Origin of the sequence: Moraxella tetraodonis (assembly GCF_022359095.1) — a bacterium.
Taxonomy (GTDB): Bacteria; Pseudomonadota; Gammaproteobacteria; order Pseudomonadales; family Moraxellaceae; genus Faucicola; species Faucicola tetraodonis.
Genome location: NZ_JACSYB010000001.1, coordinates 2,191,516 through 2,306,858 on the forward strand (window position 1 = coordinate 2,191,516; position 115,343 = coordinate 2,306,858).

At 44.0% G+C, this 115,343-nt stretch carries 98 protein-coding genes, 4 tRNA genes and 3 rRNA genes (2 of these 105 only partly in view); 44 read left to right on the forward strand and 61 right to left on the reverse strand.

The window, feature by feature from the left end; genetic code table 11:
• The 3 genes from fabD to H9W84_RS09645 form a co-directional block, all read right to left on the reverse strand.
• Positions 1-427, reverse strand: partial view of an ACP S-malonyltransferase gene (gene fabD / locus H9W84_RS09635; protein ID WP_420846672.1) — the start only. The gene continues 521 nt to the left of window position 1, outside the view; the window shows 427 of its 948 coding nt (coding positions 1-427); the start codon lies at positions 425-427; its stop codon lies off the left edge, out of view.
• 495 nt (positions 428-922) lie between these two features.
• On the reverse strand, positions 923-1,108 hold the full coding sequence (rpmF, locus tag H9W84_RS09640) for a 50S ribosomal protein L32 (RefSeq protein ID WP_007115626.1): 186 nt from the start codon (positions 1,106-1,108) through the stop codon (positions 923-925).
• Between the two features lie 246 nt (positions 1,109-1,354).
• On the reverse strand, positions 1,355-1,987 hold the full coding sequence (locus H9W84_RS09645; RefSeq protein WP_239743296.1) for a YceD family protein: 633 nt from the start codon (positions 1,985-1,987) through the stop codon (positions 1,355-1,357).
• A gap of 144 nt (positions 1,988-2,131) precedes the next feature.
• On the opposite strand from H9W84_RS09645, the gene H9W84_RS09650 reads away from it, so the two are divergent.
• A complete protein-coding gene (locus H9W84_RS09650; protein ID WP_239743297.1) occupies positions 2,132-2,944 on the forward strand; it encodes an elongation factor P hydroxylase in 813 nt (270 codons plus the stop codon).
• 44 nt (positions 2,945-2,988) lie between these two features.
• Here H9W84_RS09650 and H9W84_RS09655 read toward each other — a convergent pair whose 3' ends face one another.
• From H9W84_RS09655 to H9W84_RS09675, 5 genes are all read right to left on the reverse strand, one after another.
• Complete coding sequence (locus H9W84_RS09655) at positions 2,989-3,552, reverse strand: c-type cytochrome (protein ID WP_239743300.1); 564 nt, start codon at positions 3,550-3,552, stop codon at positions 2,989-2,991.
• 178 nt (positions 3,553-3,730) lie between these two features.
• Positions 3,731-4,213, reverse strand: a complete 483-nt coding sequence (locus tag H9W84_RS09660) for a hypothetical protein (protein WP_239743302.1) — start codon at positions 4,211-4,213, stop codon at positions 3,731-3,733.
• A gap of 73 nt (positions 4,214-4,286) precedes the next feature.
• Entirely contained in the window at positions 4,287-5,003 is a 717-nt protein-coding gene (rph, locus tag H9W84_RS09665; protein WP_060994509.1) for a ribonuclease PH, read from the reverse strand.
• Positions 5,004-5,135: 132 nt separating this feature from the next.
• Positions 5,136-6,827 carry an AMP-binding protein gene (locus H9W84_RS09670; protein WP_239743758.1) on the reverse strand — a complete coding sequence of 564 codons (1,692 nt, stop codon included), beginning with the start codon at positions 6,825-6,827 and terminating at the stop codon, positions 5,136-5,138.
• Between the two features lie 170 nt (positions 6,828-6,997).
• A complete protein-coding gene (locus H9W84_RS09675) occupies positions 6,998-8,812 on the reverse strand; it encodes an AMP-binding protein (RefSeq protein ID WP_239743304.1) in 1,815 nt (604 codons plus the stop codon).
• Positions 8,813-9,238: 426 nt separating this feature from the next.
• Here H9W84_RS09675 and parC point away from each other — a divergent pair, with 426 nt between their 5' ends.
• The 7 genes from parC to dapC all read left to right on the forward strand — a co-directional run bounded on the left by parC (position 9,239) and on the right by dapC (position 16,120).
• Positions 9,239-11,488: a DNA topoisomerase IV subunit A gene (gene parC / locus H9W84_RS09680; protein ID WP_239743306.1), complete on the forward strand. Its 2,250-nt coding sequence runs from the start codon at positions 9,239-9,241 to the stop codon at positions 11,486-11,488.
• Entirely contained in the window at positions 11,488-11,802 is a 315-nt protein-coding gene (locus H9W84_RS09685) for a BrnT family toxin (RefSeq protein WP_160001063.1), read from the forward strand. Before parC ends, H9W84_RS09685 begins: the two co-directional genes overlap by 1 nt.
• Entirely contained in the window at positions 11,789-12,058 is a 270-nt protein-coding gene (locus tag H9W84_RS09690) for a hypothetical protein (RefSeq protein ID WP_239743308.1), read from the forward strand. Before H9W84_RS09685 ends, H9W84_RS09690 begins: the two co-directional genes overlap by 14 nt.
• Before the next feature lie 158 nt (positions 12,059-12,216).
• On the forward strand, positions 12,217-13,251 hold the full coding sequence (locus tag H9W84_RS09695; protein WP_239743310.1) for a nucleotidyltransferase: 1,035 nt from the start codon (positions 12,217-12,219) through the stop codon (positions 13,249-13,251).
• A gap of 11 nt (positions 13,252-13,262) precedes the next feature.
• Positions 13,263-14,186: an S-4TM family putative pore-forming effector gene (locus tag H9W84_RS09700; RefSeq protein ID WP_239743311.1), complete on the forward strand. Its 924-nt coding sequence runs from the start codon at positions 13,263-13,265 to the stop codon at positions 14,184-14,186.
• 215 nt (positions 14,187-14,401) lie between these two features.
• Positions 14,402-14,767, forward strand: a complete 366-nt coding sequence (locus tag H9W84_RS09705) for a hypothetical protein (protein WP_239743313.1) — start codon at positions 14,402-14,404, stop codon at positions 14,765-14,767.
• Between the two features lie 144 nt (positions 14,768-14,911).
• A complete protein-coding gene (gene dapC, locus H9W84_RS09710) occupies positions 14,912-16,120 on the forward strand; it encodes a succinyldiaminopimelate transaminase (protein ID WP_239743315.1) in 1,209 nt (402 codons plus the stop codon).
• A gap of 90 nt (positions 16,121-16,210) precedes the next feature.
• Here the strand turns inward: dapC and H9W84_RS09715 are convergent, their stop codons facing one another.
• Together H9W84_RS09715 and H9W84_RS09720 are read right to left on the reverse strand one after the other, a co-directional pair.
• Positions 16,211-17,602 carry a patatin-like phospholipase family protein gene (locus tag H9W84_RS09715; RefSeq protein WP_239743317.1) on the reverse strand — a complete coding sequence of 464 codons (1,392 nt, stop codon included), beginning with the start codon at positions 17,600-17,602 and terminating at the stop codon, positions 16,211-16,213.
• A 373-nt stretch (positions 17,603-17,975) separates the two neighbouring features.
• Positions 17,976-18,536 carry an NUDIX hydrolase gene (locus tag H9W84_RS09720; RefSeq protein ID WP_007115639.1) on the reverse strand — a complete coding sequence of 187 codons (561 nt, stop codon included), beginning with the start codon at positions 18,534-18,536 and terminating at the stop codon, positions 17,976-17,978.
• 360 nt (positions 18,537-18,896) lie between these two features.
• On the opposite strand from H9W84_RS09720, the gene H9W84_RS09725 reads away from it, so the two are divergent.
• Positions 18,897-19,496, forward strand: coding sequence for an NUDIX hydrolase (locus tag H9W84_RS09725; RefSeq protein ID WP_239743319.1), 600 nt, complete (start codon positions 18,897-18,899; stop codon positions 19,494-19,496).
• 19 nt (positions 19,497-19,515) lie between these two features.
• Here H9W84_RS09725 and H9W84_RS09730 read toward each other — a convergent pair whose 3' ends face one another.
• On the reverse strand, positions 19,516-21,324 hold the full coding sequence (locus H9W84_RS09730) for a D-alanyl-D-alanine carboxypeptidase/D-alanyl-D-alanine-endopeptidase (protein WP_239743320.1): 1,809 nt from the start codon (positions 21,322-21,324) through the stop codon (positions 19,516-19,518).
• A gap of 400 nt (positions 21,325-21,724) precedes the next feature.
• Here H9W84_RS09730 and H9W84_RS09735 point away from each other — a divergent pair, with 400 nt between their 5' ends.
• Positions 21,725-22,483: a hypothetical protein gene (locus H9W84_RS09735; RefSeq protein WP_239743321.1), complete on the forward strand. Its 759-nt coding sequence runs from the start codon at positions 21,725-21,727 to the stop codon at positions 22,481-22,483.
• A 75-nt stretch (positions 22,484-22,558) separates the two neighbouring features.
• Here the strand turns inward: H9W84_RS09735 and H9W84_RS09740 are convergent, their stop codons facing one another.
• Positions 22,559-23,206: a 3'-5' exonuclease gene (locus H9W84_RS09740; RefSeq protein ID WP_239743322.1), complete on the reverse strand. Its 648-nt coding sequence runs from the start codon at positions 23,204-23,206 to the stop codon at positions 22,559-22,561.
• A 35-nt stretch (positions 23,207-23,241) separates the two neighbouring features.
• Positions 23,242-25,134 (reverse strand): DUF294 nucleotidyltransferase-like domain-containing protein, encoded by a 1,893-nt coding sequence (locus H9W84_RS09745; RefSeq protein ID WP_239743324.1) that lies wholly within the window; start codon positions 25,132-25,134, stop codon positions 23,242-23,244.
• 170 nt (positions 25,135-25,304) lie between these two features.
• On the opposite strand from H9W84_RS09745, the gene H9W84_RS09750 reads away from it, so the two are divergent.
• Positions 25,305-25,511 carry a hypothetical protein gene (locus H9W84_RS09750; RefSeq protein ID WP_076776500.1) on the forward strand — a complete coding sequence of 69 codons (207 nt, stop codon included), beginning with the start codon at positions 25,305-25,307 and terminating at the stop codon, positions 25,509-25,511.
• 139 nt (positions 25,512-25,650) lie between these two features.
• Here the strand turns inward: H9W84_RS09750 and rapA are convergent, their stop codons facing one another.
• The 3 genes from rapA to H9W84_RS09765 all read right to left on the reverse strand — a co-directional run bounded on the left by rapA (position 25,651) and on the right by H9W84_RS09765 (position 29,911).
• Entirely contained in the window at positions 25,651-28,500 is a 2,850-nt protein-coding gene (rapA, locus tag H9W84_RS09755; protein WP_239743326.1) for an RNA polymerase-associated protein RapA, read from the reverse strand.
• Between the two features lie 112 nt (positions 28,501-28,612).
• Positions 28,613-29,425, reverse strand: a complete 813-nt coding sequence (locus H9W84_RS09760) for a DUF72 domain-containing protein (RefSeq protein ID WP_239743329.1) — start codon at positions 29,423-29,425, stop codon at positions 28,613-28,615.
• 42 nt (positions 29,426-29,467) lie between these two features.
• Positions 29,468-29,911 carry a diacylglycerol kinase gene (locus H9W84_RS09765; RefSeq protein WP_060994496.1) on the reverse strand — a complete coding sequence of 148 codons (444 nt, stop codon included), beginning with the start codon at positions 29,909-29,911 and terminating at the stop codon, positions 29,468-29,470.
• Positions 29,912-30,185: 274 nt separating this feature from the next.
• Here H9W84_RS09765 and H9W84_RS09770 point away from each other — a divergent pair, with 274 nt between their 5' ends.
• A complete protein-coding gene (locus tag H9W84_RS09770; RefSeq protein WP_216635158.1) occupies positions 30,186-30,971 on the forward strand; it encodes a transglutaminase-like domain-containing protein in 786 nt (261 codons plus the stop codon).
• A gap of 146 nt (positions 30,972-31,117) precedes the next feature.
• Here H9W84_RS09770 and rrf read toward each other — a convergent pair.
• The 6 genes from rrf to map form a co-directional block, all read right to left on the reverse strand.
• Positions 31,118-31,231, reverse strand: a 5S ribosomal RNA gene (gene rrf, locus H9W84_RS09775).
• A gap of 98 nt (positions 31,232-31,329) precedes the next feature.
• Positions 31,330-34,188 (reverse strand): 23S ribosomal RNA (locus H9W84_RS09780).
• A 298-nt stretch (positions 34,189-34,486) separates the two neighbouring features.
• Positions 34,487-34,562, reverse strand: a tRNA-Ala gene (locus tag H9W84_RS09785).
• A 6-nt stretch (positions 34,563-34,568) separates the two neighbouring features.
• A tRNA-Ile gene (locus H9W84_RS09790) sits at positions 34,569-34,645 on the reverse strand.
• A gap of 135 nt (positions 34,646-34,780) precedes the next feature.
• Positions 34,781-36,312, reverse strand: a 16S ribosomal RNA gene (locus H9W84_RS09795).
• Together the 16S, 23S and 5S rRNA genes with 2 tRNA genes alongside form the textbook arrangement of a ribosomal RNA operon.
• 431 nt (positions 36,313-36,743) lie before the next feature.
• On the reverse strand, positions 36,744-37,529 hold the full coding sequence (gene map, locus H9W84_RS09800; protein ID WP_239743331.1) for a type I methionyl aminopeptidase: 786 nt from the start codon (positions 37,527-37,529) through the stop codon (positions 36,744-36,746).
• A 160-nt stretch (positions 37,530-37,689) separates the two neighbouring features.
• Between map and msrB the strand changes: the two genes are divergently transcribed.
• The 4 genes from msrB to H9W84_RS09820 all read left to right on the forward strand — a co-directional run bounded on the left by msrB (position 37,690) and on the right by H9W84_RS09820 (position 41,232).
• The gene (gene msrB, locus H9W84_RS09805) at positions 37,690-38,160 is read left to right on the forward strand and encodes a peptide-methionine (R)-S-oxide reductase MsrB (protein WP_239743332.1); all 471 of its coding nucleotides are present in this window, start codon (positions 37,690-37,692) and stop codon (positions 38,158-38,160) included.
• A 271-nt stretch (positions 38,161-38,431) separates the two neighbouring features.
• The gene (gene rpsB / locus H9W84_RS09810) at positions 38,432-39,205 is read left to right on the forward strand and encodes a 30S ribosomal protein S2 (RefSeq protein WP_239743334.1); all 774 of its coding nucleotides are present in this window, start codon (positions 38,432-38,434) and stop codon (positions 39,203-39,205) included.
• A gap of 228 nt (positions 39,206-39,433) precedes the next feature.
• Positions 39,434-40,312: a translation elongation factor Ts gene (gene tsf, locus H9W84_RS09815; protein ID WP_007115804.1), complete on the forward strand. Its 879-nt coding sequence runs from the start codon at positions 39,434-39,436 to the stop codon at positions 40,310-40,312.
• 125 nt (positions 40,313-40,437) lie between these two features.
• Positions 40,438-41,232 (forward strand): enoyl-CoA hydratase, encoded by a 795-nt coding sequence (locus tag H9W84_RS09820; protein WP_239743336.1) that lies wholly within the window; start codon positions 40,438-40,440, stop codon positions 41,230-41,232.
• 18 nt (positions 41,233-41,250) lie between these two features.
• On the opposite strand, the gene H9W84_RS09825 is transcribed toward H9W84_RS09820, so the two are convergent.
• From H9W84_RS09825 to glyQ, 6 genes are all read right to left on the reverse strand, one after another.
• Positions 41,251-41,589 carry a protein disulfide oxidoreductase gene (locus H9W84_RS09825; protein WP_239743338.1) on the reverse strand — a complete coding sequence of 113 codons (339 nt, stop codon included), beginning with the start codon at positions 41,587-41,589 and terminating at the stop codon, positions 41,251-41,253.
• The gene (locus H9W84_RS09830; protein WP_239743340.1) at positions 41,590-41,754 is read right to left on the reverse strand and encodes a hypothetical protein; all 165 of its coding nucleotides are present in this window, start codon (positions 41,752-41,754) and stop codon (positions 41,590-41,592) included.
• A 73-nt stretch (positions 41,755-41,827) separates the two neighbouring features.
• Positions 41,828-43,114, reverse strand: a complete 1,287-nt coding sequence (locus H9W84_RS09835) for an O-acetylhomoserine aminocarboxypropyltransferase/cysteine synthase family protein (protein WP_239743342.1) — start codon at positions 43,112-43,114, stop codon at positions 41,828-41,830.
• 657 nt (positions 43,115-43,771) lie between these two features.
• Entirely contained in the window at positions 43,772-45,874 is a 2,103-nt protein-coding gene (glyS, locus tag H9W84_RS09840) for a glycine--tRNA ligase subunit beta (protein ID WP_239743344.1), read from the reverse strand.
• A gap of 122 nt (positions 45,875-45,996) precedes the next feature.
• Positions 45,997-46,866 (reverse strand): sulfite exporter TauE/SafE family protein, encoded by an 870-nt coding sequence (locus H9W84_RS09845; RefSeq protein WP_239743345.1) that lies wholly within the window; start codon positions 46,864-46,866, stop codon positions 45,997-45,999.
• Between the two features lie 273 nt (positions 46,867-47,139).
• Positions 47,140-48,075: a glycine--tRNA ligase subunit alpha gene (glyQ, locus tag H9W84_RS09850; RefSeq protein ID WP_239743760.1), complete on the reverse strand. Its 936-nt coding sequence runs from the start codon at positions 48,073-48,075 to the stop codon at positions 47,140-47,142.
• A 571-nt stretch (positions 48,076-48,646) separates the two neighbouring features.
• Between glyQ and aciT the strand changes: the two genes are divergently transcribed.
• The 5 genes from aciT to hemJ all read left to right on the forward strand — a co-directional run bounded on the left by aciT (position 48,647) and on the right by hemJ (position 53,810).
• Positions 48,647-49,093, forward strand: coding sequence for an AciT family ciprofloxacin tolerance protein (aciT, locus tag H9W84_RS09855; protein ID WP_239743347.1), 447 nt, complete (start codon positions 48,647-48,649; stop codon positions 49,091-49,093).
• Positions 49,094-49,431: 338 nt separating this feature from the next.
• The gene (locus H9W84_RS09860) at positions 49,432-50,853 is read left to right on the forward strand and encodes a hypothetical protein (RefSeq protein ID WP_239743348.1); all 1,422 of its coding nucleotides are present in this window, start codon (positions 49,432-49,434) and stop codon (positions 50,851-50,853) included.
• 163 nt (positions 50,854-51,016) lie between these two features.
• Complete coding sequence (gene bioB / locus H9W84_RS09865; RefSeq protein ID WP_219299641.1) at positions 51,017-52,036, forward strand: biotin synthase BioB; 1,020 nt, start codon at positions 51,017-51,019, stop codon at positions 52,034-52,036.
• A gap of 72 nt (positions 52,037-52,108) precedes the next feature.
• Positions 52,109-53,260 (forward strand): aminotransferase class I/II-fold pyridoxal phosphate-dependent enzyme, encoded by a 1,152-nt coding sequence (locus H9W84_RS09870; RefSeq protein ID WP_239743350.1) that lies wholly within the window; start codon positions 52,109-52,111, stop codon positions 53,258-53,260.
• A 106-nt stretch (positions 53,261-53,366) separates the two neighbouring features.
• The gene (hemJ, locus tag H9W84_RS09875) at positions 53,367-53,810 is read left to right on the forward strand and encodes a protoporphyrinogen oxidase HemJ (protein ID WP_239743352.1); all 444 of its coding nucleotides are present in this window, start codon (positions 53,367-53,369) and stop codon (positions 53,808-53,810) included.
• A 50-nt stretch (positions 53,811-53,860) separates the two neighbouring features.
• Here hemJ and H9W84_RS09880 read toward each other — a convergent pair whose 3' ends face one another.
• From H9W84_RS09880 to ppnP, 6 genes are all read right to left on the reverse strand, one after another.
• Positions 53,861-54,571 carry an exonuclease domain-containing protein gene (locus H9W84_RS09880; protein WP_239743353.1) on the reverse strand — a complete coding sequence of 237 codons (711 nt, stop codon included), beginning with the start codon at positions 54,569-54,571 and terminating at the stop codon, positions 53,861-53,863.
• Between the two features lie 201 nt (positions 54,572-54,772).
• Positions 54,773-56,170: a TrkH family potassium uptake protein gene (locus tag H9W84_RS09885; RefSeq protein WP_239743355.1), complete on the reverse strand. Its 1,398-nt coding sequence runs from the start codon at positions 56,168-56,170 to the stop codon at positions 54,773-54,775.
• Positions 56,171-56,203: 33 nt separating this feature from the next.
• Positions 56,204-56,863 (reverse strand): potassium channel family protein, encoded by a 660-nt coding sequence (locus tag H9W84_RS09890; RefSeq protein ID WP_201665531.1) that lies wholly within the window; start codon positions 56,861-56,863, stop codon positions 56,204-56,206.
• Positions 56,864-56,941: 78 nt separating this feature from the next.
• The gene (gene imm45, locus H9W84_RS09895) at positions 56,942-57,289 is read right to left on the reverse strand and encodes an Imm45 family immunity protein (protein ID WP_239743357.1); all 348 of its coding nucleotides are present in this window, start codon (positions 57,287-57,289) and stop codon (positions 56,942-56,944) included.
• A gap of 15 nt (positions 57,290-57,304) precedes the next feature.
• Complete coding sequence (gene rlmB / locus H9W84_RS09900; protein ID WP_239743360.1) at positions 57,305-58,081, reverse strand: 23S rRNA (guanosine(2251)-2'-O)-methyltransferase RlmB; 777 nt, start codon at positions 58,079-58,081, stop codon at positions 57,305-57,307.
• Positions 58,082-58,141: 60 nt separating this feature from the next.
• Positions 58,142-58,480: a pyrimidine/purine nucleoside phosphorylase gene (ppnP, locus tag H9W84_RS09905; protein WP_007115041.1), complete on the reverse strand. Its 339-nt coding sequence runs from the start codon at positions 58,478-58,480 to the stop codon at positions 58,142-58,144.
• A 587-nt stretch (positions 58,481-59,067) separates the two neighbouring features.
• Between ppnP and recN the strand changes: the two genes are divergently transcribed.
• From recN to xerD, 6 genes are all read left to right on the forward strand, one after another.
• Entirely contained in the window at positions 59,068-60,774 is a 1,707-nt protein-coding gene (recN, locus tag H9W84_RS09910; protein WP_239743361.1) for a DNA repair protein RecN, read from the forward strand.
• 99 nt (positions 60,775-60,873) lie between these two features.
• Complete coding sequence (locus tag H9W84_RS09915; protein WP_128680820.1) at positions 60,874-61,440, forward strand: YqgE/AlgH family protein; 567 nt, start codon at positions 60,874-60,876, stop codon at positions 61,438-61,440.
• Positions 61,433-61,918 (forward strand): Holliday junction resolvase RuvX, encoded by a 486-nt coding sequence (gene ruvX, locus H9W84_RS09920; protein ID WP_239743363.1) that lies wholly within the window; start codon positions 61,433-61,435, stop codon positions 61,916-61,918. The genes H9W84_RS09915 and ruvX overlap by 8 nt, the downstream gene beginning before the upstream one ends.
• The gene (locus H9W84_RS09925; protein ID WP_239743366.1) at positions 61,915-62,382 is read left to right on the forward strand and encodes a hypothetical protein; all 468 of its coding nucleotides are present in this window, start codon (positions 61,915-61,917) and stop codon (positions 62,380-62,382) included. Before ruvX ends, H9W84_RS09925 begins: the two co-directional genes overlap by 4 nt.
• Complete coding sequence (gene tusA / locus H9W84_RS09930; protein WP_050324895.1) at positions 62,375-62,647, forward strand: sulfurtransferase TusA; 273 nt, start codon at positions 62,375-62,377, stop codon at positions 62,645-62,647. The genes H9W84_RS09925 and tusA overlap by 8 nt, the downstream gene beginning before the upstream one ends.
• 36 nt (positions 62,648-62,683) lie before the next feature.
• A complete protein-coding gene (gene xerD / locus H9W84_RS09935; protein ID WP_239743368.1) occupies positions 62,684-63,628 on the forward strand; it encodes a site-specific tyrosine recombinase XerD in 945 nt (314 codons plus the stop codon).
• A gap of 10 nt (positions 63,629-63,638) precedes the next feature.
• Here xerD and H9W84_RS09940 read toward each other — a convergent pair whose 3' ends face one another.
• From H9W84_RS09940 to sdhC, 21 genes are all read right to left on the reverse strand, one after another.
• Positions 63,639-64,535, reverse strand: a complete 897-nt coding sequence (locus H9W84_RS09940; protein ID WP_239743370.1) for a putative RNA methyltransferase — start codon at positions 64,533-64,535, stop codon at positions 63,639-63,641.
• Positions 64,536-64,602: 67 nt separating this feature from the next.
• Positions 64,603-65,721: a phospho-N-acetylmuramoyl-pentapeptide-transferase gene (gene mraY, locus H9W84_RS09945; protein ID WP_239743371.1), complete on the reverse strand. Its 1,119-nt coding sequence runs from the start codon at positions 65,719-65,721 to the stop codon at positions 64,603-64,605.
• Between the two features lie 220 nt (positions 65,722-65,941).
• Positions 65,942-67,423, reverse strand: coding sequence for a UDP-N-acetylmuramoyl-tripeptide--D-alanyl-D-alanine ligase (locus H9W84_RS09950; protein WP_239743373.1), 1,482 nt, complete (start codon positions 67,421-67,423; stop codon positions 65,942-65,944).
• 37 nt (positions 67,424-67,460) lie between these two features.
• Entirely contained in the window at positions 67,461-68,105 is a 645-nt protein-coding gene (locus H9W84_RS09955) for a histidine phosphatase family protein (RefSeq protein ID WP_239743375.1), read from the reverse strand.
• A 14-nt stretch (positions 68,106-68,119) separates the two neighbouring features.
• A complete protein-coding gene (locus H9W84_RS09960; protein WP_239743377.1) occupies positions 68,120-69,682 on the reverse strand; it encodes a UDP-N-acetylmuramoyl-L-alanyl-D-glutamate--2,6-diaminopimelate ligase in 1,563 nt (520 codons plus the stop codon).
• A gap of 19 nt (positions 69,683-69,701) precedes the next feature.
• On the reverse strand, positions 69,702-71,723 hold the full coding sequence (locus H9W84_RS09965) for a peptidoglycan D,D-transpeptidase FtsI family protein (RefSeq protein ID WP_275579770.1): 2,022 nt from the start codon (positions 71,721-71,723) through the stop codon (positions 69,702-69,704).
• A gap of 60 nt (positions 71,724-71,783) precedes the next feature.
• A complete protein-coding gene (gene ftsL / locus H9W84_RS09970) occupies positions 71,784-72,290 on the reverse strand; it encodes a cell division protein FtsL (RefSeq protein ID WP_239743381.1) in 507 nt (168 codons plus the stop codon).
• Between the two features lie 183 nt (positions 72,291-72,473).
• Positions 72,474-73,433, reverse strand: a complete 960-nt coding sequence (gene rsmH, locus H9W84_RS09975) for a 16S rRNA (cytosine(1402)-N(4))-methyltransferase RsmH (RefSeq protein ID WP_239743383.1) — start codon at positions 73,431-73,433, stop codon at positions 72,474-72,476.
• 235 nt (positions 73,434-73,668) lie between these two features.
• Complete coding sequence (gene galE, locus H9W84_RS09980; protein ID WP_239743385.1) at positions 73,669-74,703, reverse strand: UDP-glucose 4-epimerase GalE; 1,035 nt, start codon at positions 74,701-74,703, stop codon at positions 73,669-73,671.
• Between the two features lie 8 nt (positions 74,704-74,711).
• A complete protein-coding gene (locus tag H9W84_RS09985) occupies positions 74,712-75,974 on the reverse strand; it encodes a UDP-glucose 6-dehydrogenase (protein WP_239743387.1) in 1,263 nt (420 codons plus the stop codon).
• Between the two features lie 28 nt (positions 75,975-76,002).
• Positions 76,003-77,649, reverse strand: a complete 1,647-nt coding sequence (gene pgi, locus H9W84_RS09990; RefSeq protein ID WP_275579725.1) for a glucose-6-phosphate isomerase — start codon at positions 77,647-77,649, stop codon at positions 76,003-76,005.
• Positions 77,650-77,666: 17 nt separating this feature from the next.
• On the reverse strand, positions 77,667-78,554 hold the full coding sequence (locus H9W84_RS09995; RefSeq protein ID WP_239743389.1) for a UTP--glucose-1-phosphate uridylyltransferase: 888 nt from the start codon (positions 78,552-78,554) through the stop codon (positions 77,667-77,669).
• A gap of 212 nt (positions 78,555-78,766) precedes the next feature.
• A complete protein-coding gene (sucD, locus tag H9W84_RS10000) occupies positions 78,767-79,669 on the reverse strand; it encodes a succinate--CoA ligase subunit alpha (RefSeq protein WP_007115061.1) in 903 nt (300 codons plus the stop codon).
• 87 nt (positions 79,670-79,756) lie between these two features.
• Complete coding sequence (gene sucC, locus H9W84_RS10005) at positions 79,757-80,932, reverse strand: ADP-forming succinate--CoA ligase subunit beta (RefSeq protein ID WP_007115062.1); 1,176 nt, start codon at positions 80,930-80,932, stop codon at positions 79,757-79,759.
• Positions 80,933-81,121: 189 nt separating this feature from the next.
• Positions 81,122-82,570, reverse strand: a complete 1,449-nt coding sequence (gene lpdA, locus H9W84_RS10010; RefSeq protein WP_239743391.1) for a dihydrolipoyl dehydrogenase — start codon at positions 82,568-82,570, stop codon at positions 81,122-81,124.
• 87 nt (positions 82,571-82,657) lie between these two features.
• Positions 82,658-83,893: a 2-oxoglutarate dehydrogenase complex dihydrolipoyllysine-residue succinyltransferase gene (gene odhB / locus H9W84_RS10015; RefSeq protein ID WP_239743392.1), complete on the reverse strand. Its 1,236-nt coding sequence runs from the start codon at positions 83,891-83,893 to the stop codon at positions 82,658-82,660.
• A gap of 140 nt (positions 83,894-84,033) precedes the next feature.
• Positions 84,034-86,976: a 2-oxoglutarate dehydrogenase E1 component gene (locus tag H9W84_RS10020; protein ID WP_239743394.1), complete on the reverse strand. Its 2,943-nt coding sequence runs from the start codon at positions 86,974-86,976 to the stop codon at positions 84,034-84,036.
• Between the two features lie 427 nt (positions 86,977-87,403).
• Positions 87,404-88,114 (reverse strand): succinate dehydrogenase iron-sulfur subunit, encoded by a 711-nt coding sequence (locus H9W84_RS10025; RefSeq protein ID WP_007115066.1) that lies wholly within the window; start codon positions 88,112-88,114, stop codon positions 87,404-87,406.
• Positions 88,115-88,191: 77 nt separating this feature from the next.
• Positions 88,192-90,054 (reverse strand): succinate dehydrogenase flavoprotein subunit, encoded by a 1,863-nt coding sequence (sdhA, locus tag H9W84_RS10030; RefSeq protein WP_178086238.1) that lies wholly within the window; start codon positions 90,052-90,054, stop codon positions 88,192-88,194.
• 97 nt (positions 90,055-90,151) lie between these two features.
• Positions 90,152-90,487 carry a succinate dehydrogenase, hydrophobic membrane anchor protein gene (gene sdhD / locus H9W84_RS10035; RefSeq protein WP_036594948.1) on the reverse strand — a complete coding sequence of 112 codons (336 nt, stop codon included), beginning with the start codon at positions 90,485-90,487 and terminating at the stop codon, positions 90,152-90,154.
• Positions 90,487-90,876, reverse strand: a complete 390-nt coding sequence (gene sdhC, locus H9W84_RS10040; protein WP_188875239.1) for a succinate dehydrogenase, cytochrome b556 subunit — start codon at positions 90,874-90,876, stop codon at positions 90,487-90,489. Before sdhC ends, sdhD begins: the two co-directional genes overlap by 1 nt.
• 776 nt (positions 90,877-91,652) lie before the next feature.
• Between sdhC and gltA the strand changes: the two genes are divergently transcribed.
• Positions 91,653-92,939, forward strand: coding sequence for a citrate synthase (gene gltA, locus H9W84_RS10045; protein WP_050324880.1), 1,287 nt, complete (start codon positions 91,653-91,655; stop codon positions 92,937-92,939).
• A 133-nt stretch (positions 92,940-93,072) separates the two neighbouring features.
• On the opposite strand, the gene nfuA is transcribed toward gltA, so the two are convergent.
• Positions 93,073-93,690, reverse strand: coding sequence for a Fe-S biogenesis protein NfuA (nfuA, locus tag H9W84_RS10050; RefSeq protein ID WP_050324879.1), 618 nt, complete (start codon positions 93,688-93,690; stop codon positions 93,073-93,075).
• Between the two features lie 316 nt (positions 93,691-94,006).
• Here nfuA and H9W84_RS10055 point away from each other — a divergent pair, with 316 nt between their 5' ends.
• The gene (locus H9W84_RS10055; protein WP_239743396.1) at positions 94,007-95,110 is read left to right on the forward strand and encodes a bifunctional nicotinamide-nucleotide adenylyltransferase/Nudix hydroxylase; all 1,104 of its coding nucleotides are present in this window, start codon (positions 94,007-94,009) and stop codon (positions 95,108-95,110) included.
• A gap of 69 nt (positions 95,111-95,179) precedes the next feature.
• Entirely contained in the window at positions 95,180-96,586 is a 1,407-nt protein-coding gene (locus H9W84_RS10060; protein WP_239743398.1) for a nicotinate phosphoribosyltransferase, read from the forward strand.
• A gap of 57 nt (positions 96,587-96,643) precedes the next feature.
• On the opposite strand, the gene coaE is transcribed toward H9W84_RS10060, so the two are convergent.
• The 4 genes from coaE to pilB are packed head-to-tail and all read right to left on the reverse strand — an operon-like array spanning position 96,644 to position 101,164.
• Positions 96,644-97,300: a dephospho-CoA kinase gene (gene coaE, locus H9W84_RS10065; RefSeq protein ID WP_239743400.1), complete on the reverse strand. Its 657-nt coding sequence runs from the start codon at positions 97,298-97,300 to the stop codon at positions 96,644-96,646.
• Entirely contained in the window at positions 97,297-98,172 is an 876-nt protein-coding gene (locus tag H9W84_RS10070; protein ID WP_239743402.1) for a prepilin peptidase, read from the reverse strand. Before H9W84_RS10070 ends, coaE begins: the two co-directional genes overlap by 4 nt.
• A 5-nt stretch (positions 98,173-98,177) precedes the next feature.
• A complete protein-coding gene (locus H9W84_RS10075; RefSeq protein WP_239743404.1) occupies positions 98,178-99,401 on the reverse strand; it encodes a type II secretion system F family protein in 1,224 nt (407 codons plus the stop codon).
• Positions 99,402-99,457: 56 nt separating this feature from the next.
• Positions 99,458-101,164 carry a type IV-A pilus assembly ATPase PilB gene (pilB, locus tag H9W84_RS10080; RefSeq protein ID WP_239743406.1) on the reverse strand — a complete coding sequence of 569 codons (1,707 nt, stop codon included), beginning with the start codon at positions 101,162-101,164 and terminating at the stop codon, positions 99,458-99,460.
• Between the two features lie 423 nt (positions 101,165-101,587).
• Here pilB and tpiA point away from each other — a divergent pair, with 423 nt between their 5' ends.
• The 14 genes from tpiA to pnp all read left to right on the forward strand — a co-directional run bounded on the left by tpiA (position 101,588) and on the right by pnp (position 114,935).
• Complete coding sequence (gene tpiA, locus H9W84_RS10085) at positions 101,588-102,421, forward strand: triose-phosphate isomerase (protein WP_239743408.1); 834 nt, start codon at positions 101,588-101,590, stop codon at positions 102,419-102,421.
• A 97-nt stretch (positions 102,422-102,518) separates the two neighbouring features.
• Positions 102,519-102,839: a preprotein translocase subunit SecG gene (secG, locus tag H9W84_RS10090; protein ID WP_065253803.1), complete on the forward strand. Its 321-nt coding sequence runs from the start codon at positions 102,519-102,521 to the stop codon at positions 102,837-102,839.
• Between the two features lie 108 nt (positions 102,840-102,947).
• Positions 102,948-103,032 (forward strand) — tRNA-Leu (locus H9W84_RS10095).
• A 69-nt stretch (positions 103,033-103,101) separates the two neighbouring features.
• Positions 103,102-103,178, forward strand: a tRNA-Met gene (locus H9W84_RS10100).
• Between the two features lie 225 nt (positions 103,179-103,403).
• A complete protein-coding gene (rimP, locus tag H9W84_RS10105; RefSeq protein ID WP_050324873.1) occupies positions 103,404-103,913 on the forward strand; it encodes a ribosome maturation factor RimP in 510 nt (169 codons plus the stop codon).
• A 117-nt stretch (positions 103,914-104,030) separates the two neighbouring features.
• A complete protein-coding gene (gene nusA / locus H9W84_RS10110) occupies positions 104,031-105,512 on the forward strand; it encodes a transcription termination factor NusA (RefSeq protein WP_007115082.1) in 1,482 nt (493 codons plus the stop codon).
• Positions 105,513-105,525: 13 nt separating this feature from the next.
• Positions 105,526-108,255: a translation initiation factor IF-2 gene (gene infB / locus H9W84_RS10115; protein WP_239743410.1), complete on the forward strand. Its 2,730-nt coding sequence runs from the start codon at positions 105,526-105,528 to the stop codon at positions 108,253-108,255.
• A gap of 105 nt (positions 108,256-108,360) precedes the next feature.
• Positions 108,361-108,750, forward strand: coding sequence for a ribosome-binding factor A (locus tag H9W84_RS10120; protein ID WP_007115084.1), 390 nt, complete (start codon positions 108,361-108,363; stop codon positions 108,748-108,750).
• Between the two features lie 58 nt (positions 108,751-108,808).
• Positions 108,809-109,825: an Lnb N-terminal periplasmic domain-containing protein gene (locus H9W84_RS10125; protein WP_239743411.1), complete on the forward strand. Its 1,017-nt coding sequence runs from the start codon at positions 108,809-108,811 to the stop codon at positions 109,823-109,825.
• Between the two features lie 20 nt (positions 109,826-109,845).
• Positions 109,846-110,802, forward strand: coding sequence for a tRNA pseudouridine(55) synthase TruB (gene truB / locus H9W84_RS10130; protein ID WP_239743413.1), 957 nt, complete (start codon positions 109,846-109,848; stop codon positions 110,800-110,802).
• 379 nt (positions 110,803-111,181) lie between these two features.
• Positions 111,182-111,706 carry a type 1 glutamine amidotransferase domain-containing protein gene (locus H9W84_RS10135; RefSeq protein ID WP_188875391.1) on the forward strand — a complete coding sequence of 175 codons (525 nt, stop codon included), beginning with the start codon at positions 111,182-111,184 and terminating at the stop codon, positions 111,704-111,706.
• A 40-nt stretch (positions 111,707-111,746) separates the two neighbouring features.
• Positions 111,747-111,932: a hypothetical protein gene (locus tag H9W84_RS10140; RefSeq protein WP_239743415.1), complete on the forward strand. Its 186-nt coding sequence runs from the start codon at positions 111,747-111,749 to the stop codon at positions 111,930-111,932.
• Between the two features lie 208 nt (positions 111,933-112,140).
• Positions 112,141-112,410, forward strand: a complete 270-nt coding sequence (gene rpsO, locus H9W84_RS10145; protein ID WP_095356547.1) for a 30S ribosomal protein S15 — start codon at positions 112,141-112,143, stop codon at positions 112,408-112,410.
• 395 nt (positions 112,411-112,805) lie between these two features.
• A complete protein-coding gene (pnp, locus tag H9W84_RS10150) occupies positions 112,806-114,935 on the forward strand; it encodes a polyribonucleotide nucleotidyltransferase (RefSeq protein ID WP_239743417.1) in 2,130 nt (709 codons plus the stop codon).
• 253 nt (positions 114,936-115,188) lie between these two features.
• Here the strand turns inward: pnp and H9W84_RS10155 are convergent, their stop codons facing one another.
• A protein-coding gene (locus H9W84_RS10155; RefSeq protein ID WP_239743419.1) for a hypothetical protein crosses the window boundary here: on the reverse strand, positions 115,189-115,343 show its final stretch. Its footprint extends 346 nt past the window's final position; the window shows 155 of its 501 coding nt (coding positions 347-501); the start codon falls outside the window, past its right edge — the gene reads right to left on this strand; its stop codon occupies positions 115,189-115,191.

The window sequence follows — 115,343 nt, forward strand, 5'->3', positions numbered from 1 at the left end:
CATCTTCATCAGGCAGACCTAAAATCGCCGCCATTTTGCCTGTTTGTGATTGCATGGCGGCGCTCATATACTGGCCACGATGATGCACCAGCTTTACCGCATCTGCCAAACTCAACACCCCAGCGGCACACAGCGCACTGTATTCACCCAGTGAATGCCCGGCAACATATGCCGGCTGTAAATCAAGCTCATCGCGCAGCACCCGCCAAATTGCCATACTAGCGGTCAATAGTGCAGGTTGGGTATACGCAGTATCATCTAAAGACGCGGCACCTGACGCCCCTTGGCATATCGCCCACAAGTCAAACCCAAGCGCTTTTGAGGCTTCATCAAACGTTGCTTTGACAGTAGGATACTGGGCTGCCCAATCGTTTAGCATGCCCACACTCTGCGAGCCTTGTCCTGGGAAAATCACCGCATATTTCATAGATGTAGCATTGTGTTGTGATGAAGTGGCTGGTTGATTTGCGCTGGTTTGGCTTTGCATTGGGTTATCCATAATGTCCTAACTTATTATATTTTACTGCCTATGTTGTAATGCTTATGTTGTATTGCGTCTACTAGACTGCTAAAAAATACGGTTAAAAAATTTGCTTAGGCGATTTTTTGGTCGATTACTTTACCAAATGTTATCGGCAAAATCAAAATGTGTCAGTAGCTTGGATTGACGTTATAGTCTTATCAAACTTGGCTGGCAATAATATAACCTACTATCCAGCAAGCAGGCAAAAGTAAGCTAGCAAATTTATGTGTACAATTGTACTCTGATTATTATGGCATATTGAAAAAAAAATTCTAGCTTTTTCTTTGGGGTATTTTTACATCAAAAACAAGTAAAAAAAGGCTGATGAATCATCATCAGCCTTTTTGGTGCTTAGCCAATGCATACTAAGCCATGTCAAAGCCCTACATTTTGCGTTAATTATTCAGCAACGGCTGCTACTTTGAATAATTGACGACCACGGTAAAAACCGTCTTTGGTCGCATGGTGACGGATGTGTTTTTCACCGGTAGTTGCATCTACAGCAACAGCATTGATTGTGATGCGGTCGTGTGAACGACGCATATCACGGCGTGAACGGCTTTTACGGTTTTGTTGAACAGCCATGAGGTTAGCTCCTGTGCTTCTCGCTATTAAAACATCGTTCCCTTAACCTCATTACATCATCATGCAAACAACTTGATATCGATATTTGGCATGGATATAAGGCAAACTATTGGAACAGACAATCAGATAAATTTATAAACGCCATATTATACGTAAAAAAACCCATTTAGCAAAGCCTTAACCGACATTTAGTGGCAAGTTTTTGTTACTACGTGTATGACAGCGTATATACTGGCGTTGTTCTTTTTAACTTTTTAAGCTTGCCAGTACCGCAAACGGATTTTCTTTTTCCGCCACTGCCTCTGGCAACTCGCCGACCTCAGTGACTGCCATTTCGCAGTCATCATGCTTGGGCGCTAATGGCAAATCAACCAATAACTCATCTTCAATCATCGGTAATAGCCACAGTTTATTGTCATCCGTTAGCTCATCAACCAGGATGATTTCTGTGCCTTCATCAAGCAATGCGACGTGATTTTCATCTTCAAGTAGCGCAAGCTCACTATCGACATCTAGACTCACTGCGACGGGGTCTAGGCAGCGCTGGCAGGTTTGCCAAAGCACGCCCGTGGTGTGTAGTTGCCAAAATACCACGTCCCCTTTTTTCTGAATATCTAGTATCACATCCAGTGGCTGATCGTTGTCATGATGTTCATCACCCAAGGCATAGATACGTGGTAAATCCTTGAGACTCACCTCGCCTTCCCAGTGATAATGGTTATCGTTGTTATACTCCCAACGTGCCAAATCAATAAACTTGACCAAGCTGGCACTAGAGCCAATCTCACTGGTGGTGTTATTGGCGGTTTTGGATGGGGCAGTTGTTGGTACATCTTGCGATGATTGTGCTGGCACGTTTGATGAAGAATGTAGCGTCATTTCACCGCTCCTTTCAGTTATATTGCGTTGTAGTATAAAGCATACTGACGTCCATTGCATGGTAGCATGTTGTTGGCGTGATTTCCTAGTCGATGCGGGCTGTTAAATTGTATAATAGCAATTTTTATCAACCCTACTTTTGCTATGTCCACACACCTATCGCCACTATCTGCACAAATATCATTACCAACCCTTGCTATTTTTCCCTTTATGACGCTGCCTTTTGTCAGTCAATTCGCGGTGGCGCCTGTGTTAGCCAGTGATGTTGACACGACTGTGATTGACCAAAAAAGTGCGCAGTTAGCATTAAAGGTTAATTTTTTGCCCGTACTCGCCAGTATATCAAAGACAAAAAATCGCCCTTTGACTGACTATCAATGGGTATCGGTGGAAGCATTACAAGTGCAATGGCTAATGGGTTGGTTCAAACTGTGGTTTTTCCATCATGATACGATTTTGGTCAAAGGCGAGCATGAGCCTGAATATTTTGCCGCGACCGATACTGAGCCTGCCAAAATTGTGTTTGCGCATGGATTTTTTGCCAGTTCCTTGCATGAAATTAGCCATTGGTGTATGGCAGGTCAAAAACGCCGATTGCTCAATGACTTTGGCTACTGGTATGCGCCCGATGGACGTAATGAGCAGCAGCAGCAACAGTTTGAACAAGTAGAAATCCTGCCGCAAGCGATTGAATGTTTATTGACGCTGGCTTGCAACAAACCCTTTAGTGTGTCTAAAGATAATTTGTTTGCTGATTTTGATACCAGTCAGAGCACTTTTGAAGCCGATGTACAAGCCCAAGCGGTAAAGTTTTGGCAAACGGGGCAAAAACTATCAACCGATGCCAAAGTGTTGCTAAGCCAGTTAACCAAACTGCGTCCGCTACCATTGACCGCGTTTGATATCTATCATAATTTTATCAAAGTGAATTTTTATCAAAGCGAATTAAATCAATAAAAAAGGCAGTCATTGAACACTGCCTTTTTATTGGGGATAAAAACTTAATCTTCTTTATATTTTTCATGACAGGATTTACAGCTAGCGCCCAAATCACCAAATTGGGTTTTGATGCCATCAACACTGGTTGCAGTCGCAGCGGCGGCATTGAGGGCACTGGCAGCGGTTTTAAATTTATCAATCTGCTGTTGGAACCCTGCAGCATCGCGCCAAATTTCATCTTTTGCTTCACCGCCCTTAGCTGTCTCTGGATAATGCACCCAAGGATTTTGGTTAAGTTTCTCGGCAGCGGCTTTGACTTGCGCGGCATCAAATTTGCTTGGATCTTTGACCATGGCACCAATGGTTTGGTTGGTTTTTTTCCAATCTTTCATGATTCTTTCACGCGCTTTTTTGTGGTCTTCTGGCGTCATGTTAGGGTCAACTGCCGTGGTCGAGGTTGTCGTGGTACTTACCGTAGCGGTTGCAGTTGCACCATTGGCGCTAGCGGTAACTGTGGTAGCAGGCGCTGAAGCAGTAGTTGTGGTTGTGGTTTCTGTTTTTTTATTACAGCCTACCAGCGCCATCGCAACGATTAATGGGGTGGCAAATTTTAATGCAGTCGACATCGTCCTTTCCTTCCGTGTTTTTGGTTTATATGAATTAAATAATTAATGTTATTATCAGAGTGTGGATTAATCATCTCTAAGGATTTTAACAAGTATTGGCAAAAAAATTATTATGATTTGGTAACTAAGCCTAACCACTGTGCCTAACCACTATGTGAGATAGGGTGTGGTTTTTTGATTAAGTGCTTTGTAATTTGATTGCTTTGCCTTGGGTTTTGATTGGCTTGCCTTGTAGGACGGCTTGGGCGATTTTGATATGTTTAGGGTCATGAAAACCTGTGATGTGATACAAGGTTAGACCGTCAGCATTGTAGATGGTCATCCCATCAGTGGTCGGCTCAATGCTATCGCTAGGCAATAATTGATAGCTTGTGACTTTAGCACCTTGGTGATGGCTAAAACCCTGTTGGGTCAGTCGCAGCTCACCCCCTGCTAAAGTCGCCACCTCTTTTTTTCGGTTGAATGATTGCCACACAATACTTGTGATGATGGCTAGTAAAATCATAAGCGAGCCGATGGCAACTGATAGCATTTTAAATACCATCAATAGCCCTACCCCGGCAATAGCGATACCCACCCACAGTATTTGGGTCAGCTTGTTTGATGTCACCGCTTGACTTTGCAAACCAATGGTAACGCCTGTCTCGGTGACTTTTAACATAATCATCTCTATGACAATTAAAAGGGCGTATGCGCTACGCCCTTACTAGCCCAGCCTGTTTTGTTAGGCTATTTTACCAACCTAGTACCGCTTGTTGTTCAGCAATCAGCTGTTTGATGCCTTCTTCGGCAATTGCTAGCATTTCGTCCACTTGGGCACGGGTGAACGGTTTTTCTTCGGCAGTGCCTTGAATCTCGATAAACTCGCCTTTTTGCGTCATCACGACGTTAAGATCTGTGTCACAGCTTGAATCTTCGCTATAGTTCAAATCCAAGAGTACTTCACCATTTTTGATACCCACAGAGACCGCTGCTACCAAGCCAACCAAAGGATCGGCTTTAAGTTTTTTGGCGGCTTGCAGTTTTTCTAACGCATCGACCAATGCCACAGCTGCACCTGTGATACTGGCAGTACGGGTACCGCCATCGGCTTGCAGCACGTCACAGTCGATATGGATGGTATTTTCCCCAAGCTTTTCAAGATCGACCATCGCCCGTAGGCTACGACCAATCAACCGCTGAATCTCTTGGGTACGACCTGATTGTTTACCTTTGGCGGCTTCGCGTTGGGTACGCTCGTGGGTCGCACGTGGCAACATACCGTATTCAGCGGTAATCCAGCCCTTACCTGTGCCTTTGAGCCAGCGCGGTACTTGGGTTTCGATACTGGCGGTACATAGCACTTTGGTGTCACCATAGCTGACCAATACGGCGCCTTCGGCATGTTTGGTAAAGTTACGCACAAAACTAATTGGGCGAAGTTGGTTGTTTTCACGATTATCGATACGCATAAGATTCCCTAAAAGACCGACTTGACGGTTTGGTAGATAGTTTTTAAGCAATGGGCAAAAATTACAGTGGTTTTATGCTACCTTGCCAACCCAGTTTTAGCAAGACAATTCCGTCGGCAACATGGCAGGTTGCTATTCAAGCCCTTCGCGCTTACGTAGCTCTTTACGTAAAATCTTACCAACATTGGACTTGGGTAGACTATCGACAAATTCGACATAGCGGGGGCGTTTATAGCCACTTAAGTGCTGTTTACCAAACGCCAGTAGCTGCTCAGCGGTGACGCGGTTGTGTTTTCTGACCACGAATATTTTAGGCTCTTCCCCGCGCGTCGCGCTTGGTACGCCAATCGCCACACACTCGAGCACATCGGCATGCTCGAGCATCACTGACTCAATCTCATTGGGGTAGACATTAAACCCTGACACCACAATCATGTCTTTTTTACGGTCAACGATTTTGATAAAACCGCGCTCATCAATGATGCCAATATCGCCCGTGCGCAAATAGCCTGTGGCGGTAAACGCATTAGCGGTCTCAACCGGTAGATTGCGATACCCCACCATCACTTGCGGGCCTTTGACGGCGATTTCTCCGCGTTCACCAATGCGCACAGGTTGGTCGTTGTTGTCCAATAAGATGATGTCAGTGGCAGGGGTTGGTAGCCCGACTTTGTTGGTAAATTCTGCGATAGTTAATGGATTAAAGGTAATCACAGGTGCGGTTTCTGAAAGCCCATACCCTTCGATAATCGGTAACCCTGTGATGGTATGCCATTTTTTGGCAACACTGGGGAGAATTGCCATGCCGCCGCCAATGGTGGCTTTGAGTTGGGAAAAATCGAGCCTTCGAAATTCAGGATGCTGTATCAAGGCGCTAAATAGCGTATTAACCCCCAAAATAAAATGCGGCGGTGTACGCCTTAGCGTATTAACCATTTCATTGATATCACGTGGATTGGGCACGAGTCTTGAGGCAAACCCACGGTACAAAATAAAGACACAGCAAATGGTGAATGAAAATACATGATACAGTGGCAACGACGCCAAAATAATATCTTCCTGCCCTTCTTCATCGTACGCGCTGCGAATCAACGCATCGATTTGCAGCAAATTGGCAATCACATTGCCATGACTGAGCATCGCGCCTTTTGCCGTCCCTGTGGTACCACCGGTATATTGAATTAATACGATATTCGATAACGTGAGATTTGGCCGTTGATAAGCCTTGCTAGCGCCCGCTAATAACTGACTAAAATAAATCCAATTACCTTTTGGCGGCAAATCGGTGGTCGCTGAGACCAGATTGATTAACGCGCCTTTGAGCTTACCTTTTAAATCGCCCAACCGACAGATGATTAAATGATGTAAATCGCGGTTAAGGTTATCGGCAATGTCTTTATAGGTATAAATAAATTTATCTAAAATAAACAACGCCTTGATATCGGCATCATCCATTTGATGCTCAAGCTCGCGACTGGTGTAAGATGGGTTCATACTCACCAATACCATGCCAGCACGGATGACGCCAAGGGTAATCACAGGATATTGCAAAATATTGGGCAACATCACGCCAATGGCATCGCCGACCTTGAGCCCTAACTGCTGCAGATAAATGGCAACTTTTAGACTCAGTTTATCTAACTGTTCGTAAGTAATCTGCTGATCATCGTAGTAATACGCCACTTGCCGCGCATGTTTAGCAAACCCCGCTTCTAACATGTCAATTAGCGACGTTTGTTCATCTGGCATATCGATGGTACTACAAATATTATAGCGCTCGTAGCTAATCAGCCACGGTTGCTGATTTTCTTCCCATTCATACATCTCATGCATCGGGCGCTCATTGATTGGTGAAATAGCGTCATCCATAAACTCAGTATTGCTCATAACAGCCTATTGGTATTCCCAATTTTATAAGGTTAGTTGGGCGCGATGCAATAAAAAACCCAACTAATCTGATATAGAAAAGCTGGGTTTTGGCAACAAGCGTTAGCTTACTTTTTTTCTTCAAGTTTACGCAGTTCTTTACGCAGGATTTTGCCAACGTTTGATTTTGGCAATTCATCCACAAACTCAACTTTACGCGGACGTTTATAACCCGTTAACTCGCTTCGCGCATATTGCAGCAACTCTTCCTCGGTGAGGCTTGGGTCTTTACGTACCACAAACGCTTTTGGTACTTCACCGCTTTTTTCGCTCGGCACCCCAATCACCCCGACTTCCAACACTTTGGGATGCGCCGCCAGTACTTCTTCAACTTCGTTTGGATAGACGTTAAATCCTGATACCAAAATCATGTCTTTTTTACGGTCAACGATTTTGAAGTAGCCTTGCTCATCAATGACAGCGATGTCACCGGTTTTGAAATAACCGTCTGCTGTCATTACTTCTGTAGTGGCTTCAGGACGCTGCCAGTAGCCTTTCATCACTTGTGGACCTTTAACTGCAATCTCACCACGCTCACCTGCTGCGACTTCATTGCCGTTGTCATCGAGCAGTTTGATATCGGTGTTGGGCATCGGGATACCAATTTTGGCACTAAATTGCTCTTGTGCCAAGGGGTTTAGGGTGGCAACGGGTGAAGTTTCGGACAAACCATAGCCTTCTAGGATATTGGTACCTGTAATACGTTTCCACTCTTCAGCGGTTGAAGGCAATACCGACATACCACCGCCTAGCGACAAACGCAATTTGCTGTGGTCTAATGCGCGAAAACCGGCGTGGTGCGCCAAGCCATTAAATAATGTGTTCACCGCAGGGAAGAACACTGGCTTATATTTTGCTAATTCTTTGACAAAACTGTCCATGTCACGGGGGTTTGGAATCAATACACCGGTAAAGCCCATGTTCATACATAGTAGCGCACAGGCGGTAAATGAGAAAATATGATAGAGCGGTAAGGCAATGACGACGTACTCACCCACCATTTGATTGGGGAACACTTGTCTGGCGAACTCTTGGCACTGTAGCATATTGGATACCAAGTTACTGTGGGTAAGCATCGCACCTTTGGCAACCCCTGTGGTGCCGCCAGTGTACTGTAGTACCGCAATATCACTGCCTTTGATACCTTCTGGTCGCTGATAGCGACTGGCAGACGCTTGCTTGATTACACTCTTAAATGTCACATGCCCGTCAATTTGCCAAGCAGGAATAGCTTTTTTGACATATTTGACCACGGTATTGACGAGCATACCTTTGAAGGTACCCATCAAATCACCGATTGAACAGACGATAACGTGATCAACCATTTTTTTGCCGATATCTTGATAGGTTTTGGCAAAGTTTTCAACGATAAATAACGCTTTGGCTTGCGAGTCTTCTAACTGATGGGCTAATTCATGAGCGGTGTATAGTGGGTTGACATTAACTAAGATAAAACCTGCGCGGATGATACCAATCATACACACTGGGTATTGCAAGATATTTGGCATCATCACCGCAACGGTATCGCCTTTTTTTAGACCCAAACCCTGCAAATACGCCGCGATTTGGCGGCTATAAGTATCTAGCTGACGATAGGTCATGCTACTACCCATACACACAAAGGCATCACTACCATTGAATTGTTCGAAATTCTTTTCAAAAACATTCATTAGGTTAACTTCGTCACCGGGCATTTGCATGTTATAGTTCATGCCGTAATGCTGGTAAGTCTTTAACCAAGGTTTCTCATGATGATCGGTAAGCTTTGGCGCATGTGGCTGCGCTTCCCTATTATCGACGGGAGTATCGACGGGAGTATCGATAGGCGCATTGTATTGGGTATTGTTGTCAGGGGTTTGAGCTGAGGTGGTTGATTCATTCATGAGAAATGTTTTCCTTAGGTATGCGGTCTATCAGCGGATAGCATATTGATAATTAAAAGAATTTTTATAAAAAGGTCCATCCCACTACTAAAAATTATATTAAAAATCGCGGCCAAATGTGTTATTAACATACTAAATATTTACTCAATTCTCAAGCCTATTCTCTGTACTTATGGGATGATAAAAATGATTTCGCATCGAAATAGTTGTCCATTATTTAACCGTTAAAGCGGTTACAGAGTCCAATTGTCTTTAAAAGGCATTTTTGCGACACATTTTGACGTGTAAAACTGGGCAAATTTGCCATGTCATGGATTAATACTTGTTTTTCTACTCTCAAGCTTTATGATATTTTCTCATACTTCTTATCTCTCTTTTGCACTTTCTTTTACTCTTTTATTTTTCGTCATTGATTAAGTAACCATTATGTCTGATACCCTTGTAGCAAAAATTACCAAACCAAACGATTTGAACAACCCCACTCGCTCAGTCGCTGAATTTACCGAAAACGCGTATCTGAACTACGCGATGTACGTCATCATGGACCGGGCATTGCCACACGTTGCCGACGGGTTAAAACCTGTGCAGCGCCGTATCGTGTATGCGATGAGCGAGCTTGGGCTCAAAAATACTGCCAAACCCAAAAAATCAGCGCGCACTATCGGTGACGTCATTGGTAAATACCATCCGCATGGCGACTCCGCCTGTTATGAAGCCATGGTGTTGATGAGTCAGCCGTTTAGCTACCGTTATCCACTCATTAGCGGTCAAGGCAACTTCGGCTCGCCCGACGATCCAAAATCCTTCGCTGCGATGCGCTATACTGAAGCCAAGCTATCGGCTTATGCCAATACCTTGCTAAACGAGCTTGGTCAAGGCACTGTCGATTGGCAAGACAACTTTGACGGCACCTTGCAAGAACCCGTCACCTTGCCTGCCCGCCTACCGAACATCTTGCTCAACGGCACAACCGGCATTGCGGTCGGTATGGCAACCGATATTCCGCCGCATAACTTGTCTGAAGTGGTCAAAGGCTGTATTGCGCTACTTAAAAAACCCACAATGACGGAAAAAGAGCTGGCAAAGTACATCCCTGCACCCGATTTGCCGACCAAAGCAGAAATCATCACCTCGCCTGAGGATTTGCTACAGCTATATAAAACGGGTCGTGGTAGCTACAAAATGCGTGCTACTTATCATGTCGATGACAAAGAAAAAAACTTAGTCATCATCGATGCGCTACCCTATCAAATCTCCGGCAATAAAATCATTGAGCAAATTGCCAATTTAATTAATGCCAAAAAATTGCCTTGGGTAACTGACATCCATGACGAATCCGACCACCAAAACGCTTGCCGTATCGTGCTTGAGCTGCGCTCTAACCGTGTTGATATCGAGCCGATGATGAGCCATTTGTTTGCCAGTACCGACCTTGAGAGTAATTACCGCGTTAATCTCAACATGATTGGCACCAATGGCAAACCCCAAGTCAAATCACTGCTTACCATCCTCACCGAATGGCTGTCTGTGCGCCGAGATACCGTCACGCGCCGTCTGCAATATCGCTTGGATAAAATCGAGCAGCGTCTGCATATCTTGGCAGGTTTGCTGATTGCCTATCTTCATATTGATGAGGTCATCCGTATCATCCGTGAGGAAGACGACCCAAAAGCAGAATTGATGACGCGCTATGATTTAACTGAAATCCAAGCCAACGCGATTTTGGATATTCGTCTGCGTCAATTGGCACGCCTTGAAGAAATTGAGCTCAAACGTGAACAAAGTGACTTAGAAGCAGAAAAATCCCAAATCGAAGCATACTTGAACAACCCAGATAAATTGACGGGCTTAATGATTGAAGAGCTCACTGCCGATATGAAAGAGCATGGCGACAAACGCCAATCGCCAATTGTGGAACGCACGGAAGCTACTGCGCTTAAAGAAACTGACCTAGCCCCAAGCGAGCCTGTGACGGTCATCGTGTCAAAATCAGGCTGGATTCGCTCCGCCAAAGGGCACGATGTCGATGCCGCCAATATGAATTACCGTTCGGGCGATGCCTACCTTGCCCATGCGCAAGGCAAATCCAATGAAAAAGTCTATCTCATGGATAACACCGGTCGCAGTTATCGCCTCGATGCCCATACTTTGCCCTCTGCTCGGGGGCAAGGCGAGCCGCTCACAAGCCTGCTAAAACCCACGGGCGGAGCAAGTTTTGTCAATGTACTGATGGGACAAGATGACAGTAAGCTCATCATGGCAAGCTCGCAAGGCTATGGCTTTATCAACACCTTTGCTGATCTTGATACCAACCAAAAAGCGGGCAAAAATGTGATTAATTTTGATGACGCCTTTAGTTTAATAACCCACCAAATTGGTGAGCAAGATACGCTAGTTGGCGTGGTCAGCTCGGCAGGGCATTTGCTGGTATACCCATTGACTGAGTTACCGATGATGAAAAAAGGCAAAGGCAACAAGCTGATTGATTTAAAAGACGGTGACAGCGTGGTCGCCATCACGACGTTTAGCGAAGGGGATAGTTTGTCATTGGACAGTGGTAAACGAACCTTGACGCTCAAACCGATGGATATTGCCAATTTTATGGGTACACGCGGTCGACGCGGCGCACTCTTGCCAAAAGGGTTTCAAAAAGTGAGTGGGGTTCAAAAAATCTAATGGATAAACAATTAGATTTTGACTATATTCGCTTTGAATGGGACATTAGTAAAAATACTAGTAATCAAACCAAACATGGATTATCCTTTGAATTAGCGATTTATGCGTTCTTTGATGAACAGGGTTTTAGTGAAAGACATCAAATTGTCGATGGTGAACAGCGTTGGCGTACTGTGGGTATGATTGATGGTTGTGTGGTTGTTTTTGTGGGGCATTTGACCCATTATGATGATAAAGATACTGAGGTTGTAAGGATAATTACTGCCCGCAAAGCAACCAAACAAGAAGAGAGAGAATACTATGGCTACCGTTAGCATGACATTTAAAAAAGGGGAACGACCACCTGCATTAACTGCTGAGCAAAAAGCGATGCTTACTCGGTTAAAAGCAATTCCCGATAGTGAGATTGATACCAGTGATGATTGGGGCGATTTGGAAGCCTTAACCATTGAATCAGATAAGCATTTGGTTGAAGACTTTGCTAAAGTCTGCGAAAGCCAACGCCTGAGCATGAATGAGGTGATTAATCAGTTGATGCAGTCGTATGTTAAACAATTTGGCACAGCTTAGTGCTATTTGATAACGTTTAATAGCTGAATACTGTCAATTTTATGCGCGTGCGTGGCACTCCTGCCAAAAAGGTTTCAAAAGGTGAGTAAGATAGAAAAAGTGGTTTGAAGACTTAAATTTTAGTTTATAAAAAAATTTTGGAAAATGTGAGTTTGATTATGGCAAAAAATGTTGTTGAAGCTTTTAACGAATTTTTAAAAGATAAAGTTAATATAGATAAAAGTAAAAGCGATACCGCAAAAGCTAGTAGAGATTGGCTAATTAATAAAATTAATAACTTCCCACAAAATGATTTAAGCTTTCCTTTATTATATGAAGCAAGTCATTTAAATTATGGTTCTTTTGAAAGAAAAACTAAAACACGCCCACTGGATGATATAGATATTATGATTTGTCTTAATGCAGATGGATGGTCATATTTTGAAAATAGTGTAGATGATATTACATTACGACCACCTTCAAATTATTCAGGAAGATTAAACGCTTTTAAAAGTACAGTGCAATGGCAGGAAAACAATCTAAGTTCAACTAGAATTTTAAATAGGTTTATTAAAAACTTAAATACCATTAGTCAATATAGTAAGGCAGAAATTAAAAAAAACGGTGTTGCAACTGTTTTAAAACTTACTTCCTATGATTGGAATTTTGACATAGTTCCATGTTTCAGAACAGCCGTAGATTACTATGATAAAAGTTATTATTTAATTCCAAATGGGAACGGTAACTGGAAAAAAACTGATCCAAGAGTAGATAGGGCAAGACTACAAAGCATTAATCAAGCTTGTAATGGGAAAGTATTAAATGTCATTAGACTTTTTAAGTTTTGGAATCAGATACCCTATAAATCAAAATTATCATCTTCTTATTTATTGGAAACAATGATAAGTAATTACTATCAAGAAATTATTAATCAAGGCTTACAAAATGATGTCACCGTTTATCCAGATATCGAATTTGTAAAGGTTGCAAACTATATTATACAGAATATCTATAATATTGTTTCCGACCCCAAAAATATTGATGGAAATATAAATATTATATCTTACTCAGAACAATTAGCAGTTAAAATTCGTCTAGAAAGAGATTTAGAAAAATCAAGAAATGCTAGAATTTTGGAATCCAATGAGAAACAAGAGGAATCTATAAAATTATGGCGAGAAATTTTTGGTGAACAATTCCCAAATTATGGATAAAAAAATATAATATGACTAATATTGCCGAAAATCAAAATAAAGATAAAAATATCAATAAGCTAAAAGCACAACGACAAGCATATTCTGAAGTAAAATTTTTAATGATAATAAGTCTTATCATTGGAGTAGTTGTACCATGTATAGTTTCATTTTTTACGTTTTTTATGAATAGTAATTATTTTTCATCTTTAATAGGATTTCAAAAACAAGATTTAGGGTATTTTTCTGCCCTAATTGGGATTATATCCACATTCTTTATTGAGTTATTGAGTAGGATTATTTTTTCTAATAAGGAACAAGCAGCTAAGATTCAGGAATGTTTTGATACAGATGTTTTTGATTTAGATTGGGATAATGTCGTTGTGGGAAGTCGTCCAGATATAGGAATAATTGCTGAAAAAAGTAGTAAATTTGATAGAAAAAATCCTAACTATACTGGTTTTTATGACTGGTATACTCCTAAAGCTGCAAATTATACCTATCCACATTCTATTGTATTATGTCAGCAACAAAATCTTTGCTGGGATAACTATTTAAGAAAACCACTCATTTATTATAGTTTTTTATCCTGTATAGGTATTATTTTATTTATAATTATTTTAGGAACAGTTAATAATACAAATTTTAGAGACTTCTTAACTAATATTTTATCGCTTTTAATTCCAGTTATTCTATATTTTTATAAATTAATAATAGAGCATAAAGATTCTATAAATGAGAATGAAAGGCTACAAACAATAAATGAACAGATGAGAGAAGATATTAGAAATAACTCATCTAATGATGAAATAATTGCTAGATGCAGAATGATGCAATCATCTATTTACTCTTATAGGAAAAATGCTAGACCAATACCAAATTGGTTTCATAAAAAAACTAAAAACAAGCAAGAAAATATTTCTAATATTAGGGTAGAAGACTTTATCGAATTTTAAATATGTTAACAATAAAACTTCTTAATTTATAGAATAATAATATCCTCAGCTACTTTCAAGCTTCAAAGCTTTGGATAAACAATTTCATTGGCTAGAGCGATTTTCATACACTATTTCAATAATAATCCCGTGATAAATCAACACAAAAACCGCCTTTAACCGTTGGTAGAAAATCGCTATGCTCTGCCAACTTTGCAATCAAAATCAAACTTTTTATGTACGAATTCGTATTCCAAGACATCAAAACCCATATCGTTAGCTTCACAGGCTTAGAGCGAGATGCCCTGCATATCTATGTCGGTATTGGGGTATTTCTTATCACAAGTCTACTCTTTAAAAATCACCGCTACCGTTGGCTTATCGCCTTATTTACGGTGATTGCTGCTGCCAGCATGGGTGAAGTGCTAGACAGACATGACCAGCTTATAATTGACAAGCACTGGTACTGGCAAGGCAGTGTGCATGATATAGTAAACACCTGCTTTTTCCCCACTCTTTTTACCTTGATACTCACCTTTACCCATTTTTTTGAGCGAAACTTTGAGCGAAATATTGCCCAAGCTCATGGTTCAAAACGTTAATTGGCTATCAACTTTTAGCAAAATTTTGGTTCAATCTTGGCAAACTCTGTGATTCGGGGTAAAGTAACCTCATTTTTCACAGTATTTTTAAAATGACAGTATTTTAAAATTAGCTCTCTCGCATGTATGGACAGCCAACCCCTTATGAATCCGCAATTACAACTTTTGCATCCTTATCCGTTTGCCAAGATGGCAACGTTGCTACAAGGCATCACCCCAAACCCCAACTATGCCCCGATTAAACTGGGTATCGGTGAGCCGCAGCACACACCGCCACAGTTTGTGTTAGATGTCATCAAAGACAATCTGGCTAAAATCCAAAATTACCCCACCACCAACGGTTTGCCTGAGCTGCGCCAAGCGATTGCCGATTGGGTACAGCGCCGTTTTCAGATCAAACAATTAAATGCCGACACCCAAGTATTACCGGTGATGGGTACGCGTGAGGCGCTATTTAGTTTTGTACAAGCGGCATTTGACCGTGAGGATAGCAAACGACCTTACGTAGTGATGCCCAATCCGTTTTATCAGATTTATGAAGGCGCGACGCTGCTCGCTGGTGGACAGCCATATTTTGTCAATTGTACCGCCGACAATAACTTTGTCGGTGATTATGACAGCGTGCCAAGCGAGGTTTGGGAGAAGACCCAACTGGTCTTTGTGTGTAGTCCAAACAACCCAACTGGCTCAGTGATGGATATGGCGCAGTGGCAACGACTTATAGAATTGTCAGATAAATACGGCTTTATCCTAGCCAGTGACGAGTGCTACAGTGAGCTATATTTTGAGGTGCCACCAATTGGACTACTTGAAGTCTGCGCCAAACTCGGACGCGATGATTTTGCCAATTGCGTGGTGTTTCATTCGCTGTCAAAACGCTCCAATCTACCTGGCATGCGCTCAGGATTTGTGGCAGGTGATGCCAAGCTACTAGCGCCGTATGCCCAGTACCGCACTTATCAAGGCTGTGCGATGCCGATTCATCATCAGCTCGCTTCGATTACCGCGTGGCAAGATGAAGCCCATGTGGCAGAAAACCGCAAACTATATCGCCAAAAGTTTGATTTATGGATGGACAAGCTGTCAGACAAATTACCCCTACGCCGTCCTGATGCCGGTTTTTATTTTTGGTTGCCGGTACAAGATGATGAGCAGTTTGTCAAAGTGATTTATGAACAGCTAAATATCCATGCGCTCGCAGGGCGTTACCTATCTCGCGATACGCCCCCATACCAAAACAACAGCGGTAACGCTGGCAAAAACCATGTGCGCATGGCATTGGTCGCAGATATCGCACAAAGCAGCGAGGCGATTGACCGATTGCTGACTTTAGACTTATCAAATTTGGTGTGATTTTTCATAAAAAAGTGATGGATAGCTACCATCACTTTTTTTGACTTTTTGTAAGCCTTCCGCTTGTAAAGATTCAACGTGCAACGACGGCTAGTCTTCAAGATTTTTTAGCAGGGTACTGACCTGTGCCAAGCGCTTGCGTTTTTGGTGGATATCATGGCTGACAAAGATATCATCGGTTTCAGGTAGCATAAACCAATCTGGGTGGCGAAACGTGTTCTCAATATCTTGTAAGCCACTTTCCCAGTGTTCTTGCATGGTTGAGCCGCTAAACTCATAGTCTTTATAGCCGCGCTCGTAAGTCTTTTTGTGATAAATCAGATGAATCACGTTTTTGACACCGACTTCCGTCATTTCGCGGGCTTTGTTGACGCACAGTTCTTCAACTTTATCAATTTTGGCATCGTCATCGATGATTTTGAGTAACTCTTTGATAAGGCGCGTATAACGCAGCTTTTGCGCCATAAAGTCAGTAACCATGCGGGTTTTGCTAGAGTATTGAATGTCTTTGATGCGCTCGTCAATCTCCATCATATTCTCTGGCACCGTGCCCTTGGCATTCCACAAATCCACTTGGAAAATCAATTGCTTGAGGTGCTCTTCATGGCTTAAGATTTCATTGAGCGGCGTGTTGGACACCAATCCGCCATCCCAATAATACTCCCCATCAATCTCAACCGCTGGAAAACCTGGCGGCAGTGCGCCCGATGCGATGAAGTGATCGTAGCGCAGTTCTTCGTTTTCATTGCTAAAAATAGCAAAGTTACCGTTTCGCACATTGACCGCAGACACCGATACCTTCATCCGATTGACGTCATTGACCAGTTTTAAATCACAATAACGCTCAAGGGTCTCGCGCAGCTTGTCGGTGGTATAATAGCTTAAGTGATTGGGGGTGGTGTCATACGGCACAAAATAACGCGGTTTAAAAAAGCCACGCTGTCCTTCAATCATGGTTTGCCAAGCCTCAGCGGTAGATTCCATCACCCGCAGCTGCTGCTTTAAAAAGCCATTTTCAAATATCCAAGGCATAAAATGGCTTACCATGTCAATTTTGCTGAGTTTATCTAGCTCATTGGCCGTTTGACGGTAGACATTCATCCCCGCAGGGGTGTAGTTACGATGGGTGATGGTGTTCCAAAACCCTTGCAGCGCCGCCAAGCGGTTCTCTGGACGGTTACCTGCGATGATGGCGGTATTGAGCGCGCCGATTGAAATACCTGAAATACGGTCGATTTTGATGCCTTGTTTATGTAGCCCTTCATAAATCCCTGCTTGGTAGGCACCGAGCGCACCGCCACCTTGGAGCAGCAACGACACGCTATCGTATTGTTTGACCAATTCTTTGAGCGGTGGCGTGCCTTGTGGGGTGGGTTGATTGGGGTTTGGGTTTGGTGGCTCTATCGCCTTGAGTGGTGATAAATTATCAGGTGATGGCTTAGATGGTTGCGCAGGTGTGGGGATGGTTTTTCTAGTTGACATAATAATCTCATCATCCGTAAGTATAGTGGTTTTTATCTAGCATAGAATATATATCACTCAAGTATTGTAGCAAGATTTTATAGCGACAAAATGATATATACGTGACTTTTTTGATGATTTTGTCATTCATGAACCTTTGATTAAACAGCAACATTGTTGCTTAAATCTCTATGTCGTATCAAGGTGAATAAGCGCAATTTTCAAAAAACTGACTGTTGTATTAAAAAAAGCAGCGGCGCCGTCATTGGGGTATTTGGGGCATGGAAATTTGAAGCCTAGCTATCTGAAGCCTAGCTATTTAGAGCGTATGCACTACGCCCTTATCTTTTTAGCTAACAATTTGCCGTTTAAAATTTACCGTTTAAATGGACAGTTAATCGCCCAAATGTACGTCTTTGACAATCACTTGCTGATGGATGGGGAAATTACCCAACGTTGCCCCTGCTTTACGGTCAGCAAAATAATGTTGCAGCGTTTCAATGACATTTTGGAATGCCAAGTCTTCCCACGGGATGTCTTCTTCGGCAAACAACGCACATTCTAGGCTCTCGATGCCCACCCCAAATTTGCCATCTTTGAGCGAGCCGATAAACATCACATGAATCTGTCCGATATCGGGTATGTCGTATAGACAATATAACTCTAATGCACTGCCGATGGCTTCGGCTTCTTCAAAACACTCACGATTGCCGCCATCTTTCATGGTCTCGCCAAGCTCCATAAAGCCTGCGGGCAACGTCCAATAACCATGCCGCGGTTCAATCGCGCGGCGACAGAGCAAAACCTTACCTTCATGAATGAGTAAACAACCATTGATGACCTTGGGATTTTCGTAATGGATGTAGCCACAAGACGGACACACGATGCGCGGACGACTGTCCATCGGCGGGATTTTGGTTTCGGCTAGATGACCGCATTGTAGGCAGTAAGGCATGGTATTTTCCTATTATTTTTATGTTTTGTAAGGTGAAAGTCGTTTTAAGTATGGTAGCATTGATTGCAGGTTTTTACATGATAAAAATGATTTGAGCAGCTGATTATGAGCAAGTTTAGCTAAGTATTTAACTTGGTATCTAGCTTAGGTGTTTAGCTGGGTATTAAGTTTGGGATTATTAGCAGGTTGTAGCGCGCCGCATACCCAGCCTAGTATGCAAAAACCTGTCTCAGCTATGCCAGCATTACCCTTTGATAATGATATCGACAATAGACAATGAGTTTTAGATAAATTCGGTCACCTCAAAGCGCCCTATAAACATTGCGAAATTGCCCATTAAATTTTGATGAATTAAAAAATATGTCCACAACTAGATTTCAAAGTCCTTTGCTGACCCAACTGGCAGAGCGAATCGCAAAACTGCCATTCGACCCCACGCCGCAGCCGTATTCGGTACTCATCGCCATTACCAATGAAGCTGAGCCAAAAATTTTGTACTCATTGCGCGCTTCGGATATGCGAGAACATGCCGGCGAAGTATCATTTGCAGGGGGCAGACGCGAAGACACGGACGATAGCAACCAAGCTACCGCGTTACGAGAAACGCATGAGGAAACGGGTATTCATCCCAGTCAAGTGACTGTGTTGGGCGAATTGCCACTACAATTTGCCAAAAGTGGCAGACCTGTCAAGCCGATTGTGGGGGTGATACCACCCAGTGTTAACCTTGTGCCCGAGATGTGCGAAATTGCAAGGCTATTTTGGGCAGACTTAGCCACGCTTATTCGCCAGCCGACTATCGATTATGCGTATGATTTGGGGAGTCAAGTACTGGTATCACCAAGCTTTATCATTGATGGCGAGACCGTGTGGGGCTTGACGGGACGCATCACCGCAAGCCTACTGGAAATGGGATTTGACCGCCAGATTGATTGGTATTTTAATGTTCACGATAAATAGCCAATCAACTAGAAACCAATCACTGCAGCGCTGTCCACGCTAGCATTTCATCTAGCACGGCTTTGGCATTGCTATTATTTTTGACATTGTCGGCATTAATCATCCCAACCACGGCATACCATTTTCTTGATTTGCCTTGAACATAGCCTGCCATACTGGTGACATTATCGAGCGTGCCTGTTTTGATCCAAGCATGCCCAATGGCAGGGTTATTTGGCTGGCGCAGTTTGAGCGCTTTGATGGTACCCGACTCGCCTGCCACGCCCAACGAATCACGATAAACCGTAAAATTGGGTGAATGATAGGCGAGAGTTAGCAGCGCTAACATGCTATTGGGCGCCACGCGGCAATCACGGCATAAACCTGAGGCTCTAGTCATCACAGGCGGCTGTGCTTGGGGCAGCTTTTGTTGCCACCACTGGTGAATGTAGGCAAAGGTTTTTGGATAAGTGCTGATACGCTGCTTGTCGGCATACAGCGGTAGCGACAAGGCGATTTGTTCCGTCATCACATTGTTGGAGTGCTGATTGATGTCTTTGATTTGCTCGTGCAATGGATTGGAGGCGACATAGCCAACCAATTTTGGGGTCAAGGGTTTGCCAAAGTATTTTAGGTATAAGCGAATATACCAAGGTAGCGCTTGCGGTATCGCCTTGGCTTGCTGCATATAAGCCACCGCAGGATTGGCAAATTCAACATTCCCTGTAAAGTTTGGCAAGATTTTTTGCCAGTCAGCGATAATTTGTTGTTTGACCAGCACATCTCCATCAGGAAACGTTAGATAGCGCTTTTGCTCACCACAGAAGGCGGACGCGGTTTGGTGAAAGCTCAATCCTGTAGACGTCAATGTCCCAATCCAATCGTCTTGGTTGCTATTGCAAGGCTCTTGACTGGCTTTAAGTGTTGTAGGCATAGTAAAGTTTGCCAGCGCAGGCTTTAGGCTGACTTGATACGCGGCTACGTCTTTAGGATTAATCGAGGGTCTGCTTTGGATTTGCTCAAGATTTGCCGCAGGATTGTCGATATCTGTCGAAGCCGATGTTGTGGATCGCGTGACGCTACTGGTATTAGGCTTTACGACCGGTGTGGCATTGGGTTTTGCTATTGGCACTAAATCTACTTCCACCGTACCAAAATTGGTTAACAAAGCATTGGGCTGGGCATTATAAGGGCGTAACCCTTTACCATCAAACGCGTTAACATCAAAATCCACCCCTTGAAACTGCTGATTATCGATGATTAAATTGCCTTGTACTTGCTTAATACCCTGTGCTTTGATCATGGCAAGCAGCTGGTACAAGCGCTCGTTTTCCAGTTTTGGGTCGCCACTGCCCTGCACAATCACATCGCCATAAAGCGTGCCTTTCCACACAAAACCATGCTGATACAATTTGGTTTGCCAAACAAAATCTTTACCCAAACTATCGAGCGCCACATAAGTGGGAATCAGTTTTTGCGTAGATGCAGGGGTACGTGGCACATCAGCGTTATAACTAAACAAAGGCTTTTGGGGCGCAGTCGATGCTACATTTTGTGCATTGTCCGTTAGCGGTTGTACCACCATGCTCAGGCTATCGGTCGGAATATTGGCTTGGGCAAGTTTGGCCTGAATCGTTTCAGGTAGCTTGTTGACTGGATCGCGCTGCCCCATGACTGCATGGCTTTGCTCGGTCACTGGGTCAGTGGGTATTGGCGGCTGGACTTGTGTGGTATCTGACGTATGACCCACCAAGGACAGACAAGCCATCCATAGCAATAAACCCGTTTTTAAAGACAATAATTGAGTAGCGCAGGTTTGCAGACCCACGGATTGGCGCGAATTTTTCATAACAACAGCAACAATGTGACGAATCTATACTAGGTATCGAATCTTATTAGGCAAAAATAAATTAGGCAAAATAAGCTGCCACCTTATCGCTTTTTGCCATAAAAATCCACCTGATTTCATAGCAAATCGGCTAAAATTAAGGCATTTAGACAAACAGCCGTAGCCTTCTGTTGCAATTCTCTACATTTCATTTTTCAGTTATTTGCTAAACTGTCGCCTAATTGCCACATTGCAGTCACTGCTATTGCCGACTCAAACTTCAGTTGAGAATTCTGACCCCATTGATTTGGGTGAAAAAATTATTTAGATTAAAATCATTTAGGTTAACAAGTGATTTATATTAAAGTTATTTAGATTAAAGCTATTTAGATTAAAAAATTATTTAGGTTAAAAAAACTCTATGTTAAACAAATCTATCGCCACCTCTGCCATGACTATAGGCGCTATGAGTCTTGTGCTAGCGTTATCTGCATGCTCAAAAAAAGATGACAAAGCCGCAACCACTACCGCTTCTGCAACGACGACCACCACCACGTCAACTTCTACAACTACTACCCCTGTGGCAGCATCCCAAGCCATCTCTAGCGCGCCTGCTAGTGCTACCGTTACCACCACCGCTTCGTCAACCACAACAACTGTCACCACGCCAGCGACTGCAGAAAAAACCGCCAACGTTAGCAGCGCCCCTACAGTTGCCGCCAATAATGCCGCGGCTGCGACCCCTAATCTTGCCCTAAAAGCGGATTTGACTCAGTTATTTAAAACCTTAAACGAGCTTGACCGCAATACCCAAGCCAAACAAGCAGAAATGGCAAAAAAAATGCAAAACGCTAAAACGCCTGCTGACCAACAAGCTTTCTTTAAAGAAGTAGCGGCACAGTTAGATTTGCAAAAGGCCACGCTCAACAAATTAAAATTTAATGACCCCCGTGTTGCACAAACCCGCGATAAAATGGTCGAAAGTATTACCAATAGCCGTGCCGGTACGGCGGCTTTAATCAAAAAACCAACGGCAACCCCAGAGACCAATCCAGAAATTGCTAAGTCAATGAAAAAAGCGCAAAAATCCGCTGAAGAAGCCCGTACCATGTTGATGCAATTAACCCAAGAAGCAGGCATCAAGCCAAAAGGCGCAGACGCCGCGGCTAGCAAAAAATAAAGTTATCTTTAAATAAAAAACTCTCATGATGAGAGTTTTTTTATGTCGGTTAGCTTTTATGACCTCATAAGCTTGCTATGACTTCATTAGATGGGTAAATAACATGGCAGTCATGATGGCATCATTCAAGGCATTATGGGCAGGTAATCGCGGGATTTGGTATTCTTCTAGCAGTTGATTGAGGTGTGGTAACTGCCCAACTTGGTTGGGGTCATGTCGATGCTGATTTTGTTGATACAAGCGACTGACATCGACAAGTTTATTAGCCAGTTCCACGCCCAAAAACGGTTTGGCAATGGCATTTAAAAACGCCATGTCCATGTCCACACAAAACCCAATTATGGGACGGTTTTTAAGCGTTGGCAATAATTGGGTGAGCATCTCGTCATACGATAAGCCATTGTCGACATCTATCGGTCTTAATCCGTGAATCACAATGGTGTCGTGGGTGGGCATCACAGGCGGACGGCATACCAAGGACAGCGCGCTATCGGTATCAATCACAAACCCGTTACTTTCTTTGCGTACCTGTACTGCACCGACACTTAAAATATAATCTTGTTTGGCATTAAGCCCGGTCATTTCTAGGTCTAGGCTCACCCATTCATTGGGGACTTTAGATAGCTGGGTATCAAACAGATAAGCGTACTCAGGCTTGCTGAGTCGCTGTTTTTGTCGCTCAAGTTTTTGACCGCCGAACAGATTTTTGATGCGATTAAACATGGCTTTTCTCTAAGCAATTAACACTATCTATTTAGTTAAAAAATATCTAGACGATAATGATGGGTAATAAAGGTTTTAAAATCTTTGACCATCGCCAAACATTCTTTTAACAAGTCTTTTTCCAGTGCTGATAAGCGATTGGGATTTACCGCTCGCGCTGTTCTATCCTGGGTGGTCAATGCCACATCCAGTCGTTTTGCCATAAAAAAATCCAGTGCTTCTGCCAGATTTTGCGCCATGGTGTCACCTAGTACGTGTTGCTGTGCTAGCTGCTGCAGTCGGCTTCTGGTATTGGTCTCAGTGATATGATATTCCAATGACAAGGCTCGCACGCCATGGACAATCGGGAATATCCCTGCTTTTTTTAAGTCAATATCGGTATCGCTACCGCCAACAAACTTTTGCCACCAACCACTGCTATCGCCAAATTGTAGAATCGGTTTGGCAAAACGGTTGATAAAGTTGCTAGTCGCCACATTTTGCGCGCTGACTTGCCAATGTTTTTGCAGCTGCTCAAAGAGCTTAATATCGCCGCAAACAAAATGCGCATCGACTAAGGTCGCAATCCACATCATATCTTCACTACTGCCACTCACGTACCATGCGGTGATTTGTTTTTCAAAGGCGGTTGAAGTTTTTCGCCAACGCTCGTTGCTAAGCATAATCTTGCCATCACAATAGGGATAACCCATATTTGCCAATGCCTCATTGAACTGCGCGGCATAGCTGGGCAGATTGTCATCTTTAAAACCATTGCGGATAATTAGCGCATTGTCTTGGTCAGTACGCAAGATTTGTTCACCACGCCCTTCTGAGCCCATCACAAACAGACAGGTATTGTAGAAGGTGATAGCAGGCACAATCAGCTGCCATACCTTGGCAAACACTTGTGAATTCAAGCTTTGCACCATTCGGCTGATAACATGGATTTTGATGCCGCTGGCGTGCTGCTCACGGATAAATTTACCAATCAATTCCACCGCCACCGCAACATCCTCTAGGCTCTGCGCTTGCTCAATACGAGCAACAATAAGATTGGAATGGTTGGTTAAAAAGCTCAGTAATTCGGTTTGTCCCAAAATCCCAATGATTTGACCTTGACTGTCAATAATGGGTAAACGGTGGGTACGAGTTTGTAACATGGTCAGCAAGGCTTCACTCACATCTTGCGATTGATGCACGGTATGGATTTTAAAATTAGTAAAGTCCAGCACAGGCGTAGTGGCAAAATCAACTTTTTGTCCAATCGCTCGGCACACATCGGTTTGGGTAAAAATACCGATGCGCTCGACATACGCTGCGATGGTAGATTTTTCGACGCCTTGTGCGATGAGTTTGTCACGCTCTGCTTCGCTCATTCGCGCTTGAGACTTAACCAAAATATGCTTGATGTCAAATTGGTTCATCGCCATCGTGGCATCGTATAGGGTTGCTGTATCATCAACAAAATGCGGCGGTTTGATATGCTGCCCCAAATTGGCAATCGGTTGATATAGCAGTTTTTGACTTTCACTTTGGGCAAGGCGGGCTTGGTGATGGTTGAGACGGGCAGCGACATCAGCAAACAAGGCGTTTTTTAAGGTGGGATTTTGCTCGGTGATTGCACTTAGCACTTGGCCATCGATACGGTACATCAGACTTTGCTGCTGGGTGATAAAGTTGAACACGCTGTTTTGCCTGACCTTGGTATCAAACCAATCGCCTGCATTTAAGGTAGCAATCAACGTATCGCCTTGTAATTGATGAACAAAGCCTTTAAGGATAATAAAAAAATCCCCTTGCCATCCAGTGGGTATAGGCTGTAAGTTGTCCAAATAGACGATTTTACTGTGCTGCTGCAGATGGGTTCGCTGCTGAGCGCTTAGTGTATCAAACGGGGGCTGGTGTAGATGTTGTATGTCCAAAGTCTGTATCGTTGAGCCACTCATCTCACCATCCTTGTATTGCGGCTAAAAATAAATCTCATGTCCTATGAGCCTTGTTAGATTATAATCAAAGTTGTCTGAGGCAACAATCATGTTTCAACAAATATCGATGGGTCGTGGTGGTATGTAATTTACACCCGTCAAACATATATGTATGGGTAGTGAGTAAACAGATGAATTATTTAGGTTTTCTTTGTTTAGGTCTAGGGATTTTGACATTGGTCGCGGGTATGCTATGTTTTTTATTATCTAAAGTTAGTAAGGAGCCGCCTGTTAGGTATAAAACCCAACGCATTGCGATGGTGCTGTTGCCACTGGCGATTGTACTACTTAGTATCGGACTTAAATTTAGTATGAGTGTGGTGAATCCTGAGGTATAAATAACTAGCTTTGCTAACTAAGCCTGATAAATAGACCTAACAACTGGTCTTAACTAAAAAATGGAAAATGCAAACATATAACAAAGGTCAGCCTAATATAAGCTGACCCCTAACCTAAATTAACCTAAATTCAAAACAATTAAGCGGGCTTGACAGCGACTAACACACGGATACTATCAGGAATTAAGGATAAATGACCCAGTGCATGTAAGCCCTGTTCTTGCAAACGTTTTAATTGATTGATTTCTGCGTCCCGTACATTCGGATTGATGGATTGCAAATATTGCAGGCGCTCAACTTCACGCTCATAGCGCTGATTAAATACCTCTTTGGCTTGCTCACTTATCGCAGGTAATTGCTGGTTTGCCAGCTCAACTGCCTGCTCATAGCGCACTTCGATGATGTCTTTACGCGCTTTGATGACTTGGCGCGCTCGGGTTTTATCCAAGCGATGAATATGCGACACAATCATATCAGGCGCAATTTTATCGCTAAAATCAGTCCCTTGCTGGCTTAAAAACACCCGAATGAGCGGCTTTGGCAAAAATGCGGGTAAATTAAGGAGCTTTGGTGCAATCGCTTCAACACGAAAATTGACTTCGACCAAGACCAGTCCTTCAGGCATGGCATTACTTTGTAAGGTTGCAACCGTGGTATTACCAAACGTGCCTGCGTTGACCGTTTCAAAGATACTTTGCATCAAAGGATGCTCATAAGTCATAAATTCCATGTCTTCGCGTAGTAACGCTTGGTCACGCTCAAAGGTCAAGGTCATACCATCTTCAGGGACAGCCAGTCCTTGCACCTGTACTTCATCACTCGGATGCAGCATCAATGAGCCATCACGCTGTCCACTATATTCCATATTGATGGACGACATAAAGCGTTCAAACAAACGTGGCAACATGTGGGTATCATCAAAATCACGCATGGTGTAAGCGATTTTACTGGCGACACGCGGGCGACAAGAATTGTATTCAAGCAGTCTGTCACGCCCTGCTTGCATGGCTGCTTCTAGTGCGAGGCGCTGGGCTTTGCCTTCTTCAATCAACTGATCTAAAGTAATTTCTTGACCATCATGCTCAACTTTTTGCCCTTCAAGCAGCGGTTTTAAATCCACAATAAACTGCTCTTGAACGGTTTGCGCCGTGGGTGAGATTTGGTTAAAAATATTTAGCGCTTCGTTATACCAGCGGTACATACGTTCAGTTGCCGTGCCTTCGACAAAAGGCACATGAATGGTAATCTCGTTTTGCTGACCGATACGGTCAAGGCGACCAATACGCTGCTCTAATGTATCAGGATTGGCGGGCAAATCAAACAACACCAAATCACTGGCAAACTGAAAATTACGCCCTTCAGAGCCAATTTCAGAAGCCAACAATACTTGCGCGCCTTCTATATCGGCAAAATATGCAGCGGCTTGGTCACGCTCAAGTAAAGTCATTTGCTCAGTGAAAATCGCGGTTTTAATGCCCGCATGCAATCGTAATACTGCCTCTAAACTCTCAACCGTTGCCCCACTGCGCGCAATCAGCAGCACCTTTTGATGTTTTAAGGTGTTTTTAAGCAAATCAACCAGCCAAGGCACCCGCGGGTCTTGTTCTAGCCAACTACCATCGGGCTGTAACTCTTCTGGCCATAATTGTTCGCGCAATTTACCTTGAGTGTGATAACTGTCTTGCCAACTTATCGGGAGCGGCAGCGGATACGCCATTGAGCGCCGACCTTTGAAGCCAGAAATAAGCTCAGACACGCTCTCACGGGTGTTGCGAAATAGCACACGACCAGTACCATGACGATCTAACAATTCATTGATGGCGCGCGCACGACCTTGCTCGTCATCACTGATGTCATGACCTAACAACTGGGCTAATGCTGATTTTTGCTTATCTGACAGCGATTGGTCACTCAATAACACCTCAGCAATTGCGGCGGTTTGTGCAAAATTTTCTTCTGCATCGATAAAGTCGTCTAAATCATTAAAACGATTGGGATCTAACAATCGTAACCGCGCAAAATGGCTTTCTAAACCTAACTGCTCAGGGGTTGCTGTGAGTAACAACACACCTGCGGTTTGTTCGGCCAAATCTTCAACCAAATCGTATTTGTCATTACCCCCCTGCTCACTGTCCCAATGCAGATGGTGCGCTTCATCCACAACCAGCAAATCAAACCCTGCTTCCAAGGCTTTTTCATGCAAATCTTCATGGTCAAGTAGCAAATCAATGCTGGCAATAATCAACTGCTCAGTCGTAAAAGGATTTTGCTCAGGGTCATGCTCTGCAATCGCTGCGGTTCTGACCAAATCAAAAATCGCAAACTCAAGATTAAAACGGCGACGCATTTCAATCATCCATTGGTACTGCAAACTATCAGGTACCAAAATCAAAACACGTTCAGATTTGCCGGTGATGAGTTGCTGATGAATAATCAGACCCGCTTCAATCGTCTTGCCAAGCCCTACCTCATCGGCAAGCAGGACACGCGGCGCGATACGTTTACCTACTTCATGAGCGATATACAGCTGATGCTCAATAACATCGACACGTGCACCCATCAAGCCTCTTAGTGGATGAGACGCCAAATAGGCTTGGGTACGCAGTAGCTCTTGGCGCAGTTCGTACCAATCATTTTGGTGGATACGACTGGCGAGCAAGCGCTCAAGTGGTTTTGCCAAATTAATGTTAGCCGCAAGGCGGGTTTCCATAATTGCACGGTCATGACCTTCAACCGAGTATTTATAAACGCCATTGGTTTCTTCAAAATCGCTGACTACATACGATGCGCCATCTTGGTCATGTATGGTATCCCCTGCTTTGAAGGTCACACGCGACAAAGGCGCCGATGTCTTGGCATACACACGCGTTTCTTCACTTTGCGGGAACAAAATATGCACACAGCGTTCATCAACGAGCACGACGACGCCCAGCCCCAATTCATTCTCTGTATCCGACAGATAACGTTGTCCAATCGCAAAATCAGTCATACCGCTTAACCATGCTTCCAAATTAGAAATTTAAATGATGAAAAGTAAAACTGTTTATGATAGCAAAAATTACATTTTCAAGTGAATGATTTTGTTGATAGCGGCTGTTTACTTACTCATCATTCGCTAGCAACGGACTGACGACTGGTATACCTTCGTTCATGAGCGCTTGTGTGAGCATTTTAATATTATACACCGCGTGACCTTTTACCGTATTTTCAAAGTAAATATACAAAGTATCAAAATTGGCTTGTTGATTAGCAATCGTCTTTGCCCAAGCTTGCATTTCTGTATCATTGTATCGATAATCATGCCGCTCGGCCGCCGAATGGGCATCCCACCAGTCTAAGTTTTGCCCATGCATGCGTAAATAGCCGATGCGGCTAGTAAATAACAGCCGACTGGGCGGTAAACCATGGATATTTGGATAGTCCACACTACACCAAATCAAATTTTGCTGCTGAAAACTGGCGTAAACTTGCGGGATATGCCAGCTTTGGTGGCGAAACTCTATCGCCAATGGTAACCCATCAAACCAACTGGTTAAGGTTGCCAAATACTGACGATGTGCCACCGTTCTATCAAAACCATGCGGAAATTGAATCAATAACGCAGCCAAGCAATCTGCCGCTAAAATAGGTTCAATCGCCTGCAAAAAAGCTTGCGCGGTCTCTGCGGTGGCGGTTAATCGGTGGGTAAAATCTTGGTGAATCTTAATCGAAAATTTTAGCTGCCCGTTGGATTTTTTGAGCATACCTTCATACGCCTTTCGACCTAAAGGCGCATAGAAGCTACTATTGATTTCAACAGTGGCATAATGACGACTATACTCGGTTAAAAATTCGGTTTTTTTGGTGTCAGCAGGATAGAGAATTCCCAAAAAATCCGTATCACTGTATCCACCGGTTCCGATATAGATGCTCATAGAAAATTGGTCTACTCAATTGCAAAATTAGCCCGTCATTGATTAATAGAAATTAATAAAAGTCGTATATAGCGCCATCATCCATAACAAAAACAGCATCGTCAAGGCTAATAGCTGCGCGGCAGAACCTACATCTTTACCAATCTTTGCCAACGGATGACGTTCTGTCGATGTATGGTCAATTGACGCTTCAATACCGGTATTAAACAACTCGACGATCAGAGAAAAAAACGATGAAAATACCAGTATCATTTTAATCGGCATTATAAAAGGTAAAAAAATCAGCGCAATTAATAAAATGCTATTGAGCCATGCAACCTGTCGAAAAGCCGCTTCATTTTGATACGCCGCAACCAAACCATCTTTTGAGTAACCTGCGGCATTGATGATACGTTTGAGCCCTGTTTTTCCCTTGGTCTGCGCGGCATATCCTTCTAAATGGCTAGCAAATTTATCAGAGCGCTGATTTGAACTAGGTGATGTCATGATGCTAATGGGTTTTAAAAAATTTCCTCATTCTACCATAGATTAATCCTAGAATTTTCACAATATATACTGCCGCGAGCATTGATAGCCATTGATAGCCATTGATAAACAAGCTTTAAATTATGAGAATTTAAGTGCAAATAAAATCTATAAATATTGATTGCCATTTTAATGATAATGGCATAAATTCTAAGCTTTCTGCTAGTTTTTTTGCAGCAATCACTCCACCTTGCAATTTTCAGTTAGTGTTGTCACCTTATTTGATGAAAAATCTATGATGAAATTACGCGCCACTTGCCAACTCGATTATCACTTTTCTCAGCCAACCCCTGCGGTGTTTCTACTAAGACCGCAATCAGGGTTAGCACAGCAGATCACTCAAGAAGAATGGCAAGTAACGCCACCCTTACCAGTTACAAGCTATAACGACAATTTTGGTAACTTATGTGACAGGGTTTTATTTCCGATGGGGGATTACCAAGTTAGCCTAACAGTTGAACTATATACTAGCGAATGGATAGATGTCGCACCCGGTATGCCAAAAACACCGATTGAGCAGCTGCCTTCAGATACAATGGTATATTTGTTACCCAGTCGCTATTGTCTGCCAGAATTTCTACTTCAAGAAGTCCAAATGATAACCCAAGATTTTGCCGAAGGTTATGACAAAGCGGCGGCAATTTGCGCCTATATTCACCAAAACTTTACTTACCAATATGGGAGTAGTACAGCAGAGACCACAGCACTAGACACTTGGCAACATAAAAAAGGCGTCTGTCGTGATTTTGCCCATTTGGGTATTAGCCTGTCACGGGCATTAGATATGCCCGCTCGCATGGTGGTTGGCTACTTATATCAACTTGACCCAATGGACTTACATGCATGGTATGAGGTTTTTATTGGCGATCGATGGTACACATTTGACGCCACGCAATCTGCGCCAAAAGGCGGTCGTGTGATTTTAGGTTATGGAAGGGATGCTGCGGATGTTGCTTTTGCGACTTTCTTCGCGCCATTTGAGTTAAAAGATATGAAAGTTAATGTAGAAAAAATCGATTAATTTTGGCATAGATGTTTGAAATGGAAGCCTTTATTAGAAGGCTTTCATCCCAATTTTTTAATTACCAATATTCATAACTTAGATTGTTGCAAACCCACAAAGCAAAACCCCCCTTACTGTTGTAAGGGGGTGGTTTTGGAATAGGGAGCTGACGATGACCTACTCTCACATGGGCGAACCACACTACCATTGGCGCATTGGAGTTTCACTTCTGAGTTCGGGAAGGGATCAGGTGGGACCTCCAAGCTATTATCGTCAGCAAAGGGGGATAGAGGAATGAGTTATTTTAGAAGTAAAGTATCAGCTATATCAAGCGAGGTGATAATCGTTATTACCTACAAAGCCATTTAGGCGTTGTATAGTCAAGCCAAACGAGCAATTAGTATTGGTTAGCTACACATATCACTATGCTTCCACACCCAACCTATCAACGTCGTAGTCTACAACGGCTCTTTAGGGAAATCTAATCTTAAGGTGGGCTTCCCGCTTAGATGCTTTCAGCGGTTATCCCATCCGAACATAGCTACTCGGCAATGCGACTGGCGTCACAACCGAAACACCAGAGGTTCGTCCACTCTGGTCCTCTCGTACTAGGAGCAGATCCTCTCAAATTTCCAACGCCCACGGTAGATAGGGACCGAACTGTCTCACGACGTTCTAAACCCAGCTCGCGTACCTCTTTAAATGGCGAACAGCCATACCCTTGGGACCTGCTTCAGCCCCAGGATGAGATGAGCCGACATCGAGGTGCCAAACACCGCCGTCGATATGAACTCTTGGGCGGTATCAGCCTGTTATCCCCAGAGTACCTTTTATCCGTTGAGCGATGGCCCTTCCATACAGAACCACCGGATCACTAAGACCTACTTTCGTATCTGCTCGACTTGTGGGTCTCGCAGTTAAGCGCGCTTTTGCCTTTATACTCTTCGAACGATTTCCGACCGTTCTGAGCGCACCTTCGTACTCCTCCGTTACTCTTTAGGAGGAGACCGCCCCAGTCAAACTACCCACCATACATTGTCCTCAGCTCTGTTAAGCTTGAGTTAGAACCCCAACATTACCAGGGTGGTATTTCAAGGATGGCTCCACAGACACTGGCGTGCCTGCTTCAAAGCCTCCCACCTATCCTACACAGGTAAGGTCAAAGTTCAATGTAAAGCTGTAGTAAAGGTTCACGGGGTCTTTCCGTCTAGCCGCGGGTACACAGCATCTTCACTGCGATTTCGATTTCACTGAGTCTCTGCTGGAGACAGCGCCGCCATCATTATGCCATTCGTGCAGGTCGGAACTTACCCGACAAGGAATTTCGCTACCTTAGGACCGTTATAGTTACGGCCGCCGTTTACTGGGGCTTCGATCAAGAGCTTCGCTTACGCTAACCCCATCAATTAACCTTCCAGCACCGGGCAGGCATCACACCCTATACGTCCACTTTCGTGTTTGCAGAGTGCTGTGTTTTTAATAAACAGTTGCAGCGGCCTGGTATCTGCGACTGCCAATAGCTTTGTAGTGCGTGACTACTCACCATCGGCAGCGTACCTTCTCCCGAAGTTACGGTACCATTTTGCCTAGTTCCTTCAGCAGAGTTCTCTCAAGCGCCTTGGTATTCTCTACCTGACCACCTGTGTCGGTTTCGGGTACGATTTCTTTATGACTATCGCTTAGAAGCTTTTCCTGGAAGCAGGGTATTTGCCACTTCGCTGTACAAGTACAGCTTGCTATCAGATCTCATTAATAGTCTAGCGGATTTGCCTACTAAACCTAACTACATCCTTCCACTTGGACAACCATCGCCAAGCTGGCATAACCTTCTCCGTCCCTCCATCGCATCATAAACAAGTATCGGAATATTAACCGATTTCCCATCGACTACGCCTTTCGGCCTCGCCTTAGGGGTCGACTCACCCAGCCCCGATTAACGTTGGACTGGAACCCTTGGTCTTCCGGCGAACGGGCTTTTCACCCGTTTTGTCGTTACTCACGTCAGCATTCGCTCTTGTGATACCTCCAGCATGCTTTACAACACACCTTCACAGGCTTACACAATGCTCCCCTACCACTTAATTGAAACAATTAAATCCGCAGCTTCGGCTCCTAGTTTGAGCCCCGTTACATCTTCCGCGCAGGCCGACTCGACTAGTGAGCTATTACGCTTTCTTTAAAGGATGGCTGCTTCTAAGCCAACCTCCTAGCTGTCTGTGCCTTCCCACATCGTTTCCCACTTAACTAGGAATTTGGGGCCTTAGCTGGCGGTCTGGGTTGTTTCCCTCTTGACGACGGACGTTAGCACCCGCCGTCTGTCTCCCGGATATCACTCATCGGTATTCGGAGTTTGCATCGGTTTGGTAAGTCGGGATGACCCCCTAGCCGAAACAGTGCTCTACCCCCAATGGTGTTCGTCCGAGGCGCTACCTAAATAGCTTTCGGGGAGAACCAGCTATCACCGAGTTTGATTAGCCTTTCACCCCTATCCACAAGTCATCCCCTGGCTTTTCAACGACAGTGGGTTCGGTCCTCCGGTAACTGTTACGTCACTTTCAACCTGCTCATGGATAGATCACTCGGTTTCGGGTCTATACCCTGCAACTAGACGCCCTATTAAGACTCGGTTTCCCTACGGCTCCCCTATTCGGTTAACCTTGCTACAGAATATAAGTCGCTGACCCATTATACAAAAGGTACGCCGTCACGGAACATGTCCGCTCCGACTGCTTGTATGCACACGGTTTCAGGTTCTATTTCACTCCCCTCACAGGGGTTCTTTTCGCCTTTCCCTCACGGTACTGGTTCACTATCGGTCAGTCAGGAGTATTTAGCCTTGGAGGATGGTCCCCCCATCTTCAGACAGAATTTCTCGTGTTCCGCCCTACTTAATATGCTTCTTATAACCTTTCGAGTACGGGATTATCACCCTCTACGATTGACCTTTCCAAGTCATTCCTCTAAATTATAATCAGTCGGCTCCTCCCCGTTCGCTCGCCGCTACTAGGGGAATCTCTATTGATGTCTTTTCCTCGGGTTACTGAGATGTTTCACTTCTCCCGGTTTGCCTCGTAAATAAATTTACGATACCTGTCTTATGACAAGTGGGTTTCCCCATTCAGATATCGCCGGATCACAGGATATTGCCGCCTCCCCGACGCTTTTCGCAGGCTGTCACGTCTTTCATCGCCTCTGACTGCCAAGGCATCCACCATGTGCACTTCATTACTTGACTATACAACCCTAAAGGGTCGTATAGGTAATGGTAACGATCTTCACCTATGTTTACGCTTGATTCAGTTCTCTTTACTTTTAAGTAATCAGTTATTCCAATCATTTCTTTGGGTCTGATTGGCTGATTACTAAGGTTAATTATCTTCGTTGGAACTTGATAATTAACCCAGACTCATTTCTCTATGTTGTTATTGAATTATCAGACCCTCGTCAGGTCGTGATTTCTGATAAAACAGATTGAAGTAATCTCTTAATACTTACTAAATTACTCTGTCTGCTTTATTACGTTAAGCTAATTATGGTGGAGCCAAGGAGAGTCGAACTCCTGACCTCCTGCGTGCAAGGCAGGCGCTCTACCAACTGAGCTATGGCCCCGATTAGTGGTGGGTCTAATAAGACTTGAACTTATGACCCCTGCCTTATCAAGGCAGTGCTCTAACCAACTGAGCTATAGACCCTGAACGAGGATTAGCAAAGCATCGCTTTGCCCGAGTGCAAGAGAATTTACGAAGTAAATTCTAAAGCCGTAACCCTCGAATTAGCTTTTTATACACAAGAACAACTTGCTGTGAATTCTCACTTAGTGCTTTAGTTAAGGAGGTGATCCAGCCGCAGGTTCCCCTACGGCTACCTTGTTACGACTTCACCCCAGTCATCGACCACACCGTGGTAAGCGCCCTCTTGCGTTAGGCTACCTACTTCTGGTGCAATAGACTCCCATGGTGTGACGGGCGGTGTGTACAAGGCCCGGGAACGTATTCACCGCAGCATTCTGATCTGCGATTACTAGCGATTCCGACTTCATGGAGTCGAGTTGCAGACTCCAATCCGGACTACGATAGGCTTTTTGAGATTAGCATCACATCGCTGTGTAGCAACCCTCTGTACCTACCATTGTAGCACGTGTGTAGCCCTGGTCGTAAGGGCCATGATGACTTGACGTCGTCCCCGCCTTCCTCCAGTTTGTCACTGGCAGTATCCTTAAAGTTCCCGGCTTAACCCGCTGGCAAATAAGGAAAAGGGTTGCGCTCGTTGCGGGACTTAACCCAACATCTCACGACACGAGCTGACGACAGCCATGCAGCACCTGTATGTGAATTCCCGAAGGCACTCCCGCATCTCTGCAGGATTCTCACTATGTCAAGACCAGGTAAGGTTCTTCGCGTTGCATCGAATTAAACCACATGCTCCACCGCTTGTGCGGGCCCCCGTCAATTCATTTGAGTTTTAACCTTGCGGCCGTACTCCCCAGGCGGTCTACTTATCGCGTTAACTGCGCCACTAAAGTCTCAAGGACCCCAACGGCTAGTAGACATCGTTTACGGCGTGGACTACCAGGGTATCTAATCCTGTTTGCTACCCACGCTTTCGAATCTCAGTGTCAATATTATGCCAGGAAGCTGCCTTCGCCATCGGTATTCCTCCAGATCTCTACGCATTTCACCGCTACACCTGGAATTCTACTTCCCTCTCACATATTCTAGCACCACCAGTATCACATGCAGTTCCCAGGTTAAGCCCGGGGATTTCACATGTGACTTAATGAGCCACCTACACTCGCTTTACGCCCAGTAATTCCGATTAACGCTCGCACCCTCTGTATTACCGCGGCTGCTGGCACAGAGTTAGCCGGTGCTTATTCTGCAGGTAACGTCTAATCTAATGGGTATTAACCATTAGCCTCTCCTCCCTGCTTAAAGTGCTTTACAACCAAAAGGCCTTCTTCACACACGCGGCATGGCTGGATCAGGGTTGCCCCCATTGTCCAATATTCCCCACTGCTGCCTCCCGTAGGAGTCCGGACCGTGTCTCAGTTCCGGTGTGACTGATCATCCTCTCAGACCAGTTACAGATCGTCGCCTTGGTGGGCCTTTACCCCACCAACTAGCTAATCTGATTTAGGCTCATCTAATAGCAAGAGCTTGCGCCCCCTTTCACCCGTAGGTCGTATGCGGTATTAATTCGAGTTTCCCCGAGCTATCCCCCACTACTAGGCAGATTCCTAAATGTTACTCACCCGTCCGCCACTAATCATATCTAGCAAGCTAGATAATCATCGTTCGACTTGCATGTGTTAAGCCTGCCGCCAGCGTTCAATCTGAGCCATGATCAAACTCTTCAGTTTAATCTTTCTATATCCTAATCACCACTTCCGCAGTCACTAAGATATTAATTTGTTGACTCAATTATTTATACTGTCTTTGCTCAAATAAACTTACGAGTATCTTCACTCTGACAATACAATTAATTAAAGTCTTAATTTTATCGCCCTAAGTGAAAATCCACACAAGTTGTTCTTGTGTTCGTTGTTATTTAGTGTACCAAAGATATCGTCTATCATCTGGTGAGCTTGATATTGTAATACGTTTTGTTTTACTCTGTCAAGCTTTATTTTAATTCTTTCTAAGCTTCGTAAGTTGTTTTACTTATTTGTAAACTCTTCGTCGCTCAGTGGTGGCGTATTATACGTGAATTGGAATGGGTGTCAACAGGAAAATATGAATAATTTTAAATTAATTGCTAACTTTCTTTTATACTCATGATTTTATTCATATTTTAACTGTTTAAAAAACTCAAATCTTCTTCTGGACGCTTGGTAAACACTTCACAGCCGTTTTCAGTGACCATCAGTGTGTGTTCCCATTGGGCGGACAATTTACGGTCTTTAGTAATTACCGTCCATTTATCAGGCAAGGTTTTGGTTTGCCATACACCTTGGTTAATCATTGGTTCAATGGTAAATGTCATGCCTGTGGTCAGTTGTAGACCGGTATTTTTTTTACCATAGTGCAGAATTTGTGGTTCATCATGGTATACGTCACTAATCCCATGTCCGCAATATTCTCTTACTACGCTAAAACGCTCTGGCTCTGCTACCGCTTGAATCGCTGCGCCAATATCGCCTACATAGGCGCCATTGCGAACGGCTTTCATTCCTGCATATAGTGCGTCTTGGGCAATTTTGCAGATACGCTGTGCCATGATTGAGCCTTCACCAATAATCCACATTTTTGAAGTATCACCATGATAGCCATCTTTTATCACTGTGACATCAATATTGACGATATCGCCCTCTTTTAGGATACGGCTGTCATCGGGAATACCGTGACAAACTACATGGTTGATTGAAGTACAGAGCGTATGCTGGTAGCCATGATAGCCGACATTGGCGGGAATGGCTTTTTGGACATCGACAATATAGTCGTGGGCAAGCTTGTCTAATGCCCCTGTCGTTACACCTTCTTTGACATATTCATCTAACATCACTAAGACGTCGGCGGCTAATTTGCCAGCGACGCGCATTTTTTCAACGGCGTCGGGGTTATTTAATAGTGTTTTCATACAATAATTATCTGATTTTACAAAAATTTAAGAAGACATATTATAGCCCTTTTCGCCTTTTTCACAAAACTACTATTTGTTTAAACAGTTGTTACTTGAATTTTGGACGGGTTGTAACTATTGTGATGTTCTACAATGACAACAAGGGTTAGGAACGTCTATGGCTAATTCAATTAATATCGATACACAAAAGTATGTAAGACCGTCTGAAGCTGAAATCAAGGCAAATTTGAATGATGAGCAATATTATGTGACACAGCAAAACGGCACTGAACGCCCTTTTAGTCATGAATATGATCACCAATTTGAACGTGGTATCTATGTGGATATTGTCAGCGGTGAGCCGCTTTTTAGCTCATCAGATAAGTATGACTCAGGTTGTGGTTGGCCCGCCTTTAGCAAACCGATTGATAAAGCAGTAATCAATGAATTGTTTGATGACAGTCACGGTATGCGACGTACTGAAGTGCGTAGCCGTGTTGCTGATTCGCATTTAGGCCATGTGTTTAATGATGGTCTTCCTGAGCTTGGCGGCATGCGCTATTGCATCAATGGCGCGTCGCTACGTTTCATCCCTGTGAACGAGATGGAACAAGAAGGGTATGGTGACTTAATCGGATTGGTTGAATAATTACCATCTGCATTTGCTAAAACATATAGCTTAACCATATAAAAATGTGTTAAAATAGCAGTTTGTCATTTTATCTTGAAATGGCAGATTGCTTTTTTTATTTACTAACATGACACACACATTGCTATTTTCAAGCTAACAAACTTGATAAGAGTTAAGCTGGGTGTTTGCAAATTTGATTAATTAAAATCCTGTAGATTTTGATGCGTGTTTGCAAATCGGCTTAATCGGTAATGTGGAGGCATAACCCAACTTTACTTAAGGAAATCTCATGGCGTCAGCTAATCCTACCCAAGTTTCAATGCGTGATCTTTTAGAAGCCGGTGCACACTTTGGTCACCAAACTCGTTTTTGGAATCCAAAAATGGGTAAATTTATTTTTGGTGCACGTAACAAAATCCACATCATCAACCTTGAGCATACAGTTAAAGCGATGAACGAAGCACTAAACTTCGTTAACCGTGAAGCAGCGCGTGGCAACAAAGTACTATTTGTTGGTACTAAACGTGCGGCAAGCAACGTTATTAGCGAACAAGCCGCTCGCGCTGGTATGCCTTATGTTGACCATCGCTGGTTAGGTGGTATGTTAACCAACTGGAAAACCATCCGTCAGTCAATTACTCGTTTGAAAGAATACGAAAAACAAGCTGAAGATGGTACGTTTGCAAAGCTTACCAAACGTGAAGCGCTAGAGCGTACTCGCGAAATGGAAAAACTTGAGCGTGCGTTAGGCGGTATCAAAAACATGAACGGTTTACCTGATGCAATTTTTGTGGTTGACGTTGACCATGAAGCGATTGCAATCAAAGAAGCAAAAAACTTAGGTATCCCTGTCATTGGTATCGTTGATACAAACTCAAACCCAGATGACGTAGATTATGTCATTCCTGCCAATGACGATGCGATTCGTGCGGTAACGCTATATGTATCAGCGGTTGCAGATGCAATTATCGCTGGTAAAGAATACGCTAAAACTCAAGGCGGCAAAGCAGCAAATCAAGAAGAAGCAGTAACTGAAGCACCAGCAGAAGCTGCGGCAGATTAAGGGTTACCGTAGTATCATAGCAGCGCATTCATTAGGTTGTTATGATACTGTCATCAAAATTTTATAAACTAACTTTGATGGGTAAATACAAAATTAGTTTCTAGAAATTCGAATTTATAGCGTAATATTAAAGGGCAAAAATCATCAATTTTTGTCCTTTAACCTCCAACTGTTTAGACAATAAACAACCCAATTCTCATCTATAATGATAATCAATTGAGGTATCTCATGGCAGAAATTAGTGCAAAACTGGTAAAAGAATTACGTGACCGTACAGGTCTTGGTATGATGGAATGTAAAAAAGCCCTGCAAGAAGCAGACGGCGACATCGAAACCGCAATCGATAACCTGCGTAAATCAGGTCAAGCAAAAGCTGCTAAAAAAGCAGGTAACATTGCTGCTGATGGCGCTATCATTATCGCCCAAGAAGGTAACAAAGCCTTACTACTTGAAGTAAACTGTCAAACTGACTTCGTGGCAAAAGATGCTAACTTCACCGCATTTGCTAACAAAGTAGCTGAACTTGCGCTTGCCAATAATACCACTGATGTAGCGGCTATCTCTGCATTGCCATATGGCGATGGTCAAACGGTTGAAGAAGCCCGTGTTGAGCTCGTACAAAAAATCGGTGAAAACATCCAAGTACGTCGTGCAGAAGTGATTGAAGGTGACAACCTAGCCTCTTACCGTCACGGTATTCGTATTGGTGTAGTGGTTTCTGTTGAAGGCGGCAATGCAGACACCGCAAAACACGTAGCGATGCAAGTTGCGGCATTTAACCCAATCGCCGTTGATGAAGCCAATGTACCTGCTGATACGCTAGCGCGCGAAAAAGACATCATCGAAGCGAAAGCGAAAGAATCTGGCAAACCAGACGCCGTGATTGAAAAAATGATCACCGGTGGTCTACAAAAGTACCTGAACGAAGTGACTCTGTTGAACCAACCTTACGTTATCGACAACGAGAAAAAAGTTGGCGATATATTAAAATCTGAAGGTATGACGGTTAAAGCATTCAAACGCTTAGAAGTGGGTGAAGGCATCGAGAAAAAACAAGAAAACTTCGCTGAAGAAGTAGCAGCGGCTCAAGCAGCAGCAGCTAAATAATAAGCGAAAATCGCTAAGCGGTTAACTTGTTAAAAATACCCCATAAATTTGGGGTATTTTTTTGGCTTGAGAATAGTCAATTGTGTTAGGATAAAATGATTAATAACATTTACAAGGATGTAAAAATGACCGCTATAAACTCAGATACTGATTATGTCTTACGTAGCGATAATAATGGATTGACCACGCTTACACTCAATCGTCCACAAGAATACAATGTGCTATCAGAAGAAATGCTGACTGCCTTGTCCCAACATCTGACCCAAATAGCCAACGATGACAACGTGCGAGTGGTGGTAGTGGCTGCCAATGGCAAGGCATTTTGCTCAGGACACAATCTCAAACAAATGCGTGCCAATCCTGAGCACGAGTATCAGCAGCAACTATTCACCCGTTGCAGTAGCGTCATGCAGCAAATTTTGCAACTGCCGCAACCTGTAATAGCTAAAGTACAAGGACTTGCGACTGCAGCTGGTTGTCAGTTAGTTGCCACCTGTGATATAGCTGTTGCTGCCGATACTGCGACGTTTGCGACGTCAGGAATTCGGGTGGGTTTATTTTGCTCAACACCCGCAGTAGCAATTAGTCGTAACCTACCTACCAAACAAGCCTTTGAAATGCTGATGACAGGTGAGTTTATCAGTGCGGAAAAAGCGGTGCAGTTTGGACTAATTAATCATGCTGTCGCAAGTGATAAACTTGATGACTGTGTCAAGCAGCTAGCCCAACATATCTTAGATAAATCACCTTTAGCAGTAAAAGTCGGTAAGAAAATGTTCTATCAACAATTAAATATGCCTATCGAACAAGCGTATGAATTTGCTAGCTGTACCATGGCGGATAATATGATGGCGTCAGATGCCCAAGAAGGCATAGATGCGTTTATTGCCAAACGTCCTCCAGTTTGGCAGGGCAAGTAAATGTTGTCGTAATAAATATTATCGTAATAGCCACAGTCGCAATTTTAGTTCCCACGCTGGATGAATCCCCGTCAGACCTTGTACCATTTCGCCATCTTTTAAAATGATGAAAGATGGCGTCACTTGCCCCTGCCAGTCTGTGAAAATTTTGCCATCTTCATCATTTATCGTTACAAATTGCCACCCATGTTGACTTAGGTATTGTTGCACTTCATTTGGCTCGCCTGAATTCACTGCGACGCTAACCACAGGATAATCCGCTGATTTTGCCAGTTTATCCACACTGGGTGAGCTTTGGCGACATACGCCACACCAACTACCCCAAAAATACACCAAGACAGGTCGCTGTTGACTCATTTATTGCAAATCGATGGTTTGACCCTGAATGGTAGTAAATTGCAAAACAGGATTGGCTGGTATCATGGGTTGTCGCCACCAATTAACCACATTATAGATAGCGATAAACACCAAGGCATATATGGCAACACTTTTTACCCATAATCCAATTTTTTTGTTTATCATTCGCATTTTTCTGATCTAAAAAATTTGGTCCAAATAAAAAACGAGCTTAATGCTCGCTTTTTATTTGAATAGATTATTTGGCTGCGGCTAACGCCTGCTCAAGGTCGGCTTTGATGTCGTCAATATGCTCAATACCAATGGATAAACGAATCATGTCTTCGCTAACGCCTGCTTTTTGCAACTCTTCAGCATTTAACTGGCGGTGCGTGGTAGTAGCGGGGTGGCAAGCGAGTGACTTGGCATCACCGATATTGACCAGACGGGTAATTAATTGTAGCGCATCAATGAACTTCGCCCCTGCTTCACGACCGCCCTTTAACCCAAAGGTTAGAATCGCTGATGGCTTACCACCAAAGTATGTTTGCGCAAGCTTATGCTCTGGATGGTCGGTTAATCCTGCATACTTGACCCAAGCCACTTGCGGATGATGGTTTAAAAATTCTGCCACGGCTTGGGCATTTTGGCAATGACGCTCCATACGCAAGGCTAACGTTTCTAGCCCAAGCATAATTTGCCAAGCGTTCATGGGGCTTAGTGCCGCACCGGTATTACGTAAGGGCGCAACGCGTGCACGTGCAATAAACGCCGCAGAACCCATGGCTTCGACAAAATTGACACCATGATAGCTGGCATCTGGGGTATTTAAAATCGCGAAACGTTCTTTGTGAGCGCCCCAATCAAATTTGCCACTATCGATAATCACCCCACCCACCGACGTGCCCGAACCGCTCACATATTTGGTCAATGAATGAATTACAATATCAGCACCATGCTCAAATGGACGGCACAATGTTGGCGTGGCGACGGTGTTATCAATCACCACAGGTACGCCTTTACTATGAGCAAATTCGCTAATTTTTGCGATATCCAGCACGTTACCCAATGGATTGCCAATACTTTCGCCAAATACCAATTTAGTACGTTCATCAATCAAATCAACCAGGGTCTCAGGTTGGGTATAATCAAAGAAACGCACTTCGATACCTTGACGTGGCAACGCATGAGCAAATAAGTTGTAAGTACCACCATACAAAGTTGATACTGAAACGATGTTATCGCCTGCCTCACATAGGGTTTGGATGGTATAAGTAATCGCCGCCATCCCGGATGCCACCGTCAATGCACCGATGCCGCCTTCTAACGCTGCCATACGCGCTTCAAGCACCGCATTGGTTGGGTTCATGATACGGGTGTAGATATTGCCGGCAACTTTCAGATCAAAAAGGTCAGCACCGTGTTGGGTGTTATCAAAGGCATACGAACTGGTGTGGTAGATAGGGACAGCGACAGCTTTGGTGGTCGGTTCTGGTTCATACCCTGCATGAATGGCGAGCGTTTCTGGGCGATGCGGTGGGCTCATACATATTCCTTGAATTTAGTTTAATTAGCAAAAAAATCTCTTTTGCATTGTAACGAGTTGCTAATAAGTTTTGCAAATTCACAATAGAGCATTATTGGAACATTAATGGCATGTTTTGGAATATAGATCTATAGTGACTTGGCCTCTAAAAGTGCGCCATATATCCATTGATAACCACCAATGATAGACAAACAAACACAGCACCACTAAGCTTTGCGAATAGGCTTTATAAAAGAACCCGTTACCTTTTGGTAACCACCATGGAATGAAACAAGCCATCATTATTACGGGCTTTCACGTAATTACTCTAGACGAAGATAAATTAGAAAAAATAAATTAGCGATAATGAACTAGAAAAGATAAATCATGGAGAACGCCCCACCGTTAAATACCTAATCTAACAAAAGTGTTGAAGCTGGTCACACCAGAATAAACCCTAGAGAGCAATTCAGACGAAAATACCCTTAAAATAGTATCAAATACCCGTAAACTAGCCTGCCAATTTAGCAAAAACAAGCGTAAAAATATCTTTAGCTTGTAAAAAAACCCATAATGACCGTTGTCAGTATGGGTTTAACCAATGATATTAAAGCAGGGGTATTAAAGCAATAGTATCGAAGCCATATGATTGAGGCGTTAAGTTATGTCTAAATTAGCTTATAGCTGTAACTCACTGATATCTGCAACCGTTAAAAACAACCCACGCACTTTTTTTAGCAATGCCAACCGATTGGCTTTAAGATTAGCATCTTCACTATTCACCATCACCTGCTCAAAGAAATCATCCAATGGCTGCTGCAGCGTGGCTAGCGATTGTAAAATCTGGGTGTAGTTGGCGTTGTCAGTGTGTTGGTGGGGCTCAATACTTTGCGCCGCAGTTTGCACCGCTTGATACAATGCTTTTTCGGCAGGTTCTTGTAAATAAGCCGTTTGTACTTGGCTTGCAATCTCACCCTCAGCCTTGGCTAAAATATTGGCAACACGTTTATTGGCTTCGGCAAGTTGTTTGGCGGGTGGCAAATCACGGAAGGCTTGAACTGCTTTGATGCGATGGTCAAAGTCCATTGGCACTTGCGGTTGTAACGCCTGTACCGCCATAATTGTATCCACGCTCACGCCTTGGTCTTCATACATGGCACGGTAGCGTGAATTGATAAACTCCATCACTTGTTTAAAAGTTTTTGGTAAGTCGTCAATTTTGCCTACATAACCCAATAAAGCTTGCTCAAGCAAGACTACCAGATTTAGTGGCAGTTGTTTCTCAATCAAAATACGCAGTACCCCAATCGCCGCACGGCGCAGACTAAACGGGTCTTTTGAACCGGTTGGCGCTTGATCAATACCAAAAATACCGACCAGCGTATCCAAACGGTCTGCTAATGCCAGCGCCGTTCCAATGTTGGTCGCGGGTAGTTTATCACCGCTAAATTTTGGTAGATATTGCTCTTCGATTGCCGCCGCCACCGCTTCTGGCTCTTGGTTTAAACGCGCATAGTAAGTCCCTGCCACGCCTTGCAATTCTGGAAACTCACCCACCAAGGTACTGGCAAGGTCTGCTTTTGACAGCAAGCCTGCCCGTGCCGTTTGCTCAACGTCTTCGCCAATTTGGGTGGCAATAAAGGCAGCTAGCTTGGCAATACGCTCAGATTTTTCCCAAATTGTCCCTAACTTATCTTGGAATACGCGGGTTTTGAGATTTTCAGTCAGTGCAAACAATGGCTGTTTTTGGTCTTGTAAAAAGAAAAACTCGGCATCGGCAAGGCGTGGACGTACCACTTTTTCGTTACCGGCAATCACTTGCGCTTTATCTTTACTGTCAATGTTACTGATAAAGATAAAATAAGGCTGTAATTTACCTTGGCTGTCAGTCAAACAAAAATATTTTTGATCCGCCTGCATGGTACTAATCAAGGCCTCTTGCGGCACTTGTAAGAATCGTGGCTCAAAGCTTGCGCGTAGTGCTACTGGATAATCGACCAGCGCAGTGACTTCATCAAGCAAATCTTGCGGTACGATAGCAGTCGCACCTACTTCATCGGCAAGCTGTTGCACTTGTTCTTTGATAAGCTGCTGGCGTTTGTCAAAATCAGCGATGACGTGCGCCTCGGCAAGGTTTTGCTCATAGCTGTCCGCCGTGTCAATTCTAACCTTATCAGGATGATGGAAACGATGTCCGAGACTATAACGACCCAGTTCAACGCCCTGCGATCCTGTCTCACCCGACGTTAACCCTTGAATCGTCGCTGGCAGCACTTGGTCGTCTTTGAGTAGCACCAACCATTTGACAGGGCGAACAAACTCGGAACGCTCTGCGCCACTACGCATGCGTTTGGCAATCGGCAACTCATCTAAGGCTTTTTGAAAAATACTCGGCAGTAAATCAGCCACAGGCTGACCAATGACATTCATTTCATAGCCGATATAATCGCCTTTATCACCCTTGATGGTAATCAAATCCTTGACGTCAATACCCAAGCCTTGGGCAAACCCTTGTGCCGCTTTGGTTGGATTACCGTCCTTATCATAGGCAGCTTTGACTGCAGGACCGCGTTTTTGTTCGATTTTATCGGGCTGTTTTTCACTAATTCCTTGAATCTGTAAGGCAAGGCGACGCGGGGCGGCAAAGCTTTTAATGGTATCAAAGCGAATATTGGCATCTGTTAGCGATTGGGTGACATGGTCGTTAAGTGCATCGCGCAATGTTTTTAGATTTTTTGGGGGCAATTCTTCGGTGCCAAGTTCAAATAAAATAGTAGACATGCTAAAGCCTTGTTGATTCAAATAGGGTAAATATAGCCGATTATAGCAGAAATTTAAGCCATAAAAATGCCCCATCAGCGGGGCAAATCAAGAAAACCGTCAGCGCAAAACGAAAATTAAACTTATCGGCTGGCGCTTGCCGAAGTTGTTACAGCGGTTGTGGTGACTGGCGTATTAGCCGCCGCTTTTGGTTTGGCTTTGGCAGGATTGACAACAAAATTAATGCCTAACAACAACAGCGTCACCCCTAAAATCGGGCGCAATTTTTTCTCAGGTAGTTTACTGCTCAATAATGTGCCTACAATAATGGCAGGAATCGCGCCAATGAGCAAAAAGGTCAACATGTGAAAATCCACACTGCCTGACAGCAAATGTCCGAGGCCTGCGACCAAGGTTAACAGCACCGCATGTACCACATCCGAGCCGATGATACGAATGAGGGGCAATTGGGGAAAAATTAGCACCAGCGCCATGACGCCAAATGCCCCTGCCCCAACCGAGGATAAGGTCACTACTACCCCGAGCAATATGCCCATCAGCACCAATTTATATTTGGGAATTTGGGAGGTGAGACTGTCAGTTTGGTCAGTTTTGCGGTATTTGTCAAAAAACGCCTCGATACGGTTGCGAAAGATCAGCGAAATCCCGGTGATGGTCAACATCACGCCCAATATCAAGGTCATGATTAGTTTGATGGCGTTAATATTACCCAAGTAAGTAGCGATGAGATAATTGGTGACAATGGAGGCTGGAATACTACCAATCGCTAGCCATAGCACGATTGGCCAAACGACATTTGATTTTTTAAAATGTACCACACCACCAAAAAACTTGGAAATAGCGGCGTATAGCAAATCGGTGCCGACAGCAATATGCGGCTCTACTTTTAGCAGTAAAATCAGAATCGGCGTCATCAGTGACCCACCGCCCACGCCCGTCACCCCTACGCAGAATCCGACAAAAATACCCGCTAAAATAAAATAAAGTTCCACTCACCGCCCCTTGTTACATGGCTTACTTGCTGCGGCTATTGTAGTAGAATAGCGCGTCGTTGCCCTGTGGCGATTTTTGATATAAATATGCGAGATTAGAATATTCTGATAATTTGATATTTTTTATTAACGTTGACAACAAAATAATCAATAAAATAAGGCAAGAAAAAAGGCAATAGAACCTATCTATTGCACTTTTTAGTTTGACCGTTCAAAGAAAATTTTTTCGTCGATGTGATGAAACTATTGTGATGTATCCGCTTCTTTCATCTGTTATTTTGAAATAGCTTCTTTTGGTAGATATTTTTCTAACGCATCGGCTTTATGTGCGTCATCCGCCAATGGGAAGCCCAATTTGGCGCGCGTTTCTACATAGCTTTGTGCGACCTTACGCGCCAAGGTACGCACACGCAAGATAAAACGCTGACGCTCAGTGACTGAAATCGCCCCACGCGCATCCAACAAGTTAAAGGTATGTGACGCTTTAAGCACCATTTCATACGCAGGCAGCGGCAGATTAAGACCGACCAATTTGTCGGCTTGGCTTTCATAAAAATCAAACAACTCAAACATTTTTGCCACATCGGCATGTTCAAAATTGTAGGTTGATTGCTCTACTTCGTTTTGGTGGAATACATCACCATAAGTGACACGACCAAACTCGCCATCCGTCCATATTAAGTCATACACACTGTCCACGCCTTGGATATACATGGCAAGGCGCTCAAGACCGTACGTGATTTCTCCTGTCACTGGGAAACACTCAATACCACCGACTTGCTGGAAGTAAGTAAACTGGGTAACTTCCATGCCATTAAGCCAAACTTCCCAACCAAGCCCCCATGCACCAAGCGTTGGTGATTCCCAGTTGTCTTCTACAAAGCGGACATCATGCGTTAAGGTATCAATGCCAATCGCTTTGAGTGACCCCAAGTACAATTCTTGAATATCAGGTGGATTAGGTTTGAGTACCACTTGGAACTGATAATAATGTTGTAACCGGTTTGGGTTGTCGCCATAGCGACCATCCGTGGGACGGCGTGATGGCTGCACATAGGCGGCATGCCAACGCTCTGGACCTAATGCTCGTAAGAAAGTGGCGGTATGAAACGTGCCTGCACCCATTTCCATATCGTAAGGCTGTAACACCACACAGCCTTTTTCTGCCCAATAATTTTGCAAAGTTAAAATCAATTGTTGAAACGTCATCATACGAGAATTACCACTATATAGTCGGTGATTAGGCAAACTGTATTTATCAAAATAGTTGTCCACGTGATTTTGATAAAGCGTCAGTTTTTTTAATTAGTCAGATTAAAAATTTAAATTTTTTTGCGTCGCAAATAGCACTTAAAATAGGCGGTACAATTGCCGAACGATATTTTTACTTAAAACGCCCAAAATAGCAAACTTATCCAATTTTTCAGCTACAGGTATAGCAATGGTTATTGAGCAAATTAATTGGCTGGCAAAACTACAAAGCATTAAAACAATATACATTTCGCGACAAATCAGCTACCGCATTTTAGCACTTTTTTACTAGATTTACGAAAATTCCTGCTACCCTTTAACCAGTGATTTCGACGATTGATTGTTAGCTTTTTTTATGCGCTTTTAGCCTTTTTAATCGCTGTTTTTAAGATAAATCAGCCAAATTTGATACGTCATCCAATGTCGTTTTAGTTGGGTTTTGACTTTTAATTTTCATCTTTTATCGCCATAATAACCTACACAAGCTTTTACTTAATTTATGTTAAGTAGTTGTTTTCAATAACTTTTCATGAGGTCAACCATGCTTATTTCGGCAAGTCTATTATTAGCTGCTACGTCGTTAACTTCTAACTGGTTGTTTTTAATCGTTCTAGTGACTGTCGGTATGCTAGCGATTGCGTTTACCCCTTACCGTTTTGTATTGGGCTATTTTATGTTGGGCATGGTGTACTGGATTTCGGTGGAAGGCCTGCACTGGGCAGTGGTCACGCTGTCATCGTTGACTGGCACGGATGCGTATGTGGCGGCAATTGGTCTATCAATGATTCCGATTGTGATAGCGTTAAATGGAAAACCCAAGTTTAATAAAGCGGCGAGTCAAGCTACTACTTACCAAACCAGGTTAAAAAGCAGTGTCCAAATGAGCGCCGGTCATCGTCCTGTGGTGTTAGAAAAAGATACCGATTTTCATCAAAACTTTGTTCGTCATGCCTCTGTGTTTGACTCAAAAAACTAATAACAACCTCGCCACCTTATCGCTATAGCAAGTTATTTAACCCATCATGTTGATGGGTTTTTTATGCGCTTTAGCTTGATAAAAGGTAAAAGGCTCGCTGTCTAACGTCGCTCAAATACACAAATCAAACGCTTTGATTACAAAAAATGATACTGGTATGTTAAACATTACTGTAACTTGGCATCGATGCCCTTATAATATATTTTATAACAAAGCTATTAAATCCTTTGTAGTAGCGAATTATAATCTCTTTGAAGTGAATGACTTAATTATTATCATTTATTAAAAGACCTTGCGCATTGCAATATCTATAAAATCTATAATTTTGGAGAGTACCTATGTTATCTCAATTAACCCAAATCAAATCAGATCCCCTCGACGTATTATTGTTTGCCGTTGGTTTGCGTTTAACCCAACTTGCCAAAACAGGCGATGACAAATTTAAAGGTTTATTAGAAAACCGTAATTTTACTATTCAACTCGGCAGCGACGCGGAACAAACGTCACGCTATTATGAGATTAATAACGGTACTTTTAGCCAACATGCAGGTCCCGCGAAAGAGCCAACATTGACGATTACCTTTAAAGATTCAATGACGGGTGTGAAATTGCTTACTAAAGGTGAGGCGACGGCATTTATGACGGGCATCCAAAATGGTGACTTAAAAATGTCCGGTGATTATTCACTGCTGATGTGGTTTAACCAAATTGCAAAATTTATTGTGCCAAAAGTACCTGAGCCACTAAAACCTGTGGTTGAACAAGCAAAACCATTAATTGAAAAAGCCACACCTTTTGCCAAAGAACTTTGCAGTAAAGCCCTAGCAATGATTGGGGGGGCGAGCGCGGGTAAAGCATCTGGTAGCAGCAAATACTTTAATGAATCAAACACCAAAGATGTCAATGCTGACAGCGAGACACAAGCGAGTACATTAGACACCCTTAAGGCGAAAGCGGCTGAAATCAAAGATGACGCGGTGGAAAAATTTGATGAGCTAAAAACCGAAGCCAAAGAAAAAATCGATGCTCTCAAAGAAGATGCGAGCGAAAAATTAGTGGATATTAAAGACACCGCTAATGAAAAACTTGGCGAAACCAAAGAAAAATTGGATGAGGTTAAAGCGCAAGCGGCTGATAAAATTGACGACGCTAAAGAAACTACCACTGAAAAGCTTGATGAAGCGAAAGCCACTAAGGACGATAAAGTTGCGGATGCTAAAACCAAGCTTGAAGACGTCAAAGACCAAGCGGCTGAAAAATTAGCCGATGTTAAAAGCTTTGCAGGTGAAAAACTAGATGATGCTAAATCAAAGGTTGAAGAATTAAAAACCCAAGCCGATGACAAACTAGATGCGCTAAACGATGAAGCCAAAGAAAAAGTGAGCGAGGCAAAAGATAAAGTCGAACAAGCTAAGCAAACGCTGACCGACGAAACAGCCAGTGATTCTGACGTATCTGATAACAAAGCTATTGAAGAAAAGTATGAAGCGGCTAAAGATACTATTAACGCTAAAAATAGTACCGCTAAAGCTGAAGATATTACGGAAGATGATGATACCATCCGTCCTGACAACGTGTTTGCCAAATCAGCCGATAATGAGAACTTAACGCCTGCGCTGCGTAAATCGGCTGAAATTGAGGCAAAGCATGCGTCTGATGAGGTCATTGCCGACAATGTCGAAACTAGCGCAGTCACTGATGATAAATCACCTATCACCAATATTTCCATTACCCGTGGTGATAGCTCACAAGATAAATAAGCCATTGTTATTAAATAATAAAAAACAATCACTTTAGGTGGTTGTTTTTTTTTGGTATGATGAGACACCTTTTATCATTTTAAGCTTTATTTTAATTAGGATTATAGCTGTCATGGCAGACTTATTAGCAATTCAACAATCACAACAACCGATTGGCACCACAATGACCACCCAAAGCCGCCCAACTCGCGAGCAAATCCAAGCTTGGTTTGAACTACCTTTGATGGATTTACTGTTGCTCGCGCAAAACAAACTTCGCGAACACTTTCCACCCAATGCGGTACAAGTCAGTACCCTGCTATCAATAAAAACAGGCAATTGTCCTGAAGATTGCGGCTATTGCTCACAGTCAGGGCACCATAGCACCGACTTACAACCTGAAAAGAAAATCGAAGTACAAAAAGCGATTATTGAGGCCAAAAAAGCCAAAGCCGCTGGCTCTAGCCGTTTTTGTATGGGTGCGGCATGGAAGCACCCAAACGATAGAGATATGCCCTATGTGGTTGAGCTCATTAAAGAAGTCAAAGCATTAGGGTTAGAAACTTGCATGACGCTTGGCATGTTATCGGGTAACCAAGCGCAAGTACTTGCTGAAGCGGGACTGGATTACTACAACCATAACCTTGATACCTCACGCGAGTACTATAACCATATCGTCTCCACCCGTAGTTATGATGACCGTCTAACTACCCTTGACCATGTGCGTCAAGCAGGCATCAATATTTGCTCAGGTGGTATCATTGGTATGGGTGAAAGTCGTGATGACCGCATCAACCTACTCACTGAACTGGCTAATCTGCCAAAACCCCCTGAATCAGTCCCAATCAATATGCTAGTACCCATTGAAGGCACGCCAATTGCAGATCAGCTGCAAGGCACGCGCTTGCCTGTGCTTGAGTGGATTCGCACCATTGCTGTCACGCGCCTTGCTTGTCCAACTAGCTATGTGCGTATTGCCGCAGGTCGTGAAGGCTTAACCGATGCCGAGCAAGCCATGTTGTTTATGGCAGGTGCCAATTCTTTCTTTTATGGGAATCGTTTATTGACCACCGATAATGCTACCACCAATCATGATGATCAATTGATTGCCGATTTAGGGTTGACGGTTGAAAAAGCCGAACCTAGACAAATCCCTGTGACCAATGCGATGAATGGTCGCATCGGAAGTTTGGCTGTCGTTTGATATGCCAAGAAACCGCCGAAGTGGCGGTTTTTTCTTAGATGCTTTAACGATGCCTTAACAGAGTTGAAAAGTATGTTAGCCAATTTTTCCCTTCAATCAGCCCTTGATGAACAGCGCCAAAAAGACCTGTATCGTCAACTGACGCCCATTCGTCATGGCGTCACGCCCACCATTGACATAGATGGCAAAACCTACATCAACTTTGCCAGCAATGATTATTTGGGACTTGCCACCGACCCACAACTCATACAAGCATTTAGCCACGCTGCAAAAACCATCCAGCAAGTGGGTAGTGGCGCGGCGCACTTGATTACGGGGCATACGCTTTGGCATGAACAATTGGATACCACCCTTGCCCAAGTGACAGGCTATGAACGGGCATTAACTTTTAGTACAGGGTATATGGCAAATGTCGGTGTGATTCAAGCGTTGTGTGGTAAAGACAGCGTGATTTTCAGTGATAAGCTCAATCATGCCTCCATTGTCGATGGGGCAATCCTTAGCCGTGCCAAAGTCATTCGTTTTGGACATCGCAATTATAGTCAATTAGAACAGCTGCTTTCGCAAAGTAGCGCTAAGCAAAAACTGATTGTCACCGATCATATTTTTAGTATGGATGGTACCATTGCCGATTTGGATGCGCTGCATGCGTTAGCGGTTCGCTATGAATGCGCCTTGATGGTAGATGATGCCCACGGTTTTGGTCTGCCCTATCAGGCTTACAAAAAATCCCAACCGCAAGCGGATATCTATATCGGCACTTTTGGTAAAGCGATAGGTACCAGTGGCGCATTTGTCGCAGGTTCGAGCCAGTTGATTGACTATGTGGTCAATTTTGCCCGTTCATTTATTTATACCACGGCGATGCCCCCTGTGCTTGCCAGCGTGACTGAAACTAGCATAGCTATGTCGCAAACCGATACTTTGCGCAGCGATCAATTACTTGCCAATATCAAACAGCTCAGTCAAGGGCTATTACAGCGAAATTGGCAAGTAGGTATTGATAATCAAATACCGACCACGGCGATTATTCCTGTGGTCATTGGCAATAATGATAGAACCCTGCAGCTCGCCAACGCGTTAAAATCTCGCGGTTTTTGGGTCTCGGCAATCCGCCCACCCACGGTGCCTGTAGGCACAGCACGGCTACGCTTTTGCGTAAGCGCTCGTCATAGTGAACAACAAATCTCGGATTTACTTGCTGTCATGCAGACTTTAAAATAACGGCTATTTGCAGACTTTTTTAGGGCAAGTTTATTTAGAGTAAGCTGATTTAGAATAAGCTTATTTTGGGCAAGCTTATTTAGTTGCATCATCATCGGGGTAGGCAATGACAGAATATTTTTTATGGTTTAAAGCTTGGCATGTGATTTCATTGGTGTGTTGGTTTGCCGCGATTTTTTATCTACCACGCTTGTTTGTCTATCATGCCATGAGTACCGATAAAATCAGTCAAGATCGATTTGCATTGATGGAGCGTAAACTGTATCGCGGCATCATGACACCTGCGATGATTGCCACTTGGATTTTTGGCTTGTGTATGCTGCTGCCCAATTGGGACAGTTATAAAACCCAAGTTTGGCTACATATCAAGCTAGCCTGCGTCATTGGGTTGACGGTATATCATGTAGCTTGTGGTCGATTTCGCTTAAAACTCATTGACAACCCTAACTATAAAACCCATGTTTTTTGGCGGTGGTTTAATGAGGTGCCTGTGTTTATTTTGGTCGCCGTGGTGATTTTGGTGATTGTTAAACCGCAATTTGGCGCGTAATCATTTTGGCACTTCATGGGCTAGGGTTAAATCATAGCGCAAGGGTTCAATCATAGAAGGTTGCCATGATTGCCTGCGCTATTTTCGGTGAGCGCAAGGTGTAAATACGGGTCAAGGTCAGCTTGTTTGAGCAGCCAATCGACATAATCAGGCGGCAAGTCTTTAATAGCAACCCCTTTATGTTTGCCAAAGCGCATTACCGTGGGTTTTCGGGCATGTTCACTGGCTTGATACAGCTGTGCCATATCGGTGATGCGATGCTGAGAGCAGATAGCTTTTAATACCAAAAAAGTAAACCAAATATCGTATTTGGCACCATGCGCGAATTTGATATTTTTTTTGGCAACCTGCGGCTCAAAAAAACACAGTAGCGCCCCCAAACTATGGCTATCTAACTGCGGGAAAAAATGCCGTGCCAGTGCCAAAGTGCAAATACGCTTAATGTTTGATAAATCACAGTTGGCATTGGTGAGCACGTCAGCATCAAAGTCGATATTGTGCCCAATGAGATACTCGCAGTCTTTTGGTAACTGAAAATCAGTATGCGGCGGCTTGTCTGCCACATCGTCGTCAAAAATGCCTGTGATGGCTTGGCTGCCCAAAGTAATTTTTTTGTGTGGGTTAAAGCGCTGCTCAAAGGCGTTGTGGGTCTGTAGTATCAACTCGTCTGCTGGACTAAACACCACGCCAATGTAGGCAATTTCGGTCGCATGTGGCTCAACTAATCCATGCGCTTCTGTATCTAAAATATAACTACTCATAACCTTAAGACTTACTAAATCGCTCAATTCACCCGTTGTAGACAATCATCATACACGATTTAGCGATCGCTTCGTTAGTTTTTCAGTATCTTGGATTTTCAGTATCTTGGGTGCACCAACCGCTGTGTAAAATTTTTGCTTGGTCTTTGCTGCTTCGCTAACCCTGTTGAATTAGCCAACTTAGCCAATAAGAGCGCCAACTCAACCAACAAGGGTATGGGTCTCAGGATAACGAATACGGGTCGGTTTAGGGGTGGCGATAAAATACGCCAAGGTTAACGGTCCAAGACGCCCCATATACATCATAAACATAATCACCCATTGCCCGGGCTCACTCAAGGTCGGGGTGAAATTTCGCGATAAACCGACGGTTGACGATGCCGATATCACTTCAAATAAAATATCAACCAAATGCCCTTCTGGCTCACATATCGCTAAAATAAACGCTGCTAAAGCAATCATCAAAATCGAGGTGCTCATCACCGCAAACGATTTTTTTACCAAGTGATCAGAGATAGCACGATGAAAAATCGTCACTTGCGGGTGCTGACGCAAATATGCCCTAGTCGATGCTAGGATAACCACAAACGTGCCGATTTTGATACCGCCACCTGTGGACATTGAGCCTGCGCCAATAAACATCAATATAAAGGTCAATAACGTACTGGCATCTGTCACTTGGCTATAATCAATATTATTAAAACCTGCGGTACGTGACGTCACCGCCATAAACCAAGATGCAAACCACTGCCCAGCTTCGCTCAATCCGCCAATCGTTTTGGCGTTGTGACGCTCAAGTAACCAATACCCCATACAACCGATAACATTAAGCGCTAGCGTGCCCAAAACCATGACTTTGGTGTGCAGGGTAAATTTTTGCCAGCGCTTGTGTTTGATGATATCTAAAATCACCAAAAACCCGATACCGCCCGTGATAATAAGCAAGCTTATGATAAAACTAATCATCGGCTGGTGCACATAGGCAGTCATATTGTTGCCATTTAGCGCAAAACCTGCATTGTTAAATGCTGAGATACATAGAAAAAACGCTTCATACATCGCATCTTTTAGCCCTTTTAGCGGTGCTAACAATAGCGTTAACCCTAAAAAACCCAAGCTCTCGGTGATAAAGGCAATTTTGATTACCGCTTTGGCGGTACTGCCAATTTGGTTGCTATGAGTGCCCAACGCTTCTTGCGCCGTGATTGAGCCGGATAATCCCATTTTGCCTTGCAGACTGGTCAATACCAAAATTGCAAAGGTCATAAAGCCTAGACCGCCAAATTGAATCAGCGCGGCAATCACCAGTTGTCCAAACGTGGTATAGTTAGCGGTATCTACGACATTTAGCCCCGTGACAGTCACCGCAGACGTCGCGGTAAAGGCTGCCGCTAGGATACTAATCGGTTGAATCGTTGCGATTGGCAATGACAACAAAACCGTACCCATCACAATTAATGCTAAAAACCCCAAGGACAAAATCGCAGGCGAGGACAACTGCACTCCCTGTTTGGTAGGCGGCTCTATGTCGTGAGTACTGGGTTTTGATTTATCAACAATCTTTGATTTTTCGCCTTTTTTGACTTCACGAAACGGCATATCTACAATTACCTTTTTTGCGTGAGTGGTGGGCTAAATAGCCGTTTGCCGAATGACTTTGGCAAGGCGACGCAGCGCTTGGGTATCACCACCCACCACCAATTTATCCCCACCTTGAAAGAAAAAGCCATCGGGTAATTGGTTAAAGATTTGCTGGTTGCGTTTTAGCATGATAAAAGTAATATCAGGATGGTTGTGTTGGACATCCGACCACGGGTGCCCTCGCCACTGCTCAGGCGGGTCTAGGCGAACCAAAAACTGCTCGTCACCCAATGCCATGTATTGTTTGACCATCGGATAGTTCATCTTTTGGGCAATACGAATCCCCATGTCTTGTTCGGGGTGAATAATATTGTTCACCCCTAAGCTTTGTAGGATTTGGTGATGGGAGTCGGTTTTGGCTTTCACCCATAGGTTTTGTACGTTCAGGCTTAGTAGGTTGAGTGTACATAGCAAGCTGGCTTCAAGGTTATCACCAATGCTGACGAGTACGCCGTCGAAACTTGCAAGGTCAAGCTCTTCTATGGTGTCTTTGTCGGTGGCGTCAGCAATCACGGCACGGGTGACATATTCACTGATGTCATCGACCAGTTTTTCATCAATATCAATCGCTAGGACTTGGTTGCCCAATTTTTCAAGCTCTTTAGCGCAGGTAATACCAAAAACACCCAGTCCAATAATGGCAAATTGCATTATATTTTTCCTTTTTGATATTTTTTTACTTATTAAAGATTCATTTTATTATTTTAACTATGGGTTTCAACAAATTCTTTAGTTACTAAAAGGCAATACGTTCTGACTTTTCAAAATAAATATATCTGCTTTATTTGGCTCAATATTCAAAATCGCCAATAAATTTTGTTGCAGCCATTTTGTACTAACTGAATAAAGCGACATGTCATAATAAGCATCTTTAGGAAAGAAAAAGCTGATTTTTCCTGCTTTATAGCCATTGATGATTACAGCATCTAAGCCCATCACTTCCGTATAGTTCTCAAATACCATTAGGTCAAAAACTTTGTCGGTATAATAAAACTCTGACTTTTCAGACAAACAAATTCTTAAAATTGTGCCAGACCAAATTTTTTCTTCATCAAAGTCTAAAAGATTGGTAAACATTACTGATAACGTAAATTATTTCTTAAAACGCTGACGGCTGGCTTCATATAGCACCATGCCAGTGGCGACACTGACATTTAAGCTTTGGATTTGCCCATGTTCATTGCCGGGCATCGGGATATAAACCAGCTGGTCGCAGGTATCTGCGGTCAAACGGCGAATACCGTCACCTTCTGAGCCCATCACAATCGCCACATCACCTGTCAAATCACAGTCTTGCACGGGCTTTGCCGTGTCATCTAGAGCCGTACCAAACACAAACACCCCTTGTTTTTTGATGTCAGTGAGCGTACGCGCAAGATTAGTAACTTGGATAAAAGGCATTAATTCCACCGCACCAACGGCGACTTTTGCCACGGCTGGGGTGATGCTTGAGCTATGATTTTTGGGAATAATGACGGCTGAGACGCCCATTGCCACGGCGGTACGCAAACACGCGCCAAGGTTGTTCGGGTCGGTGATTTGATCAAGCACTAGTAGTAATAGCGGTTTTCGCTCGGCTTGGTGTTTGTCAACTAAGTATTTGAGATCTGCCTCATCTTGGAGTTCAGCAGGGCGGGCTTGTAATACCACGCCTTGATGCTGCGGACTTTCTGCAAGCTTGGTGAGTTTGTCTTTGGCGCTGATTTGTATTGCAATCCCGTAGGTTTGGGCAAGCTCGGTGATGTTGGCTACCGTGGCATCATCTTGTTTTTTACCGTCTTGAATAAAGAGTGTCAACCCATCGATACCGCGGTGTTGCAAGATGGATTGCACGGCATGAATGCCATAAAAATAACTCGGTTTTGCCATGATTGATGACCCTTTTTTCGATTTTATATTTGCCTTGCCCCTAGCCTTGTATATTATTCGCTAGCCTTCTAGGTGGCAAATGTACTGCACGACTGCTTCATTACGTAGCTCATAACTGCTATGCCCTTCGACCAAAAACGCTTGACCGGCACGGTAATAAGTAAATTCTTCCTCGCCTGCCAGTTTGACTTCACACTCGCCTGCCAAAATTTCGATACGTTCAGATGAGTCAGTTTTAAATTCATAGGCAGGTACATCGGCATCACAAGGTAGCACGATTCCTAGCATTTTTTTGCGTCCATCTTCAAACCAAACGGTCCGACTAAAAGTACGACCTTCATAGTAAACATTCGCTATTTTTTCTACCGATACATGGTCGAAACGATTAGGTGACGTCATGAGATTCTCCTTAAAATACACAGTCAGTTGACTTGATAACGCTGCCTTGTTATAAAAAATTATAAAGAATTATAAAGATGGGCAAGTCGTTTTGCGGCAACCCGCTTTTTTTAGTCGACAAATGGGTTTTATAATCAAACGCAGTCCGTGACTTGTCGCAATCAGCCAATGCTATTGCCGATAGATTGTTAACGGTTGATAAAAAATTATGTTCCGTTATCCTTATGCAGACGTTGTTTAGACAAATAGGATATCATCAAATTTAGTCAACTTTTATGACAATCTATTATAACAATCTATGTTTTATGACAATCGATGAAACCGCCCTCAAATTAACTAGGCGAAGATTGCTAGACACAGATACCCATCAAAGATAGCCAGCTGACGGAAATTTGGATTTTTGCGTTGCTTATTTTGTAATTGTCCCAATTATGCTATTGTTTAGTGTGAAACAGCTAGATGGAATTTTTACTGATTTTTGAAGACTTGTCTAGGATTATTGTGAGCTTTTCATGACAAGGTTACAATAAAGTTTTTGCAAATTTGACCGCCAATGTGCCACTCTTAACGTCAATGATAGGATTGATATGCTGACACAGTTAACCTTACAAAATTTAGCACTCGTCACCAATGCTGAAATTGAGATGAATGCTGGATTTAACATTATCACTGGCGAGACAGGTGCTGGTAAATCACTGTTGCTTGACGCCTTGACCTTGTGCGTGGGTGGTCGTAGTGACGCAGGTTTGATTCGGCATGGACAGACCACGGCAGACGCTTTTGCAGAATTTAATATCGGTCAATTACCCGAAGTCATGGCATGGCTTAGTGAGCAAAATTACCCATTTGAAGACGATACGCTGCTGATTCGCCGGCAACTTGCTAACCAAAACGGTGCGCTTCGTAGTAAAGCTTGGCTCAATGGCATGCCCATTAGTATGAATGAGCTTAAAACCTTGGGTGGGTTACTGGTCAATATTCACAGCCAACATGCCCAGCAAAGTTTGCTGCGTCCGCAGTTTGTGATGGAATGGCTTGATAGCGCCACGGGATTAAACAGCCAAGCAAGCGACGTGAAACAAGCGTTTTTGCAGTACGAACGCCTTAAATCACAAGCCGCGCAGCACGCCAAAGACGAGCAATTGCGCCAGCAGCAAATTCAGCTATTGAGCAATCAATTAGCCGATATTGAGCCAATTGCCACTGTCTTATACAGTGAACTTGAAGCTGAATACGATGAATTATCTAACCTTGAAAACCTCATGCAGCAAGCCGCCTTGTCGGTGCAATTACTGGATAATGACAGTGATGAGCCCGATGTGGTAAGCCTGCTTAATCGGGCGATTAAACTGTGTGAAGCGCAAACCGAGCTTAGCCAAACCTATGCGGATTGCGTTGAACAGTTGTACTCAGCACATACCCAAATCGCTGAAGTGGCTAGCACTTTGAGCAATTATGCCGAAGGACAAAGCCTTGACCCCAAGCGGTTAGCGTTACTTGATGAGCAGTTATCGACGTTCCACCGACTCGCGCGTAAATATCACACCACCCCTGAAAGCCTTGTTGAAGACAGCCAAGCCTGGCAACAGCAATTAGATGATTTGCAATCGGTGATGTCGCCTGAAGCAATGGCAGAGCAAATTGAACAAGCTTATCAAGCCTACTTGCAAAAAGCCCAAGCGTTGGATGACAGTCGCCAAGCCAATGCCACGACGTTAGCTGAAGCCCTAGTTGCACGGTTAAAAGCATTGGCATTGCCCAATGTGCAAGCGGCATTTGAATTTACCCCACTTGATAAACCACAAAGTATCGGGTTATCGCAAATCGATTTGCTATTTAGTGCCAATGTCGGCATGCCGATGCAACCGATTCACAAAATCGCCTCAGGCGGTGAATTATCACGGCTAGCCCTTATCATGCAAGTCATTGATGCGCAAGGGGTTTGCCGTAATACGATGACCGATATGGCAACCACCACCCGTCAGTTATTGGTATTTGATGAAGTAGATGTAGGTATCAGTGGTGGCACGGCGCAAGTGGTGGGCGAATTACTGCGTGAGCTGGGTGAAGAACAACAAATCATTGCGATCACTCACCAATCGCAAGTCGCGGCACAAGCCCATCAGCATATTTTGGTGTACAAAACCCAGCAAGAGAAAGCCCAGTCTCACTTAAAAATCCTGTCGGGCGATGACCAAGTGCAGGAATTAGCGCGCATGTCGGGCGGGGTCAATATCACCGAAGACACGCTCAAACACGCGCGCAGTTTGCTAGCAAGTCGCCGTGTCAGTTAATTTAACATTGCTTGTCGCTTTTAATGTTTATCGCTTTTAATGCTTATTGTTTTTAATGTTTGCCGCTTTTAAGTCGCTTTTAATTAGGTATGCCACTGAATGTCAAAAAACCAAAATCTTACCAACCATTTTTTGATAGCGTCGCCCAATATTGACGGCGGGATTTTCTATCAATCTTTGGTCTATATTTGCCGTCAAGACCAACAAGGCACGTTAGGGCTGGTAGTTAACAAACCCATCGAGACCAGCAACGTCGCCAAATTGTTTGAAGAATTAAATATTGATGTGACCATCACCGACTTGCACCGAAAATTACCCTTAGATGGAGGCCCCATGAACCCGGAAGTTGGGTTTGTGCTCCATACGGGACAGCCCGATTGGGTATCTTCGTTTGCCATCACCGAAAACGTCTGTATCACCACTAGCAAGGATATTTTACAAAGTATCGCCAATGGTCAAGGCGTTGAGCATTTTGAGCTTTGTTTGGGTCATGCCAGCTGGGGAAAAGGGCAGCTAGAAGAAGAAATCAACCAAGGCGATTGGTTTGTTTTGCCGGCATCAATGGGGCTATTGTTTGATATCGACCATCAGACTCGCTGGCAAGTCGCCGCTCACCAACTGGGCGTTGATTTTAACAAACTGAGTACGGATATCGGGCATGCTTAACCTGACTATGGCACAAGATACCCATCACACCCAAACTATTGAAACGGTGATGGGGCTTGATTTTGGCATCGCAAAAATGGGTATCGCCTTGGGCAATACCTTAACCCAAACTGCAAGCCCGTTGATGCAGTTTAAAATGGATAATGGCAAACCCAATTGGGATGAATTGCTAAAACTTATCGAGTCATGGCAAGTGAGTACCATCATCATCGGTTTGCCGCTAAATATGGATGGCACTGCATCTGAGCTTGGCAATCGTGCCAAAAAATTTGCTCGTAGGCTCAAGCACCAGCTCGAGGAAGCGCATCGACCACGGCCGATTATTTTGGCGGATGAGCGCTTAACTAGCCGTGAAGCCAAAAATTTGGCTTGGGAATATGGGTTAATCAAAAGTGACAAAGAGCCGATTGATAGTATCGCCTCGGCAATTATGCTTGGCAGTTGGCTTAGAAGTGGCGAAGGAGCGCTGTTATCATGACTCAATTAAATGTGCCTGCTACGCCAACGACCAAAGGCTTTTCTGCCCCTATTCTTGGTTTGATTGAACACGCACAGCGACTCAACAAATGGTCAATTTATCTGGTTTATTTGGCAATTGCGCTATTTTTATTATTTGGTACCCTAAAGAGCTTGTCACAGTTTAAGGACAGTCAAACGATTTATACTTTGTTTCATTGGGTGCCTTACGGACTTGTTGGACTGACCATACCGCTATCCTGCTATGTGGCGTTTATTTTATACCGTTACCGTTTAAGCCAGCCGAGCATGCTTGCGCTGTGTATCGGTATGGGATTTGGCTTGTTTGTTATCAGTAGCTATGTCGCCCTAGCCGCCTGGATTGGGGTGGCGTTTATGTTTAAAGCCAATTTAACCCGTTTTTTTAATTTTATCCAAGAAAGTCGACAAACAGAAACTCAAAAAACAGAGACTCAACATGCCTGATGCCAATTACCAACTCGATACCCAAGGGCTGATTTGTCCAGAGCCGATTATGCTACTGCATAAAACCGTTCGTAAAGCGCAGTCGGGAGAGGTGATTCATGTCATCGCCACTGACCCTGCGACCACGCGCGATATCCCCAATTTTTGTCGTCATCTGGGGCATGAACTTATCGAGCAGCAAGACATCATCAACCCCCAACAACACCAAAATCCTGATCCGTATGCCAATGTGTATCATTACTGGATTAAGAAAAAAGCTGGTTAAAAAAACGCCCCCTTATCCCGAGATTTCAAGTCATTTATGTCCCAAGTCGCCGCGCGCCAACCTCGCCAAGTCAAAGCCTTACACCTTGATGATGAGCCCAGTTATATTCAGCAGTTTCGCCAAGAATTGCTGACGCGGGGACTTGCCACCAATACGCGCAATGCTTATATTCGTGACTTGATGCTGTGTGAAGCCACCTGTAACAAAGCCATCACCCGTTGGGACGCCAGTGACGTGTTAGCTTGCCTAGCGGCGCTCTATAAACAAGGCAAAACAGCGCGCAGCCAAGCGCGTGCCTTATCATCGCTCAAACAGTTTTTTTTATGGCAAATCAACGCTAATCAGCGTGATGACAACCCGTGTGAGCATATCAAGACCCCAAAACTTGGGCGCGCGCTACCCAAAGATTTATCCGAAAGTGATGTCGATGCCCTACTCGCCAGCCCAGATACATCGACCCCATTGGGCATGCGTGACCAAGCCATGTTTGAAGTGCTCTATGCGTGCGGGCTGCGTGTCTCTGAGCTTATTCATTTATCGTTAAGTGAAGTCAATCTCAATGCAGGCTGGTTACAGGTTACCGGTAAAGGTGATAAGACTCGGCTGGTACCCCTTGGCGAAGTGGCGATTGATGTATTGACCGATTATTTGACCCTGGCGCGACCGCAACTGTGTATCATGAAAAATGGCCGAGAAAGTCGCTGTCAAGCAGTATTTTTGACCCAACAAGGCGGCTACATGACCCGCCAAAACTTTTGGTATGTCATTAAACGCTACGCCAAGCAAGCCGGCATCGAAAGTGAAATTTCTCCGCATACCTTACGTCATGCCTTTGCCACCCATTTGCTCAATCACGGCGCTGACTTGCGCAGTGTACAGATGTTATTGGGTCACAGTGATTTATCAACCACCCAAATCTATACCCATGTGGCTACGGCAAGACTGCAACAGCTGCATCAGCAGCACCATCCACGCGCTTAGGGCTGTTTGTTTATAGACAAATTTTTTGAAACCCATAAAGCATAAAATCGGTCGTAAAGCGCATTGACCCTGCCTGCTGGCAGCGCTCGATTAATGCTTCACGTCTGGCTGGCTGCGCCCGAAACGCATAGGGCGTCATAGTCAATAAATCTTGTAACTGCGTAGCGGTAAGCGAAATCGTGGTTTCCACCCGCGTTTGCTTAACCAACGCAAAATACGGTGCTAATTCATCGATAAATTTGTCTGAGTCGTGCGCTACGATTTGTTCAAATAACCCGTCACGCATCTCAATCAAGTGATTGACGGCAGGCTTGGCAATCACTAAAAAGCCCTGATCGCTGACCAACCGATGAAATTCATCCGCCAAAATCGGGCTAAAAATACTGGTCAATATACTCACCGCCTGATTGGCCAATGGTACTTGCGAAGCAGATGCCACTAAGCAATATTTTTGTGTGGTCGTGCTAATTGGTTTAAGTCGTTTGGCAGTGGCGAGTACGGCAGGTTTGCTGATATCAAGCGCGACTAACTTACTTGGGTTAAGCTGTAAAAATCGCTCAGTGTAATACCCCTCGCCACAGCCAATGTCTAGCCAATTTACCGATGGTTGGGAGGATAATAGCCCTTTGCAAAAGTCATACAGCCCATCTTGCAGCGACTGATAAAACCCCGCTTGTAGAAAACGACGCCGCGCCATAATCGACTCATCACTATCGCCAGGGTTTTTGCTATGCTTATTTTGCACCGGCAGTAGATTCACATACCCTTGTTTGGCGACATCAAAATCATGTTGCCGCTGCTGCGGATTTTCACCTGTGCATTGCCAAACTTTTTCACCCACCTTTAGCGGACTTTGGCAAATCGGGCAGTGAAAATTTGCAGAAAATGTCGAAGGGAATGCCACCATGAAAATATCTCAAAAAAGCTGTTAAAAACCCAATTGATGCAAAGCGCCGTTAGCGAACGTAGCAAAGTTAGCGAAGTTTTAACGTCATCAGCCCTAAAATAACCAAGACAATGGTAATAATCCAAAAACGGGTGACCACTTGGGTTTCTTTCCAGCCGCCTTCTTCAAAATGGTGATGCAGGGGCGCCATGCGAAAGATGCGTTTTTTACGCAGTTTGTAAGAGCCTACTTGTAGCATGACCGATACCGCTTCTGCCACAAATAAACCACCCATGATGAACAGCACAATCTCTTGGCGCGTCATCACAGCAATGGTGCCGAGCATCGCGCCTAAGGCTAATGCACCGACATCACCCATAAACACTTGGGCGGGATGGGCATTAAACCATAAAAACCCTAAGCCCGCCCCAACCATGGCACCACACACCACTGTCACATCACTATTATAAGCAATATAGGGCACGTGGAGATATTCAGCAAAGCGAAAATCCCCTGACACATAAGCAAACACCCCTAAGCCTGCGGCGACCAACACCACAGGAAAAATGGCAAGGCCATCCAAACCATCGGTTAAGTTAACCGCATTTGAGGTACCATTAATCACAAAATAGGTAAAGATAATAAACGCCAAACCCAATGGTACAGCGGAGAAAGGAATCGACACGTTTTTGAATAACGGAATCAGTAAATCTTGCATGGCGTGAGCTGTCGCCACATGCGGCTGCTGACTGGCAATCCAGTACAAGGACACACCAACAAATAAAGCGCCAACTGACAACCAAAAATATTTTTTGCGTGCAATCAAGCCTTTTGGGTCTTTATGTTTGATTTTTAGCCAGTCATCTGTCCAGCCCACGGCGCCAAAAATCACCAAGACCACCAGCAAAATCCATACGTAGGGATTGGTTAGATTCGCCCACAGTAGCGTGGTGACCAAAATACTGCCTAAAATCAAAATCCCGCCCATGGTGGGTGTGCCTGTTTTGGCAAGGTGGCTCTGTGGGCCATCGTTACGAATGGCTTGTCCATATTTGAGCGCGCGCAGCCGTTCAATGACGCGGCCACCAAACACCATACTGATACCCAGCGCAGTCAGCACCGCTAATAAAACACGTAAGGTCAGCGATGACACAGCCGAAAATGGGGAATAAAATTGGCTTAGCCATTCAAACAACCACAATAGCACGAGTGGACTCCTTAGGGAATGTCGGGTAAAACAGGGATGCAATGTCCCTATCATGATCATGATGAAATAAATGAAAACTCGCTATGAAAACTATCTGTTAAAACCGTATCACTTGCTCTCATAATCAAAAACCCATCATGAAAAGTTGACTATTTTAAGTAAAAATTCACAAAAAATCAGCCAATTTTTATCAAATGGCTGATGAAAGTTCTGTTTTTAGCTAGAATGGCTGACGGGTTAACTCGTCAATTACCTGCTCCATCATCATATAGCGCGAGCCTTTAAACAAGATATGCCAGGCGTCATCACTACTCGCCAGCTTATCTTTAATGGCGGCGAGTAGGGTGGCTTTATCTGGGTATGCCTGTGCTTGCATGCCGGATGCTTGCGCTTGCGCAACGGTAACAGGCGTTAACTTCCCCACCGTATACAGCACAGTCACGTCAGAGGCGGCGATAGCCTCACCGAGCTTGCGATGCTCCTCTTGGGCGGCATCGCCCAACTCACCAATATCGCCCAATACCAACATGGTTGGCGCACCTTGGCTAGCCAATACTTGCGTGGCAGCAAGGACGGCACTGGGATTGGCATTATAAGTGTCATCAATTAAAGTATGTTTACCAAACTCAATAAAATTGAGTCGACCTTTGGCAGGTTTGGCGGTATCGAGTCCTTTGGCGATATCATCAATCGACAGCCCCAAGGCTTGCGCACATGCCGCGGCGGCTAAGGCATTGCTGATGTTGTGTTCACCTGCAAAGTTTAAAGTGACGTTTTGAGTCTCGATTTCATCAATTTCAAAATTGAAATTTAGGCTAAAGGTGCTAGTATTACCAACTTCCACATCATCGGCAAACACATCGCCCATCAGTAGCACGGTATCTTCATCTGTTAAGCCAATTTCTTTGGCTTGTTGCATATCCACGCCAGCATCTGCCAAGGACACGTCACGCTCGCCAAAGGTTAGAATATTTTGGGTAAATTGTTGCGCATTGTTGAGTAGCGTATCAAAATAATCATCACCAAATGGCACAATCGCTGTACCTGTGTTACTTAATCCTTGATAAATCTCAGACTTGGTCTTGGCGATATTATCACGCCCGCCAAACTCCCCCAAATGTGCCGTGCCGATATTGAGCACACAAGCGACATCGGGCTTGACAAGCTGGGTGGTATAAGCAATCTCTCCGACATGATTGGCGCCAAGCTCCATGACGGCATAGCGATGGTCATCGGTCAGCTCTAGTAGCATCATCGGTACGCCCAAATCATTGTTGAGATTGCCGCGGGTGATTAAGGTAGGCGCAATACGATGTAAAATACTGCCAAGCATTTCTTTGGCGGTGGTTTTACCGCTCGAGCCTGTAATCGCGACGACTTTTAGATTGGGATGTTGGTCACGGCGGTAAGCACCTAATTTGCCGAGTGCCAATTTTGTGTCAGTCACTACGAGTTGCGGCAAATCACTTTCGACTGCACGACTGACAATCGCTAAGACCGCGCCATTGTCTTTGGCAGTTTGTACATAATCATGTCCGTCAAAGTTATCACCTTTAATGGCTAAAAAAATATCGCCTTTTTCGATTTTGCGGGTGTCGGTGATAATTCTTGTGGATGTCTGGGTAAAATCACTGTGAAAGGTTGGGTTTAGGTCTTTCACCGCTTCGGTTAGGTTGGCAGATTGCCAAATATATGCAGTCATTGGGTTCTCTTTATTGGGGTCTTGTTATAGTTTATTACTAACGAATCTCGTCATCTTGCCCATCATTGCGCACCCATACTTTCTTGATTCCGGCAGGAGCGAGCAACAAAACTTCGCAATTTTTGGGGCGCGTTGCCAGTTCAAACTCACGGAATTTTTTCATATTATATAGACGCGGGCTATCGCCAAGTAGCAGTTGCCAGATAAGCATGCCAATCCACATGCCGTGGGTAAATACTAGATAGGTGCCATCGGGCAAGGCATCAAAATACGCACGCACCTTTTGTACCCGCGCTACAAAATGCTCAAAACTGTCCGTCAGCTCACTGGCTCGGTGAGCAGAATGCTGTTGCCAAAAATCATCGGCAATCACACGGATGTCATCAAATGACAAATCCTTGATGGTGTCAAAATCCAAAAAGTTAAATTCGTGCAATTCGTCGATGACAGTGGCTGTGCGCTTAGTGCTTTGTAGATAAGGCTGAGCCGTTTGCTGGGTGCGAAGATACTGGGATACAAAAATCTCGGTGACTGGCTCGCTGATATGGTCAGTGAGCCAATCCGCCAATGCTTGCGCTTGTGTCTTGCCAACGTCAGTAAGATTGATGGCATGATTTGGGCGCACTGCTTGCCCTGCATTGGACTCGCTTTGGGCATGACGGATTAGGTAGATTTTTTTCATGATGCTAGGTTAGGTTATTTGCCAAATTTGTCAATGGCATTTTTTACCATCACTTTATCATCAAAATCGTGGCGTACCCCTTTGATTTCTTGATAGGTTTCATGCCCTTTGCCTGCAATCACCACGATATCGTTAGGCTTGGCATGCTGCACCGCATATTCAATGGCCTTTTGACGGTCTGGCTCGATAATGGCTTGATAGTGCTGCTGGCAAGTCATGCCCGCTTGCATATCGTTCAAAATCGCGTTAGGGTCTTCACTGCGTGGGTTATCGGCAGTCAAAATCACTTTGTCAGCCAGGCGCAGTCCTGCTTGCGTCATCAGTGGACGTTTACCCTTATCACGGTCGCCACCACAGCCAAATACCGCCCACAGCTCACCTGTACAGTGCGATTTTAAACTGGTCAACACCTGCTCTAGCGCGTCTGGCGTATGCGCATAATCCACGATAAAACAGCTGCTGGTCGATGGCACCCGATCCATACGACCTGTGGCGCCGCGAAGCTTTGGCACTGCCGCTTGGATTTGCGCCACACTCAATCCCATCGCGGCACTTTGTGATAACGCTAAGGCGCCTGCGATACTCGCCAACAAATTAGCCACATTAAATCGCCCTAACAATGGACTGTTCACCGTTAATTCACCTTGTGGCGTGACAGCCTTTGAAAGAGCAATGGTCAAATCACCCCCTTGCAAGCTAGGCAGGATAGCCTTGGCAAAAAAATCGGCTTTGTCATTGGTCAAACTATACGTCCACACGGTTAAATGGGATGCGTTAGCTGCCTCAATCATCAATTCACTAAATTCATCATCTAAATTAATAATCGCGTGAGTGAGGGTGGGAAAATGCGCTTTATCAAACAGTCGCGCTTTCGCCTGCGCATAATCGTCCATGTCAGTATGATAGTCGAGATGATCACGACTTAAATTGGTAAATATCGCCACGTTGACAGGTACGCCTTGCAGCCGCTGCTGGTGTAAGCCATGAGAGCTGGCTTCAATGGCTAAGGCTTGTACGCCTTGCTTGGCAAAATCATCAATCGCATGTTGCAGATTAAAGACTTCTAGGGTGGTGTGGGTACTTGGGGTTAAATTTGGCAAAACCCCATTACCAGCCGTGCCCATGACCGCAGTTTTGATGCCCGATTGACTGATGAGTTGGGCGACCAGTTGGCTTACCGTGGTCTTGCCATTGGTGCCTGTCACCGCGATGACCGCCGGCAACTGGGTGGGATGTTGCTGTTGCAAACTGGTTTGAATCAGAGAACCTAAAAAATCACGAATGGTGGGCAAATAAATAATCGGCAACATAAACTGCGACTGGATCGCGGATACATCAATTTCTGACAACACAAACGCCGCTTTGTCTGAGACTTGAGCAAGATAACCTGCAACTTTTTCCAAATCGAGGCTGTCGGTCGCGTTTTGACTTTTTAGCAATACAAATACATCGCCCTGACCCACTTGACGGCTATCGACCACAAACTGCCCAAATGGTTGATTCATGACAGGGTTTAACAGTTGTCGCACGCTTTCTGGTAGCGATAGCGCAGACATCATCGGTTGCAACGTAATCATAGCTTTTTCCATAGGGTTGTTATAAGTCATTGACACTTTCGATGCTGGCGGCAGTGGTTTCTTTACCCGATAGCGGCTTGTCAAACGGCACATTGTACAAACGCAAGGCTTCTTTCATCACACTGCGGAACACGGGTGCTGCAACCAAACCACCAAATTTGTAAACACGCGGGTCTTCAACCATGATAGCCACCACAAAACGTGGGTTGGAAGCAGGGGCAATACCGACAAACGCGGTGCGGTATTGGTCGTTATAATAACCGCCTTTGGGATTGGTGCGTCTTGCCGTACCGGTTTTACCCGCCACACGATAGCCATCGATGGCGGCTAAGGTTGCCGTACCACCAGGCTCAGTGACTGACGTCATCATATCGACAATGGTAAGGGCATCGCTGGTTTTGATGACTTGCTTGGCGGCAGGTTTGGCAAAAGGAACGGAGACATTATTGGTACTACTGCTATTGAGCGCGTTATCACGGGTACTTTTAAGGAGCGTCAATGGATGCATTACGCCCCCTGCACCTAGCACACTGTAAGCCTGCGCAAGCTGGGCGAGCGTAACTTGTAGACCGTAACCGTACGACACAGTTGCGCGGCGTGCGATTTCATTTTGCTCAGGCGTTGGCACTAGACCTGCAGATTCACCGGGTAATTTTAGGTTGGTTTTTGCGCCAAACCCAAAGGCTTTTTGCGTATCACTCATCGCGGTGGCAGGCAAAGAAAGGGCGATTTTTGCCGAGCCGATATTACTCGATTTTTGCAGTAGGGTACGCAGACTAATGGTGCCTAAATTGCCATGGTCACGAATAGTATGCCCTTGCACCACCATGCTCCCTGGACTGGTATTAACCAGTGAGTTGGCATTGTACTGTCCTGACTTTAAGCCCGTGGCAACGGTGATGGGTTTCATCACCGAACCGGGTTCAAATACATCCATCAAGGCATGGTTACGCTGGTTTTCATTGGATAAGCTATTTAAGTCATTGGCGTTAAACGACGGCCAGTTGGACATCGCCATCACTTCACCTGAGTTGACATCAACAATCATACCCGCTGCCCAGCGCGCCTGCTGCACCCGTCCGACTTTTTCAAGTTCTTGGTACAAGATATATTGTAGCCGTGAATCAACGGTTAATTGTAAATCCTTGCCAGCGACTTCAGGTTTGACTTGTTCGATTTCTTTAATGCTGTTGTTTTTGGCATCACGCATGACCATGACTTCGCCATCTTTGCCCGATAGCATGTCATTAAATACGCGCTCTACCCCAGCTTGCCCTTGGTAATGCGTGCCATCTGTCATGTTGGTACGCGCCATAAAGCCCAATAATTGGGCATTCGGCTGTGGCTGTGGGTAGTAGCGCTGATAAAACGTGTCGGTACTGACCCCAGCAAAATTGGCATCAATGAGCGGCTGTGCTGCTTCAGGTTGCACATTTTTCATCAATGGAAAATAATGCGACCCTGCGCCTGTGGGCAATACAGCTTTTACCGCCTCTTTATCGGCAAGATTGATGTTGTCATTGATACGTACCGCATTTTTAAATTCGCTGACGCTAATGCCTGTCAATGCCGAAAGTTTGGCTAAATCCATGTTCTGCAAGCGTTTTGCAACGCGCTCAAGCTCACGATTGACCGATTTACTCGGTTTAGACTTTTGCAATTCTTGCTGGCGCGCTTTGAGCTCGTAGTATTCCACCGCATAATCATGCGGACTAAAGTACGCCGAGGTTAACGGGGCTGAAATCGCAAGCGGCATGTTATTACGGTCGGTGATCATACCCCGGTAAGATGGCTCTTTTTTGACGGTGGTAATGAGCGAATTACCTTTGTCTTGATAGTAGGATTTATTAATGACTTGGATGTATGCCAATCGCCCAAAAATCGCCACAAATACCAGCCCCATCGCTATCCAAATGGACTTAAAGCGAATGGCATCTTCTTCAATGCTGCCTTGGCGTGATGCACCACTACGACGCTTTGACGCATTAATTTTAGGGGCAGTGACTTTGAGCACAGGCACTTTGGTGGGTCGCCCTGACATGGCATTGGCAACTTTGGTGGGTATCGATTTTTTATTACGAATAGTCACGCGGTTGCCTCATCAATGCTGCGTTTCTGGATTGATAGCTGGAGTGTTAGACTCGTTGCTGCTGGCGTCACTAGTAAATACCGTGACTTTGTTGTCGTGAATAATCATACGATCGGACAAGTTAGGGTAAAACATATTGAGTTCGGTCACCGCGCGGTTGGTCACTTGCGGGGTAGCGCTAAAAGTTTGCTGCTCAATCAGCATACGTTGGTGTTCCATTTGCAGATGGCGAAATTGTTTTTTGAGTTTTTGCAGCTCGCCATATTGTTGGTGATAAGTTTGGATTTGCTCGACGACGCTCACCCCTGTCCACAAAATCGCAATCACTAATAGCATCATCGCAACCGTATATAGACTAACGCCGCGATACTCGGTATCGAGCATCTCGCTAATACTGGCACCCAAGCCTTCACTGCTTTTTTTCATCGTCGTGTTATTTTTTACCGTTGCGTCGTTATTTTTGGCGGAGAAAAAACGAGTTTTTTTGAGCGAATTTTGGTTATCGCGGCCATTTGACATGGGTTTACTCGTCATGGGAGGCAGGGGCTGAGATTTTGGCATTTTTATATCAAAGAGCTTTTTATATCAAATAGCAGGGTATCAAGATAAAACAAGTCATTATAACGCAACCCATCTAAGTTTGGTTAATGCAATCGCTTTTTATTGTTTGTTATAAATATCATGTTACAAAAACGGCTGCTTTTACAATCGGGTGGCTGACCGAAGCAAAGCACTTCTGGCACGCGGGTTGGTTTTTATTTCACTATCCGACGGGGCGACCCGCTCAGGTTTAGATAGGAGTTTGGGGCGTTTGGGTGGCATCGGCAAATTGGCGTCTTCAGGATATTGACCTTTACTGTGTTTTTGCAAAAACTGCTTGATGATGCGGTCTTCTAGCGAATGAAAACTAATCACCGCCAAGCGTCCCCCTACCTTAAGCGCCATGAGCGATTGATCCAAGAAGCTGTCGATATCACCAAGTTCATTATTGATAAAAATACGCATGGCTTGAAAACTTTGGGTGGCAGGGTGCTTGCCTTTTTGCCAATTGGGATGCGCCTGTTTGATGGTTTCTGCCAGCGCTAGGGTAGAATCGTAATGGTCCATTTGTTTGATTGCCCTTGCAATACGGCGACTGTGTCGTTCTTCGCCATAGTTATACAGCACATCGGCAAGCACGGTTTCATCGACGCGTTTTAACCATTGGGCGACCGATTCGCCACGGGTGGTATCCATGCGCATATCCACTGCCCCATCGCGCATAAAGCTAAAGCCGCGGCTACCGTCATCAAGCTGCGGCGAGGACACGCCCAAATCTGCCATAATCCCATCGACCTGTTCAATCCCTAATCGCTGCAGATTGTCCTGTAGCTTGGCAAAACTATCATGAATCACTATCACGCGCGCATCACTGGCTGCCAATGCTTGCGCCGTTTGTATGGCTTGGGGGTCTTTATCAAATACGAGCAGACGACTGTCTTTATCCAAATAAGTTAACAGCAATCGGCTGTGCCCACCGCGCCCAAATGTGGCATCGACAAAGGTGCCCGTTTTTTTGATGGTTCCTGTTTCTAGCGCCGCTACAGTTACATTGAGCACACTTGCCACCGTTTCTTTTAGCAAAACAGTTTCATGGATAAATTCAGGTGCGCTAACAGTCATAACAGGCTCAATGGGACAATAAGAAAAAAGAAATTCGCTAAACAATCGCTAGGGTAAAACAAATAAAAATCATAATTTATCTATTCCCCTATTATCGCTGAAGCAAGCCTAGGGTCAAGTAAAATCATAACCTTGGCTAAGTTTTATGATAAAAATGCTCATCTTTGATAAAACCTAGCCATAAAAAAGACGGTCATAAAACCGTCGTTAATATTCAATAATACTAAAGGGGTGCTTAATCGTCATAACCTTTAGGGTTTTGGCTTTGCCAACGCCAAGTGTCGGTACACATACGCTCGATATCAAACTCAGCTTGCCAGTCCAACAGATGCTTGGCTTTATCACTACTGGCATAACAACTGGCAATGTCGCCAGGTCGTCTTGGTGCTATGCTATAAGGCACGGGTTGACCAGTGGTTTTGATAAAGGCATTGACCAATTGTAATACAGATGTCCCTTTACCTGTACCCAAGTTAATCGGCTCAAATCCGAGCTGGGTTTGCTGTTGCAAATACTGTAAAGCGGCGACATGCCCTTTTGCCAAATCAACTACATGGATATAATCTCGCACGCCTGTCCCATCCACAGTATCATAATCATTGCCAAACACGCTTAACTGCGGCAGCTTACCCACTGCCACTTGGCTAACATACGGCATCAAATTGTTTGGAATACCATTTGGATTTTCACCTATGGTTCCGGTATGGTGGGCACCAATGGGATTAAAATAGCGCAGTGAAATTAATTGCCAGTGATTATCTGCTTTTGCCAAGTCTTCGAGCATATGTTCAATCATCAGCTTGCTTTGCCCATATGGATTGGTCGCAGAACGCGGTGAGGATTCGACAATCGGCAAGGCTTCTGGGTCACCATAAACGGTTGCGGATGACGAGAAAATCAAGTTTTTTACTTGGGCGCTAGTCATCGCATCGAGTAGATTGAGCGTGCCTGCGACATTGTTTTGATAATACCACAGTGGCTTGGCAACCGATTCACCGACCGCCTTTAGCCCTGCAAAATGAATCACCGCAGTGAAGTCATGCGAGGCAAAGGTTTTGGCAAGCAGCTGTGTGTCCAAAATATCGCCTTCGATAAATTCAATGGACCGCCCCACAATTTGCTGAACGCGCGCCAGCGAGGCTGGACTACTATTGGATAAATTATCATACACCACGGGGGTGAATCCTGCAGCAATTAGTTCAATTAATGTATGTGAGCCGATATAGCCTGCACCGCCAGTCACTAAGATTTTTTTGCTTTGATTTATCATTGTTTTGCCTATTTTTTACAGCCTATACCCGTATAAAAACCAACGAGCTGCTGAATTTGTGGTTCGGTTAACGTATTTTTTGCATCAAAAATGGGTAATGCAATGTTATTTAAACGATTGATATCCGGCTTGATCGGTAGCGACCAGTTGACAATAAACAACGCTTGCACTTGCGTAAGCGGCGCATAGGCATCGTCGGTCAATGAAAACAGCGGATGATTACCGTATAACTCTAACAATTCTTCTTTGGTATTGTTGGCATATACAATCGTCTTGATATTGTATGACCATAACAATTTGATCAGTGGGTGAAACGCTGAATGGGTGGTGCGTCCTGTACCATTACGATAGCCTGAGCCCCAAATCATCACCGTTTTATTTTCGATAAAGCCATCAAAATATTGCCAAAATTCACGGAAAATCAGTTCTTTTTGGTCTTCATTAATGGATTTTACCGCCTCTAACAACGACGTCTCTACTTGATTGTGCTTAAAACCATCAATCAAAAAATCCAATTCTAGCGGTAATGACTTGCCACCAAATCCCCAACCTGCTTTGAGATAATCTTTACCAATGCGTTTATCAAGCCCAAGGATTTGCTCAACTTGTTTGATATTGACCTGTTCACTGGCGGCAAGACGCGCCATTTCATTCATGAAAGACAAGCGTGTTGCCAGCATTCCCATGATACTACTGCGCGCAAATTCTGCCGTTTTGATATCAGTAATAAAGTGCTTGTCACTTTTTTCAATAAAAAACAGCAAAATGTTGTTGTACGCGCTACTGCCTTGCGATTTTTCACCAATCAGTGCCAAATCGGCTTGGAAAAAAGAACTAAAATTCGCCCCGTCTTTCATAAAAATAAAGGGAAGATAATACACCCAAGTAGTCGTCAATTTGCGGGCGAATTGTTCAATCTCACCCATGGCTTTGACACCGCTAATGATAATCTGGGTAGTGGGGTTAAAATGAAATGAGCCAAATTGGTCAAGCGCCTGCGCTGATACGCCATCGACAAACAACCAAATATCTTCTGCGCTGACATAGGCTGAAAAATCATGGGTTGGCAAAGGCTGGGTAACGATGTTGCCTTGAGATTGGTACAACTGCCACAGCAGCACCATCTGCCGATCAAACTGGTAATCATTCATGACCTGCTGAAGGCTATCGTCATCGGTCAATAGCCTGACTTGGTATTCAAGGGTGGCAAGCAAAATACAAGCATTGATTGATTCATTGGTACTACCAATTACATATACAGTTTTTGTCATTGTTTTCTTCTTTTATCCTTATCCTTCATCAGCTTGCAAAGGTTGTTTTAATGGTATTTAGCAACTGATTGGTTGAGCTATCAAATGGCTGCGCTTGTTGCGGCGATAATTCTTGCGTTGATACCAAGGCATCAAAGACGGCATTAGCCATCACTTTACCCACTTCGACCCCCCACTGGTCAAATGGGTTAATCTGCCAAATGACTGACATAACAAATACTTTGTGTTCATACAGCGCAATCAATGACCCTAACGTTCTTGGGGTCAGCTGTTTGAGTAGGATGGTCGTTGACGGCTGATTGCCGCGATAATGCTTGAATTTATCCATACCATTATTGCTGTCTTTGATGGCGGCATTACCAAACGCCAACACTTGGCTTTGCGCTAAGCAGTTGGCAAGCGAAAGTCCGTGCTGTTCAAGCAAGTTTTTATTGATTGTTTGGGCATCTGCGTAGCGTTTGATGGGGGCAATAAAATCACAACTGACTGCCTGTGTGCCTTGATGTAACAACTGATAAAACGCATGCTGAGCATTGGAGCCAATATCACCCCACAAAATCGGACAAGTACTGTAAGTCACTGCCTCACCTTGGCGATTGACGGATTTACCGTTACTCTCCATCTCAAGCTGGGTTAAATAATTGGGAAAAAAAGATAACCGACCATCATAAGGTAAAACCGTATGGGCATTAATATGCAAAAATGTACTGTTCCAAACACCGAGTAGCCCTAACAACACAGGCATGTTTTGAGCAAAATCGGCGGTGGCAAAATGCCGATCCATCTCATAGGCTCCTGCTAGCAGCTCATAGAAATTGTGCATGCCAATTTTTATGGCAATCGCCAGTCCAATCACTGACCACATGGAGAATCGACCCCCAACCCAATCCCAGAGCATTAGTTGGTTATCGACATGGATACCCCATTCTGACATCTTATCGGCTTTAGTAGAAATCCCAATAAAATGACGACGCAAAATAGTGGCTTTGTTATCATGACTGGCTAACAACCACGACATCGCCGTCTTGGCATTGGATAGTGTATCAATGGTGGAAAATGATTTCGACGAGATAATAAACAGCGTGGTTTGCGGATTTAATACTTTGAGCAAACTATCGAGCTGGGTGCCATCCATATTGGAGACAAAATGCACACTGATAGGGGTATCTGTCCATTCTTTTAGTGCCGTTGTTGCCATCACAGGCCCTAGATCTGAGCCGCCGACCCCGATATTCACGACATCGGTGATTGCCTGACCAGAATAACCACGCCAGACCCCATTACGAATCCGCTCAACCAACTTTTCCGCTTTTTGTAAGCTGGTATGCACCTGCTCAATGACATTGATACCTTCGACCCAAACTTGCTCACCTTGCGGCTGTCTTAACGCGGTATGCAGTGCAGGGCGATGCTCAGTATCGTTCACGATTTCGCCTGTCATCAGCCGATGGATTTCTTGCGCTAACTCACGCTCATTTGCCAGTGTGATTAAATTACTGAGCACAGCCGCATCAATTTTTTGTTTACTAAAATCCATGATCATGTCGCACGCAGCAACGCGGTACTGTGAGCCGCGATTGGATTGTTGGCTAAACAATTGATTAAGCGTGGCCATACTATCTGCCTGGGTAGACAGTGTTTGCCATGTACGATTCGCACTTGTATCAGTTGACATTCGTCTATGACCCTATATTAATTTGCTGTATGTTGAAACGCTTCAACACCCAATTGGGTGGCAAAGTAACCCACGGCTTGTAAATAGCTATTCATGTCACCTGCATCAAAGCTATTACCCACCATGCTAACCACGTCTACCCCTTGCGTGCTAATAAGCGCGTCAATGGCATCGGTCAGCTGAATTTCCCCACCCACACTTGGCTGCGTGTTGGCTAGATAATCAAAAATAGCATTATTAAACACATAGCGCCCAACGACAGCCAAGTTAGAAGGCGCATCCTCAGCTTTGGGTTTTTCCACAAACCCCGTCACAGCAAACGACTCGTTTTGTTCAGACTTTGCTACCATTTGTGTGCTAGCTAACTTGGCAATGCCATATTTAGAAATATCACTTTCTTTCACTGGATCAACCAATATCTGTGAATGCTGCTGCTTGGCGAACTGCTGTAGCATGTAGGCTAAATTCTGCTGAGTATAGTCAGTGTTATAGGGGTTCAAAATCACATCGGGTAACAGCACAGCAAATGGCTCATCACCTACAATGGGACGGGCTTGCAAGACGGCATGCCCTAACCCTAACGGTTTGCCTTGGCGCACACTGGTAACCGTGACCCCTGCAGGTAGCCAGTTTAAACTATCTGCTAGCGCCACTTTACCTTTACCCCGTAACTGGGTATCAAGTTCGCTATTGATGTCAAAATAGTTTTCAATGGCAGTTTTTTGCGCATGATTGACCAAGACAATATTGGTTAAACCTGCGGCAATCGCTTCTTCAACGACGTATTGAATGGCTGGTTTATTGCCAAGCGGTAGTAACTCTTTTGGCACGGCTTTTGATAGTGGTAACATACGCGTGCCAAACCCTGCCACAGGAATAACAGCGTGAGTGATTTTTTTCGACATAGTGACTCTTAATAAGATAAGTTGTTCAAATAGTTGATATCAAGCTTAACATATTTTTATGGCAAATATTTTATCTGCCCGAATATTTTAAAGGCATTATTAACATTAATTGAGGTATTTTGCTAACATCAACGTTTGCTAACACCAGCGGATAATAAAAAAGCAGATAACCCAATGATTATCTGCTTTTGATTAGCCAAAATAGCGGATGATTACCAACCAGTGACTTCTTTTACTTTTTCACCGATTTTTGAAGGGTCACGGGTATAAGCGATACCAGCCTCTTCAAAGGCTTTGAATTTTTCTTCCGCCGTACCTTTACCACCTGAGATAATCGCACCGGCATGTCCCATACGTTTACCTTTTGGTGCTGTGACACCTGCGATATAACCAATGACGGGTTTAGTCACGTGGTCTTTAACGTATGCAGCCGCTTCCTCTTCAGCCGTACCACCGATTTCACCGATCAATACAATCGCTTCGGTTTGTGGGTCGTCTTGAAGCAATTTCAATGCATCGATTTGGTTCATACCTGGGATTGGGTCACCACCGATACCGATACAGGTTGATTGACCAAAGCCAAGTTTAGTGGTTTGGGCAACCGCTTCATAAGTCAATGTACCAGAACGTGAGATGATACCGACTTTACCTTCTTGGTGAATGTGACCTGGCATGATACCGATTTTGCATTTACCTGGGCTGATCACGCCTGGACAGTTTGGACCTACCATACGGATGATTTCTTCGCCCTTGGCTTGTAGGTCAGCGTTGACGTTTTCTAAGTAACGTTTGGCTTTTAGCATATCTAGGGTAGGTACACCTTCGGTGATGACCACAATCAATTTTACGCCAGAGTTAATCGCTTCAACGATTGAGTCCAATACAAATGGTGCTGGTACAAAGATAACAGAGGCATTGGCACCCGTTGCTGTTACTGCTTCATCCATGGTATCGAATACTGGACGATCAAGGTGGGTTGTACCGCCTTTACCTGGGGTAACACCACCAACGATGTTGGTACCATAAGCAATTGATTGCTCTGAGTGTAGAGTACCGTTTTTACCTGTGAAACCTTGCACTAATACTTTAGTGTCTTTTCCAACTAATACGCTCATTGTTTTTCCTTTTACTTTTTATGTTTGATTTAAACGATTAACCAGTAGGGCACATAGCCCTACTCGCTCATACCTATACTTTCTTCATTAGGCATTATTAACCGCATCAACAATTTTTTGACCGGCTTCAGAAAGACCTTCAGCAGGAATTAATTTAAGACCTGAATCACGTAGGATTTGCGCACCTTTTTCAGCGTTATTACCTTCAAGACGCACAACCACAGGTACGGTGACATTGACTTCTTTTACCGCTTCGATAATCGCTTCAGCAATCATGTCACAACGTACGATACCACCGAAAATATTGATGAGTACGCCTTGTACTGATTTGTCTTCAAGAATCAATTTAAACGCTTCAACCACACGTTCTTTGGTCGCACCGCCGCCTACGTCTAGGAAGTTAGCAGGTTGACCGCCGTATAGTTTGATGATGTCCATGGTTGCCATCGCAAGACCGGCGCCATTCACCATACAACCGATGTTACCTTCAAGCGCAACATAGTTTAGGTCAAATTCTGAGGCTTTTAATTCACGCTCATTTTCTTGTGATTTGTCACGTTGTTCAGCGACTTTTGGTAGGCGATAAAGCGCATTTGAGTCAATGCCGATTTTGGCGTCAACACAGGCTAATTCGCCAGATTTACGAACCGCTAATGGATTGATTTCAAACAACGCAAAGTCATTTTCCGTAAAGGCTTTATAAGCCCCTGTCATCAATTTGGCAAATTCGTTGATTTGTTTGTCTTTTAGACCCAGTTTGAAAGCGACTTCACGAGCTTGGCTAGGTTGTAAGCCCACCAGTGGGTCAACTTCTACTTTCAAGATTTTTTCTGGGGTTTCTTCGGCAACTTTTTCAATTTCAACACCGCCTTCAGTTGACGCCATGAATACCACACGACGGGCTGAACGGTCTACGACTGCACCTAAGTACAATTCAGTTGCGATTGGGTACATGTCTTCGGCGATAAGTACGCTGTTAACAGGTTGACCATTGGCGTCAGTTTGGTAAGTTACCAAGTTTTTACCAATTAATTCTTCAGCAATTTGTTTGGCTTCTTCACGCGTTTTAGCGATTTTTACGCCGCCCGCTTTACCACGGCCACCGGCATGTACTTGGGCTTTAACAACCACGGCACCGGCGTTGCCTGCCATTTTGTCAAACGCTGCGGCGGCTTCATCGCCATTTTTAGCGATAATACCTTCTTGTACGGGCAATCCATAGCTTTTTAATAATTCTTTGGCTTGATACTCATGTAAATTCATGAATTTATCCTCTCGGTTTTGGTTTACATTGTTTTAAAATTATTTTTGAATATTGTGGTCAACAGTGAGCTAACCTAGTTGATAATGAGGTTAGCTCACTTGCCTTATTCAAACTATTGATGCATAAGCTAATTAGACAAGTTACTTATGAACTAAGTTACTTATGAGCCAAATTACTTGTGAACTAGGTTACTTGCGCTTACGTTGAATCGCATGAATCGCGCGACCATCCGCTGATAGCACCGCCTCGTGTACCGCTTCAGAAATGGTTGGGTGAGCAAACGTCATCAACTGCAAATCTTCAATACTTGATACGAATTCCATCGCAATCATGCCTTGATGAACGATATCGCCTGCACCCGCTGACACAACATGCATACCTAGTAAACGATCCGTTTTGGCATCGGCGACCACTTTGATGAAGCCTTGGCCTTCACCAGCGGCTAATGCACGGCCATTGGCAGCTAAGCTGAATTGACCGGTTTTGACTTCATGACCTTTCTCTTTGGCTTGTTCTTCTGTTAAGCCCACCCATGCAATTTCTGGGTGTGTGTAAATCACGCTAATAATGGTGTCATAATTGACTTGAACCTTTTCACCATGAATACGTTCAACGGCCATCATGCCTTCTTCCATCGCTTTGTGTGCCAGCATTGGACCACGTACCAAGTCACCGATTGCATATACGCCATCAAGGTTGGTTTGACAGAAGTCATTCACCGCTACCAAACCACGTTCAGTGAGCTCTACCCCTGAGTTTTCGCCAAGTAGGTTTTCTTTATAAGCACGGCGACCCACACAGACGATGAGTTTATCGAAGGTTTCTTGTCCTGCTTGACCTTTAGCGTCAAACGATACAAGTACCTGACCGTTTTCTACTTGAGCCTGAGTAACTTTGGTATCAATACGGATATCCATACCTTGGGCTTTTAGTAGTTTTGCCGCTTCTTTGCTCACGGCTTTGTCCGCCGCTGCTAAAAATTCTGGCATGGCTTCAAATACTACCACTTCACTACCCAAACGACGCCATACCGAACCCAGTTCAAGACCAATCACACCACCACCAATAACGCCTAGACGCGCAGGCACTTCGGTAAAGTCTAACGCACCGGTTGAATCAACAATATATTCGTTATCAATCGGGGCAACAGGGATATCAATTGGCACAGAACCAGAGGCTAAAATCACATTTTTAGCGGTAATAGTAGTAGGCGCAGAACCATCTAATGGGGTAAATTCAACTTGTTTATCCGCACCTTTACCATCAAGTAATTTACCTGTACCTTGTAGCCAGTCAGCACCATTACCTTTTAACAATGCAGCCACACCACCGGTTAATTGTTTAACGATAGCGTCTTTACGACTTAACATTTTGCTGATGTCAATCGCCACCTCACCTGTGGTGATACCGTGGTCGGCTAAGTCATGTTTGGTTGCTTCATAACGATGTGAGCTGTCTAACAATGCTTTTGAAGGAATACATCCGACGTTCAAACAAGTACCGCCTAACGCTGGCTCGCCTTTATTAATACGTTTTTCGATACAAGCCACGCTCATACCCAATTGGCCTGCACGGATAGCTGCTTCATAGCCACCAGGGCCACCACCGATAATTACCAAATCATAGCTTTCTTTCATAATCTTCACCAAAAATTTGAGTTGTTATTGTTAAAGTTGTTAAACAAAAAAGCCTGTATCAACCTTTGCCAATACAGGCTTTTTTCATTATAAATCGAGAAGTAGCATCGCTGGGTTTTCAACCAATTCTTTGATAGTGACCAAGAATTGTACGGCTTCTTTACCGTCGATTAAACGGTGGTCATACGACAATGCCAAGTACATCATAGGTAGAATTACCACTTCGCCATTAACCGCCATTGGGCGTTCTTTAGTCGCGTGCATACCCAAAATCGCTGTTTGTGGTGGATTGATGATTGGGGTTGACATCAATGAACCAAATACCCCACCATTGGTAATGGTGAAGGTACCACCCGTCATGTCTTCAATGCCTAATTTGCCTTCACGCGCTTTTGATGCATAGTTACCAATCGCACGTTCGATATCTGCCATACCCATTTGGTCAGTGTCACGTAATACCGGCACCACAAGACCACGGTCGCTCGATACCGCAACACCCACATCATAATAACCATGATAAACGATATCGCTGCCATCAATAGAGGCATTTACCGCTGGGAAACGTTTTAACGCTTCAGTAGCGGCTTTCACAAACAATGACATAAAGCCTAGTTTTACACCGTGACGTTTTTCAAAACGCTCTTTGAACTCACCACGTAAGTCCATGATAGGTTTCATGTTCACTTCATTAAACGTCGTCAACATTGCAGTTTCTTGGGTAGCGGCTAACAGACGCTCAGCAACACGGGCGCGTAAACGGGTCATTGGCACACGTTTGTCTGCACGTTGACCGACTGCATTGGCAACCACTTGACCGTTGTCTGCTTTAATTGTATTGTTGGCTTTTAAGGTTGGGTTTGCCATGTCTTCTTTAGTCACACGGCCGCCACGACCTGAACCTTCAACATCTGCAGGATTGACGCCTGTGGTATTCGCGGCTTTACGAACCGCTGGGCTTTGGTCTTTATAATCTGCTTCAGAAGTCGCCTGGGCGGTAGGCGCTTGTTGTGCAGCTGCAGGCGCGGCTTCAGCTTGGGCAGCCGGTGCTTGGGTTTCGGCAGGTTGGCTTGCTGGTGCAGCCGCGGTTGCGCCTTCAGTCAGCTCACCGATGACTTCAGCAGAAAGTACTGTTTCATCAACTTGTTTAAGAATTTTGCTAAGCACGCCGTCAGCTTGTGCTACCACTTCCATCACAACTTTATCGGTTTCGATTTCACATAATACAGCGTCACGGCTTACTTGGTCGCCTTCATTAAAATTCCAAGCAACAATTGTACCGTCAGCAACGGACTCTGGGAATACGGGGACTTTAATCTCACTCATGGAAAACTCCTAGTTAATTTCACATTCTTTCATTTTTAATGGGTTAAATTCATTGTTGTCTTAGCACTCGGCGCAATTGCCTATACCAAAAACCAAGAAGGATTAGTACGCATCTATTGGGTACTAATCCTTTAAAACGCTTAGTCAGTCGCTTGTTTTTCTGCGATTTCCGCTTTAGCTTCTAGCTTGTCTTCGGTCGAATCTTCATTCTTTGGCAAACCCAATGCTTCGTTGATAACTTTTTGTTGCTGGGCAACGTGCATTTGCATCGAACCTGCGGCAGGTGCTGCTGATGAAGGGCGAGCCACTGGCTCAAGCAAGTAGGCTTTGGTCGGACGAGTCGCTGGTTTTGGCGGTGCAATCAAACGGAATAAGTGCGGTGCTAGATAGTACCAAGCGCCTTGGTTACGTGGCTCTTCTTGTGTCCAAACAATACCTTCGAGGTTTGGATATTTCGCCACTTCTTCCAAAATGCGCGCTTCAGGTAATGGATAAAGCTGCTCGATACGCACAATCGCCACATGGTTGAGACCCAATTCACGACGTTTTTCAAGCAAGTCATAATATACTTTACCGCCACACAACACTAAACGCGTCACTTGGTTATTATCAAGTTGGTCAATCTCTGGAATCACGGTTTGGAACTGACCTTGCGCAAGCTCTTCAAGATTTGACACCGCCAATTTATGACGTAGCAGTGATTTTGGTGACATCACAATCAGCGGTTTACGCGCTGGGCGAACCACTTGACGACGCAAGGCATGGAAAATCTGTGCAGGTGTAGTTGGGGTTAACACTTGCATATTATCTTCAGCACATAGCTGTAAGTAACGCTCTAGGCGCGCTGATGAGTGCTCAGGACCTTGACCTTCATAGCCGTGTGGTAATAGCATAGTCAAACCACATAGACGTTGCCATTTGGTTTCACCTGATGAAATAAATTGGTCAATAACCACTTGTGCCCCATTGGCAAAGTCACCAAACTGCGCTTCCCAAATCACTAGGGCATTAGGTACCGTCGTTGCGTAACCGTATTCAAACGCTAACACCGCTTCTTCTGACAACAATGAGTTAAAGGTGTCAAAGCGTGCTTGGTTAGGGCTCATGTTGGCAAGTGGGACATACATACTGCCGTCTTTCATATTAAACAGTTCTGAATGGCGATGCGAGAAAGTACCACGACCCACGTCTTCACCCGTAATACGGACAGGGTAGCCTTCTTCTACCAGTGACGCATAAGCCAAGGTTTCTGCCGCGCCCCAGTTCAATGGCTCTTGACCGGTTTGCATGGCTTTGCGCTGTTCTACCACTTTTTGCACTTGGCGTTGTAGCTCATAGCCTGCTGGCATTTGCGCCATTTTCTCACCATAAGCTTTTAATTTATTGATATCAACGCCCGTATCCCAATTGTCTTCAAGCTTATGACCAATATAAGGTGTCCAATCTACATACAGCGTTTTATTTGGCTCACGCACGAGTGCGCTAGCAACATATTCGCCTTTATCGAGTGACTCACGGTAGTCATCTTCAAATGCCACACTTTCAGCTTTGCTAATAACGGCTTCGGCGACCAATTTATTGGCAAATAGCTCACGAGTACTTGGCAATTTTTTGATGACCGAATACATAAGTGGCTGAGTGGCTGAAGGTTCATCCGCTTCATTGTGACCGTTACGACGGTAACAGTACATATCAATCACGATATCTTTATGGAAAGTTTGGCGATAGTCATGGGCAAGCTGCGCCATAAATACTACCGCTTCTGGATCGTCACCGTTTACATGAAAAATCGGTGCGTGTACCATTTTGGCGATGTCGGTACAGTACTCAGTTGAACGCGCATCTTCTAAGCGGCTGGTGGTAAAACCGACTTGGTTATTGATAATAATATGCAGCGTACCACCTGTTGAATACGCACGGGTTTGTGACATTTGGAAAGTTTCTTGGTTGACACCTTGACCGGCGAACGCAGCGTCACCGTGTACCACGATTGGCAAAACAGCATCACCGGTTTTATCTTGACGGCGTACTTGGCGGGCACGCACTGAACCAATCAATACAGGCGATACAATCTCAAGATGCGAGGGGTTAAATGCCAAGGCTAAGTGTGCTTCGCCGCCCGGTGTCATTACGTTGGATGAATAACCATTGTGGTATTTTACGTCACCTGAACCCACGGTCGGTTGTTTTTTACCATCAAACTCATCAAACAAATCTTTAGGGTTTTTACCTAAGATATTCACTAATAAATTTAAACGCCCACGGTGTGCCATACCGATAACCATTTCTTTGGTACCGTTTTCACCCGCACGCTGAATTATCTCATTGACCATCGGGATAAAGCTTTCACCACCCTCAAGACCAAAACGTTTCACACCGGTATATTTACGCGCTAAGTATTTTTCTAATCCTTCCGCTGCTGTCAAACGCTCAAGGATAGATTTACGTTTTTCATTGTCAAATTTGACATAACCAAGATTTTGCTCTAGATATTTTTCAATCCAGCGTTTTTCTTTGGCAGTGGTCACATGGAAATACTCTGCACCAATGCTGCTACAATAAACTCGCTCTAACACTTGGATGATTTCACGCAGTGTGGCTTTTTCTTTACCGATATTTAGGTCACTGACAGGGTATACCGTGTCTAAATCCGCTTCAGAAAGACCATAATACGCCAAAGTCAATTCTTCAACTTCTGGACGTGGCATCAGTCCTAGGGGATCTAGATTAGCAATACGATGACCACGACGGCGGTAACTGGTAATCAGTTTTTGCACGCCCATTTGGTTGTCCGCAAATTCGCGAATTTCAGAAGGGCTGACAGCGCCTGCAGCTGATTGACCAGTAACTTTGTGGGCAGTGGTATTGCGAGCTAATAGCAAAAATTGGTCTTGGATAGTATGGTGAAGGGCGTTTTTATCATCATCTTTGGCAAACTGCGCAAAGTAAGGAATGTATTTTTCATCAACGCTTTGTGGATCTTGAAGATACTGTTCATAGAGTGATTCAAGATAGACTGCGTTATCTGCTGACAGTTCGGTAAACTGAGCAGATGAGACAGAAGTTTGGTTTTGGTTAGCCATGATTCTTTCTACTGTAGTATTTAAAGGTGGAAATAAAAATTTTAGGGAATAGCCTAGCATTTTTATAATTAACAAAAAATTTTGTTAAGGTAATAGTTACCATTCATTTACTAAATATAGCGACTCACGCTGCTTGGCGTGTATATAAATGGCTATCAAATGGCAGTAAAAGAAGAGTAATGTGAAAGTTAGTTTTCTCCTTCCTTAGAAAACCTAAATGAATATTCCCTATAGATACCTATCGTATATTATACAAAATTCATGATAATTTATCTCATTCATTAGGCGGAAAAGGTATAAAAAATATTATGATATTTGGATATCATTTATTACTTTCATTAATAGATAGCCAATTACTATTAATTTATCACATCCCAATAAAAAAAGCCCTGTCGATACAGAGCTTTTTTGTCACCAAACTGTGGTACTAACCTGCTTGGTCTAACAGCATGTTACGTAAGTGACCAATCGCTTTGGTAGGATTTAAGCCTTTTGGACAAACTGACACACAGTTCATGATGCCACGGCAACGGAACAAGCTAAATGGGTCATCCAAACGTGCTAAACGCTCCTGTGTGCTAGTATCACGGCTATCTGCCACAAAGCGGTAGCCATTCAACAACGCAGATGGACCTAAGAACTTATCTGGGTTCCACCAGAATGATGGACAGCTGGTTGAACAACACGCACATAGAATACATTCATATAGACCGTTTAACTTTTCGCGGTCTTCAGGTGATTGTAGACGTTCAGTCGGTGGCGCTGGCTGGTCATTAATCAAGTACGGATGAACTTTTTCATATTGCTCATAGAATTGGTTCATATCTACCACTAAGTCGCGCACGACAGGTAAACCAGGTAGCGGACGTAAAGTAATTTTCTGTGGCAGCGTGTTCATGTTGATAAGACATGATAGACCGTTTTTACCATTGATATTCATACCGTCAGAGCCACAAATACCTTCACGGCACGAACGGCGGAAACTGATGGTTTCGTCCATTTTTTTCAAACGGACAAGTACGTCTAATAACATACGGTCAGAGTCTAAAAGCTCAATTTGGTATGTCTGCATACGGGGTGCTGCGTCTTTATCTGGATCGTAGCGGAAAATCTCGATGGTGCGAGTACCTCTGCTCATAATGCTAAACTCCACACGTTTATGGTATTGGTTTATAGGTTCTTTACAATAGTTTGCAAAGACCAAAAAAATATTAATTAGAATGTACGCACTTTTGGCTCAACATAGTCTACAGTCAGTGGGCTCTTGCGAACAGGTTTATAGATAACACGGTTACCTTCAGAGAACCAAAGGGTATGTTTCATCCATTCGTGGTCATTACGACCAAGCGGGGCATACGCATCATCTGCGGCACGTTCGTAGTCAACGACGGTGTGCGCGCCACGACATTCTTGACGCAGGGAAGCTGAAATCATCGTCGCTTTGGCAACTTCATAGAGATTCGCCACTTCAAGCGCTTCAATGCGGGCGGTATTAAACACTTGCGATTTATCAGCTAGGTGAAGACTATTGACCTTGCTTTCAAGTGCCAAGATTTTTTGTACACCTTCATTCATTGACGCTTGGGTACGGAATACACCCGCATGTTGTTGCATGGTACGGCGGATTTCGTCAGCCACATCTTGCGCATTTAGCCCTTGCGTAGATTGCTGTAACACATTCAAACGCGCCAAAGTTTTGTCAAGAACACGCGGTGATAGTGGCTCATAGTCATGACGGTCAGCGGCGTGGAACTCATCAATGATATGCTGACCCGCTGCACGACCAAAGACTACCAAATCAAGTAATGAGTTAGTACCTAGACGGTTGGCGCCGTGAACGGATACACATGAACATTCGCCGATTGCATATAAGCCTTTCACGATTTTTTGCTCGGCGTATAAACCTTCCGCATCCGTACCTGCCTCAAGATCTGGCATGACAACCTGACCATGAATATTGGTTGGGATACCGCCCATTTGGTAATGGATAGTCGGTACAACTGGGATTGGCTCTTTGGTAATGTCAACGTTCGCGAAGTTTTTACCAATTTCATAAACCGATGGTAAACGCTTCATGATGGTATCCACACCTAAGTGCGTCATATCAAGTACCACATAATCACCCTGTGGACCACAACCACGGCCTTCTTTGATCTCTTGGTCCATTGAACGTGATACAAAGTCACGCGGTGCCAAATCTTTTAGGGTTGGTGCATAACGCTCCATAAAGGCTTCGCCATCTTTATTACGAAGTAACGCACCTTCGCCACGACAACCTTCGGTCAATAATACACCCGCACCTGCGACACCTGTTGGGTGAAATTGCCAAAATTCCATATCTTGTAGTGGAATACCCGCACGCACTGCCATACCTAGACCGTCACCGGTGTTAATAAAGGCATTAGTAGACGCAGCGAAAATACGACCTGCACCCCCCGTTGCTAGCACAGTTGTTTTCGCTTGGAATACCGCGACACGACCTGTTTCTTGCTCTAGCGCGATAACCCCGTTAATGTCACCCTTGCTATCTTTGACCAAATCTAGCGCAATCCACTCGATAAAAAACTCTGTGCCTTGCTCAAGATTTTTTTGATATAGCGTATGCAATAATGCATGACCTGTACGGTCAGCTGCCGCACACGCACGTTGCACCGCTTTTTCACCATAGTTGGCAGTATGACCACCAAATGGACGCTGATAAATCGTACCGTCCGCGTTACGGTCAAATGGCATACCCATATGCTCAAGTTCATATACCACTTTTGGTGCTTCACGGCACATGTATTCGATGGCGTCTTGGTCACCTAACCAGTCAGAACCTTTGATGGTGTCATAAAAGTGAAAGTGCCAGTTATCATCACTCATGTTACCCAAACTTGCGCCAATACCACCTTGCGCAGCAACCGTGTGAGAACGCGTTGGGAACACTTTGGTTAATACCGCAACATTCATACCGCCACGCGCCAATTGTAGCGACGCACGCATACCAGAGCCACCGCCGCCAACGATAACCGCATCGAAGGTTAAGGTTTGAATATTGCTAATGGTGTTGTCTTGTTTTGTTGCCATTGCTTTAATTTCCTAAATGATGGTTCGATTTTATCCACATAAATGCTTAAAAGCCATGGATGTCAAAATCGATAAATACGTTAACAAAATTTATCTAACAGGATGTTTAGAAGAAAATCATCACGCCCCAAAATAAATAAACCAAGACTGCAAGAATCATGGCAGATTGCAGCACAAAACGTAAACCATTTGACTTAACGTAGTCTGTTAATACAGTCCACATCCCTACCCACGCATGACCCACTAATGCTAGTATCATCAATAGCGTAAATAAGCGCATCGGTAGGCTTAGCATAAAGCCTTGCCATAATTCAAACGTTGGTTGGTGGGTTAAGAACCAGCCCAACATTACCAATGAATAAACTGCCAATACAACCGCACTAATACGTTGTACCACCCAATCGCGAGAGCCTGAGCCTGTTAAACCTGTTGCACTTTTCATTAGAACATCACCCATACAAATGAACCCACAACCCAAAGCGCTGCAAGTACAAAGCCAATGAATGTCGCAGTGCGACCACTGTTTAATTCTTCATTCATGCCCATGTCGGCAAATAAATGTTTGAAGCCCATCACAAAATGGTAGCCTAATGCAGCCACAAAGATCCAAGCCAAAAACTTCACCACTGGGTTGGTGAAAATATCTGCAAAGCCTTCAGCACTGGCAAGCGACGTTTGAAAAATCCATAACATCACAGGAATTAGGAGAAATAGCACCACACCAGAAACACGGTGGGTAATTGAAGCCAAAGCAATTGGGTTTTTTGAATTAACATTAATTACTTGGCTTAAAGGAAGGTCAATCGGTCGGTTGCTTTTCACAGCGGGCATCCTTTATTCGCAGTTATAACTTACCTGTGTTATCGCTATGCCAATATCCAAAATATCAAGCACGAACTTCAAATCACTTGCAGGGTTTGATGAATCACATAGCCTGTCAAAAAACAGGTAAATCGAAGATAAGGAATAGCTAGCGTACTTTGGATTATTCACATAATAGATATTTATTAGCCGCAAACCTAATCGCATCTCACAATTAAAAACTAATAAATTACAAACTAATAATCGACAAAAAGCCACCTACAATTTACTTTTTAATTTTGTTAAATCACAAAGCTAAAAAGTAAATTATGTTTAGCAAATATTAATAATACAAAGCTAGCCACCAGTAAAATTTTTATAATTATAAGAGTCTTTGATTACAAATACAAACAAAAACAGAAAAAAAACCATCTTTTATCAAACCCCTGTAGCGCACTATTAAAATTCAGAAATAATTTAATAAGATTGCGCGTTTTGAGACTCACCTATCTAGATATTTAACCACATCAAGGGTTAATAGAATGTCAGTAGCAGAGAGCATAGTTTTAGTTAACTGCTGTTAATTATAACTAACTGTTTGTACGCGTAAGGCGTAAATTTACTTTCATTTTTGGCAAAAATGCTGTTAATATAGATATGTTTTAGTTTTGGGTTTTCGCTATTTTTTCGCTATTAAAGTCGCCCTGCACGTCTCTGTGTGGCGGGGCAGTCACCTATCCTTGTCATTGCGCCAATGCATTTGAGCAAGTATAGGTCTTCTTTTTTTACACGTCTGAGAGGATTTTATGTCAGAGAAAGACAATATTGCAACCTTGCACGTCAATGGCCAGGACTATGAGCTTCCTATCATTGAAGGAACATTAGGCGATCCTGTACTCGATATTAAGGCCGTACCCCAAGCTGGTTTTTGGACATACGATCCAGGTTTCATGTCAACCGCTTCCACTGAGTCAAAAATCACCTTCATTGATGGTGACAAAGGTATCTTGTTACACCGTGGTTATCCAATTGACCAATTAGCTGATAAAGCAGAATACTTAGAAGTTGCGTATGCACTTATTCATGGTGAATTACCCAATGCTGAGCAAAAAGCTGACTTCTACGAAAAAGTTCGTAAACATTCAATGGTGAATGACCAATTACGTCGCTTCTTTGAAGGTTTCCGCCGTGACGCTCATCCGATGGCGATTATGGTCGGTGTGATGGGTGCATTATCTGCGTTCTACCACAACAATCTTGATGTGAGCAAGCAGGACCATCGTGAAATCACTGCGATTCGTTTGATTGCTAAAGTCCCTACTATCGCCGCAATGTGCTACAAATACAGCAATGGTCAACCATTCATGTATCCGCGTAATGATTTAAACTACGCTGAAAACTTCTTACACATGATGTTTGCAACCCCAGCGGATGTTAACTATCAAGTCAATCCAATCCTTGCAAAAGCGATGGACAAAATCTTTACCTTGCATGCTGACCACGAACAAAATGCCTCTACGTCAACTGTACGTCTAGCAGGTTCTACGGGCGCTAACCCATACGCTTGTATCGCGGCAGGTATCGCGGCTCTTTGGGGACCTGCGCACGGTGGTGCCAACGAAGCTGTACTTAAAATGCTTGATGAAATCGGCAGCGTAGACAACGTTGACGAATTCATGGAAAAAGTAAAACGTAAAGAAGTGAAATTGATGGGCTTTGGTCACCGTGTTTATAAAAACTTTGACCCACGCGCCAAAGTGATGAAAGAAACTTGTGACGAAGTATTGGGCGAGCTTGGCATCAAAGATCCACAACTTGAACTTGCGATGAAGCTTGAACAAATCGCCTTGAATGACCCGTACTTTAAAGAGCGTAACTTATATCCAAATGTTGACTTCTACTCAGGTATCATTCTAAAAGCCATCGGTATTCCAACCTCTATGTTTACCGTAATCTTTGCTTTAGCACGTACTTCTGGTTGGATCAGCCACTGGTTAGAAATGCACTCTGCACCTTACAAAATCGGTCGTCCACGTCAGTTATATACTGGCTACACCCAGCGTGATTTTGTGGCTGTTGAAGACCGCGACTAAGCCAATGCTTCAAAAATGTTTCGAACCAAAACCCAGTGTTACACTGGGTTTTTTATTATTAGATGTTAATCAATAAAAAAGGACGTTTTGCAACGCCCTTTTCATTTAACTATAACTTGCTAATCACTTCACCTTACTTATAAAACGCATTGGCAGTATAAGTATGGTCGGTCTCATCAATCACTTGGGTTAATTCTGGTATTTGCTGTTTTAGCGAGACTTCAACCCCTTGTTTTAGCGTCATATCAACTGCAGAGCAGCCCTGACAGCCGCCGCCAAATTTAAGCACGGCGGTGATACCAACCCCTTCTTCATGTACCAAATCCACCAATTGCACGTTACCCCCATGCGACGCTAGATTTGGATTGATTTCTGAAGACAACACGTAATTAATACGCTCCTCTAGGCTCGCATTTTCACCCAGTTTTGGCACTTTTGAGTTGGGTGCACGGAATGTCAATTGACCGCCAAAACGGTCTTTATTGTAATCAATCACTGCATCTTCAAGATAAGGAATAGATGGGGTATCTATATAAGCGGTGAATGTCTCATAATCCAATTTTAAATCATCCGGATTGTGTTCATCTGGCTGGCTATATGACATACAGCATTCTGCTCGCGGCGTGCCTGGATGTTCAACAAAAATACGTACGCCGATGCCGTCAGTATTTTGTTTTGCCAACAACTCAGTCAGATAACCTTGCGCTGAATCGGTAATTTTGATATTTGTGGTTTTTTCTGTATCGCTCATATGTCACCCTAGCTTGTCATCAATTTTTACCCATATTTTAGCATAAACTTGAGTAATTTACTCGGATTTTATTGGGGGTGGTTTTTTGGCTTATCAAGGGTCGTCACAATATTTTGTCGTCACAATATTTTGTCGTCACAATATTTTTTAGCTAAGCCAAAACTTGAATCTAGCCATTATCTTTAACCAAAAATAACTTGGCATGGCTGGAAAGTTTAGGCAAGATAGTTAAAAAACCATGCTTTATCACCGAACTTTATCACCAAAACGCTATTGGATAGACCGAGGGCGTTATCATTCGCAAGGAGTTTGCGTCATGCCAAATAAAACGACTGACACTATCACGGTTACTAAAAACGACGTTACCGAAGATAAAGGGCGTTTTAGCACACCCAAAAATAAAAAAGGTTATCAATATGATTATTTGGTGTTTATCGGGCGTTTTCAGCCGTTTCACTTAGGTCATAAATCGGTTGTCGATGAAGCATTAAAGCTTGCTGAAAATGTGATTATGCTCATTGGCTCTGCCAATTTGCCAAGTAGTATTCGCAATAGCTTTAGTGTCGAAGCGCGTAGCCAAATGATTTTGGGCGCCTTTGACAAAAAAGACGCCAAACGCATACATTGTGTCGGTTTGGATGATGCCTTATACAATGACACAAAATGGCTTCAGTACGTGCAGCAGTGTGTGAAGTCGGTTACCGGTGATTTAAACGCCAATATTGGTCTGATTGGACATTCAAAAGACAGCTCATCGTATTACTTGTCACTTTTCCCAAATTGGCAGTCAGTGGCTGTGCCGAATTTTCATGAGTTGTCTGCCACGCCAATTCGCGAAGGCTTTTTGCTGGGTGCCGATCCGTTAACCGATACGGTACCGCAATCGACAACTGATGTCATGAAGGCATTTAAAAAGACCGAAGCATATAAACGCCTACACGAAGAGGCTGGCTTCATTGATAAATACAAAAAACAATGGGAATCAAGCCCCTACCCACCCACCTTTATGACGGTTGATGCCGTGGTCATTCAATCAGGACACATCTTATTGGTTGAGCGTCGTGGTATGCCAGGTCAAGGGCTATGGGCATTGCCTGGTGGCTTTATTGACCCTAAAGAGACACTATTTGACGCCTGTATTCGTGAGCTACGTGAAGAGACTCGGTTAAAAGTGCCTGAAGCGGTTCTGCGCGGTTCGCGCCATAGTCAACACACCTTTGATGACCCGTATCGCTCGGCTCGTGGTCGTACCATCACCCAAGCGTTTTACTTTATGCTCAAAAACGACCCCAAAGGCTTACCATCAGTGAAAGGTGGCGATGATGCCAAAAAAGCGTTTTGGCTACCCTTGGCTGAATTAAGAGCCGATAAACTGTTTGAAGACCATTATGCCATTATTTGTAAAATGGTCGGTCTCTGATTTTTTCCCGCCAAACTGATAGACGGTTTGGTTTTAACCTGCGCAAGCAATCACCAGAGGAGTTCTGTGATGTTTAGTCAAAATTTTGACAATTTTATTTTAAATACTGACAGCTATAAGACGTCGCATTGGCTGCAATATCCACCAAATACCGAGTACGTATCTAGCTATATTGAAGCGCGTGGCGGCAATAGTAACTTTGAAAATGTGCTATTTTTTGGTCTACAAGCTTTTTTAAAACAGTATCTTACCAAACCCATCACCCACGCTGATATAGATGAAGCCAAAGTGCTACTTGCTGCTCATGGCGTACCATTTAATGAAGCAGGCTGGCGACAATTAGTCGCCAAACATGGCGGTCTATTACCACTTCGCATTCAAGCGATACCAGAAGGTATGGTGGTACCAACGGGTCAAGTATTGTGTCAGGTGGTAAATACCGACCCTGAGTTTTACTGGTTGACGAGCTATATCGAAACCACGCTATTGCGCGCTATTTGGTATCCTAGCACTGTGGCAAGCCTTTCTTATTATTGTAAGCAAATCATCAAAGCAGGCTTGGAAAAATCGGCTGATAACTTAAATAATTTACCGTTTAAATTGCATGATTTTGGCGCCCGTGGGGTGTCCAGCCTTGAATCGGCTGCGCTTGGCGCGCTGGCGCACTTGGTAAATTTTTCGGGTACGGATACCTTAAGTGCGATTGTGGCTGCCAATCGTTGGTATGGTATGCAAAATGACATGGCTGCTTTTTCCATTCCCGCAGCAGAACATAGCACCATGACCACTTGGGGACGTGAGCATGAGGCGGATGCCTATGGCAATATGATTGCCAAATTTGGCGGTGAAGGTAAGACCTTTGCGGTGGTGAGTGATAGCTACGATTTATGGAATGCCATTGATAATATTTGGGGTGGTGAGCTAAAAGAAAAAGTGGCGCAAACAGGCGGCACGTTGGTCATTCGCCCTGATAGTGGCGATCCGATTAAAGTGGTGCGTGAAGCCCTGCAGCGCCTTGCAGCAAAATTTGGCACCACCACCAACTCAAAAGGCTATAAATTACTGCCAAGCTATGTGCGGCTTATCCAAGGGGATGGTATTAATCCCACCAGCATGGGTAAAATTATTGATGCGGTGATTAAAGCAGGCTTTAGTAGTGATAATATCACCTTTGGGATGGGTGGCGGGCTACTGCAACAAGTCAACCGCGATACTTTGAATTTTGCCATGAAGACCAGCAGCGCACGGGTGGACGGTTTTTGGCGAGACGTGTATAAAGACCCGATTACCAGTGTGAGCAAACGCAGCAAACGCGGGCGTTTAGCCTTGGTCAAACATCAGGGTAGTTATATGACGCTGCGTGAAGATGAGCTTGCTGAGCAAAATAATTTGTTGCAAGATGTATTTTTGAACGGTGATTTACTAGTTGATGATACGCTGACTGCGATTCGTCAACGCTCATCGGTAAAATCATAATTGAACTTGTCGCAATATCAACAGCCGTCTTAAACAGACGGCTCTTTATCGTTAAAGCTAATTAACCCCTGCCATTGCCAAATATTTTTGGTGCAACTGTTCAAGTTTTAAATACAAATCGTCTAAGCTACCGTTGTTGTCGACAATGTCATCGGCTTGTCTGAGTCTGTCATGACGCGACAGTTGATTCGCCATGATATTTTGAATACGTTCAGGCGTTTGACCATCACGTTGACTGGCGCGCTCAATCTGCAAGGACTCATGACTATCGACCACCAATATTCGATCACACAGATTGGCTAATCCTGCTTCGGAGGCTTCTAGCAGTAAGGGTGCTACCAAAATTACATAGGGTGACTGGGCAGTTGCTAGTAATTCTTTGGCACGGCTGCGAATGGCAGGATGGGTAATTTGTTCCAAATCCATTAACGCTTGCGCGCTACCAAATACATGCTCTCGCATGGCACGGCGATTAAGTTCACCTGCCTCATCAATCACCCAATCACCAAATTTGGCGACAATTTTTTTTAGCGTTGGCGTACCTTTGGCAACGACTTCACGTGCCAATACGTCTGCATCAATAGTGACAATTCCATGCTCAGCAAACCAACGGCTCACTTGTGATTTACCACTACCGATGCCACCTGTAAGCCCCACTACCAACATAGCAATCCCTCCCTGATTCACGGATAATTGACCCATAAATGACGTCATGACATTTTACCTAGATACCACGACATTATTGATTGCCCATACAAAAGTGCTATCATGCCGGCAATCGCGATATAAGGTCCAAAAGCAAAAGGTTTGCTTTCACCTGAGCGCTTCATCAATATCACACCCACAACCGAGCCGACAAACGCCGATAAAAGCACAACTAAGGGTAGCATCAAAGGCCCTAGCCAAGCCCCCAAAGCCGCTAATAATTTAAAATCGCCATGCCCCATCCCGTGCTTGCCCGTAATCAGCAAAAACAGTTGGTAGACAATCCACAGGCATAAAAACCCAAACACATAGCCAAAAATAGCCGCTGTGGGGCTAACAAATAAGCCAAAGGCATTGACAAATAAGCCCAGTCCCGCTAACGGCAATGTAAATCGGTCAGGTAACAATTGGGTATCAAAATCAATGCCTGTTAAAGCAACTAATGTCCATGTGAGTGCTAATCCTGCCAGCGCTTGCCAAGTAACACCAAATTTCATCACCACCAGCACAGATAAAATAGCGGTGATGATTTCCACAAGCGGATAGCGATAACTAATGGCGTGATGACACTGACTACATTTTCCTTTTAGCAGTAGCCAACTAATAACAGGCATATTTTCAAACCAACGTATTGAATGCCCACAATGCGGGCAACGAGAAGCAGGACGGCTTAAGGTCATCGATTCATGATTGTCAATAACGCTTTCTGGATGAAGCAATAGCTGGCATTCTTTCTTCCACTGCTGCTCCATCATCAAAGGCGTGCGATAAATCACCACATTTAAAAAACTACCCACACACAAGCCCAAGATTGATACCATAATCAACGTCAGCCATTGCGACTGTTGTAGTAACAAAATAAAATCTGAAAAAATCCCCATCGTATTTAGCCCACCACCGAGCCCATTTGGAAAATTGGTAGATACATGGCAATCACCAGACCCCCTACCAGCACCCCCAAAATAGCCATAATCATCGGTTCCATCAGACTTGTTAACCCGTCTACGGCGTTATCCACTTCGTTTTCATAATAAGTCGCCACTTTATCAAGCATTTCCTCTAGACTACCTGACTCCTCACCAATACCGACCATTTGAATAGCCATACTGGGAAAAAGATTAGTAGAACGCATCGAAAACTGCAGCTGTTGACCCGTCGCAACATCGCCTTTAATTTTTTGCGTGGCATTATAAAACACCACATTATTGGTTGCTCCAGCGGTTGAATCTAACGCATCAATCAGCGGCACACCTGCCGCAAAAGTGGTAGATAAGGTGCGGGAAAAACGGGCAACCACCGCTTGATAAGCAATATTGCCAAAGATTGGCAATTTTAAGGTAAGTCGGTCTAAAAAATCATTAAAGGGCTTGCTACGTTTTTTAGCTTCAGAAAAGCCAACAACAGCACCTGCAATGCTAAATAGCAATAACCACCACCATTTTTGCATCCACTCTGACATACTGACTACCATCCGGGTAAACGCGGGTAATTCTGCGCCAAATGAATGGAATAAATCAGCAAATACCGGTACCACTTTGACCAGCAAAATAATGGTAACGATAATCGCAACCACGATAACTGCAATCGGATATTTCAAGGCTTTTTTAATTTTTGCTTTTAGTAGCTCGCTTTTTTCTTTGTACGTCGCGACACGCTCAAGCATGGTTTCAAGCGCACCTGATTGCTCACCTGCCTCTACTAATGAACAAAACAGGTCATCAAAATACCTGGGATGTTTGCGCAGCGCTGCAGCAAAGGTGCTTCCTGATTCCACTTCTGACTTGACACTAAGCACCAACTCTTTCATTGACGGGCTATCGAGCGCGTCTGCAACGATTTCAAACGACTGAGTAAGGGGGACGCCCGCTTTCATCATCGTAGCCAACTGACGCACAAAGATAGCAATATCAATTGCCTTGATGCTTTTTTTCATTTGAAAAATAGGCTTAGGTTTTTTCTTAATCGTCTTGACTTGGATGCCCTGCTTACGTAGTTGCGCCTTTGCCAGCTCAATATTGCGGCTGGTGGTTTCGCCTTTGACTTTCTCGCCCCGGCGATTGACCCCATCATAGACAAAGTCTAATAACATTTCTGTTTGGACTTTTGCCATACCCTTAACCCCTTACTATCTGAACTAATCTTCAATAAAGACGGATGAAAAACGCACTATTCGCTAGTAACTCGATACATCTCTTGGATACTGGTCGTGCCTTGTAGGACCTTTAAAATGCCAGAGCGCCTTAAATCCCTAAACCCTTGCTTTAAAGCAGCGTCTTTAATCTCAATAGCATTGCCGTCTTCCATAATAATTCGGGCAATCTCTGGTGTTACTTTCATGACTTCATAAATACCAACACGTCCTTTATAGCCATCGCGGCATTCAGAGCAGCCAACGGGCTCATAAATGACATTGCTGGGATCTGCCAAATCTTCTTCCGTAAAGCCCATTTCAAGCAAGCTATTTTTTGGTACATCTGTCGGTTTTTTGCAGGATTTACATAGGCGACGTGCTAAGCGCTGTGCGATTACCAAATTGACTGAGGTGGCAATGTTAAAAGATGCCACACCCATATTACGCAGACGCGTTAAGGTTTCTGGCGCTGAGTTGGTATGCAAGGTTGACAGCACCATATGCCCTGTTTGGGCAGCTTTGACAGCAATTTCAGCCGTTTCCAAGTCACGAATCTCACCGACCATCACAATATCAGGGTCTTGACGCAAGAATGATTTGAGCGCACTGGCAAAGGTCAAGCCAACTTTATTGTTCACATTGACCTGATTGATGCCTTCAAGGTTAATCTCAACGGGATCCTCTGCGGTGGAAATATTGGTCTCAACCGTGTTTAAGATATTAAGCCCCGTATACAAGGAGACGGTTTTACCCGAACCAGTAGGGCCGGTAATCAATAACATCCCTTGCGGTTTTGCCAGCGCATCCATAAATAGCTGCTTTTGGTCCGGCTCATAGCCGAGTGCATCAATGCCTAGCATCGCTGATGATGGGTCTAAAATACGCAGTACGATTTTTTCACCAAATAAGGTTGGCAATGAGTTGACACGAAAATCAATCGCCTTATCCTTGGAAATTTTTAACTTGATACGACCATCTTGTGGCACGCGGCGTTCAGAGATGTCCATTTGTGACATGACTTTCAGGCGGGCAGCGATTTTACCTGATAGCTGCGTTGGTGGATTTGCCATTTTTTGTAACACGCCATCAATACGAAAACGCACGCGATAAGATTTTTCATAGGGTTCAAAGTGTAAGTCTGAGGCGCCCATGGTAATGGCTTTGATAAGCATCCCATTAACGAACTTGACGACAGGCGCTTCATCATTGACATCTAAATGACTGGTGGCACTACTGTCGTCATCGGCACGGGTTTCATCAAACTCCACCGCTTCCATATCATCAAAATCAGCTAAATTGCTGGTAGTAAAGATTTTTTCGATGAGTGATTTGATTTTGTGGTGTTCGGCAACCACTGTTTCCACGTTAAACCTTGTACCAAATCGCAGCGCGTCTAAAGCATCTACCCGCGTCGGGTCACTCATGGCAACAAATAAGCGACTACCTCGTTGAAAAATCGGCAGAATATTAAATTCGCGAATAATTTTTTCATCAACCGCTTCTTTTGGAATATAGTTGACATTGATGGCATCCAAATCAATGAGTGGGTCGCCAAATTCTCGCGAAATTACCCACGCTACCGCGTCAGCTTGCGCAAGCTTATTATCAACCACATAGGCGATTAAATTTATTTTTTGCTGCTGCGATTCTGCCAATACTTTTTGCATTGCCGCTTCGCTAATTAGTCCTTCATGCACTAATCGCGAGGCAATGCCACCAAAACCAGGAAGGGATGCCGCCATCGTTTTTCTCGTTTACTCAATATTGATTCAAATGGGCTAATGTTTGTTAGTGTAAACTATTCATTTATATATTAACAAATCATTCTCGACAAATCCGTGAATTCAGCGATAAATAATTTGTTATCGCATTTTATCTCTATCCATCAACCTTCATAAAACTGTTGTTATACTTTATCCCTTCTTTAAACACCTCACTTGCGTAACCCAATAATTTATTCGGCAAATCGCGCCAATTGCTTATATAATACGTACCATTTTACGCCTGATATTTTAAATACTCCTATTTTCATATCTTGATATCTTTAAATGGTGATGTTTTACATCATGATATGTTAAATAGCGTTACTTATATTTTAATGTTATCTTGACATTTATACTTTGCAAATCCATAGATAACCACTTAACTCAATTGACAGGGACATTATGAAAGCATCTGATTATGTAGCAAATTGGCAGAATTCTTGGGTGATTGCTAATTGGAAAATGAATCCTAGCACACAGCTGACTGTCACAGCCCTTATGACCGATTTACAGCAGCAGCTACCTGCAGATGCACTGCAAAGCTGTAACGTGGTTATTGCGCCGAGTTTTATGCATTTATCGACCACGCAACAAGCCATTCAACATGGGTCATTGAACATCGGGCTAGCTGCGCAAAACTTATGTGCACAACACGCCGATAAAGGCGCGTTTACTGGGGAAGTTTCGGGTGCTCAGCTCAAGGACGCTCAAGTAAATTATGTCTTAGTCGGACATTCAGAACGCCGTCAATATTTTAATGAAGATGATGCTTGTTTAATCCGAAAAATTCGCAATGCCTTTGCACATGATTTAACCGTTGTTTTTTGTATCGGTGAAACACAAGCCCAGTATGAGCAAAATCAGACCCAAGATGTGCTAGCAGCACAATTAACGGTAGTTAAACAACTAGCCGCTGAATTTGCTAATACCCAATCTGAAAACGCCCAATTGAATAACTTAGCATCGCGATTGATTATTGCTTATGAACCCGTTTGGGCGATTGGTACAGGTAAAATCCCAACCATACAAGAAGTACAAAATATTCATGCTTTTATCAACACCACCTTGACAGACATCGATGCCTCTTTAACGACCACACCGATATTGTATGGCGGCAGCGTGAAAGCGGATAATGCCGCAGAAATCGCCCAATGCCCAAATGTAAATGGGGTGTTGGTAGGCGGGGCATCACTAGACGCGACGAGCTTTACACAAATTATTCAAGCGTTTGCCTAAATTTAAGGTAAAATATCACCTATTTAAAATTTCTTACTTTTGCCACTGACAGCGTTCTTGTTGGGCATCAGTGCTATCAAGTTTTGTAGAGATAAGTATGTATAATGCAATTTTAGTGGTTCATATCATTGTCGCGATTTCAATGATTGGTCTGATTTTGGTTCAACATGGTAAAGGTGCCGATGCGGGCGCTTCATTTGGTGCAGGTGGTTCGGCAACCGTATTTGGTGCGTCTGGCTCTGCCAACTTTTTGACGCGCTTGACGGCGGTTTTAACAGCAATCTTCTTTATCACCAGTATGACACTGGCAGTATTTGCTAAACAGCAATCGCTATCTAGTCGTACTCTTGATACTAGCCTAGCGACTAGTACTGCGCCTGCAAGCCCTACTCCAACGACGCCTACACCTGCCAAATAAGTTATTAAAAAAAATGTTGCGTTATTGGTAGTTTTGACCTAGAATACAGCGTCTATTTTAGAGTGTTGTTTTTTAAAAAACAGCTTGGTTAAAGTAGTTTGGTTTTTTGCGATTGTGGTGGAATTGGTAGACACGCTACCTTGAGGTGGTAGTGCCGCAAGGTGTGAGGGTTCGAGTCCCTCCATTCGCACCAACTAAAATTAATTTTAAATAACTATTGACAAGATTAATATCTCACTCTATAATACGCTCTCTAAATTGTTGCGGGGTGGAGCAGTCTGGTAGCTCGTCGGGCTCATAACCCGAAGGTCGTTGGTTCAAATCCAGCCCCCGCTACCACTTTTCTAGTAGCATTGCTTTGGTATCATTACTAGAAAAATCAATTTAGACACACTTTTATTGATTTAAAAGCCCACCAATTAGTTTGTGGGTTTTTTTGTATCTGTTGGTTTCGAAAAAACTTAAGTTTTGCTAAATTAGCGGTTGCGTTTTAGTAATTTGCCAATTTTTAAAATCAGCTTTTAAAATCAACAAAGATGTTAATAATCAACTCTAAAGGATATCATGAAACTATCAACGAAAGTTGCTGAACTGACCCAAATCATTGAGCCAGCAGTAACTGCCTGTGATGTGAGCTTGTGGGGTATTGAATTTGTACCACAAGGTCGACGCTCTCTTCTTCGTATTTATATTGAAGCACTACCTGAAGACCGTGCCGAAGGCAAACAAGTCACCATTGAAGACTGTGCTGCGGTCACCCACCAAGTCGGTGGTGTGTTAGACTTACACGACCCGATTGCAGGCGAGTATCTACTTGAGGTCTCTTCACCCGGTTTAGACCGCGCGTTTTTTTCTGCTGAGCAGCTGCATGACTATGTAGGGCAAACCCTCAGCTTACGATTGATTCATGCAATTGGACAAGGTAGTGATAAGCGCCGTAAAGTAACAGGCGAATTGGTCAATATTGACGAGCGCCAGTTGACGGTCAAAACCGAAAATGATCAAGTCAATGACCAACTTTTAACCATCGAGCTTGATAATATTGATAAAGCCAATTTGGTCTACCAATTTTAGCTTTTTAATTTGGGGTTAACGCCTTTTTTACGCTATGTCTTCTAGCTAACTTTCTTCTAGCTAAAAGCAAGATTTTAAAGAATAAAGTCTAGAATGACTTAAATTATAGGTGATTACATGAATCGAGAAATTTTAACGGTCGTTGAAACCGTCAGTAATGAAAAAGGCTTAAATCCTGAAGACATTTTTGAAGCGATTGAGCAAGCCTTGGTGGTATCGACCAAAAAGAAAGTTTATAGTGAGCAGCCTGAAGTTGCCGTGCGCGTGCATATTAATCGCAAAACGGGCGACTATGACACTTACCGTTATTGGACAGTAGTGGCAGATGAAGATCATGAAATGCCTGCCTGTCAGCTAGCGATTAGCGATTTGGATGAAAACGAGTGGAAAATCGGCGACGTCAAAGAAGAACAAATCGAATCCATTGAATTTGGTCGTATTGCTGCTACCCAAGCCAAACAAGTCATTATTCAAAAAATCCGTGAAGCTGAACGTTCACTGGTGGCAGATGCGTTTGAACATCGTATCGGCGAGATGATTACGGGTGAAGTCAAAAAACCGGCGCGCGATGGTTATATCATTGATTTGGGCGATAATGTCGAAGGCTATCTACCACGCGATAAAATGTTGCCCCGTGAGCAGCTACGTATCAAAGGTCGTATCAATGCGATTTTAGAGCAAGTCAATCGTGATAACCGTGGTGCTCAGCTCGTATTGTCTCGTACCTCACCACAAATGCTGACGGCACTGATGCAAAAAGAAGTACCAGAGATTGCTGAGCAAATCATTGAAATTCGTGATGTTGCGCGTCAGCCTGGCTTACGTGCTAAGATTTCAGTCAAAACCAATGACCATCGTATCGACCCTGTCGGTGCTTGTATTGGTATGCGCGGCACCCGTATTCAAGCCGTTCAACAAGAGCTTGAAGGCGAGCGTATCGACGTCGTGGTATGGTCGGATGATGCAGTGCAATACATTATCAGCGCATTGGAACCTGCGGATGTTGATCGTATTATTCTTGATGAAGATACCAAAACTGCAGATATCATCTTTGCCACTAACGATCAGCTGGCCCGTGCGATTGGCTCACAAGGTCAAAACGTGCGCCTTGCATCAGAATTAACAGGCTATCGTCTTAACATGATGCTCGAAGACGAGTACAATGCACAACAAGAATCAGAAACCAAAGTGTATCGCGACCTATTCTACACACGTCTTGAAGTCGATGAAGATTTGGCACAAGCCTTGGTGGATATTGGATTTACCTCACTTGAAGAAGTTGCGTATGTCCCTGCTGAGACTTTCTATGACATCGATGGGCTAGATGATGACGCCATCGACGCAATCCAAGAACGTGCCAAAGAAGCGGTAATCGCCGATGAATTGGTCAAACAACAAAATATTAAAGAGCCAAGCCAAGAGCTTCTAAACCTTGAAGGCATGACTCAAGCATGGGCCTACAAGCTTGCCGAACGTGACGTCATCACCGTCGACGACCTTGCCGAACAAGCCATCTTTGATATCCAAGATATCGAAGGTCTTGATGAAAAGACCGCAGGTGAGCTCATTATGAAAGCCCGTGAATCATGGTTTAATTAAAAAAGGTGTATGAATGGCAGATAAAACCGTAAAAGAACTTGCAGCAATGACCAACAAGACCGTTGAAGCAATTAATAATCAACTGGTCAAGGCAGGGCTGTCTGCGCGCGGTGACAATGACATCGTCACCGATAGCGAACAACAAAAACTGGTCAGCTTTTTACAACAAAGTCATGGTCAAAATGACAAACCTCGCATTAGCTTAAAAAGCAAAACCACTTCTACTGCGCGGGTGACAGGCACTTCTGGTAAAGCCAAAAGTGTCAATGTTGAAGTACGCAAAAAAATGGTATTTGATAAGCCAAATCCCAATAAAATTGCTGAAGAACTAGCGTTGCGTGAAGCAGCGGCCAAAGAAGCTGAAGAAAAAGCGCGTTTGGCAAAAGAAAAAGCCGCCCAAGAACAAGCTGAAAAAGACAAAGCCAAACAAGCCGCTGAAGCGCGTCAACAAGCCACTTTAGCTGCAATGCGTGCTAACTTAGGTGGTGGTAGTCAAGCTGCCAAAGAGCACACAACCACCAGTGTGGTAGTGAAAAAAGGCAACAAAACTGCTGCAATCGAAGTCAAAAAAGCTGACAAAAAACCTGCGCCGAAAAAAGAATCGGATAGTGAACGCAAAGCGCGTGAAGCAGAAGAAGAACGCTTACGTCAAATCGAATCAGAAAATCGCCGTAAAGCCGCTGAAGAAGCTCAGCAGCGTACCCTTGAGCAAATGCGCCAAATGGCGAGTAAATATAGCGAAACCGATACTGAAACTACGATGGTTGTCAAAAAAGATGAACCATTGGCAGAAGGTTTGGTGGGCGCAGCGCTTGAAGATTCATTTGAACAAGAACGCCGTGAAATTAAACGCGGCACCGCAAGCACTGCCAACAAAAACCGTCGTCGTCGCCGTGACGATGAAGGTGAGCAAGAGATTAAGAACCGTGGTCGCGGCCTAAAATCATCGCAAGCCAATAGACACAAATTTGAAAAACCGGTTGAGAAAATCGTGCATAACGTTGAAATCGGTGAGACCATCGTGGTGTCTGAACTTGCCCAAAAAATGGCAATCAAAGTACGCGAAGTCGTCAAAATGTTAATGAAAATGGGCGAGTTGGTCCGTGAAAACGAATCCATCGACCAAGAAACCGCTGCCCTACTTGTTGAAGAAATGGGTCATAACCCAGTGCTTGTGAGTTCAACGCAAGTTGAAGATTCACTACGTGAGGCGGTTGGCGAGAAAAGTAGCAACGTCCAAGCTCGTCCGCCTGTGGTTACCATCATGGGTCACGTTGACCACGGTAAAACGTCCCTGCTCGATAAGATCCGTTCAAGTAAAGTGGCATCGGGCGAGGCAGGTGGTATTACTCAGCATATCGGTGCTTATCATGTGCAGACTGACCAAGGCGTTATTACTTTCTTAGACACCCCAGGTCACGCCGCATTTACCGCGATGCGTTCTCGTGGTGCCAAAGCGACAGATATCGTGGTGTTAGTGGTTGCAGCCGATGACGGTATGATGCCGCAGACGGCTGAAGCGATTGACCATGCGCGTGCCGCAGGTACCCCGATTATCGTGGCTATCAACAAGATGGATAAAGACAGCGCCGATCCAGACCGCGTCCTCAACGAACTAACCACCAAAGAAGTCGTTCCTGAAGAATGGGGCGGTGACACACCGGTAGTCAAAGTCTCTGCGTTAACAGGTCAAGGCATCGATGAATTGCTCGAAGTGATTAACCTACAAGCAGAAGTGATGGAACTTGAAGTCGCTACTGACGGTGCAGCACAAGGTGTGGTAATTGAATCACGTCTTGAAAAAGGTCGCGGAGCAGTGGTCAGTTTGCTGGTTAAACAAGGTACTTTAAATCAAGGTGACTTGGTACTTGCTGGCGAATATTATGGACGCGTCCGTGCTATGACCGATGAAAACGGTCAAAAAATCACCTCAGCGGGTCCTTCGATTCCTGTTGAAATCTTAGGTCTGCCTGATACACCAGCGGCTGGTAGCGAGTTTATGGTGGTTTCAGATGAGAAACGTGCGCGCGAAGTTGCAGAATATCGCACGGTGCGTGAGCGTGAAAAAGTGCTTGAACGTCAAGCCAAATCACGCTTAGAAAACTTGTTTGACCAAATGAGCGATGCCAAACTACCTTCCGTTAATTTGATTCTTAAAACTGATGTTCGAGGTTCACTAGAAGCCTTGTTAACCGCGCTTGATGAGTTATCTACGGATGAAGTTAAAGTTAAAGTCATCTCATCGGGTGTCGGTCCAATCACCGAATCGGATGTGGTACTCGCCGAATCAAGTGAAGCGGTATTATTAGGCTTCAACGTTCGTGCTGATAGCGCCGCCAAGCGCAAAGCGGATGAAGCAGGCCTAGATATTCGCTACTATAGTGTTATCTATGGGTTGATTGATGATGTGAAAGCGGCGATGAGCGGTTTACTTGCGCCAGAACATCGTGAGCAAATCTTGGGTATCGCAGAAGTACGTGAAGTCTTCCATTCTAGTCGCTTTGGTTATGCAGCCGGTTGTATGGTGACAGAAGGTAATATTATCCGTAATAAGCCAATTCGGGTATTGCGTGATGACCAAGTTATTTTCACTGGTCAATTACAATCATTACGTCGCTTTAAAGAGGATGTTAATGAGGTGCGCGCTGGTATGGAGTGTGGTCTAGCGGTAAAAGGTTATGAAGTAAAAGAAGGCGATAAGATTGAAGTCTTCGAAATTCATGAAGTCAAACGTACCTTATAAGCTAAGCTGACAACCTAATACTGCCAGCTTGCTATTAGCAACCTTCCCAGGGGTCTAATTAATCTAGGTTAATTAGACCTTTTTTTACTATAAAAAGGATTACCAATGAATCAACGTTTACAACGTCTTGCCGATCAAATTCAGCGCGACCTAGCGGTTTTGATTCGTGACGAGATTAACGACCCACGCTTGACTGGGTTTGTGACCATTTCTAGTGTCAAAATCAGCCCAGATTTGGGTTATGCTGATATCTATGTCACCATCATGGAAAAGTCGATGGATGATGCCATGGCAAAAGATTATCATACCGAAAGCTTAGAAGTGCTGAACAAAGCATCAGGTTTTTTGCGTACTGAGCTCAGTCATTTGTTAAAAACCCGCACTACGCCACGTCTACGCTTTCACTATGATGAAGTGACAGCTAACGCTAACTATATGATGAATCTGATTTCTAAAGCGGTACAAAGTAGCGAAGGTCAGCCATCAGACGACTGATGCGTTGCAGGCTATAATAAGCTTATTTGTCACTTTGAGTCATTAACAGGGATGTTGAATGCAGTTACTTTGGGGTATCATTAAGTTTATCGTCATTATTCTCTCAAGCCTGTGGGTCGGGGTGTTTGTGTGGACGCATCAGCCCTTAGGCAGATATGTCAGTCTGGCACTGATTAGCGTATGGGTATTTTTTACCCTCGCTGTTTTGGTTAGTATCATCAAACCAACCCTATTTTCACCCCTACTTTCTCATCAGTCTTTATTATTGATTTTTTTTGCGGTGGTGGCGATTGCCATTGTCAGTTTTTTTTCGATGTCAGCTAGCAATGAGCGTGATTGGAACCCTGAAGTTGCCCAAATGTTAGACTATCGGCTTGACAGTGATGGCAATACACTCACCATTAGCAATGTTAGAAATTTTGATTGGCAAGATAAAACCCATTTTCAGCCGCGCTGGGAAACTAGGCAATACGACTTGGCAAAACTACAAACGGTTGATTTTATAGCCTCTTATTGGATGGGCGATGCCATTGCCCATACGCTAGTGAGTTTTGGGTTTAGTGATGGAAAGCAGCTTGCGTTATCTATCGAGATTCGCAAAGAAGTCAATGAACAATTTAGTACGCTAGGTGGATTTTTTCGCAAGTTTGAATTGGTGATTATCGCTGCGGATGAAAAAGATATTATTTATACCCGTAGTAATATCCGTCATGAAGATGTTTATATTTATCCCATCAATATGCCAAAAGACCATATTCAAGCGCTGCTGCTTGCGTACCTAGCGAAAGCTAAGTCCTTAAAAACGCAGCCGGCATGGTATAATTCATTGGTAAATAACTGTACCACGGCAATTTATGAGCTGATTGATGATATCCAACCTTTGCCATTTGATTATCGTATCTTGTTATCAGGCTATATTCCCAGTTATCTGTATGACCAGCAATTGATTGATAACCGCTATAGCTTGCAGCAGTGGCAACAACGGGCACATATTAACCCTAAGTCAAAGCCGTATTCTGTCAACCACCCTATTAGCGCAGCTGATTACTCGCAGCTGATTCGAACCGACTTTTAATGAATTGATAAATCCATAACATGATAACCCAACCAAAAACAAAATCCATCGTCTCTGGTGTTTTACTGATTGATAAACCGCAAGGGATGACCTCCCAGCAAGTGGTATCAAAAGTTAAATACTTGCTCAAATCTGATGTGCACGACAGTAAAAAAGCGGGTCATACCGGTACGCTTGACCCAATGGCAACAGGGTTGCTACCGATTTGTCTGGGAGAAGCGACCAAGTTTAGCCATTACCAACTCGATGCGGTCAAGTCTTACCAAGCCATTATTAAACTCGGCGAGCAAACCGATACCGGGGATGCTGAGGGTGAGATAATTGCCACTATTCCTGTGCCAAATGTGACACAAGCGATGCTACAAAGCGTCACTGAGCAATTTTTGGGTGAGATAATGCAGGTGCCGCCCATGTATTCCGCGCTCAAAAAAGACGGCAAAAAACTGTATGAACTAGCTCGTGAAGGTATTGAAGTGGAGCGAGCAGCACGTCCTCTCACTATTTATGAGCTGTCACTTACTCCCCTATCCGATCAACAATTGCAATTAACCGTCACTTGCTCCAAAGGCACTTATGTGCGCGTGCTCGCTGAAGATATTGCCAAAGCACTAGGTACGCTAGGACACCTGACAGCACTTAGACGGATACGCACGGGTGATTTTGAGATTGCTAATGCCATCACCTTAGCCGATTTTGCAGCGCTCGATATTGCAGCCCGGTTTGATAAGCTATTAGCAGTGGATGCGTGCGTTCACTCACTACCAAGCTTAGTATTAGACGCTAGCCAATCAAAGCGCATTCGACAGGGTCAACGGTTAAATGTCAAAACGACGATGTTAACTCAGCAGCTCATCTTAACCGCCAATCAAACGTTTCGCTTGTTTGACCCCCAGCAGCAATTTTTAGGCACGGGACTACTTGAACCCAATGGGCGTTTACAACCGATGAAGCTGGTTAATTTAAACCCGCCACAGTAAGTCAGTAAACCTACCATCTTGCTAATTTTTTGCTGTGTTCACATAATTTGCTCAATGAGCGCTGTGATGTCACAAAGCGAGTACGTTTTTTATGCATTGATACAAAACGTGACGCTTTGCTAGCAGTTTTTATCCGGCGATTTCTTTATTCTTAGTGGTATTGATTCACTTGTTTTTTTGCTTAGCAAGCTTTGCTAATAAAGAATCATACAGCGGTTTATTTAGAGAACTTTATATAATTAATAAATCAAAAATCAAATAGAAAAATCAAATAATAATCTCAAAATAAAGCGCCAACCTTACAGATGAATCGATAACAACAACAATTTTTTTCTTTAACTATCTTTAACTTAAATAATGAAATAATAGGATAATTACCATGGCTAAGATTGCTATTTTACTTGATACCGACTTTGAACAAGTTGAATATACCCAAACCAATGACCTCCTTAAAGCTAAAGGTCACCAAACCACTTTAATCACCACACAACCACAAAAACAAGTACGCGGGCTTAATCATACTGACCCTGCTGACACCTTTACCGCTGATTTATTAATTGGTGAAGCCAATGCAGCCGATTATGATGCCATTGTATTACCAGGTGGTGGTGCCAATGCCGATGTGTTGCGGGCGAATACCGATGCCCAAGCGATGGTAAAAGCATTCATGAATGCAGGTAAACCTGTCGCAGCGATTTGTCATGCCCCGTGGATTTTTGCGGATACCGAAATTGCGCGTGGTAAAAAATTAACTGCTTATAAAACCATTGCCACTGACCTAAAAAATGCGGGTGCACAGTTTGAAGATAAATCAGTGGTGATAGATGGTAATTTGATTACCAGTCGTCAACCTGAAGATATTCCAGATTTTGCTGAAGCCATTGACCAAGCACTGACTAAATAAGCGTGAATAACTATAAGAACCATAAGAAAAGGAGATTGCCATGCAACCAACTACCATGACAGATATTGATAAAATGGAAAAGAAAGCGCCTGAAGCAACGTTTGTTGCCGATACTACGCCTAATGATGCGGATGAAGTGACTTCTGATAAACTCACCACCGCGCCACAAGAGCAGCTTGACCGTCTGCATAGTGAAACACCCAAACAACCTACGGGCAACCAGTAAGTTGAAAGCTTGAATTTATTAAAAGCCTTAATAAATTCAACACCCTAATGCAAATTAGGGTTTTTTTATTGGTCAATATTTGGTAAAATAATGCTCCTTTTTGAAGGTTAACTACTGAGAAGCGTGGTTATCCTGATTTTTTTACACTAATCGACTCGACTGATAGCCGATTAGGCTTCTCATTTTATGCTAAAAAAGCTAGGAAAACATTATGTTGACTAACCAAGACCGCGCAGATGTAATCGCAAAATTCAAACGCTCTGAAAATGACACAGGTTCTCCAGAAGTTCAAGTGGCGTTATTAACCGCACGTATCAATGACTTACAAGCACACTTTAAAGCACACAAAGCTGACCATCACAGCCGTCGTGGTTTGATTCGTATGGTTAACTCACGCCGTACGTTACTTGATTACTTAAAACGTAAAGATGCAGACCGTTATACTGCATTGATCAATGAATTAGGCTTACGTCGCTAATTTATCAGCGCATTATGAGCTTTATTCAATCAGCGGCTGCTTTTGGGTAGCCGCTTTTTTATGGGTTCAATATTTTTAGCCAATTTTTTTCACTTTTACCCTACCTGTTAGCTTAGTCATTACCCATCGCTTGCTATTAGTGGTTAAAGCGCAGTTAAAAGGTGGTGATTCGCCACAAAACTAGGTAAAATAGACAACGCATTGTGCCTGCACAATTGCAGTTTACGCTTACTTTTTTTAAAGTATTTTTTAATTTAGGCTGATTTAAGGCTGCTATCAAGCGAATTGGTAGATTGCTTCTAACGTTTGTATTTTTTGAAAAGAACACAAACGTTAGGGGCTATTACTAAAACTTAAATCGCCCTATTTCATCACACAAAGGATAAAACCGCATTATGTTTAATATCATTACTAAAGAATTCCAATATGGTAATCAACAAGTTACGTTAGAAACAGGTCGCATTGCACGCCAAGCTAATTCAGTGGTCGTCCACATGGGCGGCGTCTCTGTGCTAGTGGCTGTTGTGGTAAAAGACGAGGCGCAAGCTGGTCAAAACTTTTTCCCATTGACCGTCAACTACCAAGAAAAAATGTACGCTGCTGGTAAAATCCCAGGTGGCTATGGCAAACGCGAAGGTCGCCCATCTGAGATGGAAACCTTGACTTCACGCCTCATTGATCGCCCGATTCGTCCATTGTTCCCAGAAGGCTACTTCAACGAAATCCAAGTGACCGCCACGGTGATTTCATCAGACAAAAAACAAGATGCTGATATCGCAGCGATGATTGGTACTTCAGCGGCATTGGCAATTTCATCAGCCCCATTTAATGGCCCTATTGGCGCGGCACGTGTCGGTTTTATCAACGATGAATATGTGCTAAACCCAAACCATGAAGCGCTAAAACAAAGCTCGCTTGATTTGGTAGTTGCGGGTACGTCATCTGCGGTATTGATGGTCGAATCTGAAGCCAAAGAATTGTCAGAAGACCAAATGCTTGGCGCGGTACTATACGGACACGCACAGCAGCAAGTCGTGATTGATGCCATCAATGAATTTGCCAAAGAAGTTGGCGTACAAAAAACCCAATTCGTTGCTCCTGCCGTCAATGAAGCCTTGCAAACTACCCTACAAAACCAATTTGCTGCAGCGATTTCAGAAGCGTATACCATCAGCGAAAAAGCCAGCCGTTATACTCGCCTTGATGAAATCAAAAACCAAGCAATTGAAGCCTTAGCCGGTGACGCAGAAGCCGAAGGCTACGCCGACAACGTGGCACAAATCAAAGAGCTATTTGAAACCCTAAAATACCGTACGGTACGTGACAATATTTTGTCTGGCAAACCCCGTATCGATGGTCGTGACTTGCAAACTGTCCGTGCCTTAGACATCCAAGTTGGCGTACTGCCTTACACGCATGGTTCAGCGCTATTTACCCGCGGTGAAACACAAGCGCTCGTTACCACCACGCTTGGCAACAGCCGTGATGTGAACATGATTGACACCCTTGCAGGCACCAAACAAGACCACTTCATGCTGCATTATAACTTCCCAAGTTACTCAGTGGGCGAAACGGGTCGTGACAGCGGTCCAAAACGCCGTGAAATCGGTCATGGTCGTCTAGCACGTCGCGGTGTACAAGCCATGCTGCCAGATAGTGACCGTTTCCCATACGTGATTCGTATCGTATCTGACATCACCGAATCCAATGGTTCATCATCAATGGCATCTGTCTGTGGCGCATCACTGGCGTTAATGGATGCCGGCGTACCACTAAAAGCGCCGGTTGCTGGTATCGCAATGGGTCTGGTTAAAGAAGGTGAGCGTTTTGCCGTGCTGTCTGACATCTTGGGTGATGAAGACCACCTAGGCGATATGGACTTTAAAGTCGCGGGTTCTGCCAATGGCGTGACTGCACTACAAATGGATATCAAAATCGAAGGTATCACCCCAGAGATTATGGAAAAAGCCCTGCATCAAGCGCATGCGGGTCGTATCCATATTTTAAATGCGATGAATGAAGTGATTTCAACCAGCCGTAAAGAAATCAACGCCCATGCACCAAACTTTGCGGTGATTGATATCGATCCTGAAAAAATCCGTGACGTGATTGGTAAAGGTGGTGCAACCATTCGCCAATTGACTGAAGAAACAGGCGCAGTGATTGATATTGATGACAACGGTACCATTCGTATCTTTGGTGAAAACAAAGCAGCGACCAAAGCCGCGATTGCTAAAATCGAGGCGATTACAGCAGAAGTAGAAGTTGGCAAGACTTATACAGGTAAAGTGGCTCGTATTGTTGAGTTTGGTGCGTTTGTCAATGTATTACCTAACACTGACGGTCTGGTGCATATCTCACAAATCTCTGATGCGCGTATCGAGAACGTGAATGATGTGCTAAAAGAAGGGCAAACGGTGAATGTACTGGTTCAAGACATAGACAACCGTGGACGTATTAAACTCACCATGAAAGGTGTGGATCAAACCATCGCACCGACAGAAGAAGCACCAGCGGCTGAATAATTTTATTAAAGTTTAGTTGCTAAAAATTAAAAACCGCTTTATTCTAAGGTAAAGCGGTTTTTTTTGGGATAAATTTTGGCAAACGCTATGAAAACACCATTACAGTAATTAGAAAAAATGCCCGATAATAAGAAATAAGAAGGTTTTGACCGCGTTGGCATTTTACTATTTGCAATACGCCGATAACGACAATGAATCACTGAGTAGCCCTCGATAAAATCTTAATCATTGAAAACTCTTTAAACTAATAGCGTTAGCGATAAACCACCAAATTCAAATTACTAACAGACTGAAGGTATTTTTCCATCAAAGGTAAAATATCTTCATCAAAAATTTTATCCTTTGGCAAAATGAGTTCATCACTTGCCAATATTGCCACACGGCGAATACCTTGATACCGTCCCCAAT

Excerpts from the sequence above, each read along its gene's own strand:
- glyS (WP_239743344.1), bottom strand. The coding sequence starts at position 45,874 with ATGTCTACTATTTTATTTGAACTTGGCACCGAAGAATTGCCCCCAAAA.
- H9W84_RS09650 (WP_239743297.1), top strand. The coding sequence starts at position 2,132 with ATGTCCACACACCTATCGCCACTATCTGCACAAATATCATTACCAACC.
- H9W84_RS09890 (WP_201665531.1), bottom strand. The coding sequence starts at position 56,863 with ATGCAATTTGCCATTATTGGACTGGGTGTTTTTGGTATTACCTGCGCT.
- parC (WP_239743306.1), top strand. The coding sequence starts at position 9,239 with ATGTCTGATACCCTTGTAGCAAAAATTACCAAACCAAACGATTTGAAC.
- imm45 (WP_239743357.1), bottom strand. The coding sequence starts at position 57,289 with ATGTTTACCAATCTTTTAGACTTTGATGAAGAAAAAATTTGGTCTGGC.
- gltA (WP_050324880.1), top strand. The coding sequence starts at position 91,653 with ATGTCAGAGAAAGACAATATTGCAACCTTGCACGTCAATGGCCAGGAC.
- H9W84_RS09960 (WP_239743377.1), bottom strand. The coding sequence starts at position 69,682 with ATGATTACGTTGCAACCGATGATGTCTGCGCTATCGCTACCAGAAAGC.
- odhB (WP_239743392.1), bottom strand. The coding sequence starts at position 83,893 with ATGAGTGAGATTAAAGTCCCCGTATTCCCAGAGTCCGTTGCTGACGGT.
- H9W84_RS10070 (WP_239743402.1), bottom strand. The coding sequence starts at position 98,172 with ATGGGGATTTTTTCAGATTTTATTTTGTTACTACAACAGTCGCAATGG.
- lpdA (WP_239743391.1), bottom strand. The coding sequence starts at position 82,570 with ATGAAAGAAAGCTATGATTTGGTAATTATCGGTGGTGGCCCTGGTGGC.
- ppnP (WP_007115041.1), bottom strand. The coding sequence starts at position 58,480 with ATGACGTCACCTAATCGTTTCGACCATGTATCGGTAGAAAAAATAGCG.
- recN (WP_239743361.1), top strand. The coding sequence starts at position 59,068 with ATGCTGACACAGTTAACCTTACAAAATTTAGCACTCGTCACCAATGCT.
- map (WP_239743331.1), bottom strand. The coding sequence starts at position 37,529 with ATGAAAACACTATTAAATAACCCCGACGCCGTTGAAAAAATGCGCGTC.
- rpsB (WP_239743334.1), top strand. The coding sequence starts at position 38,432 with ATGGCGTCAGCTAATCCTACCCAAGTTTCAATGCGTGATCTTTTAGAA.
- xerD (WP_239743368.1), top strand. The coding sequence starts at position 62,684 with ATGTCCCAAGTCGCCGCGCGCCAACCTCGCCAAGTCAAAGCCTTACAC.
- H9W84_RS09880 (WP_239743353.1), bottom strand. The coding sequence starts at position 54,571 with ATGAGTAGTTATATTTTAGATACAGAAGCGCATGGATTAGTTGAGCCA.
- H9W84_RS09740 (WP_239743322.1), bottom strand. The coding sequence starts at position 23,206 with ATGTTTAATCGCATCAAAAATCTGTTCGGCGGTCAAAAACTTGAGCGA.
- H9W84_RS09950 (WP_239743373.1), bottom strand. The coding sequence starts at position 67,423 with ATGACTGCATATATTTGGCAATCTGCCAACCTAACCGAAGCGGTGAAA.
- pilB (WP_239743406.1), bottom strand. The coding sequence starts at position 101,164 with ATGGCGGCATCCCTTCCTGGTTTTGGTGGCATTGCCTCGCGATTAGTG.
- msrB (WP_239743332.1), top strand. The coding sequence starts at position 37,690 with ATGGCTAATTCAATTAATATCGATACACAAAAGTATGTAAGACCGTCT.
- pgi (WP_275579725.1), bottom strand. The coding sequence starts at position 77,649 with ATGTCAACTGATACAAGTGCGAATCGTACATGGCAAACACTGTCTACC.
- H9W84_RS09655 (WP_239743300.1), bottom strand. The coding sequence starts at position 3,552 with ATGTCGACTGCATTAAAATTTGCCACCCCATTAATCGTTGCGATGGCG.
- H9W84_RS09675 (WP_239743304.1), bottom strand. The coding sequence starts at position 8,812 with ATGAATGAATCAACCACCTCAGCTCAAACCCCTGACAACAATACCCAA.
- secG (WP_065253803.1), top strand. The coding sequence starts at position 102,519 with ATGTATAATGCAATTTTAGTGGTTCATATCATTGTCGCGATTTCAATG.
- H9W84_RS09705 (WP_239743313.1), top strand. The coding sequence starts at position 14,402 with ATGTACGAATTCGTATTCCAAGACATCAAAACCCATATCGTTAGCTTC.
- H9W84_RS09770 (WP_216635158.1), top strand. The coding sequence starts at position 30,186 with ATGATGAAATTACGCGCCACTTGCCAACTCGATTATCACTTTTCTCAG.
- coaE (WP_239743400.1), bottom strand. The coding sequence starts at position 97,300 with ATGACGTCATTTATGGGTCAATTATCCGTGAATCAGGGAGGGATTGCT.
- tusA (WP_050324895.1), top strand. The coding sequence starts at position 62,375 with ATGCCTGATGCCAATTACCAACTCGATACCCAAGGGCTGATTTGTCCA.
- sucC (WP_007115062.1), bottom strand. The coding sequence starts at position 80,932 with ATGAATTTACATGAGTATCAAGCCAAAGAATTATTAAAAAGCTATGGA.
- H9W84_RS09760 (WP_239743329.1), bottom strand. The coding sequence starts at position 29,425 with ATGAGCATCTATATCGGAACCGGTGGATACAGTGATACGGATTTTTTG.
- H9W84_RS09685 (WP_160001063.1), top strand. The coding sequence starts at position 11,488 with ATGGATAAACAATTAGATTTTGACTATATTCGCTTTGAATGGGACATT.
- dapC (WP_239743315.1), top strand. The coding sequence starts at position 14,912 with ATGAATCCGCAATTACAACTTTTGCATCCTTATCCGTTTGCCAAGATG.
- rpmF (WP_007115626.1), bottom strand. The coding sequence starts at position 1,108 with ATGGCTGTTCAACAAAACCGTAAAAGCCGTTCACGCCGTGATATGCGT.
- H9W84_RS09660 (WP_239743302.1), bottom strand. The coding sequence starts at position 4,213 with ATGTTAAAAGTCACCGAGACAGGCGTTACCATTGGTTTGCAAAGTCAA.
- nfuA (WP_050324879.1), bottom strand. The coding sequence starts at position 93,690 with ATGAGCGATACAGAAAAAACCACAAATATCAAAATTACCGATTCAGCG.
- tpiA (WP_239743408.1), top strand. The coding sequence starts at position 101,588 with ATGAAAGCATCTGATTATGTAGCAAATTGGCAGAATTCTTGGGTGATT.
- H9W84_RS09690 (WP_239743308.1), top strand. The coding sequence starts at position 11,789 with ATGGCTACCGTTAGCATGACATTTAAAAAAGGGGAACGACCACCTGCA.
- rimP (WP_050324873.1), top strand. The coding sequence starts at position 103,404 with ATGAAACTATCAACGAAAGTTGCTGAACTGACCCAAATCATTGAGCCA.
- bioB (WP_219299641.1), top strand. The coding sequence starts at position 51,017 with ATGACCACCCAAAGCCGCCCAACTCGCGAGCAAATCCAAGCTTGGTTT.
- H9W84_RS09825 (WP_239743338.1), bottom strand. The coding sequence starts at position 41,589 with ATGAGTCAACAGCGACCTGTCTTGGTGTATTTTTGGGGTAGTTGGTGT.
- sdhC (WP_188875239.1), bottom strand. The coding sequence starts at position 90,876 with ATGCCCGCTGTGAAAAGCAACCGACCGATTGACCTTCCTTTAAGCCAA.
- H9W84_RS09725 (WP_239743319.1), top strand. The coding sequence starts at position 18,897 with ATGTCCACAACTAGATTTCAAAGTCCTTTGCTGACCCAACTGGCAGAG.
- hemJ (WP_239743352.1), top strand. The coding sequence starts at position 53,367 with ATGACAGAATATTTTTTATGGTTTAAAGCTTGGCATGTGATTTCATTG.
- infB (WP_239743410.1), top strand. The coding sequence starts at position 105,526 with ATGGCAGATAAAACCGTAAAAGAACTTGCAGCAATGACCAACAAGACC.
- H9W84_RS09885 (WP_239743355.1), bottom strand. The coding sequence starts at position 56,170 with ATGCCGTTTCGTGAAGTCAAAAAAGGCGAAAAATCAAAGATTGTTGAT.
- truB (WP_239743413.1), top strand. The coding sequence starts at position 109,846 with ATGATAACCCAACCAAAAACAAAATCCATCGTCTCTGGTGTTTTACTG.
- H9W84_RS09715 (WP_239743317.1), bottom strand. The coding sequence starts at position 17,602 with ATGTCAACTAGAAAAACCATCCCCACACCTGCGCAACCATCTAAGCCA.
- galE (WP_239743385.1), bottom strand. The coding sequence starts at position 74,703 with ATGATAAATCAAAGCAAAAAAATCTTAGTGACTGGCGGTGCAGGCTAT.
- ruvX (WP_239743363.1), top strand. The coding sequence starts at position 61,433 with ATGCTTAACCTGACTATGGCACAAGATACCCATCACACCCAAACTATT.
- H9W84_RS10120 (WP_007115084.1), top strand. The coding sequence starts at position 108,361 with ATGAATCAACGTTTACAACGTCTTGCCGATCAAATTCAGCGCGACCTA.
- H9W84_RS09995 (WP_239743389.1), bottom strand. The coding sequence starts at position 78,554 with ATGTCGAAAAAAATCACTCACGCTGTTATTCCTGTGGCAGGGTTTGGC.
- pnp (WP_239743417.1), top strand. The coding sequence starts at position 112,806 with ATGTTTAATATCATTACTAAAGAATTCCAATATGGTAATCAACAAGTT.
- H9W84_RS09720 (WP_007115639.1), bottom strand. The coding sequence starts at position 18,536 with ATGCCTTACTGCCTACAATGCGGTCATCTAGCCGAAACCAAAATCCCG.
- H9W84_RS10055 (WP_239743396.1), top strand. The coding sequence starts at position 94,007 with ATGCCAAATAAAACGACTGACACTATCACGGTTACTAAAAACGACGTT.
- nusA (WP_007115082.1), top strand. The coding sequence starts at position 104,031 with ATGAATCGAGAAATTTTAACGGTCGTTGAAACCGTCAGTAATGAAAAA.
- ftsL (WP_239743381.1), bottom strand. The coding sequence starts at position 72,290 with ATGTCAAATGGCCGCGATAACCAAAATTCGCTCAAAAAAACTCGTTTT.
- H9W84_RS10020 (WP_239743394.1), bottom strand. The coding sequence starts at position 86,976 with ATGGCTAACCAAAACCAAACTTCTGTCTCATCTGCTCAGTTTACCGAA.
- rapA (WP_239743326.1), bottom strand. The coding sequence starts at position 28,500 with ATGACTGATTTTGCGATTGGACAACGTTATCTGTCGGATACAGAGAAT.
- H9W84_RS09820 (WP_239743336.1), top strand. The coding sequence starts at position 40,438 with ATGACCGCTATAAACTCAGATACTGATTATGTCTTACGTAGCGATAAT.
- H9W84_RS09765 (WP_060994496.1), bottom strand. The coding sequence starts at position 29,911 with ATGACATCACCTAGTTCAAATCAGCGCTCTGATAAATTTGCTAGCCAT.
- H9W84_RS09955 (WP_239743375.1), bottom strand. The coding sequence starts at position 68,105 with ATGAAAAAAATCTACCTAATCCGTCATGCCCAAAGCGAGTCCAATGCA.
- rph (WP_060994509.1), bottom strand. The coding sequence starts at position 5,003 with ATGCGTATCGATAATCGTGAAAACAACCAACTTCGCCCAATTAGTTTT.
- H9W84_RS09730 (WP_239743320.1), bottom strand. The coding sequence starts at position 21,324 with ATGAAAAATTCGCGCCAATCCGTGGGTCTGCAAACCTGCGCTACTCAA.
- H9W84_RS09925 (WP_239743366.1), top strand. The coding sequence starts at position 61,915 with ATGACTCAATTAAATGTGCCTGCTACGCCAACGACCAAAGGCTTTTCT.
- H9W84_RS09735 (WP_239743321.1), top strand. The coding sequence starts at position 21,725 with ATGTTAAACAAATCTATCGCCACCTCTGCCATGACTATAGGCGCTATG.
- H9W84_RS10135 (WP_188875391.1), top strand. The coding sequence starts at position 111,182 with ATGGCTAAGATTGCTATTTTACTTGATACCGACTTTGAACAAGTTGAA.
- H9W84_RS09985 (WP_239743387.1), bottom strand. The coding sequence starts at position 75,974 with ATGACAAAAACTGTATATGTAATTGGTAGTACCAATGAATCAATCAAT.
- H9W84_RS10125 (WP_239743411.1), top strand. The coding sequence starts at position 108,809 with ATGCAGTTACTTTGGGGTATCATTAAGTTTATCGTCATTATTCTCTCA.
- rsmH (WP_239743383.1), bottom strand. The coding sequence starts at position 73,433 with ATGACTGTTAGCGCACCTGAATTTATCCATGAAACTGTTTTGCTAAAA.
- H9W84_RS09695 (WP_239743310.1), top strand. The coding sequence starts at position 12,217 with ATGGCAAAAAATGTTGTTGAAGCTTTTAACGAATTTTTAAAAGATAAA.
- sdhD (WP_036594948.1), bottom strand. The coding sequence starts at position 90,487 with ATGAAAAGTGCAACAGGTTTAACAGGCTCAGGCTCTCGCGATTGGGTG.
- H9W84_RS09835 (WP_239743342.1), bottom strand. The coding sequence starts at position 43,114 with ATGAGCCCACCGCATCGCCCAGAAACGCTCGCCATTCATGCAGGGTAT.
- H9W84_RS09670 (WP_239743758.1), bottom strand. The coding sequence starts at position 6,827 with ATGTATGAATGGGAAGAAAATCAGCAACCGTGGCTGATTAGCTACGAG.
- rlmB (WP_239743360.1), bottom strand. The coding sequence starts at position 58,081 with ATGGCAAAACCGAGTTATTTTTATGGCATTCATGCCGTGCAATCCATC.
- H9W84_RS10025 (WP_007115066.1), bottom strand. The coding sequence starts at position 88,114 with ATGAGCAGAGGTACTCGCACCATCGAGATTTTCCGCTACGATCCAGAT.
- glyQ (WP_239743760.1), bottom strand. The coding sequence starts at position 48,075 with ATGACGTTTCAACAATTGATTTTAACTTTGCAAAATTATTGGGCAGAA.
- H9W84_RS09870 (WP_239743350.1), top strand. The coding sequence starts at position 52,109 with ATGTTAGCCAATTTTTCCCTTCAATCAGCCCTTGATGAACAGCGCCAA.
- H9W84_RS10140 (WP_239743415.1), top strand. The coding sequence starts at position 111,747 with ATGCAACCAACTACCATGACAGATATTGATAAAATGGAAAAGAAAGCG.
- H9W84_RS09860 (WP_239743348.1), top strand. The coding sequence starts at position 49,432 with ATGTTATCTCAATTAACCCAAATCAAATCAGATCCCCTCGACGTATTA.
- H9W84_RS09830 (WP_239743340.1), bottom strand. The coding sequence starts at position 41,754 with ATGATAAACAAAAAAATTGGATTATGGGTAAAAAGTGTTGCCATATAT.
- sucD (WP_007115061.1), bottom strand. The coding sequence starts at position 79,669 with ATGAGCGTATTAGTTGGAAAAGACACTAAAGTATTAGTGCAAGGTTTC.
- H9W84_RS09645 (WP_239743296.1), bottom strand. The coding sequence starts at position 1,987 with ATGACGCTACATTCTTCATCAAACGTGCCAGCACAATCATCGCAAGAT.
- H9W84_RS09745 (WP_239743324.1), bottom strand. The coding sequence starts at position 25,134 with ATGAGTGGCTCAACGATACAGACTTTGGACATACAACATCTACACCAG.
- H9W84_RS09700 (WP_239743311.1), top strand. The coding sequence starts at position 13,263 with ATGACTAATATTGCCGAAAATCAAAATAAAGATAAAAATATCAATAAG.
- H9W84_RS09965 (WP_275579770.1), bottom strand. The coding sequence starts at position 71,723 with ATGTCAGGGCGACCCACCAAAGTGCCTGTGCTCAAAGTCACTGCCCCT.
- H9W84_RS10060 (WP_239743398.1), top strand. The coding sequence starts at position 95,180 with ATGTTTAGTCAAAATTTTGACAATTTTATTTTAAATACTGACAGCTAT.
- tsf (WP_007115804.1), top strand. The coding sequence starts at position 39,434 with ATGGCAGAAATTAGTGCAAAACTGGTAAAAGAATTACGTGACCGTACA.
- H9W84_RS09940 (WP_239743370.1), bottom strand. The coding sequence starts at position 64,535 with ATGGTGGCATTCCCTTCGACATTTTCTGCAAATTTTCACTGCCCGATT.
- aciT (WP_239743347.1), top strand. The coding sequence starts at position 48,647 with ATGAGGTCAACCATGCTTATTTCGGCAAGTCTATTATTAGCTGCTACG.
- H9W84_RS09915 (WP_128680820.1), top strand. The coding sequence starts at position 60,874 with ATGTCAAAAAACCAAAATCTTACCAACCATTTTTTGATAGCGTCGCCC.
- H9W84_RS09750 (WP_076776500.1), top strand. The coding sequence starts at position 25,305 with ATGAATTATTTAGGTTTTCTTTGTTTAGGTCTAGGGATTTTGACATTG.
- H9W84_RS10075 (WP_239743404.1), bottom strand. The coding sequence starts at position 99,401 with ATGGCAAAAGTCCAAACAGAAATGTTATTAGACTTTGTCTATGATGGG.